Source organism: Paraburkholderia sp. RAU2J (genome assembly GCF_003634845.1).
Classification (GTDB): Bacteria; Pseudomonadota; Gammaproteobacteria; order Burkholderiales; family Burkholderiaceae; genus Paraburkholderia; species Paraburkholderia fynbosensis.
On sequence record NZ_RBXG01000003.1, the window covers coordinates 1209481 to 1324823 of the forward strand.

96 protein-coding genes and 17 pseudogenes (2 of these 113 only partly in view) are annotated in these 115343 nt (G+C 60.1%); 56 read left to right on the forward strand and 57 right to left on the reverse strand.

Going from position 1 to position 115343, the window contains the following annotated elements; genetic code table 11:
* Positions 1–467 carry the 5' portion of an NnrU family protein gene (locus tag B0G69_RS36920; RefSeq protein ID WP_121324979.1) on the reverse strand. Its footprint begins 226 nt before the window's first position, so 467 of the gene's 693 nt are visible here — the first part of the coding sequence; its start codon is at positions 465–467; the stop codon falls past the left edge of the window.
* Between the two features lie 184 nt (positions 468–651).
* Here B0G69_RS36920 and B0G69_RS42465 point away from each other — a divergent pair, with 184 nt between their 5' ends.
* Positions 652–864 (forward strand): hypothetical protein, encoded by a 213-nt coding sequence (locus tag B0G69_RS42465; protein ID WP_241991668.1) that lies wholly within the window; start codon positions 652–654, stop codon positions 862–864.
* On the opposite strand, the pseudogene B0G69_RS36930 reads toward B0G69_RS42465, so the two are convergent.
* Positions 860–1410: pseudogene (locus tag B0G69_RS36930) on the reverse strand (MFS transporter); the annotation flags it as partial. The gene B0G69_RS42465 and the pseudogene B0G69_RS36930 sit on opposite strands and share 5 nt — an antisense overlap.
* An 861-nt stretch (positions 1411–2271) precedes the next feature.
* Here B0G69_RS36930 and B0G69_RS36935 point away from each other — a divergent pair.
* A complete protein-coding gene (locus B0G69_RS36935; protein ID WP_121324981.1) occupies positions 2272–2688 on the forward strand; it encodes a cupredoxin domain-containing protein in 417 nt (138 codons plus the stop codon).
* Between the two features lie 213 nt (positions 2689–2901).
* Here B0G69_RS36935 and B0G69_RS42470 read toward each other — a convergent pair whose 3' ends face one another.
* From B0G69_RS42470 to B0G69_RS36950, 3 genes are all read right to left on the reverse strand, one after another.
* Positions 2902–3060: a hypothetical protein gene (locus tag B0G69_RS42470; protein WP_241991669.1), complete on the reverse strand. Its 159-nt coding sequence runs from the start codon at positions 3058–3060 to the stop codon at positions 2902–2904.
* Positions 3061–3301: 241 nt separating this feature from the next.
* Positions 3302–3904, reverse strand: coding sequence for a hypothetical protein (locus B0G69_RS36945; RefSeq protein ID WP_121324982.1), 603 nt, complete (start codon positions 3902–3904; stop codon positions 3302–3304).
* 44 nt (positions 3905–3948) lie between these two features.
* Complete coding sequence (locus tag B0G69_RS36950; protein ID WP_121324983.1) at positions 3949–5049, reverse strand: NmrA family NAD(P)-binding protein; 1101 nt, start codon at positions 5047–5049, stop codon at positions 3949–3951.
* Positions 5050–5139: 90 nt separating this feature from the next.
* On the opposite strand from B0G69_RS36950, the gene B0G69_RS36955 reads away from it, so the two are divergent.
* The 3 genes from B0G69_RS36955 to B0G69_RS36965 all read left to right on the forward strand — a co-directional run bounded on the left by B0G69_RS36955 (position 5140) and on the right by B0G69_RS36965 (position 8224).
* Complete coding sequence (locus B0G69_RS36955; protein WP_121324984.1) at positions 5140–5778, forward strand: TetR/AcrR family transcriptional regulator; 639 nt, start codon at positions 5140–5142, stop codon at positions 5776–5778.
* A gap of 773 nt (positions 5779–6551) precedes the next feature.
* Positions 6552–6980: a hypothetical protein gene (locus B0G69_RS42475; RefSeq protein WP_241991670.1), complete on the forward strand. Its 429-nt coding sequence runs from the start codon at positions 6552–6554 to the stop codon at positions 6978–6980.
* A gap of 263 nt (positions 6981–7243) precedes the next feature.
* Positions 7244–8224 carry a glycosyltransferase family 2 protein gene (locus B0G69_RS36965; protein ID WP_121324985.1) on the forward strand — a complete coding sequence of 327 codons (981 nt, stop codon included), beginning with the start codon at positions 7244–7246 and terminating at the stop codon, positions 8222–8224.
* Positions 8225–8353: 129 nt separating this feature from the next.
* Here the strand turns inward: B0G69_RS36965 and B0G69_RS36970 are convergent, their stop codons facing one another.
* Positions 8354–9361 (reverse strand): IS30 family transposase, encoded by a 1008-nt coding sequence (locus B0G69_RS36970; RefSeq protein WP_121325141.1) that lies wholly within the window; start codon positions 9359–9361, stop codon positions 8354–8356.
* Positions 9362–9745: 384 nt separating this feature from the next.
* On the opposite strand from B0G69_RS36970, the gene B0G69_RS36975 reads away from it, so the two are divergent.
* The 9 genes from B0G69_RS36975 (at position 9746) to B0G69_RS37015 (ending at position 20629) form a co-directional block, all read left to right on the forward strand.
* A complete protein-coding gene (locus B0G69_RS36975) occupies positions 9746–11002 on the forward strand; it encodes an IS110 family transposase (RefSeq protein WP_121317740.1) in 1257 nt (418 codons plus the stop codon).
* A 726-nt stretch (positions 11003–11728) separates the two neighbouring features.
* Complete coding sequence (locus B0G69_RS36980) at positions 11729–13456, forward strand: HAD-IIB family hydrolase (RefSeq protein ID WP_121324986.1); 1728 nt, start codon at positions 11729–11731, stop codon at positions 13454–13456.
* Between the two features lie 539 nt (positions 13457–13995).
* Positions 13996–14364, forward strand: a complete 369-nt coding sequence (locus tag B0G69_RS36985; protein WP_121325142.1) for a DUF2784 domain-containing protein — start codon at positions 13996–13998, stop codon at positions 14362–14364.
* A gap of 227 nt (positions 14365–14591) precedes the next feature.
* Positions 14592–15125 (forward strand): GNAT family N-acetyltransferase, encoded by a 534-nt coding sequence (locus B0G69_RS36990; protein WP_121324987.1) that lies wholly within the window; start codon positions 14592–14594, stop codon positions 15123–15125.
* A 153-nt stretch (positions 15126–15278) separates the two neighbouring features.
* The gene (locus tag B0G69_RS36995; RefSeq protein WP_158609009.1) at positions 15279–15794 is read left to right on the forward strand and encodes a GNAT family N-acetyltransferase; all 516 of its coding nucleotides are present in this window, start codon (positions 15279–15281) and stop codon (positions 15792–15794) included.
* Between the two features lie 126 nt (positions 15795–15920).
* Complete coding sequence (locus B0G69_RS37000; protein WP_121324989.1) at positions 15921–16310, forward strand: VOC family protein; 390 nt, start codon at positions 15921–15923, stop codon at positions 16308–16310.
* 613 nt (positions 16311–16923) lie between these two features.
* Positions 16924–17547 (forward strand): hypothetical protein, encoded by a 624-nt coding sequence (locus B0G69_RS37005; RefSeq protein WP_147440826.1) that lies wholly within the window; start codon positions 16924–16926, stop codon positions 17545–17547.
* A protein-coding gene (locus B0G69_RS37010) for an IS3 family transposase (protein ID WP_199731125.1) occupies positions 17522–18699 on the forward strand; the annotation gives its coding sequence in 2 pieces (ribosomal slippage) (positions 17522–17789 and positions 17789–18699; 1179 coding nt in all). Before B0G69_RS37005 ends, B0G69_RS37010 begins: the two co-directional genes overlap by 26 nt.
* A 361-nt stretch (positions 18700–19060) precedes the next feature.
* On the forward strand, positions 19061–20629 hold the full coding sequence (locus B0G69_RS37015; RefSeq protein ID WP_158609044.1) for a caspase family protein: 1569 nt from the start codon (positions 19061–19063) through the stop codon (positions 20627–20629).
* Between the two features lie 443 nt (positions 20630–21072).
* Here the strand turns inward: B0G69_RS37015 and B0G69_RS37020 are convergent.
* The 7 genes and pseudogenes from B0G69_RS37020 to B0G69_RS37050 all read right to left on the reverse strand — a co-directional run.
* Positions 21073–21921 (reverse strand): annotated as a pseudogene (locus B0G69_RS37020) (IS3 family transposase); the annotation flags it as partial.
* 272 nt (positions 21922–22193) lie between these two features.
* Entirely contained in the window at positions 22194–23213 is a 1020-nt protein-coding gene (locus tag B0G69_RS37025) for an IS110 family transposase (protein WP_121317783.1), read from the reverse strand.
* A 128-nt stretch (positions 23214–23341) separates the two neighbouring features.
* Positions 23342–23727, reverse strand: a pseudogene (locus B0G69_RS37030) (transposase); the annotation flags it as partial.
* Between the two features lie 226 nt (positions 23728–23953).
* Positions 23954–25036, reverse strand: a complete 1083-nt coding sequence (locus B0G69_RS37035) for a hypothetical protein (RefSeq protein WP_121324992.1) — start codon at positions 25034–25036, stop codon at positions 23954–23956.
* A 48-nt stretch (positions 25037–25084) separates the two neighbouring features.
* The gene (locus tag B0G69_RS37040) at positions 25085–25315 is read right to left on the reverse strand and encodes a hypothetical protein (protein WP_121324993.1); all 231 of its coding nucleotides are present in this window, start codon (positions 25313–25315) and stop codon (positions 25085–25087) included.
* A 35-nt stretch (positions 25316–25350) separates the two neighbouring features.
* Positions 25351–25647, reverse strand: a complete 297-nt coding sequence (locus tag B0G69_RS37045) for a hypothetical protein (protein WP_121324994.1) — start codon at positions 25645–25647, stop codon at positions 25351–25353.
* A gap of 1064 nt (positions 25648–26711) precedes the next feature.
* On the reverse strand, positions 26712–27842 hold the full coding sequence (locus B0G69_RS37050) for a hypothetical protein (RefSeq protein WP_199731475.1): 1131 nt from the start codon (positions 27840–27842) through the stop codon (positions 26712–26714).
* Between the two features lie 860 nt (positions 27843–28702).
* Between B0G69_RS37050 and B0G69_RS37055 the strand changes: the two genes are divergently transcribed.
* A complete protein-coding gene (locus B0G69_RS37055) occupies positions 28703–28867 on the forward strand; it encodes an FmdB family zinc ribbon protein (protein WP_121324995.1) in 165 nt (54 codons plus the stop codon).
* A gap of 1461 nt (positions 28868–30328) precedes the next feature.
* On the opposite strand, the gene B0G69_RS37065 is transcribed toward B0G69_RS37055, so the two are convergent.
* Entirely contained in the window at positions 30329–30514 is a 186-nt protein-coding gene (locus B0G69_RS37065) for a hypothetical protein (RefSeq protein WP_121324996.1), read from the reverse strand.
* A gap of 166 nt (positions 30515–30680) precedes the next feature.
* A complete protein-coding gene (locus tag B0G69_RS37070; protein WP_121324997.1) occupies positions 30681–31325 on the reverse strand; it encodes a hydrolase in 645 nt (214 codons plus the stop codon).
* Positions 31326–31470: 145 nt separating this feature from the next.
* Here B0G69_RS37070 and B0G69_RS37075 point away from each other — a divergent pair, with 145 nt between their 5' ends.
* Positions 31471–32343, forward strand: coding sequence for a LysR family transcriptional regulator (locus B0G69_RS37075; protein WP_121324998.1), 873 nt, complete (start codon positions 31471–31473; stop codon positions 32341–32343).
* An 869-nt stretch (positions 32344–33212) separates the two neighbouring features.
* Here B0G69_RS37075 and B0G69_RS37080 read toward each other — a convergent pair.
* Positions 33213–35615: a filamentous hemagglutinin N-terminal domain-containing protein gene (locus B0G69_RS37080; RefSeq protein WP_121325144.1), complete on the reverse strand. Its 2403-nt coding sequence runs from the start codon at positions 35613–35615 to the stop codon at positions 33213–33215.
* Positions 35616–36235: 620 nt separating this feature from the next.
* Between B0G69_RS37080 and B0G69_RS37085 the strand changes: the two genes are divergently transcribed.
* Positions 36236–37375, forward strand: a complete 1140-nt coding sequence (locus B0G69_RS37085) for a patatin-like phospholipase family protein (RefSeq protein ID WP_121324999.1) — start codon at positions 36236–36238, stop codon at positions 37373–37375.
* A 157-nt stretch (positions 37376–37532) separates the two neighbouring features.
* Here the strand turns inward: B0G69_RS37085 and B0G69_RS42480 are convergent.
* Positions 37533–37760, reverse strand: a pseudogene (locus B0G69_RS42480) (integrase); the annotation flags it as partial.
* A 165-nt stretch (positions 37761–37925) separates the two neighbouring features.
* Between B0G69_RS42480 and B0G69_RS37095 the strand changes: the two are divergent.
* The 6 genes and pseudogenes from B0G69_RS37095 to B0G69_RS37120 all read left to right on the forward strand — a co-directional run bounded on the left by B0G69_RS37095 (position 37926) and on the right by B0G69_RS37120 (position 42222).
* On the forward strand, positions 37926–39023 hold the full coding sequence (locus tag B0G69_RS37095; RefSeq protein ID WP_121325000.1) for a DNA-binding protein: 1098 nt from the start codon (positions 37926–37928) through the stop codon (positions 39021–39023).
* A 5-nt stretch (positions 39024–39028) separates the two neighbouring features.
* Positions 39029–39244, forward strand: a complete 216-nt coding sequence (locus B0G69_RS37100) for a hypothetical protein (RefSeq protein WP_121325001.1) — start codon at positions 39029–39031, stop codon at positions 39242–39244.
* A gap of 5 nt (positions 39245–39249) precedes the next feature.
* A complete protein-coding gene (locus tag B0G69_RS37105) occupies positions 39250–40170 on the forward strand; it encodes a hypothetical protein (protein ID WP_121325002.1) in 921 nt (306 codons plus the stop codon).
* Between the two features lie 76 nt (positions 40171–40246).
* The gene (locus tag B0G69_RS37110; protein WP_121325003.1) at positions 40247–40636 is read left to right on the forward strand and encodes a hypothetical protein; all 390 of its coding nucleotides are present in this window, start codon (positions 40247–40249) and stop codon (positions 40634–40636) included.
* Positions 40637–41316: 680 nt separating this feature from the next.
* Positions 41317–41763: pseudogene (locus B0G69_RS37115) on the forward strand (SET domain-containing protein).
* A gap of 191 nt (positions 41764–41954) precedes the next feature.
* Positions 41955–42222, forward strand: a pseudogene (locus tag B0G69_RS37120) (type II toxin-antitoxin system ParD family antitoxin).
* Between the two features lie 87 nt (positions 42223–42309).
* Here B0G69_RS37120 and B0G69_RS37125 read toward each other — a convergent pair.
* Together B0G69_RS37125 and B0G69_RS37130 are read right to left on the reverse strand one after the other, a co-directional pair.
* Complete coding sequence (locus tag B0G69_RS37125) at positions 42310–42498, reverse strand: hypothetical protein (RefSeq protein WP_158609045.1); 189 nt, start codon at positions 42496–42498, stop codon at positions 42310–42312.
* 41 nt (positions 42499–42539) lie between these two features.
* The gene (locus tag B0G69_RS37130; RefSeq protein WP_121325004.1) at positions 42540–42812 is read right to left on the reverse strand and encodes a hypothetical protein; all 273 of its coding nucleotides are present in this window, start codon (positions 42810–42812) and stop codon (positions 42540–42542) included.
* Between the two features lie 426 nt (positions 42813–43238).
* Between B0G69_RS37130 and B0G69_RS37135 the strand changes: the two genes are divergently transcribed.
* The 5 genes from B0G69_RS37135 (at position 43239) to B0G69_RS41570 (ending at position 46579) form a co-directional block, all read left to right on the forward strand.
* Positions 43239–43670 carry a hypothetical protein gene (locus B0G69_RS37135; RefSeq protein ID WP_241991671.1) on the forward strand — a complete coding sequence of 144 codons (432 nt, stop codon included), beginning with the start codon at positions 43239–43241 and terminating at the stop codon, positions 43668–43670.
* A gap of 21 nt (positions 43671–43691) precedes the next feature.
* Positions 43692–44621: a hypothetical protein gene (locus tag B0G69_RS37140; RefSeq protein WP_199731476.1), complete on the forward strand. Its 930-nt coding sequence runs from the start codon at positions 43692–43694 to the stop codon at positions 44619–44621.
* A gap of 164 nt (positions 44622–44785) precedes the next feature.
* Positions 44786–45064, forward strand: a complete 279-nt coding sequence (locus B0G69_RS37145) for an HU family DNA-binding protein (protein WP_121325005.1) — start codon at positions 44786–44788, stop codon at positions 45062–45064.
* Positions 45061–46236, forward strand: a complete 1176-nt coding sequence (locus B0G69_RS37150; RefSeq protein ID WP_121325006.1) for a PDDEXK nuclease domain-containing protein — start codon at positions 45061–45063, stop codon at positions 46234–46236. Before B0G69_RS37145 ends, B0G69_RS37150 begins: the two co-directional genes overlap by 4 nt.
* A 202-nt stretch (positions 46237–46438) precedes the next feature.
* A complete protein-coding gene (locus B0G69_RS41570; RefSeq protein ID WP_199731477.1) occupies positions 46439–46579 on the forward strand; it encodes a hypothetical protein in 141 nt (46 codons plus the stop codon).
* 281 nt (positions 46580–46860) lie between these two features.
* On the opposite strand, the gene B0G69_RS37155 is transcribed toward B0G69_RS41570, so the two are convergent.
* Positions 46861–47307: a hypothetical protein gene (locus B0G69_RS37155; protein ID WP_121325007.1), complete on the reverse strand. Its 447-nt coding sequence runs from the start codon at positions 47305–47307 to the stop codon at positions 46861–46863.
* Positions 47308–47342: 35 nt separating this feature from the next.
* Here B0G69_RS37155 and B0G69_RS42485 point away from each other — a divergent pair.
* Positions 47343–47509 (forward strand): annotated as a pseudogene (locus tag B0G69_RS42485) (integrase); the annotation flags it as partial.
* Here the strand turns inward: B0G69_RS42485 and B0G69_RS37165 are convergent.
* The 4 genes and pseudogenes from B0G69_RS37165 to B0G69_RS37180 all read right to left on the reverse strand — a co-directional run.
* Positions 47503–47649, reverse strand: a pseudogene (locus B0G69_RS37165) (peroxiredoxin); the annotation flags it as partial. The pseudogenes B0G69_RS42485 and B0G69_RS37165 sit on opposite strands and share 7 nt — an antisense overlap.
* A 40-nt stretch (positions 47650–47689) precedes the next feature.
* Entirely contained in the window at positions 47690–48721 is a 1032-nt protein-coding gene (locus B0G69_RS37170; protein ID WP_121325008.1) for an alpha/beta hydrolase, read from the reverse strand.
* Positions 48722–48751: 30 nt separating this feature from the next.
* Entirely contained in the window at positions 48752–49753 is a 1002-nt protein-coding gene (locus B0G69_RS37175; protein ID WP_121325009.1) for an aldo/keto reductase, read from the reverse strand.
* Positions 49754–49786: 33 nt separating this feature from the next.
* Complete coding sequence (locus B0G69_RS37180) at positions 49787–50764, reverse strand: oxidoreductase (RefSeq protein WP_121325010.1); 978 nt, start codon at positions 50762–50764, stop codon at positions 49787–49789.
* A gap of 153 nt (positions 50765–50917) precedes the next feature.
* Here B0G69_RS37180 and B0G69_RS37185 point away from each other — a divergent pair, with 153 nt between their 5' ends.
* The gene (locus B0G69_RS37185) at positions 50918–51805 is read left to right on the forward strand and encodes an AraC family transcriptional regulator (RefSeq protein ID WP_121325011.1); all 888 of its coding nucleotides are present in this window, start codon (positions 50918–50920) and stop codon (positions 51803–51805) included.
* A gap of 149 nt (positions 51806–51954) precedes the next feature.
* On the opposite strand, the pseudogene B0G69_RS37190 reads toward B0G69_RS37185, so the two are convergent.
* A pseudogene (locus B0G69_RS37190) lies at positions 51955–52353 on the reverse strand (SOS response-associated peptidase family protein); the annotation flags it as partial.
* 3 nt (positions 52354–52356) lie between these two features.
* Here B0G69_RS37190 and B0G69_RS37195 point away from each other — a divergent pair.
* A complete protein-coding gene (locus B0G69_RS37195) occupies positions 52357–52764 on the forward strand; it encodes a universal stress protein (protein ID WP_241991673.1) in 408 nt (135 codons plus the stop codon).
* Between the two features lies 1 nt (position 52765).
* Here the strand turns inward: B0G69_RS37195 and B0G69_RS37200 are convergent.
* Positions 52766–53530, reverse strand: a pseudogene (locus B0G69_RS37200) (amino acid transporter); the annotation flags it as partial.
* A gap of 58 nt (positions 53531–53588) precedes the next feature.
* Positions 53589–53765, reverse strand: a complete 177-nt coding sequence (locus B0G69_RS37205; protein ID WP_199731480.1) for a hypothetical protein — start codon at positions 53763–53765, stop codon at positions 53589–53591.
* A 427-nt stretch (positions 53766–54192) separates the two neighbouring features.
* Here B0G69_RS37205 and B0G69_RS37210 point away from each other — a divergent pair.
* The 4 genes and pseudogenes from B0G69_RS37210 to B0G69_RS37225 form a co-directional block, all read left to right on the forward strand.
* Positions 54193–54695: pseudogene (locus B0G69_RS37210) on the forward strand (transposase); the annotation flags it as partial.
* 117 nt (positions 54696–54812) lie between these two features.
* A complete protein-coding gene (gene istA, locus B0G69_RS37215) occupies positions 54813–55838 on the forward strand; it encodes an IS21 family transposase (RefSeq protein WP_241991246.1) in 1026 nt (341 codons plus the stop codon).
* Positions 55835–56653 (forward strand): IS21-like element helper ATPase IstB, encoded by an 819-nt coding sequence (gene istB, locus B0G69_RS37220; protein ID WP_121317734.1) that lies wholly within the window; start codon positions 55835–55837, stop codon positions 56651–56653. The genes istA and istB overlap by 4 nt, the downstream gene beginning before the upstream one ends.
* Positions 56654–56732: 79 nt before the next feature.
* A pseudogene (locus B0G69_RS37225) lies at positions 56733–57106 on the forward strand (transposase); the annotation flags it as partial.
* A gap of 35 nt (positions 57107–57141) precedes the next feature.
* Here B0G69_RS37225 and B0G69_RS37230 read toward each other — a convergent pair.
* From B0G69_RS37230 to B0G69_RS37245, 3 genes and pseudogenes are all read right to left on the reverse strand, one after another.
* Positions 57142–58033: pseudogene (locus B0G69_RS37230) on the reverse strand (IS30 family transposase); the annotation flags it as partial.
* Positions 58034–58327: 294 nt separating this feature from the next.
* Positions 58328–58534, reverse strand: coding sequence for a DUF6494 family protein (locus tag B0G69_RS37235; protein WP_116120373.1), 207 nt, complete (start codon positions 58532–58534; stop codon positions 58328–58330).
* Positions 58535–59870: 1336 nt separating this feature from the next.
* Positions 59871–60305 (reverse strand): phosphate-starvation-inducible PsiE family protein, encoded by a 435-nt coding sequence (locus B0G69_RS37245; RefSeq protein WP_121325146.1) that lies wholly within the window; start codon positions 60303–60305, stop codon positions 59871–59873.
* Positions 60306–60665: 360 nt separating this feature from the next.
* Here B0G69_RS37245 and B0G69_RS42495 point away from each other — a divergent pair, with 360 nt between their 5' ends.
* Positions 60666–60785 (forward strand): hypothetical protein, encoded by a 120-nt coding sequence (locus tag B0G69_RS42495; RefSeq protein WP_241991674.1) that lies wholly within the window; start codon positions 60666–60668, stop codon positions 60783–60785.
* A 308-nt stretch (positions 60786–61093) separates the two neighbouring features.
* Here the strand turns inward: B0G69_RS42495 and B0G69_RS37255 are convergent, their stop codons facing one another.
* Positions 61094–62122, reverse strand: coding sequence for an alpha/beta hydrolase (locus B0G69_RS37255; RefSeq protein ID WP_121325147.1), 1029 nt, complete (start codon positions 62120–62122; stop codon positions 61094–61096).
* A gap of 50 nt (positions 62123–62172) precedes the next feature.
* A complete protein-coding gene (locus B0G69_RS37260) occupies positions 62173–62598 on the reverse strand; it encodes an organic hydroperoxide resistance protein (protein ID WP_121325013.1) in 426 nt (141 codons plus the stop codon).
* On the opposite strand from B0G69_RS37260, the gene B0G69_RS41235 reads away from it, so the two are divergent.
* Positions 62597–62761, forward strand: a complete 165-nt coding sequence (locus tag B0G69_RS41235; protein ID WP_158609046.1) for a hypothetical protein — start codon at positions 62597–62599, stop codon at positions 62759–62761. The genes B0G69_RS37260 and B0G69_RS41235 overlap by 2 nt on opposite strands.
* 129 nt (positions 62762–62890) lie before the next feature.
* Here the strand turns inward: B0G69_RS41235 and B0G69_RS37265 are convergent, their stop codons facing one another.
* Positions 62891–63466 carry a TetR/AcrR family transcriptional regulator gene (locus B0G69_RS37265; RefSeq protein WP_121325014.1) on the reverse strand — a complete coding sequence of 192 codons (576 nt, stop codon included), beginning with the start codon at positions 63464–63466 and terminating at the stop codon, positions 62891–62893.
* A 157-nt stretch (positions 63467–63623) separates the two neighbouring features.
* On the reverse strand, positions 63624–64844 hold the full coding sequence (locus B0G69_RS37270) for a cyclopropane-fatty-acyl-phospholipid synthase family protein (RefSeq protein ID WP_121325015.1): 1221 nt from the start codon (positions 64842–64844) through the stop codon (positions 63624–63626).
* A gap of 457 nt (positions 64845–65301) precedes the next feature.
* On the opposite strand from B0G69_RS37270, the gene B0G69_RS37275 reads away from it, so the two are divergent.
* Positions 65302–66492, forward strand: coding sequence for a D-alanyl-D-alanine carboxypeptidase family protein (locus B0G69_RS37275; protein WP_121325016.1), 1191 nt, complete (start codon positions 65302–65304; stop codon positions 66490–66492).
* A 102-nt stretch (positions 66493–66594) separates the two neighbouring features.
* Here the strand turns inward: B0G69_RS37275 and moaD are convergent, their stop codons facing one another.
* The 6 genes from moaD to B0G69_RS37305 all read right to left on the reverse strand — a co-directional run bounded on the left by moaD (position 66595) and on the right by B0G69_RS37305 (position 72811).
* On the reverse strand, positions 66595–66852 hold the full coding sequence (gene moaD, locus B0G69_RS37280; RefSeq protein WP_121325017.1) for a molybdopterin converting factor subunit 1: 258 nt from the start codon (positions 66850–66852) through the stop codon (positions 66595–66597).
* Entirely contained in the window at positions 66849–67142 is a 294-nt protein-coding gene (locus B0G69_RS37285; RefSeq protein ID WP_241991675.1) for a molybdenum cofactor biosynthesis protein MoaE, read from the reverse strand. Before B0G69_RS37285 ends, moaD begins: the two co-directional genes overlap by 4 nt.
* A gap of 92 nt (positions 67143–67234) precedes the next feature.
* Positions 67235–67528, reverse strand: a complete 294-nt coding sequence (locus B0G69_RS37290; RefSeq protein WP_241991676.1) for a hypothetical protein — start codon at positions 67526–67528, stop codon at positions 67235–67237.
* A gap of 469 nt (positions 67529–67997) precedes the next feature.
* Complete coding sequence (locus B0G69_RS37295) at positions 67998–68984, reverse strand: cytochrome d ubiquinol oxidase subunit II (RefSeq protein ID WP_121325019.1); 987 nt, start codon at positions 68982–68984, stop codon at positions 67998–68000.
* Positions 68985–69029: 45 nt separating this feature from the next.
* Positions 69030–70424 carry a cytochrome ubiquinol oxidase subunit I gene (locus tag B0G69_RS37300; RefSeq protein WP_121325148.1) on the reverse strand — a complete coding sequence of 465 codons (1395 nt, stop codon included), beginning with the start codon at positions 70422–70424 and terminating at the stop codon, positions 69030–69032.
* Between the two features lie 59 nt (positions 70425–70483).
* Positions 70484–72811 (reverse strand): FdhF/YdeP family oxidoreductase, encoded by a 2328-nt coding sequence (locus tag B0G69_RS37305; protein WP_121325020.1) that lies wholly within the window; start codon positions 72809–72811, stop codon positions 70484–70486.
* A gap of 197 nt (positions 72812–73008) precedes the next feature.
* Between B0G69_RS37305 and B0G69_RS37310 the strand changes: the two genes are divergently transcribed.
* Positions 73009–74433 (forward strand): PLP-dependent aminotransferase family protein, encoded by a 1425-nt coding sequence (locus B0G69_RS37310; protein WP_121325021.1) that lies wholly within the window; start codon positions 73009–73011, stop codon positions 74431–74433.
* Between the two features lie 196 nt (positions 74434–74629).
* On the opposite strand, the gene B0G69_RS37315 is transcribed toward B0G69_RS37310, so the two are convergent.
* The 6 genes from B0G69_RS37315 to B0G69_RS37345 all read right to left on the reverse strand — a co-directional run bounded on the left by B0G69_RS37315 (position 74630) and on the right by B0G69_RS37345 (position 82790).
* Positions 74630–75550: a bestrophin family ion channel gene (locus tag B0G69_RS37315; RefSeq protein WP_121325022.1), complete on the reverse strand. Its 921-nt coding sequence runs from the start codon at positions 75548–75550 to the stop codon at positions 74630–74632.
* Between the two features lie 283 nt (positions 75551–75833).
* Positions 75834–76763 carry a sterol desaturase family protein gene (locus B0G69_RS37320; protein WP_241991677.1) on the reverse strand — a complete coding sequence of 310 codons (930 nt, stop codon included), beginning with the start codon at positions 76761–76763 and terminating at the stop codon, positions 75834–75836.
* Positions 76764–76801: 38 nt separating this feature from the next.
* Complete coding sequence (locus tag B0G69_RS37325; protein ID WP_241991678.1) at positions 76802–77860, reverse strand: YncE family protein; 1059 nt, start codon at positions 77858–77860, stop codon at positions 76802–76804.
* Between the two features lie 147 nt (positions 77861–78007).
* A complete protein-coding gene (locus B0G69_RS37335) occupies positions 78008–78955 on the reverse strand; it encodes an NAD(P)-dependent oxidoreductase (RefSeq protein ID WP_121325024.1) in 948 nt (315 codons plus the stop codon).
* A 533-nt stretch (positions 78956–79488) separates the two neighbouring features.
* Positions 79489–80415: a LysR family transcriptional regulator gene (locus tag B0G69_RS37340; RefSeq protein WP_121325025.1), complete on the reverse strand. Its 927-nt coding sequence runs from the start codon at positions 80413–80415 to the stop codon at positions 79489–79491.
* 266 nt (positions 80416–80681) lie between these two features.
* Positions 80682–82790 carry an FUSC family protein gene (locus B0G69_RS37345; protein WP_121325026.1) on the reverse strand — a complete coding sequence of 703 codons (2109 nt, stop codon included), beginning with the start codon at positions 82788–82790 and terminating at the stop codon, positions 80682–80684.
* Positions 82791–83111: 321 nt separating this feature from the next.
* Between B0G69_RS37345 and B0G69_RS37350 the strand changes: the two genes are divergently transcribed.
* A complete protein-coding gene (locus B0G69_RS37350) occupies positions 83112–84056 on the forward strand; it encodes a cupin (protein WP_121325027.1) in 945 nt (314 codons plus the stop codon).
* Positions 84057–84459: 403 nt separating this feature from the next.
* Here the strand turns inward: B0G69_RS37350 and B0G69_RS42900 are convergent, their stop codons facing one another.
* The 4 genes from B0G69_RS42900 to B0G69_RS37365 form a co-directional block, all read right to left on the reverse strand.
* The gene (locus B0G69_RS42900) at positions 84460–85224 is read right to left on the reverse strand and encodes a penicillin-binding transpeptidase domain-containing protein (RefSeq protein WP_277873610.1); all 765 of its coding nucleotides are present in this window, start codon (positions 85222–85224) and stop codon (positions 84460–84462) included.
* Entirely contained in the window at positions 85155–86105 is a 951-nt protein-coding gene (locus B0G69_RS42905) for a penicillin-binding transpeptidase domain-containing protein (protein ID WP_277873611.1), read from the reverse strand. The genes B0G69_RS42900 and B0G69_RS42905 overlap by 70 nt, the downstream gene beginning before the upstream one ends.
* 297 nt (positions 86106–86402) lie before the next feature.
* Positions 86403–87212 carry a YoaK family protein gene (locus B0G69_RS37360; RefSeq protein WP_158609049.1) on the reverse strand — a complete coding sequence of 270 codons (810 nt, stop codon included), beginning with the start codon at positions 87210–87212 and terminating at the stop codon, positions 86403–86405.
* Between the two features lie 395 nt (positions 87213–87607).
* On the reverse strand, positions 87608–88342 hold the full coding sequence (locus B0G69_RS37365; RefSeq protein WP_116120410.1) for a FadR/GntR family transcriptional regulator: 735 nt from the start codon (positions 88340–88342) through the stop codon (positions 87608–87610).
* Positions 88343–89411: 1069 nt separating this feature from the next.
* On the opposite strand from B0G69_RS37365, the gene glcD reads away from it, so the two are divergent.
* From glcD to B0G69_RS37425, 10 genes and pseudogenes are all read left to right on the forward strand, one after another.
* Positions 89412–90911 (forward strand): glycolate oxidase subunit GlcD, encoded by a 1500-nt coding sequence (gene glcD / locus B0G69_RS37375; protein WP_121325030.1) that lies wholly within the window; start codon positions 89412–89414, stop codon positions 90909–90911.
* Positions 90911–91975, forward strand: coding sequence for a glycolate oxidase subunit GlcE (glcE, locus tag B0G69_RS37380; protein ID WP_121325031.1), 1065 nt, complete (start codon positions 90911–90913; stop codon positions 91973–91975). Before glcD ends, glcE begins: the two co-directional genes overlap by 1 nt.
* Positions 91976–91998: 23 nt before the next feature.
* The gene (gene glcF, locus B0G69_RS37385; RefSeq protein WP_121325032.1) at positions 91999–93225 is read left to right on the forward strand and encodes a glycolate oxidase subunit GlcF; all 1227 of its coding nucleotides are present in this window, start codon (positions 91999–92001) and stop codon (positions 93223–93225) included.
* A 322-nt stretch (positions 93226–93547) separates the two neighbouring features.
* Positions 93548–95188, forward strand: a complete 1641-nt coding sequence (locus B0G69_RS37390) for an L-lactate permease (RefSeq protein ID WP_121325033.1) — start codon at positions 93548–93550, stop codon at positions 95186–95188.
* Between the two features lie 576 nt (positions 95189–95764).
* Positions 95765–95906 (forward strand): annotated as a pseudogene (locus B0G69_RS37395) (2-hydroxy-3-oxopropionate reductase); the annotation flags it as partial.
* 100 nt (positions 95907–96006) lie between these two features.
* Positions 96007–97299: a glycerate kinase gene (locus B0G69_RS37400; RefSeq protein ID WP_121325034.1), complete on the forward strand. Its 1293-nt coding sequence runs from the start codon at positions 96007–96009 to the stop codon at positions 97297–97299.
* A 1-nt stretch (position 97300) separates the two neighbouring features.
* The gene (pyk, locus tag B0G69_RS37405) at positions 97301–98725 is read left to right on the forward strand and encodes a pyruvate kinase (protein WP_121325035.1); all 1425 of its coding nucleotides are present in this window, start codon (positions 97301–97303) and stop codon (positions 98723–98725) included.
* A 133-nt stretch (positions 98726–98858) separates the two neighbouring features.
* Entirely contained in the window at positions 98859–100142 is a 1284-nt protein-coding gene (gene eno / locus B0G69_RS37410; RefSeq protein ID WP_121325036.1) for a phosphopyruvate hydratase, read from the forward strand.
* Positions 100143–100574: 432 nt separating this feature from the next.
* Positions 100575–101252, forward strand: coding sequence for a heavy metal response regulator transcription factor (locus B0G69_RS37420; protein ID WP_121325038.1), 678 nt, complete (start codon positions 100575–100577; stop codon positions 101250–101252).
* The gene (locus tag B0G69_RS37425) at positions 101252–102826 is read left to right on the forward strand and encodes a heavy metal sensor histidine kinase (RefSeq protein ID WP_121325039.1); all 1575 of its coding nucleotides are present in this window, start codon (positions 101252–101254) and stop codon (positions 102824–102826) included. Before B0G69_RS37420 ends, B0G69_RS37425 begins: the two co-directional genes overlap by 1 nt.
* On the opposite strand, the gene B0G69_RS37430 is transcribed toward B0G69_RS37425, so the two are convergent.
* From B0G69_RS37430 to B0G69_RS37440, 3 genes and pseudogenes are all read right to left on the reverse strand, one after another.
* A complete protein-coding gene (locus tag B0G69_RS37430) occupies positions 102807–104315 on the reverse strand; it encodes an efflux transporter outer membrane subunit (protein ID WP_241991679.1) in 1509 nt (502 codons plus the stop codon). The two genes, B0G69_RS37425 and B0G69_RS37430, sit on opposite strands and share 20 nt — an antisense overlap.
* Positions 104316–104342: 27 nt before the next feature.
* The gene (locus B0G69_RS37435) at positions 104343–105500 is read right to left on the reverse strand and encodes an efflux RND transporter periplasmic adaptor subunit (protein ID WP_121325040.1); all 1158 of its coding nucleotides are present in this window, start codon (positions 105498–105500) and stop codon (positions 104343–104345) included.
* A 217-nt stretch (positions 105501–105717) separates the two neighbouring features.
* Positions 105718–108953 (reverse strand): annotated as a pseudogene (locus B0G69_RS37440) (efflux RND transporter permease subunit).
* A gap of 290 nt (positions 108954–109243) precedes the next feature.
* Between B0G69_RS37440 and B0G69_RS37445 the strand changes: the two are divergent.
* Positions 109244–109534, forward strand: a complete 291-nt coding sequence (locus B0G69_RS37445; protein WP_121323990.1) for a DUF4148 domain-containing protein — start codon at positions 109244–109246, stop codon at positions 109532–109534.
* 15 nt (positions 109535–109549) lie between these two features.
* Here the strand turns inward: B0G69_RS37445 and B0G69_RS37450 are convergent.
* Together B0G69_RS37450 and B0G69_RS37455 are read right to left on the reverse strand one after the other, a co-directional pair.
* Positions 109550–110728, reverse strand: a pseudogene (locus B0G69_RS37450) (IS3 family transposase).
* Positions 110729–111006: 278 nt separating this feature from the next.
* Positions 111007–111564 (reverse strand): hypothetical protein, encoded by a 558-nt coding sequence (locus B0G69_RS37455; protein WP_121325041.1) that lies wholly within the window; start codon positions 111562–111564, stop codon positions 111007–111009.
* Positions 111565–111810: 246 nt separating this feature from the next.
* Here B0G69_RS37455 and B0G69_RS42500 point away from each other — a divergent pair, with 246 nt between their 5' ends.
* Together B0G69_RS42500 and B0G69_RS42505 are read left to right on the forward strand one after the other, a co-directional pair.
* Positions 111811–111999 (forward strand): hypothetical protein, encoded by a 189-nt coding sequence (locus B0G69_RS42500; protein WP_241991680.1) that lies wholly within the window; start codon positions 111811–111813, stop codon positions 111997–111999.
* 38 nt (positions 112000–112037) lie between these two features.
* Positions 112038–112154, forward strand: a complete 117-nt coding sequence (locus B0G69_RS42505) for a BON domain-containing protein (RefSeq protein ID WP_241991681.1) — start codon at positions 112038–112040, stop codon at positions 112152–112154.
* Positions 112155–113015: 861 nt separating this feature from the next.
* On the opposite strand, the gene B0G69_RS40870 is transcribed toward B0G69_RS42505, so the two are convergent.
* Positions 113016–113282 (reverse strand): hypothetical protein, encoded by a 267-nt coding sequence (locus tag B0G69_RS40870; RefSeq protein ID WP_147440829.1) that lies wholly within the window; start codon positions 113280–113282, stop codon positions 113016–113018.
* Positions 113283–113471: 189 nt separating this feature from the next.
* Between B0G69_RS40870 and B0G69_RS42910 the strand changes: the two genes are divergently transcribed.
* Entirely contained in the window at positions 113472–113576 is a 105-nt protein-coding gene (locus tag B0G69_RS42910) for a serine hydrolase (protein ID WP_277873619.1), read from the forward strand.
* Positions 113577–113658: 82 nt separating this feature from the next.
* A complete protein-coding gene (locus tag B0G69_RS37465; protein WP_277873612.1) occupies positions 113659–114636 on the forward strand; it encodes a serine hydrolase in 978 nt (325 codons plus the stop codon).
* Between the two features lie 62 nt (positions 114637–114698).
* On the opposite strand, the gene B0G69_RS42510 is transcribed toward B0G69_RS37465, so the two are convergent.
* Positions 114699–115055: a hypothetical protein gene (locus tag B0G69_RS42510; protein WP_241991682.1), complete on the reverse strand. Its 357-nt coding sequence runs from the start codon at positions 115053–115055 to the stop codon at positions 114699–114701.
* 154 nt (positions 115056–115209) lie between these two features.
* Here B0G69_RS42510 and B0G69_RS37470 point away from each other — a divergent pair.
* A pseudogene (locus B0G69_RS37470) lies at positions 115210–115343 on the forward strand (GNAT family N-acetyltransferase) (its annotated part continues 226 nt past the right edge of the window); the annotation flags it as partial.

The window sequence follows — 115343 nt, forward strand, 5'->3', positions numbered from 1 at the left end:
CCGACCAGCGCGAGGATGATGATCGCCCCGGCAAGCACGACGTTCCGGGTGACCGGGAACACGGCGATATGGCACAGTCCCCAAAGCGCGAACGACCACATCATCGGGTGACGGGTCACTGCGTACACGCCGCGCGCCGCGTCAGGAAACGCGGTGGGCCGGCCGCCGGTGGGCAACGCCGGGTTGCGGATCAGGGAGCCCATCAGAAGGATCGATGCAATCAGCATGACTACGGTCACAACCGCCCACAGCACGTTGCCTGCCGGCCATAGCGGCGCGGAGACGGGCGTCCTGTCGTAAGCCATGACCATCCAGCCGAACGTCAGTATCGCAATCAGCGAATAGACGCCCATGGCGCCACGTTCGCCGATTGCCCGGACCATACCCGCCCGCAGCGGATGGGACAGGAGAAAGTGGCTGGCGACAAAAGCGAATGCCGCCACGACAAGTGTGTCGATGCTTTCCATTGGCCCGGCTCCTCAAGTCAGATGATCGGTCGACCGCGTGCATTGCGAGAATACTACTTCGCGCGCCACAACTGTACCGGCTCGGATTGTCTGGACGCGGTTTTGCTACTCAGGCGGCCTCTTTCAGGGTGGCTGCCTGACGGGCTTCATGGGGTGACATATAGCCCAGTTTTTCGAGACGCCGGTGGCGATTGTAACGATCCTTGAACTCGACGACCGCAGCCCGGACTTCATCAAGATTCCTGAAGATGCAACCGTGAATGGCCTGTTCCTTCAGCGTCCTGTTGAAGCGGTCGGTGACGCCATTCGTTTGTGGCTCGGCAACGAAGGCGAAGCTCGGCGTGACGCCCCAGAACCTGACCCGATTCAGGAAGTCATCGGCCGTGTAGGACGCTGATCGAATCGGGCAGGCCAGCCGCGAGGGAGCCGACTGCGGCGGACAGTCCGCCGATGAGGCTATATCGTGCAAACAGGGCGGTTCGTGCGTCACGCGTTGCGAATTGGGCGAGCCTTGCATGCTCGAGCGGGAGGAACAGGCTGACATCGCCGGAACTCGGGTTCAGCGTGCCGATGAACGCGACGACGAGTAGCGGCCACAGCGAAGACAGGCCTGCGAAACAAAGACCTGTAGCTGTCGTCAGCGTCGCCGCGAAGAGCAACAGGCCCCGCTGTGCAAAGCGAGTGCTTGCGAGACCCACCAGGACCGTGGCAACGGCCGATCCGAACAACGCGGTCGTGCTGATGAGCCCGACAGCAAGTTGCCCAAAGCCGAGCGCCAGCAGATATCCGGGTAGCAGCACCGCGATAAAACCATCACAGATGCCGCGCAGTCCACGGGCAACAAGCAGGATCGAGGCGCGCCGGGGTCGACGCCTTCGGGAAGGCGCAATGTGGACAGCCGTGCCCTGACTGCTCGCTTGGCTGTGCATCGGGGTATGCGCATCGTGCTTGCACCATGTAAAGAGTGCGTCATAGAGGAGCATGCCATAACGCAACTGTTCGTGACCGTTGGCAGAGGTACATGACAACCCAATGGATATCGCTAAGGCCAGTTGCTTCCGGGACAAGGTTTCTGGATATCGAACGCATTACCTTCAAAAGGTCGCGGTCGATGCAACGACAATCGCCCGAGACGATTAAAAAAACGGGATGCGCAACTCTTTGATTGTCCTGTAGCTCGCGAAATATGCCTGACGTTCAGGCCGTTGCTTGGCGGGCGTTGAAGTCCGACAGGCTCCTGGTAGCCACCCTTACTGGTTCCAGACGCGAGATCTCGGGCTGACGTCAAGCGTCGGAGAAGTTCTTCGCCGCGAGCTTCGCCACGTCGAATGATGGCCGCGGGGCGCGACTGGAAAGTAGCGCGTTGGCGAACCAGGCCGCACGTCGGTGAACCGGGAAGCCACTCGGATCGCTCGAGTCGTTTGTGTTCTCCGGCACGGCGCGCGCCGGAAAGCGGCTTCCCACGCGACATCGGGCGGAATATTTCGAAGCCCACTCACGTTCTATTACCGAGGTTCGCCTGCACTGGCGAGCACGGTCCTTCATCCGCGACGAATTCACGCGCTCAATGCGTGCAAGTCTGCTTGCAGCGTTGCGTGAAGGGGAAGCGATTTGCGCCGCGAACAGTGGTCTCCAGCGGCCACGACGATGACGCGGGTTCCTAACCATGCATATTGGGAACGTGCCTACTGACGCGCGACCGTCATCGAGAGAACAGTTGCTCCACTAGCCTCCGGAGCCGGCGAACCCGGCACCGTGGTTCAACGCGTCTTGCGGCAACGCGGCCCTTTCGAGGAGAAATATCATGATCGACAGAAACCATACTGCGTTTGTGCTGGCGGCGATTGCGCTCGGCGTTGTGCCGCTGAGAGGTCATGCGGACGAAACGATCCATGTCAAGCTAACGGACAACACGATTCAACTCGATCCCGGCACAGCGAAGGCCGGACGCGTCACGTTCGAGGTGAACAACGCAGCGAACGGCAATACCGAACATGAGTTCGTGGTGCTGAGGACAGACATGGACGACGCGCATCTGCCCGTCCACAAAGGCCTGGTTACGGAAAGCCGGTTCAAGAAAATGGGCGAGGTGGAAGACTTGCCGCAGGGTTCGACCAAGCGCCTGTCATTGAAGCTTGCGCCAGGACGCTACGTGCTGATTTGCAACCGGCCGGGCCACTATGAGATGGGCATGCACACATCGTTCGTCGTTGCGCGCTGAGGCGAAGCACAATTGTTCCGTCGTTGCAGCACATCGATAGCGACGCGCTACTTTGCAACGCCCCTAGGAAAGGCTTTGGTCGAGCGGATCAGCCCCTTGATTCCAACAGCCGGAGTTCGACGATGATCAGTCATTCGGCGAGCGAATACCCACCGGCTGGCAACGGGTCGTGCTGAGCCCGACGGATTGATTTTTCCGTTAGTGTGGGTGGCGTCAGGTGCTTAATGCCTCTTTGAATCCCTGTACGTCAGCTCGCCGGCTAAACACGATCTCCGCTCGACGCTGGAGCAGCGCCTTGCGTTCTTCCTCAGCGGTCACGATGAAGTCAGACAGTTCACGCTCCATGGCTGAATTTTTGGCACCGATTTCCACCTTGCAGCGCCCGTCGTCGACGCGTGGTCCGGGCAAGTGCTAGCGCAGCCATTGCAGCCTTTGCACATTCGTATTGAACCGGACCGCAAAGGTCGATGGGCTCGCCGAATTCCCGGAGCGCTTCAACATACTCTCAAGTGGCGTGTACCGTGGCCGGATACTCGCGTAGATCAGAAACGACTCTGCGGCTCAGGACGTTCCATCGAAGCTTGTCTGGATAGGCGCGATCTGCGCATGTGCCTCACCTCGCCAGACGGGTAGCCGCAGCGACCGATTGGGGCTCTGTGGAGTGGTCGGTCGTCGCATCGATCATGGACCTTCCACTTGATAGCCCTTCACCGTGCTGCCGGCTTTCCCGCATCGCGGGCTGATTATGATGTTGCAGAAGAATCCGGAAGATAAGTCCGTGCGTGATCAGCAGTAGGGGTACAACGAGAGTCGGAATGAAGTAGGTTGCGCCCAACTGCCCCGCCACGAGCCCGGCATCATTGGCCTGATAGAACGCGTTCAAGAGATCTGCCAGGCCCCAGCCGTTGAAGATCCAGACGACCACAATGCCAGCCCCGCGTGGCAGCAACACCAGTGATAGCGACGCGAGTATCGCCGCAACGAGATCCCCGTAGGCGGCGGAATACGCGAAGGCAGACGGCAGCTCTGGCGACACGACGCCTGGGACAAGGAATGCCAACCCAACGAAGCGGAAGCTGTGCAAGATGAGAAGAGGCCGCAGCGCTTCGACCGGTCGCAGGAGGCGGAGTTTTGGCCAGACGTATCGCCTGGTGACGACTCCCCATGTGGTGAAGCTGAATGCGATGCTAACGAAAAACCAGAGCTGGGGCAGCATGAGTCTCTCCTTTGGTTCGAATTCCCGCGATCGCCCGCGAGAACTTAAGCGCGCAGTGTGCGTAGCTCCGCGATCACAGCGCCTCGCTCCGCGTAAGCCGGGGCATGCTCGCGCAGCCAGACCTTGGACTCAGAGGCAAACTGCGGTTCTGACGGGAACGGACGGCGTAGTTCACGGTCGTAGCGCTCGAGATCGAAACCGGGGCTGAGCGGGGCGATCACGAACTGCGCGAACTGGCGAAGCCAATTGCCAGGCGTCCGCCGATTGCCTGGAAGTGCCGCGTAGCGACGCGCGATCGTCTCGAAGTCCTCGGCGGGCTGACCGGTCACATCGAACACGTCCGTGGTCGGAGCGCCCAGCTCAAAAGCCCCGCGTTTGTGATCGTCTATGTAGTAGCGAAGGCCGCTAATCAGGTCGATCGGCAAGCCGCCCATCCGAGCAGCCTTCATGAATAGCCAGCTCGGCGTCGGCACGACCTTGACCGATCGCCCGACCGCCCGGCCGAGCACTTTGGCTATGTCCTCCGCGCCAAGGAGCTCCGGTCCCGTGGGACGGTAGCTCCTCCCGGCGTGCCGTGCAGGATCCATCAGGGCCGCGATGGCGACTCGCGCGATATCCTCGTTGGACGGCGGCGCGTTACGGCTATCGCCATAGATCCAGGGAAATACGCCGAGGTGCGCAGCAAATCCAGTCAGTGCGAGATAGGCGTCAGCGAAGAAGCCCGGCCTCACGATCGTATGCGCGACTCCCGGCGTCATCGAGAACAGCCGATCAACGAGCCAGAGTTGCCGGGTCATGAGGGCGGGATGCGAGGGACTCGACAGCCACTGGGTCAGGCTGACGATGTGTTCGAGCCCGGATTCCCTGGCGGCGACGGCGAACGCGACCGCGCCCTGAATCATGTAGGGATCGAAAGGCGGACAAAAGTAGGCGCGCTGAACGTCTTTCAGCGCGTCGGCGACGCGCTCGACATCACTCAGGTCGGCAATCGCTATCTCGGCCCCCTGCGATTTCAGCCGCACGCTGCGGCCATCTTCCCGGTGCACCATGGCGCGTACGGGATAGCCGGCCTTCAGCAGTTCGGCAACGACGACGCTGCCGGTCTTCCCGGTCGCACCGGTTACGAGGATCCTTGGCTTGAGCATGATCGCCTCCGAACAGTCACGGTACTCATCAGTACCAGATGGTTGTTCCAGTATGGTACTATGCGGTACCGAATGTCAAGAGAGATCACGATGATCACGGTATCGCTGTCAAAGGACCGTCAGGAAGGTCGCGACGAAACTGAGGTGTATGCGCGCATTCTCGATGCAGCCTTCGCGTCGTTCATGGCGAGTGGCTACGCGGCGACCAGCACGCTTGAGATCGCCACGCGCGCGCGGGTTTCGAAGCGAGAACTGTACGCGCTGGTGGGCAACAAGAAGGAAATGCTAGTCGCGTGCATCAGCGCGCGCGCCACAAGACTGCAGGTACCCGCTGACTTGCCCGTGCCGCACGACCGCGAGACACTCGCGAACGTACTGACTTTTCTCGGGACGCAGCTCGTCCGCGAGATCACCGATCCAACGGTCATTGCGGTCTTCCGACTGGCGATCGCCGAGGCGGTCCATGCGCCCGAGGTGGCGCAAGCACTCGACTCGACAGGGCGCGAGACAAGTCGTGCCGCCTTGCGTCAAATCATGGCCCGGGCTCAGGCGTCCGGACTTCTCAATGGCCGTCCTGCCGAACTTGCCGAACAGTTCAGCGGGTTGCTGTGGGGTAATTTGATGGTCAGCCTGCTGCTTGGCGTCGCCGAGCGGCCGAACTCACGCGAAGTCGCGGCACGTGCCCGCAACGCTACAGCTGCTTTTCTTCAGCTTCATCCGCTCCCGTAGCGCTGCGATTCCCCGCCCGTACATCGAATGCGTGGACGATCCGTTCGATGCCATCGTCACCTGGCGATTCCGGGAGTGGCTCCCGGATGGCCGCTATCGAGAAACCTGCGAGGCGTCCTCGAATGGTAGCGCCTTGCCGACGGTTACTGGGAGCTGGCGCCATAAAGCTGCCCTTCACCGAAACGCCCGGCTCACCCGTCGACCGCTTTCGGCGAACATCGGGAACCGCGGTTCTCGGCCACAAAGAGTCGCTCGTAGGCATTGGAGTATGGACGGACAGGCAGCGGTTCTGCCTCGGTTAACGGCCATTCGTCCAATAACTCTATTTCGCGACGATGGAGCGGCGCCTCTTGCGAACGTACCAGGTCGTCCCCCGACACCAGCGAGCCGACCGTTTGCGGCATGAGAAGCAGACCCGTCGGCTGTTGTGATGAACGTCAGGATCGCCTTGGCGACGGCGGCGATTTTCGATTAAATGATTAATTAGCCACACTCGACCATTGGGACTTCAGTCGGGGCGAAAAGAGACATACTCTAGAAGTCGCATTTAGTTCTGTATAAGCTCGCACCGCGTAGTCCGTTGCAAGGCAACCACCTTCTCGCGTTACGGCACGCTGTGATGAGTTTCCAATGGTATGCAGCAACGCGGCGATGCTCTCAACGAAGCAAATCGAGGAGAGTAAATTTCGAGCGATGAAAAATTGCAACGTTCTGGCATGGTCCGGAATTGCCTCCGTAAAATCGCTGTATATAGTTACAGATCCATTAGTAACTTGCCAAAAGGCGTGATCGAAAAGGACGCCCGGTCGATCCTTTCTGCCGACTCGCTGAGCGCTTTTCCCGTTAATGGCGTTCCTTCAATGGTGCATTTCACAGATTATTTCCGGTTCATAATGTTTAGTAAAACGGACGAAATCTGGGCGGACACAGATATTTTTCTTGCGAGACGATTTGACCTGAACAATGCGGGCGACTGGATCGGCCGGGAAAAGCGGGGCGCAGGTTGTCCCGCTAATTTGACGACACGTCGCTCTCACACCGGTTTGAATAGATATCTGTTGGCATATTCGTCTAATCATGGCAAAACGGTTTTCACTAAAAAAGTTTCCTATTTGATATACGTGCCTGATCCACTACCAAAGTGGTGGAATGCGCCAATACCTCACCAATTTGTGCCGGTTCCTATAATAATGATGCAGTGAAGCATAGATCTTTTATACTTCGTTTCCTGGCCGCATGCCGGTCGGCTTTGTCTGTGATTGCGCCGCGACGGCATAGGCCCCGTTCTACAATTGTCTGCTTATTTCACTTCCTGGCGATCCTGGTAGACCCAGACGGCCGGCACTTCGGGTAGGCCCGGTTTGCTCCCACAACATTATTCGTGATTAGTCAATTTCTTCGCGAAACAAGGGTTTTGCAATATAGAACGTTAGTTCACGCCTCGTTACCTCCAGGAGCATTGTCTATGTCCGCACCGAGAATCAGCGTTCTGCTGCCTGTCTACAAGGTGGAGGACTATATCGAGGACTGTCTCGACTCGCTGCTGTCACAATCCTGCACCGATTTCGAAATCGTCGCCGTCGACGACAGCAGCCCCGATCGCTCCGGTGAAATCGCCGCCCGGGTTCTCGCGCAACAGGATCGCATTCCCTGGAAGCTCGTCAGAAACATCGACAACAAAGGGCTCGCTGAAACGCGAAAAATCGCCGCATCGGAAGCGCGCGGTGACTACGTGCTCTGCGTTGACAGCGACGACCATGTCCATCGCGATCTCATTCGCACCGTGCTGCGCGAAGCCGACCAGCACAACGCCGATGTCGTCATTTTCGCCGCAGAGCGCATCAGTCCCGATGGCACCGCATTCGCTCGAATCGATTCCGGCGACGGCATCATCACTGGCGTGGAAGCCGTCCAGAAAATTCTCGAACTCAAGCTGCCAGCCTTTTGCTGGAACAAGCTTGTGCGCCGCTCCATCTTCGTCGCAGCCGAGCATCCGTGCGGTCTCATCTTCGAAGACGTTTGCGTGTCGGTGCAAACGCTCGCCAACTCGAAAGTGGTGCGCCTCATTCCCCACAGGCTCTATTCATACATGGTCCGTGAATCAGGAATTTCGAGACGCTTCAACTCGCAGGTCGTCGACCTTTTTGCCATCATGGACCGCGTGGAAAAAAGTACCGCATCCCTCCCGATTACCGACTACAAGCGCCTCTTCTTCCGGCTCAAATACTGCTGGGCATTCCGCGCGATCGCGTTTCAGACCGCGATCACCGCGCCGACCTACCACCTCGCGAGCCCCATTCTGCAAAGTGTATCGGAGAAGCTGCGCGTGAAGCACCTGCTCGGCATGTTTGCCGATCGGCATTTGAAGCTTTCCATCGTCATGACCATGCTCAAGATCCATCCGTGGATCTTTTATTGCGTCGTAAGACGCTTCAACCGCCGCTGACGCAGCAGAATGCGCCATCCGGCCCATCATTTAACGCCGAGCGCGTTGGAGGTGCACGAGATCGCGTGACCGAAGCGAACGTACTCTTGTTTCCCCCGGCGGTTTCAAGAGTGAAGCGCAACAGCGGGTTTAATGTTTAGAGCCTTGAGGTTGACTTGCTGAAGCAAGGGTCGCGGCGAAGACCTCGAATGGCGAATGGAAAGCGTGAGTTGCACGAGGTCGGCTGTTCAGACTGTCGGCGATAGCGTCAAGTTCGTCCTGACTGTAGACTGAAAGGTCCGTGCCTTTGGGCAGATACTGGCGCAGCAGCCCGTTGGTGTTTTCGCAAGTGCCGCGTTGCCAGGGACTGTGCGGGTCGCAGAAGTACACCTTCACGCCGGTTGCGGCGGTGAGTTCTTTATGCCGCGACATTTCTTTGCCCTGGTCGTAGGTGAAGCTCTGCCGTAATGGCGCAACAATCGAATTGAGTTTCGCGGAGAAGCCGGCCAGCGCTGAAGCAGCGGTGGCATCTGCCATCCTGGCAAGCAGCACCAGACGGCTGGTCCGTTCGACCAGTACGCCTACCGAGGACTGGTTGCCGGCACCCTTGATGAAGTCGCCTTCCCAGTGCCCAGGCAGCAGCCGGTCCTCGATTTCGGGCGGCCGCACATGAATACTGACCATGTCGGGAATCTGTCCGCGCCGGTCTGTGCCCCGTGTACGCGGCATGCGCGTGCTGTGGCCATGGCGCAAGCACGCAATGAGCTGACGGCGCAGTTCGCCGCGCGGCTGGGCATAGATAGCCGTGTAGATGGTTTCGTGCGAAACCTGCGGGGTCGGGTCGGTCGGATACATACGCTTCAGTGTGCCCGATATCTGCTGAGGTGACCATTTCCACTCGAGCAGAGTGAGAACGATGCGCCAGCAGACGCTTTGCAGGCAAAGCTTTGTGGGGCTGCGACCCGCGCTGCGGCGTGCGGCACTGAGCGCTTCGGCCGACACGGACGCGTAGCCAGCAGGCAAGCTGTTTCGCGCCAGTTCACGGCTAACGGTGGCTGGCGAGCGCCCGAGTATGCGGGCCATGGCCCGGATACTCGAACCCTGCAGATGCAGGCTTGCAATGGTCAGACGCTCTTCAGGCTGAAGTTGCTGATAGATCTGCGCGCCGGCTTCGATGAGCGGGATGTGAAAACGGAGCCATGGTGAGGTTATTCGGGCACCGCCAGACGAAAGTAGCGGCAACAGACAAACCTAGCCTAAAGTCACCGCGTCACATCTCGATATAGGTAGCCTGTCCTGCATTCCGTGATACTCGTCACAGCTGACAGGTAGCTGTCGGCGAAGGCGGGACACGCACCCCGTGGACTACGAATAACATCTCGCAACGTTTCGCGACGTTTCTAGAGTCAGTTTTGAGTCCTCGGGTGCGCCTGCGTTCAAACGAATACTCAGGGTTTGCCGTCGCACCGGCTTGCTATATCGCCTTCGGCGGACGCAGGCATGCATGTTCCTTTGCGTTATCTATTACCTGCAGAGGTCCACATGTCACTTCTACTCGAGCAGCCATTCACAGCCTTTGTCGGGATCGACTGGGCCGACACGAAGCACGATATCTGCGTTCAGGCGGCAGGCGACCCCCGTCGTGAGTCGAGCTGCATTGCGCACCGGGTCGCGGCCATCGACGAATGGGCAAACGCGCTGCACCGGCGCTTCGGCGGACCAATTGCAGTGGCCCTCGAACTGGCCAAGGGGCCAATCGTCGCTGCGCTGCAGAAGTATGATTTCCTTGTGTTGTTTCCGATCAATCCGGCAACCCTGGCGAAGTATCGTGAGGCATTCCAGCCCAGTGGCGCCAAGAGTGATCCGAAAGATGCGGAACTCGCGCTTGATCTTCTGCTGCACCATCCAGAACGGTTCGGCCCCTTGAGGCCGCAGAGCGCCGCGATGCGGACACTGGTGAGTCTGGTGGAACGGCGTCGGCAGCTGGTTGGCGACCAGACCCGGCTGACCAACCGGCTGTGCGACACGCTCAAGCAGTATTACCCGCAGGCGCTGGAATGGTTCGATGACCGGGGCACGGTGCTGTTCTGCGACTTTCTCGACCGCTGGCCGACGCTGCGCTCGGTCAAGCAGGCCCGTACGGCGACTCTTGAGGCATTCTTCCGTGCGCACCACTGTCGCAGTGCGAGGCGGATCAGTGTCCGTATAGGATCGATCCGCGAGGCGGCGCCGCTGACTGAAGACCTGGCGATCATCGGTCCGTGCCGGCTGCACGTGCTGGCACTCGCTGCACAGCTACGCGCGGTGCTGGCTGCAATCATGCAGTTCGAGCACGAGATCGCCGCGGTAGCGCCCACGCTGCCAGACTATACGCTGTTCAAGAACCTGCCGGGTGCCGGCGCGCAGCTCGCCCCACGCCTGCTGGCCGCCTTTGGTGAGCAGCGGGCACGGTTCAGGAGTGCTGATGAACTGCAGAAGTACGTGGGTATTGCCCCGGTGACCGAGCGCAGCGGCAAACAGAGCTGGGTCCACTGGCGCCTGCAGTGTCCGAAATTCCTGCGCCAGACCTTCGTGGAATGGGCCGCCCAGACCATCCCCCGCTCATCGTGGGCTGGTGCCTACTACCGGCAGCAGCGTGCGAAGGGCAGCTCGCACCACGTCGCCGTGAGAGCCCTCGCGTTCAAGTGGATTCGCGTCCTGTATCGCTGCTGGCAGAACCGCACGCCGTACAACGAGACCGTTTACCTCAACGTGCTCAGAAAACGCGGTTCGCTCCTTGCCGGCAAGCTGAGCACTTAGGTCAAAACCGGGTCCTGCTCTTTTATCTGATTTGGGCAAGCCGCGCAGCGGCGCGTCAGGCCGAAGGCGAAGCTCGCGGGGAGACGGTGGTCAACGAGGGAACCGCCGTTAGGCGGCTGTCCACAGCCTCGTGCTGTGGGCAGCGTCGTTGTCCACGGGCGGGCGCGGGATAATCGTCATAGCGAGCGTAGATGTCGAACGAAAGCTTGACAGACCTGCTCAGGGCATGACTCTACCGACATGAGCCCGACGCATCCGGCGGCCGCGGCCATATAGGCCAGTCGACGTACCTTTGCCGGATGAGCCGTTCGTGCGAGCCGCGACGGGCATCAACCACTGCCGACGATTCATCCAGCTGAGGGCAGATGACAAACCGAAGCGTAACCCTGGGGTTTGATACTCGACGCGAGGGTCCGCTTTCTGGCGCCCAATTTGACCCGGCCAATGTCGGCTCAGGGTCCGCCTGCGGAAGTTAGGTGCCGGACCGCGTCCGGCAGAGGACGCATGCGATAAATACTATAATGGTCTGGACAAAGTACGCATTATCTGCGTCGTCAGTGTCGGCTGCGTTGTGGGTCAAGTGCCGATCGTATTCGCAAGGCGAGGAGTGCTGCGTTAAGGGAACTGATCGGAGACCCTTCGTGAAGCAGTCGACGCTTGCTCATTCCCTTTCTGTCACGACGCGGGCCTCAGAATTCGACTCTCAATCCAAGACGGTGTGCGGCCATGTTCTTCTACGCGCTTGCAACAGATTATGACGGGACGATCGCAGAAGATGGGGTCGTGAAGGATTCCACCTTCGAGGCGCTGGCACGCCTTCGCGAGTCCGGACGGCGCCTGATCCTGGCCACCGGAAGAGAGCTTGAGGATTTAAAACGGGTTTGCCCGCGCCTGGACATGTTCGAGGAGGTTGTCGCCGAAAATGGCGGCGTTCTCTATCGGCCCGCGACCCAGGTGGTCGATCTGTTGGCTGAGCCGCCGCCGGCTGCATTCGTCAACCAGCTTCGCGACCGTGGCGTCACGCCCCTGTCCGTCGGTCATGTGATCGTCGCGACTTGGGAGCCCAACCAAGACATCGTGCTGGAAACCGTCAAGGATCTCGGGCTTGAATTGCAGATCATTTTCAACAAGGGCGCGGTAATGGTGTTGCCGCCGGGGATCAACAAGGCCACTGGGCTGAAGGCCGCGCTGCGCAATCTATCTTTAGCCTCGATCAACGTCGTGGGCGTGGGCGACGCCGAGAACGATCATGCTTTGCTAAACGCCTGCGGCTGCTCAGTCGCCGTCGCGAACGCCGTTCCAATGCTGAAGGCGGCCGCAGATTGGGTAACAGACTCTCCGCGCGGAGCGGGTGTCGCCGAAGTCGTGGATGGCATCCTGAACAACGATTTGACGGAGGTTGCCTGTAGCGACCGTCATACTGTGGCACTCGGCACAGTGATGGACGCCAACTCCGATGAACTGGAACCGGTTTCGATGCACGTCAGCCGATCGGGTCGAATGCTTATTTGTGGCACCTCTGGAAGTGGAAAATCTACATTTACGCAGGGCTTTCTCGAGCGCCTCGCAGTTGCCGGCATGCAGTATTGCATCATCGATCCGGAGGGGGATTACGAGGGCTTTGCAGGCGTTACCTGCGTCGGCGACGCTGAGCGGTCGCCATCTCTGCAAAACGTGACCGAGCTTCTCGAGTATCCGGATCGCAACGTCGCGATCAGTCTTCTTGGACTGCCACTGGACGACCGTCCGAATTTTTTGTCATCCCTGATTCCAAAGTTGATCGACCTCCGCGTGCGAACCGGTCGGCCGCACTGGCTGGTAATCGACGAGGCGCATCATATGATGCCTTCACAAAACGAATCAATGGCCAAGAGCTTGCCCTCGGATTTCGATCGGGTGGCCTTCATCACAGTTCATCCCGACCATATGGCGAAGTCCGCGCTTATCGGCACGACATGGTTGGTCGCCCTCGGAATCGCCATCGGGGATACTGTGGCGAAATTTGCGGCAGCAACTGGCTTGGCTGCTCCGGAAAGTCTTCCTGCCGCTCTCGATGCCGGCTGCGCGTTGGTATGGCCGATTGGTGAGGGGCAACAACCCGCAGAGGTTCATGTGATACCGCCAAGCGCGGAGCATCGTCGACATGTGCGGAAATATGCTACGGGGACGCTCGGTGAGGATACAAGCTTCTATTTTCGCGGTCCGGACGGCGCGCTTAATCTGCGGGCGCAAAATTTGGAAATGTTCTGTCAGATCGGCGAAGGCGTCGATGACGAGACATGGCGCTTCCATGCTCGGGCGAGAGACTATTCTCGTTGGTTGCGAGATTGCATAAAGGACCCGGAACTAGCAGGTGAGATCGCGGGCATTGAAAACGCGGCTGAAGCGGATATTCAGGAATGCCGGCGAAAGATCCGTGCGGCCATAGAACGCCGATACACAAAAGCTGAATAGTTTAAAGTTTGATGGGTCTTCTCTGCCCAGTGGCTCGGGGCTAGGCTTTGCTAGGCTTTGCTGGCACTTGGAAATGACGCGACTCTCGCGCTTCTTATAGTTCAAATGGCAATACAATTCTCGCCAAAATCAAAGCTTATGTCGGCGTAGCATTTGGCCCTTTGGGTGGTCGCGAGGCAAAAAGCGCATCGGGCAGCACGCATCAAGCGTCATTCATGCGCGTCTTCGTGCGGACGTTCGAGCGTCGGCTCCGCGTCCGTAGGCGGCCATATTGTATTCCGCTAGCCCGAAGGCCTGATGAGGGTCGACCTCTGCCGGACGCGGAGAGTCGGCCCGTGATACATCGCCGGATTGGCATCCGCCCGGGTTGCAGCCAACAACAGACATTCGAGCGTCAAGTAAGAATTGGCGACAATCGCGTGAAGTATGGGTACCGCGTTCCGTTCGAGGGGCTTTTATACTGAACGATCGCTCTGAAGCCGCCGTAGGCGGGTCCGACATTGGTCGGCGTTGGCGATATCGAACCGGACGCCCGCGTCATGAACTGGCTGGCCAATACCGTTCTTGTGTTGCACGCGCTGATCGTACTGTTTATCGTCGGCGGGTTAATCGCTATCTGGACAGGCGCATGGTTGAAACGCGACTGGATACGCAACCGCGTGTTCCGGATCGCGCATCTCACCGCGATAGGCGTCGTCGCGATTCTCGCTATTCTTGACATACCGTGTCCGCTGACGGTCCTGGAGGACTGGCTTCGTACCGGACGCGTCGGCCCACAGGGGTTCGTGCAGCGCTGGGTAAGCGACTGGCTGTACTACAACTTGCCGGGCTGGGTATTCGCGATGGCCTACGTGGTGTTCCTGCTGGTCGTGGCAGTCACGTGGTGTCGCGTCCCGCCGCGTTCATGAGGCGTCCACATGAGATCGTGTCGGCTGATGCACGCTGACCGCCACGTGCTGCTTGCCGATCTTCTCGCCGACCATCACCACGATCCGCAGCGGGACGGCCTATCTATAACGGGTTGACATGAGCCAATCGTCATCGGACCCAGTTCGGCCAGGATGAGACATTCGACACACGTTTCTGATTCGTCGACAATCGGTGAATATAGACAAACCTCGACGGAAGACTTGAGATGATGCTGCGGCCGACAGAAATCCAAATTGAATCAACCCGGCTCTTGATCAAACCGTTCTCGGCCAACGGCGCGGATGCTGCGTTCTCGTTCATCACCCCTTCGCTCACCCGTCACATGGCGTGGGAGCCGCCTGCATCCCGGCAGGATTTTGATGGTGTTTGGCGGTCCTGGGTACCGTCGATTGACGATGGATCAGACTATGTGCTCGCGATACGGCAACGCGCCGACGGGAGTTTCCTTGGGTTAGCCGGGCTTCACCGCGTACGCACCGAGAGCCCGGAACTCGGTATCTGGATTCGTGAAGATCGTCATCGAAATGGGTTTGGTAGTGAAGCTGTGACCCTTGTTGCACACTGGGCAACGCGAACCGTTGGTTGTGAAAGCTTTACCTATCCGGTTGCCGAAGAGAACCGTCCCAGCCGGCGCATCGCCGAATCGCTAGGCGGCGTCATTGTGGAAAGCCGCGCGACGCCAAAGTGCAAGTCTGTGGTTTACAGAATTCCTCGCCAGCCAGTCGCAAGCGAGGTATAGGCGATTCTGCCTGTGGAGTGGCCTCCGGCGGCCATGAACGGACGGTCGTCGGCGAATGCTGAATCGTCGACAATTTCGACGCGGCGAACAGCCAGTAGAATGTGGCGGATTACCCAGATACCCTTTCCCGCGTTCGCCTGGTTGGAAAAAGCAATGACTCATGTGATCCGCATCGTCCGATGGGAGGCGTTAAGCCCGGCCCAGAAAATCGTCGTTGAGAATTTGAAGATTTCCGATCGACAGATTGAGTATGCTGGGCCAACTCACCGCGCAGTCGAGGCTTGCATATCCGATCTGACTGGCGAAATCCAAGGCGCGGCTATCTTCCACATGGAAGTAATTGTAGGTTTTCTCGTTCTGAAGAGGCGAAGCGCCGCCCCCAGCTGGGCTTCAACGGGAGCCGCCGTCATTTCGGCCCTACGTATCGACTTACGCTTCCAAGGTCTAGGAATCGGAACGGCTGCGCTCCAGCGTCTGCCGGAATGGCTTTTGACCCACTGGCCCGACACCAAGTCCATTATGCTTTCCGTCGACGAAGAGAATGAGACCGGGCGCCGTTCGTATGCAAAAGCCGGCTGGGTGGATCTGGGAACCCGGGACAAGGGAAGAATCGGGTGGGTTCGCTATATGAAGCGCGACCTGCAAACGGTGTTTGCTGTCTCTGACTGAGCTTAGCGCAAGAACTCGCTTCGGCCACAACCGGTCACGCGGAAAGGCGGCGACAATTTTCGTTCGACGTATCCTTGAGGATTGATGTTCCGACACTCAGGCCAACGATCCCGATAACAAAACCCGATGCAAGCACATCTCAGAATAGCCAGACCTGTCAGCGACCTTCCGCGGGCGGAAAGCATGTATTGCGCAGCGCTCAGTCTCGTTGTGCTGGCGAAATTTCAAGACCATCAGGGCTTCGACGGGTTGATGCTCGGACGTTCCGGCATGGACTATCACTTCGAGTTCACACAGTGCCGTGAACATCCGGTAGCGCCAACACCAACACGTGAGGATTTGCTGGTGTTTTACGCCCCGGATCGAGTTGAGTGGCAGTCGACTTGCGATCGTCTCGCCGAGAGCGGATTTGTTTGCGTGGCGTCGCTCAATCCTTATTGGGACGTGTCAGGTAAAACATTTGAGGATCACGACGGCTATCGAATCGTTTTGCAAAACTCGGCGTGGCCCTCATGATGCATGCGTAATGCATTTGGATGCCGGCTCGATCGCTTTGCAGCAAGTCGCATGGCCGCGTGAGAGGCGAACTCCGGCCATGAACGGCCGGTCGAGGTCGTCGTCCAGTTAGGCTGACCGAGGTTTCATCCGGCCTCGCTCAATGGCCGGTTTGCAGCGAGCAAATTACAGAGGGCACTGCCTCGATGCGGCCACTTTTTGCCGCTCGCCTGACCTATGCAGTGGTCACTCAAATGGCTGATTCACTTCGAAACCCGCCCGACGCGCGACGCGCGTTTGTCTTGATAGCAGCCAACTTCGCGCGTCGTAGGGCAGATCGCTTGTAATCAGGTGCGGATCAAATTGCACGCCGGTGCCGACGACCGACATGAATCCGCGAACGTCTGACAACCCCGTATGAACGGTCGTTCGAGCGACGCTTCGCAGGCGCGCAGCGGCAGTCGATTCGCTCTTTGGAAGCGAGGGCGACAAGCCTTGCGCCGGCGAAGTCTGTTTTTTGTCCCTTAGCACCCCGGATTCTTACTTCGCAGCTACTAGTATTGATGAGGCGCAATTTGCAACATGCGACTTCAATCTGATTCGTGTTGGTGGTATAGGCTCAGGGAGCGAAGACATGACTAGTCGACGTGAAGTCCACCGTGCGCTCTGCGCAACGAGTCTGGCGTTATTGTTCTCGCCTCGGACGTTTGCCGCAGACGCGTCGGTCACGACGGCGACATTCGACCAAGCATTGAAGGCAACCTTAGCCCAGGAGCCGCTGATCGAATCTGCGGCGGCAGAGCGTGAGCGGCAAGTCTGGGAGGCCGCGTACTACAGCGCGCGACCGTTGGTCGGCCGACCCTCACCATCCGAGACGCCGATTTCCGAGCGCGCGAAGCAACTCATCGTTGGCTTTGAGGTCATCGACAGCGCTCACTACGTTGAAACCCCCATCTGGCCTGGTCGCGAGTCGGGGGTCACGATCGGCATTGGTTACGATGTTGGGTACGCTCGGCCGGAGTGGATTAGGCAAGACTGGCCAACGCTTGGCGAAGCGCAAATCGGTCTGCTATCAAAGTTTTGCGGTGTAACAGGAATGGCGGCCAAAGCACACTTGACCCAGCTGCAGTCGATCAGAATTCCGTGGGATCAGGCGGACGGCTGTAGTGGTCTAATTTCCTCGGACAGGTCGATAGGGGGACAATCCGGAATCGACGAGGAAAAAGAGCAGGATGACAAGAAGGCGCCGACAATTTGACACCAGCTTCAAGCTGGAAGTGGTACGGATGGTACGGGACCAGGGGTTATCGGTCAGCGAAGTCTGCCGGTCGATGGACCTTGTTGAGACAGCCGTGCGGCGCTGGGTGGCCCAGTACGACGCAGAGCGTGCGGGCGGCCCCGGCGAGGGCAAGCCGTTGACGGCGGAACAGCAGCGCATCCGGCAACTTGAAGCGGAGAACCGGCAATTGCGCGAGGACAATGCGCTGCTAAAAAAAGCGTCGGCCTTCTTTGCCCGGGAACTGAAGTGAGTTACCGCGTGGTAACTCACTTGCAACAGGAGGCCGTATCGGTCAGTCACGCCTGCCGGGTGTTGGAGGTGAGTCGCTCTGGCTACTATGCGCACCAGCGCGCTAAGCCGAGTGCAAAGAGTCTGCAGGAGCGGACCCACGTCAAGGCAGCATTCGTCGCCAGTGGCGCGAGCTATGGCAGCCGCCGTGTGATGCATGCGCTGCGGGAGCATGGGCTGCATATTGGTCGCTACCGGGTGCGGACGCTGATGCGCGAAGCGGGCCTGCGCACGAGCTGGAAGCGCAAGTTCGTCTCGACGACCGACAGCAGGCATACGCTACCTGTCGCGGAGAACGTGCTCGACCGGAAATTTGAGGTCGCCGAGCCCAACCGCGCGTGGGTTTCGGACATCACGTATATCCGCACGGCGCAAGGCTGGCTGTATCTGGCGGTCGTACTGGACCTGTACTCACGCAAGGTGGTCGGCTGGTCCATGGCGCCGACCATGCCGGCCGCACTGGTCATTTCGGCACTGACCATGGCGCTGCAGCAGCGTCGGCCAGCGTCAGGCCTGCTCCTGCATTCGGACCGGGGCAGCCAGTACGCGAGCGATGAATACCAGGCCTTGCTCAAGCAGCATCACGTGGTTTGCAGTATGAGCCGCAAAGGAAATTGCTGGGACAATTCGGTAATGGAGCGGTTCTTCCTGAACCTGAAAATGGAGCGCGTGTGGCAGCGTCAGTACGCCAACCACGATGAAGCACGGCGCGACATCAACCAGTACATCGTCGGTTTTTACAACGCAGTACGCTTGCATTCGACTTTGGGCTATCTGTCGCCCGTTGCCTACGAGGCAAAACCGACAGTAAAAGAACCTATCAGCCTGTCCGAAATAACTTGACCACTACAGGCCAGTTCAGCAACCCCATTCTAAAAATGTATGTCGCAGAAACAATCGATGCGCTGCCTCATACTGACCTGCTGTCGCCCGATTGCCTCGGGGCTCTTGTCTCGCTTGTGTATAACCGTGGGCCATCTTTCACAGCTAAGGGACCGCGTTATGCCGAAATGCGAGCGATTAGACTGCATATGGTCACCGGAGAGACCGAGAAGATTCCGGGCGAACTGCGAGCAATGAAGAAGATCTGGCGTGACAAGGGCCTTGACGGCCTTATATACCGACGGGAGTTAGAGGCCCGGCTATTTGAAGAGGGACTAGGATAATCCTGTAACGGAGCCAACTTTTTGCTCTGGGAATGAAGATGAAAATCGCCTCAGCGGCTCTGGTAGCGTTTCTTATCGTCCTTTGCCATTCTCGCGACGCGACGGCGGCCCAACTGGCTTTCGTCGTAGGTATCTCGAAGTACAGCCCGATCGAGAGGCTGGACAATCCCGAGATCGATGCAAAAGTGGTTGCGGAAAAGCTCCGGTCGGCGGGTTACCGTGTAACCCTCTTACGAAATAATGAGGCAGCGGAGCAACCATTTATCAACGCATGGAACGCCTTCCTGACACGAGTCGCAAAGGGTGACGAAGTCGTCGTTTACTACTCCGGCCATGGCATAGACATAGAAGGCAATAACTATCTCGTGCCGCAGGATAGCCCCGACTTGGGGCACATCGGCGGCCAGCTTGGCATGAAGAGGCACCTTATTCCGTTTCACGAACTAATGAAAGCGCTTGAAGATCGACAAGTTAGCATGCAACTCTGGATAATAGACGCATGCCGAACAAATCCATTTGCACGCGGCGGACGGCCCTTCGGTGGGCCGGGAGGGCTTACCGGAGATATCGATGAGCCGAACCGTTTTGTTCTGTATTCGGCCAACTACGGACAAATTGCCCTTGATCGTTTGCCTTCCGATCCTAAAGGCTCAACGCTCGGCTCCCCATTCTCTCGCCTGTTCGTATCGTTGTTTGATGGATGGAAGGGGCGAAGTATCCGCGACTTCGCCGCGGAACTTCGCTCAAAGACGATGGCGTCAGTCAGCCCATTTCCACAAATGCCAGTCTGGGAAGACGGTGTGCTGGCAATCTGGTGCTTCGTTAAATGTGAAAAGTTCGACGTCGCGCGAGCCGTAGCTCAGAACCAAGATGCTGCCCGAAAGCTTGCTCAAATCTCACAGTTAGTCACTAGGGAAAAGTATCCGCTTCAGCCCAACGAATTCTTCTACAACGTCGAATACTCCATGGATCAACAGGAATTAACAGCATATTCCACGCGGATTCAGAAGGAGATTGTCGCGTACCTCAGGATTGCGCGACAGGGTCGCCGTAAGACGTCAGATAACTTAGAGGATGAGGACGTTCTTTTTAATCTGACAGAAAAATGGAAACCTCAAGCGGACGCTAAATCAGAGCGCTACGCAGCGGACCTTCTAACTGAGGACACAATGTTCACGTTTAACGGTTCGGATGGCCGCAAGCTTCAGCTTTCATGCATGTCACCTGAACTGTCGAAGGTGATAGTGACCATGAAGAAAATCGGAGAAGTGAAACAAAATATAGAGTTGGTGGCTGACTTCAAGAAGCGCGTGTTCATAAAACGGGTATGGTGCCAAGACCTGATACGAACGGGAAACGATGCCACCGCGTTCAGTTCGGCTGATCTCATCGGCCGCACGATGACTTGGAGTGCTGGCACGGAGACCCCGCTGAAGTGGAAATTGACTTGGTTCTTCATGCGATTTTCATACGATTACGGTTTTCAGCAGCGAGTGAGCGAACCCGAAACACCACCTCACAATCGAGAAATGCCGGTTAATGGAGTAATGTCCGCAAAGGTGCTGCCACAGCACGTCGGCTTGTCCGACGCCGGTTTGCCGAATTGAGAGGTAAAGAGTTCGAGTCTCGGAGCCTTGGCGACATTGACCTTGGGGAGCGTCCGACCTCGGATCCAGCCCTCAAGTGGCGCCAGCTGCGCTGGCCAGACCCACTTTCACCGAGCGTTCTTTAGCAGATAGCTTATGCGTTGCGCAGAAAATTGGGCAAAGACTCGCAGGTAGATTGCGAACCCCTCGCAAGACAATTTAAATCGAACCCGCCGGCCACCAAGGTCGGGAGTCGCAGAAAAGCAGCCGTTCAGCTTGCGACCGCGATAGTCGCTTGATGGCCGATCGGGTGAACTCGCCAATGACCGCTCATGGGCGCTCTGGTTCGCAAAAACTGAATTCTGCTGACTGACCGGTTTGGAGAAGGTCATCTGGCCGGAGTGGGTCGACATGCGACCTTCGTGATTGGACTTGCCCCTGCATGACCGGACATGCGGTCACGCTTAGGTTGGTGAATTTGCTCGCTGGCGAAACTCGCGTGGTGAGCAGTATTTCAGGGCGCTGTGCGGATGGGATTCGTTGTAGTGGTCAAACGCGATGGCCAGGTTGTGCAACGCCGTTCTCGCGTCCGGCTTGGGCATCCACGAGACGTAGTCTCTCTTCATCGTTTTGACGAAGCTCTCGGCCATCCCGTTGCTCTGCGGACTTCTGACCGGCGTCGTGATGGGTTTCAGGCCCACCTTTTTCGAGAACGTCAGCGTCTCCTCGGCAATGTAGCAGGAACCGTTGTCGCTGAGCCATTCGATTTCGTTGTCGGCCTTCAACGCACCATCGAAACGGTTTTCTACAGCCTGAAGCATGACATCACGCACCATGTCTCCGGTATAGCCTCCAGTGGTCGCAGCCCAGCTCATGGCCTCACGGTCGCAGCAGTCCAGTGCAAAGATGACGCGCAGCGGCGAGCCGTCATCACAACGGAATTCGAAGCCGTCCGAGCACCAGCGCGCATTGCTCCGGTCCACCGCGACCCTGCCATCGTGCCGGCGCCTGGATTCGGGATGTCGAGGGCGGCGCTCGAGCAGCAGGCCGTGAGTATGCATGACCCGATAAACCCGTTTTGCATTAACCCGGGGCTGCCCCTGTGCGTCCCGGTTTCGGCATAGGAGGGCCCAGGCGCGTCGGTAGCCGTAAGTAGGCAAATCAGCAACCAGCCCCTGGAGCTCCGCAACGAGCGGTATGTCGTCACGGGCGGGCGTCTTGCGCTTGTCGACCCATTCAGCGTCGCGCTTTGATTTCACCGCAAGATGAGAGCGCGACACACCCAGGACTTCACAGACCGTCTTCATCGGTCGTTATATGAACGTCTCCCGTTTGTGCAGGAATTCGTGCGCGTTGACTGACAGGATGGGTTGCACCTTTATATCCGGCCTTGTTGCGGTGCAGTTCCACCGCTGGCCCCGATGATATCCGCTGACTCGCACCTCATTTCCCCCAAGAGCTCGAAGCTCTCTGACCGATTCAGGTTTAACGAGTCCCGGTCCGACCTGTTTTGTCATCATGCTCGATTGCCTGCGCAACCTTTCGACGAATCATCCTGTAGAAGATTTAATGTCTCGTGTAATGTTCAAGCCGGCTTCGGGCTTGTATATTCCCTTTGATACGGTCGGTCGTGAGCAAGAATCGCCCAGATCATGCGTGCAGTCTTGTTGGCGAGCGCCACGGTCACTACATTCGGCGGACGGCGTGTTCTGATTTGCTCGACCCAAGGACTAGGCTCCTTCGCATGTGCCAGCACACTGCGCGCGCCGTGAATCAGCAACGTGCGCAGATACGTATCGCCCCTTTTGCTGATGCCCTGTAATGTCACCTTCCCGCCAGATCCGGTTTGCTTCGGAACCAGACCTATCCACGCTGCAAACTCTCGCCCGGAGCGGAAAGCGGTTACATCACCCATCGTTGCGACTGCAGCTGTTGCGGTAAGCACACCAACACCCGGGATCGCGGCAATTGCCTTGACTGCCTTGTCCTCTTTCATCCATTGCCGAAGCCGCCGCTCTATCTCGCGAACTTGGTCGTCGAGCTTCCGCAAACCATTCCATTGTTCGCGTAACGTGTCGATCAGGACCGCTGGAAGCCGATCCGCGACCCTGGCTAGTACCGCCGGTATCGCTTTGTCCAACGCGGTTCGGCCTTTGCCCATGACTTCACCATATTCGGTCAGCAGGCCGCGCAGACTGTTGATCTGCATCGTGCGGAATTTCACCAACTGCTGGCGCATGCGGTGCAACGCCAATACCGCTTGCTGCGCTTCCGTCTTGACTGCCACAGGCTTGCCAGGCTGCTGCACGGCCAGCCAGATTGCCTGCGCGTCAGCGGCGTCGTTCTTATTGCGGACGTTGAACGCCTTCACGAACTTTGCAGGCATCAGCTTCACATGATGTCCCAGCTTCGTGAGTTGTCTTGCCCAATGCTGCGCACCCCCGCAGGCTTCCATGCCGATCATGCAAGGCTCGCGATTTGCGAAATGCTCCAGAAATGCGGCCCGCTTGATCGATCTGTTCACGATCTCTCCGCTTTCAGTATCAATGTAGTGAACCTGAAACACCGCCTTTGCGATGTCAACTCCGACTGGCGTAATCTTCATGACGGACCCTCCGGTTTGCCTGTGAAGACCTTTATGATCTTCCACATTGGGCACTTTGATGCCGTCGGCCCATGAGGGTCCACATTTCTTGAGCACACTGATCACGGGTGGGAGACGTTCATACCATTTCCCCCGGCAGCAATGGTGAGCGCGCAATCAATTTTTTTGCCCGGCCGTACTCCACTGCTTCGCGGAGGATTTCCACTTCCATCGTCTTCTTGCCCAGCAGTCGCTGGAGTTCACGAATCTGCTTCATCGCTTCGGCCAGGTCGGATGCCGGCACCACCTGCTCGCCGGCACTGACTGCCGACAGGCTTCCGTCCTGATAGAGCTTGCGCCAGGCGAACACCTGGTTTGCATTCACCTGATGACGACGGGCAACTCCGGAAACGGTTGCTCCGGGCTCGAAGGTCTCGCGCACTATCGCGAGCTTCTCATCGACAGAGCGCCGGCGGCGCTGTTCGGGCTGGGTCAGAACTTCAATGGGTTCCACGTTAGAGCTGGGCTTAAACATAGGCGTAAAACTACCTCAAAGTTTAAGCGTTACCTCGTGTCCGGTTTTCGCCGGGGCCGGCCCAGTGATCTTCACATGGTAGACGTCTCTCTCGATTGGAGTGGTTCAAGTATCGCTTTCACTCCGGCACATTGGTGCCGCTTCGAGTGAGGGCGTCCATCCCGTTGCTCTACTCCGACCTGCTATCGAAACCGCCAGATCGATGTGCGACACTTGCGCTTGCGGTCTACGGTGTTGGCCTTGTCACGTGGTTGACCGTGGACAGCTTCCGGATTATCGCGCCGGTTGGGAGCTTCGTGAAGGACTGGACGAACGTCTGGCTGGCGCCCGGCGGCATAGGCCCATAGATGCTGTTCGCCGCCTCGACCGTACTGTAGTCCCAGTCCACGCACGACGGCTCGGAGCTCAGTACGGTCATCTGCTCCGAGGCGGTATAGGTAATCGTGCCCGCGCCCGATGAGAGCGTCGTCGTGCCGCCGTTCAGGTAGTCGACGAAATCCAGCTGGAAGGAGACTATCGGTGCGAGATCGGCCGAAGTCACCGGACCGCCCGAAACCAGGGTTAGCGAGGGCAGCGAGATCGTCTGGCTTCCGATGGTATTTCCATTGTTGTCGGTGGCGACGTAGGTTGCGCCGGTGATGTTGCCGCTTGCGTCGTTCTGCAGCGTGATCGACAGCTGGTACCCGGCGGGCAGGGTGTGGCTCGGCAAGGTCGCCAACGACACGATATTGTTGATGAGCTGCGTGCTGCCCGTCTGCCAGTTGTCGACCATGCAATAGAGCTGGGGCGGGGAGCTGTTCGGATCGAGGTAGATCAGATACTGCTGCGCGCCGTCGTAGGCGCCCGAACCGGAGTATGCGTTCACCTGGAAACCGAATCCGTCGCTCCCGGTGATGTCCTGGGTGACGTTGATGTCCACCTGCAGACCGGTGATGCCGTTGCAGTTGCTGAGAAAGTAGTTCGAGTTGCTGCCCAGACCACCAGACGGCGCGGCCACCGCAGCTGGCGGCACCTCCACGTCGGCCTCCAGAAAGGCGTATTCGATCACATTGTTGCTATTGTTTTGAACCACGATGAAATAGACGACGTTCGCCAGATCATCGGTCAGCTGGCTCCAGATGGTGCTGATGCCCAGTTGATTGAAATAGGGGTAGCCGCCACCGGTCAATGCCCACAAGGCATCGGTGGACGACGAGGTGAGGGGCATCACTTGCAGCACGGGCAGGAAGCCTGGGACATTCTGCCGAACGAAAAACCAACCCGCGGACGAACCCGGGGCCAGGCTGTTACTTCCCCATTGCGAGGCCATTTCGCCCCTCCTTTCTCCTGCTCCTTCTTCTGCCGGTCAGCGCGGAAGTCAGAGCGTCTTCACCAACCGAGAAGCCGCAACGTCGACGTGAAATCCCCCGTGGAGATCGCGGATCGGCAAACGTTCCTGTGCCGCATCGAGCTCGACTTCGAGGACGCGCTGCCCGGGCCCTGGAACCATTCCGACGCGCAGAAACTTGCTGCCCGCCTCCTTCAGGTTGCCGACCTTCGAGATTGAGATGATCTTCCCGTGTTCGTCGTGCAATATCATTGCCTTCATTTGAAGTCCCTCCTTCTTTGTCCCGCGGAACAGTTTTACAGGTCCGCCTCCAGGAAGGCGTACTCCACGATGTTAGGGCTGTTGTTCTGCACCACCATAAAGTAGACGAGACTGGACTGGTCGTCGCTGAGTTGGCTCCAGATGGTGCTGATGCCGAGTTCCGTCTCGTACGGGTAGCCGCCGCTCGTCAACGCCCATTCGGCGGTATTGAACGACGGGGTGAGCGGCATGACCTGCAGGATGGGCAGAAAGCCGCCGGCATTCTGCCTGACGAAAAACCAGCCCGCGGACGCGCCAGGTGCGAGACTGTTGTTGCCCCACTGAGCGGCCATTTGAACCTTCCTTCAGAAGTGAGCACCGGCGGGGTGCCGAGTGCGATTTCTGGTCAAAAGAGAAAATTCGAACACGAGTCTGGAGCGCTGTATAGCGGCGCCACCGTGAGTGGCTCCCAAGCTCACCCACGTGATGGTCGGAACCATCAGCGGTCGCCGTTCGCCCCGGCCACCAGGTCATCGATGTCAGCACACTCAGAAAACGATTGAGCGGCGTCGGCTTTTAAAAGTCGCGCTCCAGCACCTTCTCGCAGAGCGGGCAGTACATTTTCATTTCCACTGCCTCCGTGTCTGCGGAGCTTCTTCATCGCTTTCGGTTGCCCCCTTCGAGAATACACATCCTTGCTCTGGATTAGCCTGGATCTGTTCCCGTTCTCGTACGCACTTATCCGCACAGTCCCTGCCAACGCGGCACCTGTGAGAACCGGAGTTTGTCTCCTCAGCCAGACTCCGCTCGCGTGCGAACGGATGTGGGGCAGCGATCGGCCAGTTTCAGCCGGTCGCGCGTGCAATCTGACGGACACTCAAACGTCGGTTTCGCCCTAAGCAGCGGACCTTCACCGCGTCGCTCACCCTCGACGCACTATCGGCCATTCCAGATGTTGCCGAATCACCGGTGGCTTTAGGCAATCAACGTGTGCTTCCAGGCCCCCGGGGCGACGGAATTACTACGCAAACCATAGAAATACCAATAGTCTCTGTCGCCAGAAAGATGACATTCACTCCGCCGGTGCTGGGTCCACCAATTTTGGCGGCGCGCGAGATTGTTCGCATCGCGCCTGCGTCGACCATATGTAACCGACACGCGTACCCATTTGCTCGTTGTGCTCGATCGGTAATGCAGAGGCATCCTATCCGGCATGATGCTCATCTTGACACATAACGCCCGTTGGGCGAGCGAGGCGGGGCACGCGTTTAACATAGCTTTTGCGAGCGAGATCTGGATATATTGGCGAAGAAGGTCATGAAGCGAGCCAAACATCGCGTCTTGCACTGGGCCCGCAGCGCAAGACGATTGTCGAAAAGGCAGTACATTGCGTGCTACCGGGGCAAATCCAAGGCTGTCAGTTCTCGCCGCCAGTATTGGTAGGGTACGCAAGGGTACCAGGGTTGGTCTTGCCGAAGGTTAGATACCACGGCGACCCAAGTGGACCTTTCTGCGCACTTGGGGGCACGAAGAGATCGAATTGCTTTGTGCTCACGTCATAGCGTCGCACTGATCCAGTATCCGGGCCGGCCCCAGAGATAGGGACGAACAGTTTCCCCTCAGGGCCGAACAGGATAGCCTGCGCGTAGCTGCGCGGCTGACCAATTTGGTCGAGGTTAATCTGGTCAAGGAAGGCGCCAGGGCTACTACCCTTGGGGCCTTGGAAGATAAGAATCTTGTCATTGTCAGAAGCACCCGCTTCGAAGCTCGTAATGTAGAGGTTGCCGTCGGGGCCAAAGACCAAGCCCTCGGGTCGATTGAGATCATTGACGCTAGCAACAAACACGTCGATGAACTGACCTGTGTTTGGGTTGAACCGCAGAACCTGCCCTCCCAGTCCTGTTGCGATGCAGGGAAAGTTGGACACATAGAGGAGGCCGTCAGGCCCGATCACAATGGCGCGAGGGTGGAATGCACCCGGTGTCGTGTAGGGGGCAGTCGGGATGTCGCAAGTCCCGAGTGACGCCGTCGCGGGCGGAACAAAAGCACCAACGAAGTCGCCGGCAGTCGCATGAAGTCGGTACGCCCGCAGTTTTCCTGACGTTACTGTGTCACCCATGTCCGCTACATATAGGGTTCGGTTGGCCTTCCCGCCCTGAACCGCGACGATACCTCGCGGCAGGTAGGGCGAATTGGGATCCGTGCGCGGAACGAGCGGAGCAAGGGGGTGTCCATCACTGCCATACCGCAGGATTTCGCCGTTGAACGATTGGTCAACATTTTGATTGACGACAACTAACTCGTTTTGCTGATTGAAAATTAGGCCCCTAGGTCCGTCCAGACCACCGCTACCCGAAGAGACGAAAGGACGGCGCAGGAGTTTTCCAGTTTCTGCATCAAAGAACTTCACGGTGTTATCGTTCGAATCGCCGATTGCGAGCATGTCCTCTCCCGCGCGGGCGTTAGCGCACAGTCCCGCTGCTAGAGTTAGAACGATGACTTGGAGCGCTGTTGTCAAAAACGTTCCAATGGTTTTTTCTTGTTTCATGATCGATTCCTTCGCGTTAAAAACGACAACTAAACGCGCACTGACTATTGGAGTGATCATGGCTTAGTCAACACGCGACACAAAGCTTCCCGCCCTTACAAAAACGGGAACAGGATTGAGCCTGGCGACACGCGAATCTCGTGGGATAAATATCCCGCGCAAATAAATGAATTTACCTTGTCCGCAAAAAGCGCTATTCGCAGAATGCGAATAGCGAACTTGTTAAATCTTGAAAAAAGAACCACAATTTGTGCACAATTTCGGTGATTCCGGTGTTGTGGCAATTGCGAATTAAATCTAGAAGTTGGGTTGTTAAATGTCAAGGACCATTGATTTTAATTTTATTGCAGAAGTATTGCAGACAGAAAATCGCAGTGCTTTTATGAATTAGTCTCTTAATTGAAATTATCTTTTTTCATGCCGATCGATCACTGTCTTTTTTAGGGCGCGGCTAAGTCAAACGGAAACTGACCGAGCGCAGTCTTTCCGAGCAAGCTCAGAACGTGGTACGTGCTGACAAGAGACAATCCGTTCGCGCGGTCATCAATGCAGGAACGAACGACCGAAGCACCTCGAAACCCGACATGCATTTATCGAGCATCCAATGTCACAAGTGGGTCGGGTGCGGCCCGTCGCAACGCGCAGCACTCGACCGATGCGAGGCGGCCGGTACGTGCTACTACCTAACCAGCCGTGGACGGGGTTCCGGCGTTGGCTGCGGCGCATACAACGAGCGCTGTGCGAGACGCGTACGGGGGCGTTTGTGCACTTTCTTGCATAGAATGGGTATTACCACACTGCCAGCGTCGCTGGCAGTATCTGGTCAACATGGCGGGCGGGATTCTCGTTGGAGGAATGTCATGCCGACTTACCAGTACAGGTGCGAGAAGTGCGGTGAAATGTTCGAACATGCCGAGCATCTTGCTGAACATGAAACTGCTCATCCGCCTTGTCCGAAGTGCGGAAACGAGAATGTTCAGCACATACCCACGCCATTTGTCGCAAAAACGTCCAGAAAGAGTTGAAATCTGTCTGACCGGGTAAAGGCAAAAACTGGCCATTTGCTGCCGGTCGCCGAGACCAACGCGCACTCATTCAAGTGGCTGCTGTCATTCAAACAGCGGTCACCCTCTTCATGAGAAAGGGGGCAGCAGCGAGTGTCTCCGTCAACAGGAAAATGACATAGGCGTCCACGTAAGCGCAGGCTTAATTAGGTTGTCGGGCAGCTTTCCGAGCGAACTACGAAGGCCGTCTTGCGACGAAGTCCCGCGTGCCTCATTTTCCCCATCGCTGCTTCACAAAGCGGGCGATCTCAGACTGTAATTCACGGTCTTCTGGCGTCGTGCCTCCAAAGCCGCCGTGGGGCATAGCCTCAAAGACGTGGAGGTCGGCCGGTACGCTCGCCCTGCGCAAAGCACGATGCATTCGCACCGCATTGGAGAGAAACAGGTCGCGTGTCCGTAATCGTCAGGTCCCGGCATAACGAAGCCTGCGTTGAGCACGGTTCCATCATTACCAACGAGCCGCTCGAGGGCGGCACGCGCCTCGATGCTTATCGAAGCAGGAAACGGGACGGTGTGTTCTGGTATAGCAACACCACGCTTTTGATCGTCCATCAGCATTAAAACCTACCTGTGTTTACATTCTTCAAATCGCGTCGCCCTCGTCCGACGCCTTGAATGGAGGGCAGCAAAGTGCCGCGCGGCTCCGCCGGCGGCCGCGGCCCCCGAAACTGCCATTTTCTGCAGAAACCTGCATTCGTCGGTCGCGTCACGACGCGGCACCGACGGCCTCCCGGCCGAACATCCGCCCTAAGCGGCACCGCTCCCCGCGTGGAGTCAAATACATCAAACGATCCTTCCTGCCGCTGCGCGAATTCCGCGATCTCGACGGCGCTAACCGTCAATTAGCGACTGGATGATGCGTTAGGCCGGCACGCGCGAGCACGGCACGACGCACGAGCAGCCGCTTGCACGCTCTGCCATCGACAAGCCGCTACTCGTCAGACTGCCCGATGTGCCGTTGGTGATGGCCGTACGGTGCGAGGTCAAGGTTGTATACCAGCGGGCACGTCGTCTCCAAGAAGGCACGGTACTCGGTCCATTCACTCTCGTCGGCAAGCAACCGCGGCTGAAGGCGACCGACACGCTCGTGCAGGTGTTCCACCGCCATGGACTCGTCGCGTCATGTCCGCGCCTGCGCAACCGTGGCTCGAGTACGTCCCACACTGGTGCCTGGCGCGGGCAACGGATACACCTGTCCACGTTCGTTGAACATGGACAGGTAGCCGCTGTGAATCAGCCGCGCGATGGAAGGGTGTCGTTCCCAGACCGCTTACAATCATCTGAAGCCTTGTTAGCGGGTCGAGTGACCACCATTGAGCCAGTCATGCGCCAGAACTCGCCGCTCGCCAGCGTCACGAACGATTGGAACACACCGCGATCATAGTCCTGGACGTTCACTACCGTCGCACCGTTCGACTCTTTTCAACTTACAACGAAAACACTGTTGCCGATCGGCACGACCTGAATTTCAACCGTCTCGGTCCGAGCGAACTTGCCCTCCCTAATCGCGAAGGTCAGCTCGGTCGCCGACTGGATCGTCAGGTATACCTTGAACGGTGGGTAGGTAACTTCCATCTCCTGTCCGAAGGGAAGACCTTTCATCGTCATATTCATTATTCCTTCAGCGAGATATGGCACAGACAGCCAGAAATGGCTGCGGTTTTTCTGTGTTCGCTGGGCAGCGAACGCGATGAGAAGGGAATGACGCGCCACAGCCCACTGACTGCATAAGTAGTCGAGCGCCCGCGCCGCGTCATTCCCTCGGAAACTAGCCTCAGGCGGGAGCCGGCGTGTTGAGAAGCTGCTGCTCCCAGAAATAGGCAATGCCGCTACCCGCAGCGTGCTGGCCCAATACTTCAGTCATCGCACCCGCAGTTTCGGTACGAGCCCAGTCGCGTTGCCACTCGGCCGCCAGCGCCAGCCAAGTCATCATGTTCGCCCCAGCCGCGATCATGCGCTGTATAGCGACTTGGTGCGCTTCCGCCGACGTACCGCCTGATGCGTCTGTGATCACCGTAGTATCCCAGCCTTCGCCGAGCGCCTGGATGACCGGCATCGCCACACAGATTTCGGTCCACAGACCAGCGATGATCAGTTGCTTGCGGCCCGTCGCTTTAACGGCATCCACGACTTTCTTGTCTTCCCATGTGTTAATGAGGGTTCGGTCGATCACCTCTTGGCCCGGGAAAACGTCGGTGATCTGCGGGAAGAGCAAACCGCCTCGCGCGGCTACCACGCTCGTGAGGATGGTCGGAACGCCAAACAGCTTGGCCGACTTTGCCAAAGCAGTCGAGGCGTTGACCACGGCCTGAGGATCGTGGCTGTTCAGGTTAGCGAGCTGGTACGGCTGGTGGTCGATCAAGACGAGTACTGAATCTTCCGGGCGGAGGAGTGAATTGAGACCATTGCGAAATGTCATAAAAATCCTTTGCGTTCACGGGAAGTATTGAGGTTTCGTCGGAGACGTGCCGACAAGCAGCCGTCAATCGGATGTTGGCATTCCCTCTTTCGCGACGCTAGACTAGGATTCGGCGACGCTCCGTCGCGCCAAGAGGAACGCCGAATTGGACATCGAAGAACTTCAGACGTTTGTTGAGATCGCGGACTCAGGCGGCGTCTCGCCCGCTGCCCGCCGTTTAGGGGTCTCAAAATCGATCGTCAGCCGGAGACTGTTGCGGCTTGAATCAGAGCTCGGCGTCCAACTCCTGGCGAGGACAACCCGTGGTGCTGCTCTGACTGAAGCGGGCACCGCCTTTCGCGACCACGCCGCCCGCGTCGTTGCCGAGATCGACGCTGCCAGGGAGACGATTTCACCAGCCGGCCACCTGCGTGGCCGCTTGCGAATCGCAGCGCCGCTCACGTTCGGCCCGACTCATCTATCACCGGTTTTGGCAGAAATGGCGCGACGTCATCCGCTGCTGCATATCCACACCTGCTACAGCGACCGCATTGTCGACCTGGTTGGCGAGGGATATGACTGTGCGATTCGGGTCGGCTACCTTCAGGATTCAGACCTCATCGCGAAGCGCGTTGGACCTATCTACGGAAAGCTCGTCGCAAGCCCTGGCTATGTCAAAGCGCACGGCGCACCTGAAACACCGGACGAGCTTGTCGGTCACCAGGCTCTAATGCAAGGAACGGAACGCTGGCGGTTTATAGATGGAGACAATGTCATAACCGTTCATCCGCGGGGACGTTTCAAGGCTGACAACGCCATCGCTATCGCTTCCGCCGCAGTGGCTGGGCTCGGCCTCGCATGGCTCCCCGACGGCGTAACGGACCAATACGTTGCTTCTGGAGCGCTCGTGCCGGTCATGTGTCGTTTTCCACCCCCGACTGCGGGTATATATGTTGTGCGCCCGGCCGGTCTGAACCCATCAGCGAAGGTCCGGGTCCTTACTGATATGCTCATCGAATGTTTTGACCAGCCCGCCTAGACGCTTCGCGTCTCTGGGCACCTCGAGTTCAAAATGATCGATTGAGTAGATGCCGTAGCGTGCATGGCTTGTTTTCGATGAAGTCGTGAACGTCCGCAGTCGTGTCAGGGCAGGACGCCAGCCGCACCTATGCGCCAGCCAGCGGGACGCGCTCGATCGGGATTTTCAGGAGCGCTTCCGCCGCCGAGACTACTTGGAACAATGGGTAGCTGACGCCGGTGCGCCGCTTGCCAGAGCACGAGATGTCGGTGCAATCGTTGACCGTCGCGTACCGATCGCGTGGCGCGATCGAGGAGTGGGAATACTTCGACGCATGGCGAAAGCCGCCAGCGGGCCCGCAAATCGGGCCGTGGTAACGCTGGCGATCCTCGGCCTATACCGGGCCGCCCGCCAAGCTGCCAGTCCACGCTATCCCGCAAGGATGCTTACCTCAAGCTAGTGAATACAGGCGGAGCGGCTTGGCAGATCTCAGCGCGAACTGGCAACAATCCCGAAACTTTCCGGCTGCGGCTTGGACGGTGGTTTCTCTGCACCTTCGACAAGTCCGATAGTGCCTATTGTGGCGTTATTCAGCGGAGCGAACCCACTACCACCGGTCGCTGCCGACGCTCGTCGTCCAACGCACTCGCGGTCCCTTCGTACCTTCTTAACGACCGTTCGCGCCGTTGGACCGATGTGGCCGAAGTGGGTCGAACTGAGCCGCCCACTGAGGGAGCGGGTGCGGCAATACTGGTCATCCGGCGTGCCGTCGCCACTCTTCGACAATTCAGGGAGACGCTGCAGGCGCCGAACACGTCGGCTGCCTCCCGAAGACGGCGCGGAGGTCGCGTCGCCGCCAAAGAATCCACGCTGCCACTTCCCTGTCGCGCTTACGGGCCTAGTTGCCAGCGCAGGAGTGGGTGGGTCGCGCCGGCAGGCATGACCCATACTCCATTCGGCCCGAAGTCGTAGCCGGCGAAACTGGACGGCATTGCCATCTGCGCGGTGGTGAGGCCTCGCGCATGGCCGACCGTGCCATTGTTCACGACACTCACGACCGGGATCGTGGTACCGGTAGTTTGGGTATCCCAGAAGACGTCGCTCGCGACGAAGTTGAAGTCGGTGTTCACGGCTGCGATGCCGCCACCACTGTCGGGCGCATGGAGATGGCCGGTAGCGAAGGACTGTTCGATATAGCCCAGATTTTCACCGACGAGCGCGCCGACCGGGCCTTGCTGGGCGGTGACGGATCCTGTTGCATACGATTGGGAAACAAGTCCGTCGGCTTGACCGACCAAGCCGCCCGCTGTGCCGCCGTTCGCCGCTACGTTACCCGTTGCGAACGACTGCCGGATGTTCCCAGTGTCTGCCCCGATGAGGCCGCCGGTATAGGCAGAAAGCGTACTGATATCGGTGCTGCTCGATGAGCGATATGTCAAGCCTCGCGAGTCCCCGATCAAACCGCCCGCGTGTACGCTGATCCCGGCAAGCGGAAGGTCAATCACGCCGCTGCTGTGGACCGACGCAACGATGCCGAGATTGCTCCCTGCCAGGATCCCGAAGGCGCCTAGGGTCGCAGGGCCAGTGATCGTCCCCTGCACATTCAGGTCGCGCACGATACCCGTCGTCCCAATCACAGAGAAAAGCCCGCCAGGCGGCGCGAAGTCGGAAAAGGCTGCGTTGAACGAGAGGTTCGATATCGTGTGTCCGAGCCCATCGAATTGTCCGTTGAAGTAGCTGTACGTTAGAGCGTTGGAAGAAACCCCCCCTATCGGTGCATTGAACGTCCCGGCTGGCGGCGCCGCGTTCAGGTCTTTGCCCAGCGCGTAGTTCCCGGACAGATCGAGGTTTATGTTGTCGAGATCCGCCAGCGAGTTGGCAAGCTTGTAAGGGGTGTACTGACTGACAGGGCCGCCAAACGCCGATGCTACCCAGTCCGGATTCGTCATCACAACCCCGGGACGGTTGCCGCCATTCATGTCGAAATACGTGCTGACCAGACCTTTGCTGCCCGACCAGTCGATGACGCCCTCGTTCGCGACGCTGCCCTGGTTATCGATGCCCGACGCGTCCGCTCTCAGGCTTAGATTGCCGCTGCCGGTGTTGCGAATCGTCGTCTGCGGACCGATGGCCACGTGGCGAAAAGCGACCAGCGAAAGCGACGCGGAACCATTCCAGTCGAGGTTCGATAGCACGCTCATGTCGCCGCTCGCGCCATCCGTGCCGGTCGCGCTTGCGTAGACCGATGTGCCATTGTTCAGACTGCGCATGAAAGCGCGCGCCGTGGTGCGATCGACGATGAAGCCTGGTGTGGAGACGTTCCACAGCCCCGCCTGAACCGCTGCGTCGTGCCCGAACGTCAGGGCGGCGGCGAGCGTATCGACGGTGCCGCCGCTGCCATCCACGTTCGTTGCAGCAACGGTTCCCTGCTGCGTGACGTGACCCTTGTCGGCAACCAGCCAGATATGACCATAGCGCGTGGCCGTGCCCGTTGCGCGGATGCGCGAGCCGCCGCCTGCAAGGGCATAGATATTGCCGTCGGCCGCTTCGAGATTGAGCTGCGCGGCCAGCGTCGTGCCCCGATCGATCACGGTGCCCGTGTTGCCTGTCTGCACGAATAACTGCCTGGCGCTCGGCGAATCGGACAGCAGCACCTCTTTCCCGACCACGTATTCGGCGGTGCCGTTCGGTGCGCTTACCACGCCGTCATTCAGCACGACGTCGCGTGCGATCAGGAAAACGTCGCCCCCGCTGGAACTGATCTTGCCGAGATTCACCACCTTGCCATTCGACGTGCCGGAAAGCGTGAGCGTTCCACCGTTCATGAAAGCGGTATCCGGCAGATCGAGCGTCGAAGCCACGAAACGTCCGCCCGTGCTGATGACGCCGCTGCGGCCCACCACGATGCCCTGCGGGTTGATCAGATACACACTGCCCGTTGCATTCAGACTGCCGAGAAGCGCCGAAGGCCCACTGGCCGTCACGCGATTGAGCGTTGCGCCCGAACCGTTGTTGAACGTGACGGTGTTGCCTCTGCCGATTGAGAAGCTGGTCCAGTCGATCACGCCGCGAGTCGAGCCAGGTTGCGTGACGGTGAGCGCATCGCACTGACTGGCGATAGTTCCCGTGCCGGCGACATAGTGGCCACCCTTCGGCAGAACGCCACTGGCAGACGCCGCATGCGGCAAAGACAATCCGGCGAGCAACACAGCGATGAGCGGCGCGACATGCTGAGACGGTTGCCGGCGACGGAGCACGCGAAGTACCGGACGACCTGATGACAAAAGTGCCATGTGCCCCCCTTTCGCGGACCAATCAGCCCAGCCCGAAAAACCGGTCGACATCAGCACCGACGACTGGCGCGTCGCCGCTCGGCGCAGGTTCAGCGTCAAGCCCGAGCCGTTATCGAACCCCACGACCTGAAACGCGTTAGTCGTCGCGTCTAAAGGATAGCCTCTGGAATCGCGGACGCATGCCGACATCTCCGCGTTTCGCGACATTATTTCTGTGCGCTTGTGGCCACATTTCGCGATGGCGAGTAACCGCGATGCGCATGTCTCCTGTTCCGCGCTGGCCGGGGCAGGCCTGGCGAAGCATCGCCCCGCGCGGGACAGGTTTTGATTGTAAGACCTCGTTTCGCGACAGTATCAAGCGGGTCGGCTATGTCGCCGGTACCGGAAGTTGAGCGCGCTTGGTCGCCAGATGAAATGGAGGTCAGCGTGCGTCGATCGCCTACACTTGCTAATGGCATTTGGGTCCCATCGTCGCACGCCGTCACGCAACGCCAAGGAAACAGGATCCCATCCTGGCAATCGATTCGCGCTCGCCCCGCGCACCGCTACCCCCAACGGTGAAAGTGCGCGTGGGGCGCCTTACTCAGGTCGCGCTACCGAAAAGATCAGCGAGGCAATCGATGAGAGTGAACCCCCCAGCGCGCACAGAGTTGCCTGGGCAAGTCGTACTCGTCTTTCAGGGTGGCGGCGCGTTGGGCGCGTATCAGCTTGGTGTCTATCAGGCGATGGACAAAGCGGGCATACAGCCGGATTGGGTGATCGGCACCTCCATTGGCGCGATCAACGCAGCCTTGATCGCCGGGAATCCACCGGAGCACCGTTATCGACGGCTGGAGGAATTCTGGAACCAGGTGACCGACCGCACCCGCCTGGACGTGCCTGCTGCCTGGCCTGGCTGGGACAAAATCTTTGCAAAATGGATGATCATCGGCGGCGGCATCGAGGGATTCTTCCAGCCCAATCCGGCATCCTGGCTCGGACCGCTCGCCCGGCTCGGCGTGGATCGAGCGTCGTATTACCTGATTGCGCCGTTGCGCGATACGCTTTGTTCGCTGGTCGACTTCGATCTGCTGAACGCCGGGCATCCGCGACTGACCGTGGGCGCAGTTCACGCCTGCACGGGCGCGATGCGCTACTTCGACTCGCGCGACCAACGGCTGAATGCCTCGCACATCATGAGCTCGGGCGCGCTGCCACCCGCGTTCCCGGCCGTGCGGATTGACGGAGAGCCGTATTGGGACGGCGGCGTTTATTCCAACACCCCGGTCGAGGTGGTGCTGGATGACAAGCCCCGCAAGAGTTCGGTCATCTTCTCGGTACAGGTGTGGAACCCGATCGGCCCTGAGCCGGAAAGCATATGGCAGATCTCGGAACGGCAAAAGGACATCCAGTACGCCAGTCGCACCGACAGTCACATCGCGCGTCAGCAGCAGATACACCGTCTCCGCCATGTGATCCGCGAACTGGTTAAGCGCTTGCCGGAAGCCGAGCGCGCCTCGTCCGAAGTCCAGGAGCTTGCCGCCTGGGGGTGCCAGACCACCATGCGTATGATCAAACTTGCTGCGCCCCGCCTGGACGGGGACGACCAGTTGAAGGATATCGATTTCACCCCAGCCGGCATTGCTTCCCGACAGCGCGCGGGCTATGAAGCAGCAATGCGGGCCATTGCCGCGCGCCCGTGGGACGCACCGATGGACCCAGTAGAAGGATTGACCGTCTACAGCGCGGATGAAGACGTAACCGGTGAGAGACGCGTTTGACGCCTGCCCGAATAAGGACCCGTCGCCGTTGACCGAATGATGCGATTGATGAAATTCCCGGTGGCCGGTGATGGCGTAATGCCAAGTTTCTTCGGCGCTCCGGGTGCAGGTAAGGCCGCGCTGATTGCCCGTCCGCAGGATCAGAGTTCGCGACGTATAGGGGCCGCTCGGCTTCCTTGCGGTAGCTGTCAAAGGTCGCCGGCTTGTCGGCAAAGCGGGCGAGCCATGCCTGTATTGCCTCCAGGTCATTTGCCGCGGCAATCTGCGCGTGGCCGCCGATCGCGCGGTTCGATCCCGTGCGACCGTCAAGCGCCGCAGGGATAGCGAGCGTTTCGAGCGGAGCGGGTTGCAGCGCGACGCCGCTACGGGCGGCCGAAGTCGACATGAAGGTGAGCTTTTCCGGGAAGCGCGTCGAGGCGCGCAATGGCAGACGGTCCTGCGTGGAAATTTTCAACATTATAGTAATAATGTCAAAATGTGGCGTCTGATGCGTTAGATATGGGGTGGTTTACGTAGTATTATTTATACGATTCCGCGCCAACACGCTCCCATGGCCCGCGCCCTCCCTGACGAAACCCGTCTCGCCGCCGAAATCGACCGCCTGAAGGCCGAGTTCCCGAGGACGCGCGAACTGTACCGCGAGGTCTGCGCGCTACTGTTCTTCCGCTTCGGGATCACGCCAACCGCGAACCGGCTGTATCAACTGGTGAAGCGCGGCAGCATGAGTACGCCGACCCAGGTACTCGGCGAGTTCTGGACCGGGTTGCGCGAGAAAAGCCGCGTGCGCATCGAACACCCGGACCTGCCAGCCGATTTACGGGACGCGGCGGGCGAACTGGTCGCGACACTATGGACCCGGGCGAGCGTGTCCGCGCAGGCGGAGCTCGAAGCGCTGCACGCAGAAGTGGAGGGCCAGCGCGCGGACGCGGAGCAGCGCGTCGCGGCCGCGCGCGGCGAACTGGAACGCACCGAAACGGCGCTCGAGCAGCGCACGGCCGCGCTGCTCGCCGCCCAGGTCGAGGTCCGCGAGCTGGAAAAGGCCCAGACCGAGGGTCACGCGGCACGGCAGGCGTTCGAGGCCGAGATCGGACGGCTCAAGGAGGAGGTGGTCGCGCGCGACCGCGAACTCACAAAGGTGCGGGAAGGCTTCTCGCGGGATCTCGAGAAGCTGCGCGAGAGCGCGGAGCGCGCCGACGAGCGGCTGTGCGCCGCGGAAAAGCGCGCGCTGCTGGAGATCGACCGCGAGCGGAGCGCTGCCGCGAAGCTGCAGAAGGAGCTCGATGAGGCGACGAAGCGCGCCGACCGACGCGAGGCGGATCACCGCAGCGTGATCGAGGGCCTGCAGGCGCAGCTGGGTGACGCGCGGCATCAGGCGGGCATCCTGCAGGGGCGACTCGATGCCGTCGAGGCCGCGAACGGGACGCTGCAGCATCAGCTCGCAGCGGCGCGTCAGACCGATGCCCGCCAGGCCCGGCCGGCCCGAGCGAAGGCCGCGCCTGCCCGTCCGACCGCGGCACGCCCTGCACTGACGCGCCCCATGCGGCCGCCGGCCACGCCGGCCACGCCGGGCGCGTCGCGCAAGACATCTGCAACACCCGCGTCACCGGCGACGGCAAACAAACCTGTGGCGCGTCGCAAGCGGGGGTAGGCGCGATGGAAGACAGGAACAGCCGCCCGCGGAAACGGCAAGAAGCACCGGCCTGTCCCCCCATCGGCGCGCTGCTGCGTTACGGCGAGCGGACCGTGCGCGTCATCGCCGAAGCGAGCGGCCAGCGTGTGATCATCGCGTCGGTCAACGAGGACGGCCGCGCCTTCCGCAGCACCGTGAAATGGGCTAGTCTGACCGCTCTTCACGATCAACTCTTCTGAGCGCGATGACCCTACCGCTGACCATGCAGCAGCTCGACATCTTCGCCGACAGCCGTGACGTCGTGCTGCGCAACGACGTGCTGGAGCCGTTGCAGCGGCGCGATGTCGCGGCCGCGCGAACGGCACTGGCGCAGCTCGCCGGCGAATACCCGAACGACGGTGCGCTGCCCGCGATGACCGTGCTGGTCCGCGAACTCGGGAATGGATCGACCGCGCCCTTTGCTGACCATGCGGCGCTGGACATCGCCCACCGTCACCTGGAGGACGAGGTGGTGCCCGCCGCCCGGCGCGTGCTGCCCGCGCAGAGCGTCCAGCCGTGGCTCGCACCATGCTGGCGAGCGCTCGCCCAGCGGGCCACGCCACTGGCCTTTCGCGGCGCCGGTGCCGGGAACCATGCCGACAGCCACGCCGCACCGCTCTGGCTGCTGGCCGGCGACTGGGCGGCTGCACGTGCGGCGGTCGAGGGCATTGAATCCTGGTGGCGCATCCCGGCACCCTTCGCGTGGATGACGGAGGCGCGCTACCGGGCTGATGGTCTGGATGCCGCGTGGCCACTGCTCGCTGGACTGGCGTGGCTCGCGCCCGCACGGTTCGCGGCGTTGCTGCCCGGACTGGGCGACGCGTCGCTCGACGCGCTACGCCAGCGCTTTGATGCGGAGTTCCCCGGCACGGGCGAGATCGACGATTACGCGTGGTTCCCGGCCTGGCTGCTGGTGGTCAAGCCGGCGCTCGCAGGCCGGCTGGGTGACGCCCGGACGCAACGTGAGGTTGCGGCATCGCGGGCCACGGTCCTGCTGGGCGAGATCCTGCGTCGGGAGCATGACGGTGACCAGCACGAACTCGTCAGTCTGCGTCAGGCGCTCAGTCGCCTGCATGCGGGCCTGTTCGACGTGTACATGGCCACACGGAAAGTGCAGCACCGGTGAGTATGACGATCGGCGGCCACGATTACCGCTGATGCCGTAGTCGCATCGGCCAGTCGCGCGGAGGTACGGAGGCGACATGACATTGAAAGCGCAGTGGTACCGGAACAGGCTCGCGAAAAAAAGCCGCAAGGGCTTCTGCGGCTACCCGGTCGCAACGGTGGCCTTCTATGGGCCCGATGACAGGCGGGCGACAAAGGTTGCGGTCGGCGTCGTCGCGTACGAAGGCGCGGATGCTGATCCCGTTGAGCGGTGGTTCTCTGAAACGTCCGATGCGAGAACCGATCCGGAAATCACCGAAGCAGTCGTCCGGTTCATTGAACAGCATGGTGCGCGTTCGGTGGTCGCCGTCGATCGCATCATCGGGTGCCCGCATGAGGAAGGCATCGACTATCCGCACGGCGAAACCTGTCCGCGGTGTCCGTTCTGGAGCGGTCGTGACCGGTGGAGCGGCGGGTTGATCAGGTGAGGCCAGTTGGGTGCTCTCGCGACTGTGGACGGGGCAGCCGGCGTTGAAACCGGGTGACGCTATTTCACGTGCGGAAGACTTTCAATATGTCCAATATGCGGGACGGCCCGGATTGCTCCGCTCCCGAGCCTGCTTCTATCATCAACTCCCCGCTCTTGCTGGTAAAGCGGCTTCGGTGTGGAGCACGCCGACAGTGCGCTCGCAAGCGCAAGCACGCAAACCGCGGAGGAAAAGCGGAACTGGGTATGCATGGCCAATAGGTTGGATCGGCTCGAGCGGAGAAGGGGTAAGAAGCCAGATGGTCAGGACACCCAATGCTCTCGTGCAGCATGAGAGGGACGCATCAAGCTGCCGATCCGAAAGTGAACGGGCCGCGCGGGGCGGCTCTGCCGACAAGCATCGATTGATACCGGGCGAAGCGCCGCAGTGAACGCGTACGTCGCCCGGATGTCAGCGGTGATCTCATGGCCGACCGTCAGTCCGTAATCAATAGAAAGGTCTTCGCCTGGCCGTTTGCGGTGATTGCAGGAACAGATACGCGATCGCCCGTCTCGATGGCCTCGAAGTCAGGTATGCACACCAGGTTCAGGAACCGCGGCTGTTCTGACGCGACGGTGCCGGTTGCCGCGCAACGCGGTCGTCGATATGCTCTCATCCTTCAACGGACCAGGAGTCAGGAAGTGCGGCGCGTGACGGTCAGGAAATCATCGGTGCATGGGCGCGGCGTCTTCGCGCTACAGGCGATTCCCGTCGGCCAGCGGATCTTCGAATATCGCGGTGAGGTGACATCGTGGCGGCGGGCCTCTGCCCGGCACCAGTGATCCGGAATGCCCGGCCATACGTTCATTTTCGGACTGGCTGACGGTCGCGTGATTGACGGCAGCGTCGGGGGCAATGGCTCCCGCTGGCTGAACCACTCCTGCCGGCCGAACTGCGAGGCGATTGAGGACGAGCGGGGGCGCGTTTTCATCGAGGCGATCGCAAACGTGATGCCGGGCGACGAGCTGTTCATCGCCTATGGGCTCACTGTCGATGAGACGGTGACTCCTGAACTGGTCGCCGAGTACTCTTGCCGCTGCGGGACAAAGCGGTGTACCGGTTCGATGCTGGCCCTGGCGAGCGGATAGCAGGCGCCCATGACGGACACATCCGGTTTTCCTTCGAAACGGATCGGCGCCGGAAGAGTCGCGAAGCTGTGCGCCGACCCGTCGCGCGCAGCCACCACACGTCATCTGCGTAAGCCCGGCTCGCCTTGCCAGCACCCCCGTCGACGGAGCAGGATTGAATCCTGTCAGCCCGGAGAGCACCATGCGTACCAATGCGTACCACACAGCAGTTCAGCATTACCCTGCCCAATGAGCCGGCCGAACTCATCCGCACCAAGGTCGCCAGCGGCGAATACGCTTCTGAAAGCGAAGTGATCCGCGATGGGCTACGCACCCTCGCGGCCCGCGACAGGGCCATTGAGGCGTGGCTGCGTGATGAGGCGGTGCCTGCGACCGAAGCGCTGCGCGCGGCTCCCGCGCGCGCTCACGCCCGACCAGGTGCGCGCTCACCTGACGAAGAAGCGCTCTGGCGCCGCATGAACTACCGGGTGCAGTTTGCCCTGCGCGATACCAGCTTGAGGACATCGAACGGTTCATCAGTGAAGTGGGTTCGCCCGTCACGCGCCGTCACGATGCCGCAGCCTCCTGATGCAGCTGGCAGCCTTGCATCAAGCGCCGGGCGATATCGGCCGTTTGCAGCGTCGCGCGTTTCGTCGGTGAATGGGCGGCGAGATAGCGGACGACCGCAATGACAACGTACCGGCCCTCGCCAGTATTGCCCCACGGAGTAAACTGCCGGACGCCGGCTTCCAACATCTGATAACCGGTGGATGCATTGAACTTTGACTGCGCACCTGCTATTGCGCTGCTGTGAGCCTGAGTCCCGGGCGCAGTTCATGAACAACGTCTTCCTGGCGCTTGCGCTGATCGGATACCTGTTCGATGCCTTGTTTAAAAACCGCTTCGCAGAATGCGATGCGTGAGCGGTAATAGTCCGCATGCATCTGCGCATCGAGGACACGCTGCTCAGCCTGGAACAGCTCCATACGCAATTCGTTTAGCGCCCGTTCCGACCGTTTCTCGGGGGTAGGCGCGTGATGTGAAGCCCAGTTTGTGATCCACCTCAGCATGGTGAAACCCTCCTGTTTCTTTGGATGCTCTTCCACGGGTATCAGGTCAGCGTCATACGGGCGCCTTCACCACGATGCCTCCGGCGTCCGGTGCAGGAAAGACTACCAACATCGGGGCAGCATCTATGTGGCCTTCCGCACCTGTTGTGAAAACGACTCACCATTTGTCAGGGTAGTCGTACTTTCCCTGCAAAACTGGCGGTTCGGTCCTAAAAATCCGTATTGGTCAAGCGTTTGAACAATCGCCCGTTGAGATAATCTGTATTCCTTATGAATTGGGTGGCGATCTGCGGCGACATCCTGATTGGTGAACATTGTGGCGATAATGTCCAGTAGAGGAAAACACAGTAATAAATACGACGGTAAAAATGACGCCGGCTATTGCAGAATTGACGGCATCGAAGGCACACACGGAGCGGCAGATAGATGAACGTGCAACGGAAGGCGATCACGGACCCGGCGTGGTGGGGTGCGGGCCGCGACGACAGCAGGGCAGGGCGCGCATGGCTGACCCGTTCGAACTGGTCGCGCTGGCCTTGGGCTGGCTGCGCGCCCGAGTCGCTGCCGCCGGCAGTGAAGCGGATGGGCGCCGACTGCTGGCCCGGGATGAGCCGCGCGCAGTTGGTCGCGCGTGCCCGCCGTCGTGCGCTTCAGCCGTCGCTGCGCGCCGCAGGGGACAACCCGGGCACAAGTGCACCCAGTGAAACCGGCCACTTCGGCCTGACCGTGACCGTTGACGGCAATGAGGTGCGTCTGGTTGCCCATCTGCGCCGGATCCCGAAACGCCGGCGCCCGGCGCGGCCGCTGAGGGCGTCGAAGCTGCCGGCGCGCGATCCGCGGCAGGGCGATCTTTTCTGACGGACCCCGAGGAGCTGAAAAATGGGCCGACCCCGGATTGAGTGGAACGATGCACAGCTGCTCGCGATCATGAATGGCATCGCGGCGATCGACCGGGATTTCCCACGCGACAACGCGCGCTTTCTGGATGGACTGATCGCGGAAGTGCGGGCGATTACCGGCCGCGCGTTTGGTGCGACCACCTACAGCCGGCTGCTGCGCGATGTCGCGCCGCAGGTCGGCGTCCAGCGCCATCCGAGTGCCCCGACGGTCCAGCAGGCAATCCTTCGTGCGCAGGCGCTCGCGCCGATCTCACAGCCGGGCAGTGCGGATAACCGGCCGGTCGATCTCGACCTGATGCGACAGGCCTTGGCCCCCGTGGTGCGCGAGGCGCTCGCGCCGCTCTACGCGTCACAGCGCGAGCGGGCCGCCGATCACGGGACGGTCACGGCGCACGATGCCAGCGATCTGGGCGAGACTCGCCAGCAGACACTCCTACAGGCGGCGCTGGAAGATGCCCATGCGCGGATCCGGCGTCTTGAACAGGCGAATGCACAGCTGCACCGCGAGCTTGGCGAAGCGCATGCGGCGCGGGATCTGGCCGGTGAACACGTGAACCGGCTGCTCGGTGAGCTGTACGCGTCGATCGAACGTGCCGGCCTTGGCACGACGACCCTCGCTCAGACGGCCGCGCAGCTGGCCGGCACCGAACGCTTCCTCAAGATGCAGAACGATGCCGTGCGGCTGCAGGCGAGCGGTGAGGCGGACGCGCTGCGCGCGCAGAACGGTCAGCTGCGTGAGCGGATCGACCATCTGCTGCTTGAAGTCGATCAGTACCGGCGAACCCCTGTCGAGCCGGCCGCCCGGGAATCGCTGAGCGCGCAGCACGCTTGCGCGGTGCGCTGCCCATCGGGCGTGTGCGCGGATTCCTGCCGGCAGCCCGCCGCTCGCGTCATTGCCAGGTCGCGATGACGCCGGTTATCAGGTGTGATGATTTTGCTTCGGCCCACCTTTCGGCGGCCGACACCGGGACCACGCAGCAGGGGAGGGGCGCTACCTTCGGCAGGCACGCGCGTTTGCGTTCGGGCGGCCCAATGCGGTACGTTGCGGGTTTCGCTAATCAGATAGAGGCAGACATGAACAAACAGGACCTGGTTGACGCCGTCGCGTCGCGCACCGGCGACAGCAAGTCCGCCTCCGGCGTAGCCATCGATGCCGTGCTCGTAGCGGTCACGCGCGCGGTGACTGCGGGCGACACGGTGCAGCTGGTCGGCTTCAGTTCATTCTCGACGGGGCAGTGCGCCGCACGCACGGGCCGCAATCCCGCCACCGGTGCCGAAATGCAGTTTGCGGCCGCGAAGACGGTGAAGTTCACGGCGGGCAAGGCATTCAGGGAGGCCGTGAACGCGTCATGACGAAGCATCTCGTCGAGGCCGACATTTACGCGGGCCTCCACCGCGAAATTGTCAGCGTGCTCGAGTCCGCCCGACTCTCGGCTGCGCGTAGCGTGAATGCGGTTATGACCGCGGCCTACTGGGAAATCGGTCGACGGATCGTGACGATAGAGCAGGGCGGCCGGGAGCGGGCGGAATACGGGCAGGCGCTCCTCGCGCGGCTCGCCGGTGACCTGACCCGGCGCTTCGGGCGCGGGTTCAGTCGGGCGAACCTCGTCAGCATGCGTGCGTTCTATCTGGCGTGGCCCGCCAGCGAGATTTGCCAGACAGTGTCTGGCAAATCGGCGCCGACGCAGAATGTCCAGACAGTGTCTGGCAAATCACCGGCGGACAAACCGGTCACCGATGCCGCGGACGATGCGCCGGATTACCTGGCGCTCGCCGCGCGCTTCACGCTGCCGTGGTCCGCCTACGTGCGCCTCCTTTCCGTGAAGACGGCCGCGGCCCGCGCCTTTTACGAGACGGAAGCATTGCGCGAAGGGTGGTCGGTGCGCCAGCTCGACCGCCAGATCGGCAGCCAGCTCTACGAGCGGCTGGCACTGTCACGCAACAAGGCGGCACTGCTCAGGAAAGCCGCGGACTCCCAGCCGGGTGATCTCCTCACACCTGAGGAGGCCATTCGTGACCCGTTCGTACTCGAGTTTCTCGACATCAAGGACGAGTACTCCGAGTCGGATCTCGAGGCCGCGCTGATCCAGCATCTGGCAGATTTTCTGCTGGAGCTCGGCGACGATTTTGCCTTTGTGGGCAGGCAACGGCGGTTGCGGATCGACGACACCTGGTTCCGGGTCGATCTTGTGTTTTTCCACCGGCGCCTGAAATGCCTGGTCATCATCGACCTCAAGGTCGGCCGCTTCAGCTATGCCGATGCCGGGCAGATGCATCTCTATCTGAACTACGCCCGCGAGCACTGGATGAAGCCAGGCGAAAACCCGCCGGTCGGCCTGATCCTGTGTGCGGAGAAAGGGGCGGCCGAGGCCCACTATGCGCTCGACAATCTGCCCAACAGGATTCTGGCCGCCGAGTACCAGACCGTGCTCCCCGACGAAACGCTGATCGCACAGGAGCTCGAACGTTCCCGGGCAGAACTGGAACGGCGGGGAATGTCCGGCGAAACTGGCGAGGCCGATTAAACCGGGCCTTGGCGGGAGTCGCAAGCGGCCGCTCGCCCCGAGGCGAGCCTGAACAGGATTGTGAGCAGAGGACAACCCGGCGGTGGCGAGGGCCATCAGCGCACGGGGTGATGGGTGGTATCGTCGCCTTGAAATTCTTCCTCGTTGTTCATACGATTAATGGGCCCTGAATCGAAGGGTTCGACCACAACCAGAGGTGACCATGGCAACAGGAAAGAAGCCCGCATCTGATGCGGGCAAGATCTTGCGCGATCCGAAGTCAACCAGGAAGGAGAAGGAGGTAGCGGCATCGGATCTCGCCCAGCGCAAGGGGGCGACGCCCAGCAAACCGAAAGGCAAGTAAGGCGCACCAGGCGCGGTCTGCCCATCCCGCAGGCCGTGCTTTTTCCTTGGCGCCTGACTATTGATAACCGGTTTATCAATATTAATGCCAATTTATTTCCACGAACGCGGATGCAGGTGCGGAGAAAAAATGTTTGAACGTATCCGGCAATGGTACGAGGGAGATAGCAAGACCGAGGTGTACGAGAACGTAATTGGATCTCTGTTGGAAAACCATTTGTTCGGAAATTGCACCGTGAGTCCCCTTGCGGTAAAGACTCCACCTTAGCCCCGCTTGCCTGGCTATGCAGCCTCAGCGTCTTTATCAGGTGCGTTGATTTGCCATTCGACGTCGTCCGTGAGATCCAAGGGCATGTTGATCGGATCTTCCACGTCGTTGATCCGATTCCAATGCATTACATCGAACGTCAGTTGTACAGCGTCCCCAACCATTTGTTCGCGACGTTGGACGAGCGACTTGTGGGCTATGTGGCGTGGAGCGGCGTCGATGTCCGTCCACAAGGTCATTTGTTCCTTCCCCTGCCATGTGGTCACTGCTAAGTTCACCCGATATGGGCTGCCGGTAACTTCGTCGCGTCTGGTTTCTTCTCTGGCGCCCTCAGAAAATTGCTCAGTCAATCGGACAGATTCAGGCCACAGCCGGCGCAAAAGGTCGATATGGATGTCGATGTAGTTCCAGTGCACGGACATCGCCCCTCGATACTCAAGTCCAGGCCCGATCGTCTTCATCCGTGCCTTCGGGATCACAGGCTCAGGGCGCGTGAGGTGAACTGACCGTTGAGCAGGCATGTGTGCGCAGGAGCAAGAATGGCCGGCCGGGATGCGCCGGGGCGGCGACCCCAGCGCCGCCAAGGCAGCCGCCCGCGCTGCCCCCACGGTCAAGGAGTTGTGCGTCATATTCATGGAGGATTACTCCAGGCAGCGAAGCAAGTCCGGGTTGGTGCTGGCACCCGGGCTACCCGGAGGAGACAGCCTGATGTCGAGCTGGCCGTCGGCACTGCGGGCTGCGCCGTCGTGACCGCCCGTCGTGTGGGTCTTGCCGGTGTAGAGAACCTTGTCGGTCCTGGTAATCATGGAATGCTCCTTCGTGTTGGGGTTGCTGGGATTGTTCTCAAAGCCTGTCGGCGTCGATGACGGCCTTGGCGAATTGCTCGGGTGCTTCCTGCGGCGGGTTGTGGCCGACGCCGCCCTTGAACAGCCGGTGCTCGTACTTGCCGGTGAAGCGCTTGGCATAGGCTGCCGGGGCGGGATGCGGGGCGCCGTTGGCGTCGCCCTCGATGGTGATCGTCGGCACGCCGATGCCCGGCAGGGCCGCGAGCTTCTGCTCCAGCGCGTCGAAGCGCGACTCGCCCTGCACCAGGCCGAGCCGCCAGCGGTAGTTGTGGATCGAGACCGCGACGTGGTCGGGGTTGTCGAAGGCCGCCGCCGAGCGCGCGAAGGTGGCGTCGTCGAACTTCCACTGCGGCGAGGCCAGTTCCCAGATCAGGCGTGCGAAATCATGGGTGTACCTGGCATAGCCGGCCGCGCCCCGCTCGGTGGCGAAGTAGTACTGGTACCACCACTGCAATTCGGCCTTCGGCGGCAGCGGCGCCCGGTTCAGTTCCTGGCTGCCGATGAGATAGCCGCTGACCGATACCAGCGCCTTGCAGCGCTCCGGCCGCAGCGCCGCGATGATATCGGCGGTGCGCGCGCCCCAGTCATAGGCGGCGAAGACGGCCGTGTCGATCTTCAGCGCGTCCATGAAAGCGATGATGTCGACGGCCGCTGCCGCCTGTTGGCCGTTGCGTGGCGTCTCGGCGGAGAGGAAGCGGGTGCTGCCGTAGCCGCGCAGATAGGGCACGATCACCCGGTACCCGGCCTTGGCCAGGATCGGCGCGACATCGACATAGCTGTGGATGTCATAGGGCCAGCCGTGCAGCAGCAGCACGGGCGGGCCGTCGGCCGGGCCATCCTCGGCATAGCCCACATCGAGCACGCCCGCCTTGATCTGCTTGAGGGCAGCGAACGAAGTGTGGCCGCCATTGGGGTTGGTCGCCCGGGTCTGGGCGTTGGCAAGGCCCAGCGCGCCGAACTGCGCCAGGGCGGCGCCGAGCGCCAGGGAACTGAGGACACTGCGACGCGAGGAATCGATCTGTTTCGACATGGCTTGCTCCTGGTTGAATAAAGGAATGTCCTAGTGGCCCAGCGTGGCCATCATTCCGGACGAATAGCGTTCGCCGGCTGCGGCGCCGAACGGGGCGGCCTCGTCGAGCGCGCGCATTTCGTCCAGGGTCAGCGTGAGAGCGGCTGCGGCGACGTTCTCTTCGAGATACCTGATGCGCCGCGTCCCGGGAATCGGCACCGTGTCGGCATGCATTGCCCAGGCGATGGCGAGCTGGGAAGGCTCAATGCCCTTGGCTGCGGCAATACCCGAAATGCAGTCGATCAGCTGCAGATTGGCTTGCAGGTTTTCCCCTTGGAAGCGCGGGTCGAAGCGGCGGAAGTCGGTCGGATGCAGTGTGTCCAGGTCCTTCAGCGTGCCGGTCAGGAAGCCCCGGCCGAGCGGTGAGCAGGAGATGAAGCCGATGCCCAGTTCCCTGACGGCTGCCAACACGCCGTTGCGCTCGGCGCCGCGCTCGAACAATGAGTACTCCATCTGGACCGCAGTGAGCGGGCGCACGGCGTGGGCTCTGCGGATCGTCGTTGCCGATGCCGCGGAGAGGCCGATGTAGCGGATCTTGCCGTCGTGGACGAGGCCGGCGAGCGCGCCGATGGTGACCTCGATCGGCGTCGCGGGGTCGATGCGATGCAGGTAGACGAGGTCGATGACATCGGTCTTCAGGCGCCGCAGCGAGCCTTCGACTGCCTTGCGGATATGGGTCGGGTCGCCAGTGACTATAGGCACGTCGCCGTGCATGGCAAGCCTGCCGTCGTCCGTGTACCGAAAGCCCACCTTGGTGGACAGCACGATCTGATTGCGCCGGCCCGCGAAGGCCTTGCCAAGCAACGCTTCGTTCATGAACGGGCCATAGGCCTCGGCCGTGTCGAAGAAGGTCACGCCGAGGTCGAGCGCCCGCCCGAGCGTGGCGAGGCTTTCCTGCTCGTCGCTCGGCCCGTAGGTGGTGCTCATGCCCATGCATCCCAGGCCTTGTGCGCTGACCGTCAGGCCCTCGTTTCCAAGTGACACCGTTCTCATCTTGATGCTCCTAATTCTGTTTTCGTGGTGATCTCAGCCCAGCGTCGCGCCCGTCAGCTGTTCGCTGAGCTGCCACAGGCGGCCGGCGGCGACGGGGTCGATGGCGCGCGGCCGGACGCCATGCATCTCGGGGCTATCGTCGCTGGGCAGTGCGACCGCGATGTCGCAGTCGGCGCAGTACACGCCGCCCATGCCGGCCAGTTGCGGGCTCGTCGCGCACCACACTGAGGTGGCGGCGCCCTGTTCGGGCGACTTCTTGTTGTTCTCCGGATCAATGACCGGCTGGCCCTCTGCATCGAAGATGTGGCTGGCTTCGATCTCGGACGGCAGCATGTGGCGCGCGAGCGGCGTGGCAATGCCGCCGGGGTGGACGGCGAAGGCGCGCACGTTCTGGCCGCGGCCGATCGAATCCAGTGCGACGGCAAACAGCGCGTTGGCGGTCTTGGACTGGCCGTAGGCCACCCAGCGGTCGTACTCGCGCCGCTCGAAATGCGGGTCGTGGAAATCGACACCGGCGCGGCGATGCCCATAGGAACTGAGCGCCACGACGCGCGCGCCGTCGGCCCGGAGAAGGACCGGCCAGAGCCTGCAGGTGAGCTGGAAATGGCCGAGGTGGTTGGCCGCAAACTGCATCTCGTAGCCGCGGGCATCGCGCGTCAGCGGCGCGGCCATGACGCCGGCATTGTTGACGAGGATGTCGACCTTGTCCGTCAGCGCCAGCGCGCGGCTGGCGAAGCGGTCGATCGATGCCGGGTCGAGCAGATCCATCGCTTCGACGACGATGTCCGGCACGGCGGCCAAGGCCTCCTTCGCCTTGGCCGTGTCGCGGGCTGGTACGATGATCCGGGCGCCCGCGGAGCGGAACGCGCGGACGGTCTCGATGCCGATTCCTGAGGCGCCGCCAGTCACGATGACGGTCTTGCCGGTCAGATCGATGCCCTGGATGACCCCGGCAGCGGTCGATGCGGCGCCGAAGCCGGAAGCGATGGGTTTTTGCGGTGTGTGCGTCATGACGGATTCCTTGTTCAACTTCGCGTTTGGGGATGCGTTATTGAATCGCGGCGGGGGTCTGCCGCGGTAGCGCGATGGCGCCAACCTCTTGCACAATCCTCTCAATCAGTGTTTCCGGAGGGGCGCAATGCCCTGAGGCGTTTGGAGGCAGGCGTGGACCACTTGAATGAACTTCGCGCGTTGGTGGAGAGCCATGGCCAGGAAGGCCCGACCGAGACGGATGTCGATGGACTGACGCTCTATGTCGAAACGGATCTTTCGGTGACGACCTACGTGGTCCATAGGCCAGTCCTCGCGTTGATCCTGGGTGGGGCGAAGCGGACGGTGCTTGGCGGCCGGGTTTTCGACATCGAGCCGGGCGACTATGTGGCCGTGTCCGTGGACCTGCCGGCGACAGGACAGGTCACCCAGCCGCCATACTCCGCCGTCACGCTGGACCTGGACCTGGGGCTCGTCGCGAGCCTGATCGAGGAGGAGTCCGCGATATCTCGGTGGGGTGCCGCTGCCGGCGTGGAGGTCAACCGCGCGGAGCCGGATCTTCTGGATGCGATGTGGAGGTTGGTCAGATTGCTCGACCGGCCGCAGGACATTGCCGTCCTTGCCCCCATGATCCGGCGCGAGGTGTTCTGGCGAATCCTGCAAAGCCCATGCGGCCCCATGGTCCGTCAGATTGCCCTGGGAGATAGCCGCCTCTCGCAGGTGAGCCGCGCCATCACATGGCTGCGCACCAATTTTGCCGAGACGATGCGGGTGGAGCGTCTGGCTGCGTTGGCGGGGATGAGCCCAGCGTCATTCCACCGCCATTTCAAGGCAGCGACCGCCATGAGTCCGCTTCAATACCAGAAGCAGATCCGTCTCCAGACGGCTCGTGCTCGCCTTCTGGCCCAGCAAGGAGATGTCGCAGGCGTCGGCTTCAGCGTGGGGTATGAGAGTCCGAGTCAATTCAGCCGCGAATATGCACGTCAGTTTGGTGTGCCGCCCGCGCGTGATGCGGCGCGCTTTCGCGAGGCTCAAGAGGTCGCCCACAGTGCTGCGGAATAGAGATGCGATAGCCGTGCGCATCGAGCTTGCTCGTGCGGTGCGGACTGCTGACACTTTTAATTTGGGCTACGACGCTCGGTCGCGAAATTTACAAAATGGCCGATGGAATGGACACCGCGGCCAGCACGACGTCGTTCACGACGCGTCGATCAGGCCGCGATTCGATGTTCATAGTAAGGGCGATAGCGGTCGTCGAGAATCGCGTACTGTGCGGCGAGATTGCCGGGCTCGGGGCAGAGCCAAGCGTCGATGTTTTCCAGCTTGATCGGGATGATACCGCGATCATGGCCCGCGGCGGCAATCTCCGGCGGAGGCTCATCGGTGATGGCCGCGAACGATAGAAGGTCCGGCTCATCAGGGGCCTGCCAGTGTGACCACAGGCAGGCAACGAGCATGTCCTGAGATGGTTGCGGCTTGAACTCGAGAACGACGTTTTCCACCAGTTCGCCTTCACCGAGTTCGCGCCCTTCAAGGCGATATCGTTTCACGTTTTCATGGAAGGCGTTCGCGACGATAAGTCCGTGCGAATACCAGAGTTCCCGATGATACGAATGCTGATCCCCGTCCTCGGCAAGAGCGGTGTTGTCGAGGCCACACGTTTCGCGACATTTATGTTTCTGGAGCGCTGCGTCACCGAGGTCGAATTGCTGGAAGTCCTCGAACCCGTCGACCAGGGGCGCGCGGCAGCCGTCCATACCCGAAGCTCACTGGTGCGCCGGGAAGAGCAGGCAACGCTGAAGGCGATGGTCGACGCGCGCACGATTCTCGAGGAAGCCGGCGTGCCGTACCACTGGACACGGGTATTCGGCCACCACACGAAGGCGATCGCCGACTATGCAACCACGACCCGGCCCGACGTCATGGTGATCGACGCCAGCCACATGGGCTTCTTCCGACGCCTGGCCATGCTCGCGGCGTTGTCGGGGCGGACGGTCACACCGGTGACGATGGTTCATTGAATCATCCGACGTTCATCGGCAGCAGCAACCTCTGTTTGCCCTGCTGGTGCAGGCGCGTCTGGATCGCGACCGGTGTGTGATTGTGCAGCCACGCCGTCAGGACATTCATCCGTTTGAAAATCAGCTTGCTCGCGAAGCAGACGCTGTTCGGGAATTGCTTTATCGAGGCTTCTGCCAGCTTGAGGAACTCTTCGACAGTGTCGGTGCCGAACGCGATCCGGTATTCGGCGGCGATGCCATGCCGGCGACAGTGCGCAACGTAATACTGGAGAGACGCCGTAATCGTTTGCCGCAAACGCTCCAGGTGCTCGGAGCCTTCATAGCTTTGCGCGTCCACTTCGCCGACCGCGAGAAAGATCACATTCCTGAAGTGTCCCGGAAATAGCCGGTTCACCCATAACAGCGCGTGCATGCTGACACCGCGATGCTTGCCGACGAGCAGGATGGCGGTTGGCTGGGAAGGTTCTGGCCTGAGTGACGCGGCCGCGTCGCCCGGATCGGGTGCAGCGCCGGTGAAGAGGGCGTCCTCCCTGGCAATCAGTGCGCGGGTTTCGCCGTAGTGCCGCTTGATGACAATGCATAGCGCGACCACCGCGCCGGTCACCAGTACCGTCAGCCAGCCGCCCGCCGTAAACTTCTCGATCAGCGTAATGACCAGCACGGTGCTGGTGACCGATAGCCCTAGCGCGGATAGCGCGAAGTGCTTCAGCCAGTTTTCCCCGTCACGCCGATGGCGCCACCAGTAAATGCACAAGCCCAGCAGGGAAGTCCCATCGCCATGAGGACAAGTCCGCCGGACGGCTGCGTATGGCGAAGCGGGGCAGTTACCCAGAAATAGTATCCCCACCAGAGGAAATTGATGCCGATTGCCGCGAGCCAGAAGCCACGCGCCGAAAAGAAACTGTAACCGAACCGACGCGGCAATGGCGACTGAAAAGCTGGATTCCCTTTGCAACTCCGCACAGGATAGCCACGACGATGGCGAGCTTCAGGATGTCCATGCGACGTTCTCCTTTCGGCGCTGGATTCGCGGGAAAGACATGTCTCGCTATCTTCTTCCCCAATATAGACGGTCATTGGGCGAATGCAACGCGGCTGTTATAGAGCGGTCAAGAATGGTGTGGTTGGAGACACGACGTGGCGCATCACTATGCCGGTCACTGATTGTCAGAGAACGCGACAGGTCGATCGTTGTCGCCGTGCGTCCACGCAAAACTGCGATCGGATCCTTGCCACTGACTTTGTGAGTGCTTCACCAGTTTAACGGAGATGGATACATTGAGTGCGGGAGCGCTGTCGTGTCTGCAGAATCACTGCAAAGAAGAAGTTGGAATCCTTAGCAAACCGAAAGAGGTCGTGCCAGAGAGAATGTAAAAACTTTTGTGTAAGCGGTCATTTGGCAGGAAACTGTCAGCAACAGGAGCACAGATGACAGTAGCGAAAGGCAACAAAAGAGAAAAACCCGATCCTGAACTCGTCAAGCTGGCAGACAGCCTGCTGGCGAACTACCAGAAGCCGGAAGATCTGATAGGCGAGAACGGGTTGCTCAAGCAGCTCACGAAGATGCTGGCGGAGCGACCGCTTGAGACGGAGATGTCCAGAGCACCTGGGCCATGGCAAGAGCGAAGCGGTGACTGATGCCACTGGCAACACCCGCAATGGGCATAGCGCCAAGACATTGCAGGGGGGAGTTTGGCGAGTTGCCGCTCAATATTCCGCGCGACCGTCAGGGCGCATTCGAGCCGAAGCTTGTGGAGCGTCATCAGACGCGCCGGTCGGGCTTCGACGATAAGATCATTTCGTTGTACGCGCGAGGTCTGAGCGTGCGCGAGATCCAGGGCCATCTGGAAGAGATGTACGGCACGGAGGTGTCGCCCACGCTCATCTCGGCGGTCACCGACGCCGTCAGCGAAGAGGTGAAGGTCTGGCAAGGCCGTGCGTGTCATCGGCACCTGTAAATTGATACACCGTCGGCACTGAGGAATTGATACACCTCGACGAAGGGATAATGGCCGCTTTGAGCGGCGATGATCTCGTACGAGGGATACATGCAGATCAGGATATTGCACAAGCAGGGCAAGAGCCTGCGTGCCATTGCTTGTGAGGTTGGCTGCTCCGTCAACACGGTGAGGAAATATCTGGCGACGCAGGACGCGCCGATGTTTCGGCCCGCAGCGACTGCGCGCGATTCGATACTGAAACCGTTCGAAGCCTATCTTCGGGAACGGATCGCGTCAGCGGCACCGGACTGGATTCCAGCGACAGTTCTGTGGCGCGAGATCCAATCGCAGGGATTCAATGGCGGCGAGAGAATCGTGCGCAAGTTCGTTGCGACATTGCGGCCTCTACCGGCGCCCGATCCTTTGGTGCGATTCGAGACTGCCGCGGGCGATCAGATGCAGGTCGACTGGGTCGAGTTCCGCCGGCGCAAAGGAGCGAATCTGTTCGCATTCGTGGCCACTCTCGGCTATAGCCGCGCGACTTACGTCGAATTCGTTTCCGACATGCGACTCGATACTTTGCTCAGGTGTCACGTCAACTGTTTTAACTGGTTCGGCGGTGTGCCGCGCCGTGCGCTGTACGACAATATGAAGACCGTTGTCATCGAGCGGGATGCTTATGGTCCGAAGCAGCACCGTTTCCAGCCGGGGTTTCTCGACTTCGCCCGGCACTACGGGTTTCAGCCCCAGCTTTGTCGGCCTTATCGCGCGAAGACCAAAGGCAAGGTCGAACGGATGAACGGATATTTGCGCCGCAGTTTCTACGTTCCGCTGGCCGCCCAGTTCAAGGCGGCCAACGTCGAACTGGACGTGACGACCGCCAACACTGAAGTCTGGCGTTGGCTACGCGAAGTTGCGCATGTCCGGATACATGGAACGACCCGCTTGAAGCCAGGCGAGCAGTTGCTTGTTGAGCAGAAGGCCTTGCAGAGCGTACCGCCACCGTATCCGTCGCTGTTGCCAGCAACGACACCGGCGAGCGGACAGGAGTTGCGCGAGCGATTCCACGACTGGCTATCTCCGCTACAGCACCCGCTGTCCGTGTACGACCAGCTGATTCGGGTTGCCGCATGAACATCGCACACGAACGAGTGGCGCAGCTATGCGCCCAGCTGAAGCTCACGACCATCGCGGACGCGTTGCCGCACCTGGCGCAAAAGGCGATCGCCGATGAGGTAAACCTGACAGAGTTTCTCGAATCGGTACTTAAGGCCGAGCACACGGCGCGGCTCGTCAGGCAGCGCGCGACGTTTGCACGCCTGGCAGGCTTCCCGACGATCAAGACCCTCGACGGTTTCGACTTCGCAGCAGCCAGCGGTGTGCCCAGATCGCAGGTTCAGGAGCTGGCGAGTCTGACGTTTCTGGAGCGAAACGAGAACGTCGTATTACTCGGACCGAGTGGCACAGGCAAAACGCACATTGCAATGGCGCTTGGTTATGCAGCAACGCAAGCTGGAATCAAGGTGCGCTTCATTACGGCAGCAGACCTGCTGATGATACTGACCACGGCACATCGGCAGAATCAGCTGGGCGACGCCCTCAAACGGTTCATCAACCCGTACCGGCTGTTGATCATCGATGAGATCGGGTACCTGCCGATGAGCCGTGAACAGGCCAACCTGTTCTTCCAGGTGATCGCCAAACGATACGAGCGCGGCAGTCTGATCGTGACCAGCAACCTTCCATTCGGGCAGTGGGACCAGACGTTCGCCGATGACGCAACGCTCACTGCTGCCATGCTCGACCGGCTATTGCATCACGCTCACCTCGTGGCGATCCAGGGCGAGAGCTATCGACTACGCGACAAGCGGCGCGCCGGACTGGTTATGAAGAGATCGACTACGACAAAGGAGAACGCCGCCAACGGAATGCGGTCGGCACCGCAATAACACTACAACCCGGTGTATCAAATCTGAAGTGCCGATGCCGACAGAAACTGTATCAATTCCTGAGTGCCGTTGACATGCGCTCGATGCGCTTTACCCGATCGTCTATCTCGACTGCATCCACGTCAAGGTGCGCGACAGCGGCGCGGTGCGCACCAAGGCAGTGTACCTGGCCATCGGCGTGAACATGACCGGTCACAAGGAGGTTCTGGGACTGTGGATTGCCAGACCGAGGGTGCAAAGTTCTGGTTGCAAATGGTCACTGAGCTGAAGACGCGCGGCGTGCAGAAAGCAATCAAGACCCGCAGCTCGTTTCCGACCGATGAGGCCGTGACCAAGCTGTTCTACCTGGCGCTGAACAACATCAGCAAGAAGTGGACGATGCCTATCCGCGACTGGAAAGCGGCCCTGAACCGCTTCACAATCCAGTTCGAAGAGCGGCTGGTGCCGGGTTAAACCTCAACCCGTTTACACAAAATTCCGGACACCGCCTCGGTGGCGATGGTGAACCGTTTGTGGTTCGCCATCTCTGTTCCCCGATCCCACGTACGCGATTTATAGAGTTCCTGAGGCAGCTTTCCAGCGTGTTTGATGAGCGCATTGGCAACCGATTCACTGTCCTTGCTCGCGATCTTCACCAGCATTACATAGCGTGTCTGACGCTCTACAAGCGTTGCAATCTGGCTGCCGCCGCTGCCACACAGGAGGGTCTCCCTCCCAGTGCCCCGGCACCGCACGGTCTTCCACAGTGGCGGGGCGCTCACGGATTGATACCGCGTCACGGATTCTGCCGTGATCGTCCGTTTTCTGCGTGTGATGGCGCGAGCGGCGCATGGCCCGGGTGCGCCGTAAATGCTCCAGCAACTCCTTCTTCATTGCACCCCGTGGCTGAATGAAAAGACTGCGATAGATGGTCTCGTGTGGCACGTGGTAGTCCTCGCTGCCTGGCCAGGCGCGTTTGAGCCATCCAGCAGTCTGCTGGGGCGACCACTGCAACTGGAGCTTGTTGGCCACGATACGAGCCAGCATCCGGTGCTCGACCAGTTTGCAGACTTTCGGGCGCAGCGACCGATCCCATGCAAGCTAGTCGGCGTGGCTGGCCCGATAGCTGGCCTGCCCACTGTTGCGCTTGATCTCGCGACAGATCGTGGACGGTGACCGCGACAGCCGCCGGGCAATTGACTGAATCGAATCGCCCGCGACGAGACCTCGCGAAATCTCCTCACGCTCGGCAAGCGCGAGCGCCAGCCTGGGTCGCTGGCGAGGTGCAGGCTGGATTCCTCCAGTTTGCGCCAGAATTCCCTGTACTGACGAGTGATTGCGGTCAAATAGCCGGGCGATGTGCTGCAACGACTCGCCTTTACGCCGGCGTTCCCACGTCAATGCTTTCTGGCTTTCGCGGTAATAAGATCCGGCGCCTCTGTTTCATTTGCAACACCCCCGCCGCTCATGCGACGTTCATTGTGTTGCATCGACCGGTTGAATCCGCCGGGTAAAGCCGACGTTCGAATGCCCGAACGAAAGCATGGTCGACGGGGCAGTAGATGGCCCGGTGCCTGCCTTTGGCGACAGCGATCCTTCGCGGCTGACGTCGCCGAAGGCACATTGGTCGAAAAACCGTCGCGAACCGTTGCCGATAGTCGTCGCGGCTGCCGTGCAGAAAACGTCATCTCGCACTTACTGGAGCGTGATTTCGCCATCAAACTCCACTTTCAGCTTGAGCCCTGCAACTTCCAGCGTTACTTTTGCGGGAAACGATTCCGTACCTGCGATGGTGCCGTCAGCAAGGGCCTTGGCTACCGCGTGCTCGATCTCGCGCTGCGAATTGACGCCAACCATTTTTAAGAACTTGCGTATGCTGAGGTTGAAGACTTCTTCATTCATTGACAGCTCCCATTTTCCGATGAAGGAGAGATTCCCGACAGTGAAGTTAAGCCCAGCCGGCGGGCATCGACATGCTATCGAGAGCAACTGCCCCCGATGACGATGGCGACGATCTTGTCGCCGCCGAGGGTGGTGAGTTCGACTTCCGCATTCTCTGCTCCATCGGCGAGGGACGTGATCTTGCCGCCACGTTACGCGACTGCTACGCGGCCTGAGCTAGTTCAAAAGGTGAGCGCGACAGGGATTCGCCATCCACGAATGCAGTGGCACTGCGCGCGGCAAACGCGAAAGCGCATTTTTGACTCGCGAACTCTCCGAGATTCCCGAGTGAAGTAGCTTCACCGCCTTCCGCTAAGATTGATGCACACGCTACAAAGGCTTTGCCATGCTTCGTGACGCAGGGCTGAATTACTGCGCCGTGGTGATATAGAACCATGGCAACTCCTCTCATTGATGTTCGCGGAATCGGCGATGGCAGTTTAATGCCCATCTTGGTCAAGGGAAAAATGTTACCTTTCCTCGCAGGACGCATAAATAATACATAAAGGCCAATTGGTTTGGCGGGGAGTAATTTTTAGCCCGTTTGCCAAAGGGGTTCTGATGGCCAGCCGATTACCACGTGCCCCGCTAACCCTTCCCTACGTGTGGATGGTTCCGCGTCGCGGCATGCCGGAGCCCTTGGCCCGAAGTGAACGTCATACGCCACATCAGCTCTCATTTGGCACCGTCAAGAAGTCACGGGTTACGCATGCAACGCCTTGGCACGCAACACGTCATCATGATCCAGGGTCGACGCGCCCGGAACGTACCCTCGGGACTTGTTCGATCAAATCGTTCAACGCGATGATAGACAGTTACACCTGCAAGGAACTCAGCCGGTCGACACCACAGATGGGAGGTAACGAAGGGGGGCAATGAGTGAATCGTCGATGGGAACTTTGATCGGCTCATTGGTGCTAGTAATTGCGGCGATTTCCATGGTAAGCCACTATCGTCGCGAACATCGTCGCGCTCAGTCCCGACTTCAGCCGATCGCGTATCCATCCCAAAGTCGAAATTCATAAGCGTTCTTTGAAAACTGCGCGTCCAAAATAAAATGCCAGTCGCACCAACGACGGACTGGCTTTCTTCGCGCTCAAGTATCGGGCGTACTTCGCCCGCTCGATCCATATAACTGGGACTCCACTCCCGCGTCAGTCCCTCGCGCAGAGTAAGCGCAAAGTGGCCGTCTCTCCGGCACCCTTCACACCGCGACGCACCCGCGGGCGCGGACATGCATACCTCGGTGAAAACGACGCGGAGTTGTCCCGCGACTACCGACATCTCCAGTGCCCGCTTAACGCGCCTCCTCGTCAGGCCGTTCGTTGGTATCGCTTGGATACTTGCACTCTCCATAACGAATCAACAGCACACCTAGAGCTATCAGCAAGATGGCGCCGGCCGAGGCGACAAGATGCAGCTCCGTATTCGCGCCAGCGCGCAGGATCACGTCGCGCGCGATCGAGACCATCGCTATGTAGAGCGGAAAACGCACCGGCAATTGCCCCGCCTTCAGGTATTGCCCGACCATGGCGAACACTTCGAGGTATAGAAACATGAGCAGCAGATCGGTCAGTGTAACGTCGCCGGAGTCCGCCATGTTCCAGATTAGGTGCCCCATCGCCAGGGCGGTCCCGATGCCGATGACCAGCAAGCCGACCAGTTCGGCCATCTCTATCACTTGCTCGAGCCGCCTCTTGATGCTGTGGTGCAGAGCGCCTTCATACTTCATGCACATTGCTCCTCGTGGGGTTGGAATGGTATTGCAACGTAGCGGCTCGTCGGCACCAGTGCACCGAGTGCTTGCCACGCCTGCAGCGGACGCAGTGTGACCGCGCAGGGCGTGCCATTGAGAAAGAGGGATAGTGACCAGTGCCGATGGACGCAGCACAGATTGCGGGCTTCACGCGGATCAAACGGGCAGCGCCCATTTGCAGCTGTCTCCCGCTCTTTGGGAAACGACACCCGAGGCGCCGCTATGTAACGTAGCATATTGGCGTGGCGCACAGCTGCGTCACAGAGTCGCCACAGGTTTGGCATAGTATCGGGATTCGACCGTCACGCGATCAGCGCGGCTGGTGCGAAAGGCCTCATGCAGGTTCTGCCGACCGCCCATCCGCAGGTGGTCGCGCTGAACAAGGACTTGTCCGACCCCGCCGAGAACGTGCGCATCGGCTCTTCGATCCTTCGTGGTTATCTCGACGCGACGTAAGGCGATCTGAATCTGGCATTAATGCGCTACAGCGCGGCAGCAAGGGCTACGCGCGTCGCGTCGCGCTCAGTATGCGGCAGTTTGCGATCGGTCTGCGCAGGGGGTGAGTCCCTTTCCCGTGCTGCTCGACCTGCATTTACACGATTTCCAGGCGCGGCGCCGGATTGTCTCCCAAGGCGTCGAATGATCTGACGCATGCGAAACGCGGCTTCGTTGTTCGCAGACCGTGGGCCGTAGCCGGTGGGTTGTCGTGCCAACCGCTGCGCAGTGGCCCTTCGCTACCGCACCGCGATCGGGGTTATGTGCAATTACTGCAATCGCGTCTTCAACTCGTTCGCGAGCTGGCGAATCGCGGCTTTTGTCTCCGCATCTTCGGCGAGCGCGTTCAGCAAACCGAAGTCGTGGATGGTGCCGTCATAACGGATCGTCGCGGCTTCGTTACCCGCTGCGTCGAGCTTGCGGCCGTAGGCTTCACCCTCGTCGCTCAGCACGTCGAACTGCGCAACCTGAATCAGCGCAGGCGGCAGGCCCTTCAACTGATCCACCGAGGCACGCAACGGCGACGCGTAGATCTCGTTACGCTGGGCCTGATTCGTCGTGTAGGCATTCCAGAACCATTTCATCATGGGGCGCGTCAGGAAGTGGCCCTCCGCATAGGCGTTGTAGGATCCATCGTCGAAATTGTTATCCGTCACCGGCCACATCAAGCCCTGGAAGCGGATCGCCGGGCCTTGCTTGTTCTTCGCCATCAGGCTGACGACCGCGGCCATGTTTCCGCCGACGCTGTTGCCAACCACCGCAAGGCGGCTACCATCCACGCCGATTTCGCTGCCATGGGCAGCAACCCACTTCGTGGCGGCATAGGCCTGATTGATCGCGACCGGGTAATGCGCCTCCGGCGACGGCGTGTAATTCACAAACACCGCCACTGCGCCCGATTGCACGACGAGGTCGCGCACCAGACGCTCGTGCGTCTGGAAGTCACCGAGAATCCAGCCGCCGCCGTGGAAGAACATGAACACCGGCAGCGTGCCCCTCGCCCCTTGAGGGCGGACGATGGTCAACGGCACGGTGATACCGTCCTGTTCGATGGTCTTGGTGGATACGTCGATTCCGGACAGATCGACCTTCACGCCGTTTTGTGCGTTGACCAGCACCTCACGCGCCTTCGCCGGCGACAGTGTGTTGAGGGCTGGCCCCGTGCCGCTGTTCAGCGCCTGGAGGAACTGGCTCGTCACGTGGTCGGGCGTAGCGGGCGCCGCGGAGTTCGCCGCGACTGCAAAAGTAGTGCTGGCAGCAAGGGTGACCGCAGCCAGCAGGGGCTTGAATGATTTCATGGCGGGTGCTTTCTTCAGATCGGGTTGGAGGATGGTCGTGACGAATTGGATCAAACGAGGGTGAGCGTGACGTCGATGTTGCCGCGCGTAGCGTTGGAGTACGGGCAGACGATATGAGCCTTGTCGACCAGGGCCCGCGCCGCTTCGCTCTCCATGCCGGGCAGAGCGATCTTCAGTTCGACCTCGATGCCGAAGCCGTTCGGGAGGGCGCCGATGCCGACGCTGCCGTCAATCGAGACATCTGCCGGGATGGCGATCTTGTCGCGGGCAGCGACGAACTTCATCGCGCCGAGAAAGCACGCGCTGTAGCCGGCGGCGAACAACTGTTCGGGATTGGCGCCTTCGCCGCCTGCCCCGCCCAGTTCCCTGGGGGTGGTGAGCCTGAAGTCGAGCTTGCCTTCGGGGACGACGGCACGGCCGTCGCGACCGCCTGTGGCGTGGGCGTGAGCGCGATAGAGGACTTTTTCGAGTGACATGCTGATGTTCCAATACAAAAATATGGTTGAGGAAATAGTTGACTGTGGGCGTTACGCGCAGCCGCCATCGGTCAATGCGCGGGTGGCGATCACGCCGGGCAGCACAAAAGCGCCAATCAGTTTCGTGTTCACGGTTACTGATCTTTTCAAATGCATCTACTGATAGATAGATAAATAAGCGAGGGGAAATATGATGTCCCCGCTTTCTGTCTAACTTCGTCTATCTACGTAAAGATAGATAGACGGCCAATTAAAGAAGTGAATCACTACCTCACCTTACAGCTTTACTGCACTACCGCTTTACTGCACTTACTTTCAAGGTAGCCTCGATATCTTCGAGCCGGGCCTTCGTCTTAAACAACCGGCTTGCCAGTACACTGCCCTGATAAGCCGCGAAGAGGGCGCGCGCGGCATTTTCCGGTTTGCCGTTGACCGTCAGCGTACGCTCGTGCGCACCTTGCGCGAGCACTTTCGCCAGCCAGCTTTCGTTGGCCTTGAAAAAAGCCTGTATCGCATTCCGGATGTTGTCCGGCAGCGATTCGATGTCGGCCGCGAGCATGCCGCACAGACAAATCTGATTGCCGTCCCCCAGGGTCCTGCCAAACAACTTCGTGTACTTGCTGAGCTTCGCATCGGCCGGTAACGCAGCGTCGATTGCCTTGACGGTATTGAGTACTTCGCTGCTGTACTCATTGACCGCTTCAAGTACCAAATCGTCCTTCGACGGGAAGTAGTAGTGGATACTCGACGTCTTCACGCCGACCAGTTCCGACAGATCGCGGTAGCTAAAGCCGTTGTAACCGCGGAGCATAATCAGTGTGATTGCGTGGTCGAGGATCTGCTCGCGTACTGTCGATGTCGTGTCCATAGGCTTAACTTTATCTACTGATAGGTAGTTAGTCAAGGGGGATTTCCAAGTGTGTCGTTTTCAGAGCTCGATGGGTCGGAGAGGCCGCGTGCCCGCGCCGTGCGTTCTCGTGCACGGTGACATCGCGCGGCCGCGCGTATCGACCCGGGCCAATGCGCTAGCGCGGCAGCGTCTGCTCGTACATGTATCGGCGTGACCACGGCAGCGTCGTCGCGCTGCGCCCCGCCTTGCGGCAGACGATCTGGTAGATCGAGACGTCGTCGTGCTCAAACGCGTAGGCGCAACCCGCCAGATAGACACGCCAGATGCGAAACTTCACTTCATCGACGAGCTTTCTGGCCTGCTCGGCTTGCGCCTCGAAGTTCACGCTCCAGGTGTGGAGCGTGCGGGCATAGTGTCGCCTCAGGTTCTCGATGTCGACCGCCTCCAGTCCGCCGCTCTGCAGCGCGTGGAGCGCGACACTGATGTTCGGTAGTTCGCCGTCCGGGAACACGTAGCGGTCGATGAACTGGCTGCCGCCGAGGCCGGTCTCGCGACTGTCCGCGCCGGTGGACGTGATCCCATGGTTCATCGCGATGCCGTCGTCGGTGAGCAACGCGCGGATCCGAGAGAAATAGTCAGGCAGATGCCTGCAGCCGACGTGCTCGAACATGCCGACACTCGTGATGCGGTCGAACTGGCCTTCGACATCGCGATAGTCCTGCAGGCGGATCTCAATGCGGTCCTCGAGTCCCGCTGCTTTCACGCGCGCAGCGGCGAGATCGAACTGGCTCTGCGAAAGCGTGATACCTACACAGCGCGCGCCGAACTTCTGGGCCGCGCGCAGCACGAGCGCGCCCCAGCCGCAGCCGATGTCGAGCAGGCGCTGTCCGGGTTGCAACTGGATCTTGGTGAGGATGTGGTCGATCTTCTTGAGTTGGGCGGCGGCGAGGTCTTCGTCGCCGTTCTCGAAGTACGCGCACGAGTAGACCATGTTTTCGTCGAGCCACAGTTGGTAGAACTCGTTCGAGACATCGTAGTGGTACTGGATTGCCCGCTTGTCGGACCGTTTCGTGTGAGTCATGGCGCGCACAGCACGCACAGCAGAGAGGGCGTTAGTCACGGTACTACGGGCGAGCCCGTAGCCGATGTCGATGATGTCCGTGAGTTTGCCTTCGATATCGATCTTGCCGTTCACGTACGCCTCGCCGAGGTTGTCGAGACTCGGATCCAGGAGCAACGGCAATGCGGATGCGCTCCTGACGTTCAGCGTGACATGAGGTTCGGCGAACGTCCCAAAATCGAAGTGTTCACCATTCCACAACACAAGGCGCGCTGGAAGGTTTGACGTCGACCGTATTTCCTCCGCCCAGTGGGCCAGTTTTTTTTCAAAAAGCATCGAGATTCTCCTTTTTCCGTTGTAGCGATTTCAGCCTGACTGTCAATCGGGCACCGGGCGCGAAGAGGCGAGCCGCGGGTGCCGCATGCGATCCGGGCGCCTCCTGCTCACGCGGCGCGAGAAGTCTGGACACTCGGCGCCCCGATCCACTGCCCAACCGATCGGCGCAGAGCGCGGAAGCAGAAGCCGGCCCGTGTAGTTTAGGACGCGTGTTTTGGGGGCCGCTATACCGGTTGCGCAAAGCAGAGTTACGAGAACGGTGAGTTGCCGCGAGGTGGCGTCCGTGCGTCAGGGCGGCGCCAAGCGCGCAAAACAGTATTCTGGAAAAGGGACTTCCAGCGCGCAGGGGGCGCCCTTTACCGTACTTGTCTCGCAATCTGCCGGATGAAGGCGGTTGCGTGCGCGCGTTGCTACTGCGGTATCACATTTCAGCAACCCTGAACGTCACAAGGAGCGTATGAGTCTGTGCAAGTCCCTTCGTAAGAGATATGTCCTCCTCGCGTCGCTTTGCTCGATCGCGCTGCTTTCGAATCGCGTATCGGCCCAGACCGCACCGCCCGCGGTCAACGCGCGCGCCTGGGTCTTAATGGACTCGTCGAGCAATCAGATCCTCGCCTCGCAGAACGCCGAGGCGCGCATGGAGCCAGCGTCGCTCACGAAAATCATGACGGCGTATCTGGTCTTTCAGGCGCTGCAGGACAATAAAATCCGCATGGACGAAACGGTGTTGCCCAGCGATGCCGTTCGCTCGGTCGGCAAGGACGAATCGAGGATGTTCATCGAGGCGAACAAGCCGGTGTCCGTGCACGACCTGCTCTACGGGTTGATTGTAGAGTCCGGCAACGATGCCGCGATTGCACTGGGGGAAGTCGTGGGCGGCACGCAATCGCATTTCGTCGACATGATGAATGCCGAGGCCCAGGCGATAGGGATGAGCCACACGCACTTTGCGGACGTCAACGGCATGCCTGAACCGAATCACTACACGACGGCAGGCGATCTGGCGATTCTCGCGATGCGTCTGATTCACGATTTCCCACAGGACTATCCAATCTTTTCGGTCAGGACGTTCAGCTACGACAACATCCGGCAGCTAAACCGTAATCGCCTGCTCTGGCTCGATCCGACTGTTGACGGCCTCAAGACCGGACATACCGACGCCGCCGGGTATTGCCTGATCGCCAGCGCTCTGCGGCCCGTACGCGGCGCCCCCGGCATAACGCGGCGTGTTATCAGTGTCGTGATGGGCGACCCGACGGGATCCGACCGTGTGCGCGACAGCCTGAGAATGCTCGACTTCGCCTACGATGCGTTCGAGGAAGTCGCGTTCTACAAGGCCGGTCAGGCGGTCGAGACGTCCCGCCTCTACGAGGGCACGGCATTGAGCGTCAGGGTGGGCGTGGCGAATGACCTGATGCTGACCGTGCCCGCCGGACAGGATCGCGGCGTCAAGCCGAAGGTCTCAATCATGTCACCGCTCGTCGCGCCGCTCGCCGTAGACCAGAAGGTGGGGAAGGTCGAGCTCGTCTCAACAGACGGCCGGGTTCTCGCACAGGCGCCTCTTGTCGCGCTCGACGCAGTACCGCAGGCCGGACTCCTTGCGCGAGCGTGGGACTTTATGCTGCTGCACCTCGATCGGCCCGGCTGACGGGATCGGGGGCCCGGCTCGAGGCGTCCTCCGCCAGCATGCCGGGCGACGGCGTCCGTGCGCGGATGCGCGCCGGGGTGCGCCCTGCGTTGGCCGTCCTGGTCAGCCGCCGGTGACAGGTGGGAAAAACGCGACTTCGCTGTCCTGGCGCATGACGAACGTGCCAGCCACCAACTCGTGGTTGACCGCTGTGCGCACCGGGAGGCCCTCGCTCAGGGCGTCGGCCATCCGCGCGTTGCGCGAGGCGAGTCTCGCCCGTAGGGCGTCCACCGTCAGATGCGGCGCGTCGATATCGACGGTTTCGTGCTCGATGCCAATTTGTTCGCGAATGCTCGCGAAATACTTGATGATGAGTTTCATCGTTGCATTCCTGTTGCGTAGGCGGTGGGGCAAGGCGAAGTCAGCCCCTTCGCATCATGGCCTGCTCGTCGCGCGTTCTGGTTTCGACCCACTCGGCAGAGCCGTCGCGGCGGACCTCTTTCCTCCAGAGCGGCGTATGCCTTCCGAAAGTCCATCGCGAACTGGCACACCTTGAACGCGGCCGCACGATGCGGCACGGCCACGATCGCGACGGCATGGCGGAGCGCGACGCGGCTGATCCGGTGGACGACCTTCACCGCACCGCACCTCGACGTGGCTGAGACCTGCATCGCGAAGGGCGCGGGAGCGTGTCGAGAACGGGCGTCATGGCCAATCTACGCTGGTGTACGGCCGCGTCGGCGATGTGGGGCGGCGATTGCGTTCACGATCTCTTCGAGAGTCCGTAGCTGGTGACAAGGGTAGGGCATCGTGCTTCACTGCACTGGCCTCCAAAGCCGGACGATGCCTGCGAATGAGCGCGCGAGGCGGCCGGCTTGCCGGGCTTCATGCGCACGCCGCGCAGAACGAAGGGAGCTCCGAGCGACGTCAACGCGCCGCCCGTCGTCACGATCAGGTCGGACTGCGCAAGCAATGCGCGCAGGGTCGCGTGGATCGCACGTCCGTCGTCGCCCGCAATCAGGATGCCCCCGCGCAACGTCGCGAAGACATCGAGCATGTCGATGCCCCTGTTCGGCCGCGACGCCGATATGCGCCGGCTCGATGCGTAATCCGGCCGATAGCAGCGGTTGTCCCGCGCGCACTTCTTCGCCGCGCCGGCGAATGGGCGCGCCAGCTAGCACCGGCGCGTCTCATGTTGCGGTTTCATCGGCCTCGCGGGCATGCTCCTGCATCGCAACTTGTCGGCCGCGAGCGGCACCAGGTGACCCGTGAAGACGCGTGTGGCAGCGCTGGACGTCGTCGAAGCTGTGAGTGTCAGGCATCGCTTGAGTGGTCGATGGAGGGAGCGCGAGTCTCCTCGCGGCCGTGGTCCGAGGTGCGCTGGTGGCTTCGTCGAGCGCTTCTGCGGGCACTGGCGCGCCGAAGGGTCGCTTGCCGGTGACGCTTCGCACGCGGCGACACTAAGAAAAATGCCGTGCGCACGGTGTCCCGCGCGCAAGGCGTTGTTGACGTAGCGCGGTGGCCGCCTAGTGCTTGACCGGCACCAACTTGCCGCGGAACAGATGGTATTGGTAAAGATTGTAGCCGACCATGATCGGGAAGACGGTGCCGATGCCGAAGAGCATGAAAGTGAGCGTCGCGCTATCCGAGGCGGCGGCGGCAACGGTCAGCTGGCCCGGCACGATGTACGGGAACAGGCTGATGGCGAGCCCCGCGAACGAGATCACGAAGAGCAGCGTCGCCCCCACGAACGGGCCGTGTTCGCCACGCATGTGGATCGCGTAAAGCACATACAGGAACGCCAGCGCAGCGAGCACCGCAAGCGCGATCAGTAGATGGAAGACGCCCTGTTCCTGCCAGCGCGTCACGCCGACCGGGCTCAGCTTCAGCGTCGCGAACGAAACCACGAGGGCGGCGGCCACGGTCGTGAAGACGGAAACGATGGCGTAGCGGCGCGCCGAGCTCTCGAGTCCGCCCGTGGTCTTCTTCACGAGCCAGGTCGCGCCGAGCAGGCAATAGCCGGATACGACGCCGATCGCCGTGACCGCCACGAAGCCGAGGCTCGAGGCGCCCGGCACGAAGCCGGTAAGAATCCTGGCGAGCACGATGCCCTGCGAGACCGCGGCGAGCAGGCTGCCGATGCCGAAAACGCGGTCCCACACGATCTTGCTCGAGTGGGCCGAGTGACGGAACTCGATGGCCGCGCCACGCATGATGAAGCTCGCGATCAGCACCATCACGGGGACGTAGAGATCAGAGAGGATCATCGCATAGGCTGCTGGAAAGGCGCCAAAGAGGGCGCCGCCGAGCACGACGAGCCAGGTTTCGTTGGCGTCCCAGACGTGGCCGATGGACTGGACCATGAGGTCGCGGTCGCTCTCGCGGCGCTGCAGCAGCGTGAGCACGCCCACGCCGAGGTCAAAGCCGTCCGTGACGACGTAGAGCACGAGCATCAGGCCGATGAGCCCGAACCATGCGTGATTCAACAGGTCCTGGGTTGATGCGGGGGTCATGATGATTTCCTGTAAGGTCAAAGCGAACTGGGGAGACGGCGCAGATCAATACTCAACGGCGTGCGCGACGGCCTGGCGTGCGGGCTCGGCCGGCGGCATCAGGTCGAGATTGGGACCTTGACGCAGCCAGCGCCGGGCGAACACGAAGAACGACACGATCAGGATAACGAACAACGCGCAGAACATGATCATGCTGCCCAAAACGGTGCCGGCCGGAATGGCAGAGGCGGCGTGCTCGGTGCGCAGCAGACCGTAGACGAGCCACGGCTGGCGGCCCACCTCGCGCACGATCCACCCGCTTTCGACGGCAATGTACGGCAGTGGGATCGCCAGCACCCAGGCGAGCAGCAGCTTGCGCTGTGCAAGCAGCTTGTCGAGGTGGCGGCCCGACTTGCGCAATGCGTAGAGGGTCCAGAATGCGAGCACCATCAACAGGAAACCGATCCCGGCCATGACGCGAAACGCGTAGTAAAGCAGCGGGATCATCGGCGGCTGATTCTGGACGGGAATGTCTTTCAGGCCCGTGACCTGACCGTGCAGGCTGTGCGTGCCGAGAACGCTCAGCAGGCCGGGCACTTCAAGCGACCAGTCGTTGCGTTGTTTGGCGGCATCCGGCCATGCAAGGAGCGACCAGCTCGCACCGGTACCGGGTGCGTTCGTTTCCCAGTGGCCCTCGATCGCGGCGCCCTTGGCTGGCTGCGTTTTGAAGACGTCGACGCCGCTCGAATCGCCGAGCCAGATCTGCACGGGCGCGACGAATACCAGCAGCAGGAGCGCGAGCTTGAACGAGCGGACAAAGAACGCCGGATCGCGACGCTTGAACAGGTAGTACGCCGAGATGCCGGCGATCACGACAAGGCCCGTTTCGAGTGCGGCGAACCACATGTGCGACGTGCCCCAAGGCATGTCCGGGCTGAAGATCGCCTTGAGGTAGTCGGTGACGACGAGCTTGCCGTCCACCACCGTCACGCCGCTCGGCGTTTGCAGCCACGAGTTCGCGACCATGATCCAGAAAGCGGAGAGGGACGAGCCGAACGCGACCATCGCGGTGGCGAACAGGTGCACGCCTTTGGGCACGCGACCCCATCCGAGCATCATGATGCCGACGAAGCTCGCCTCCAGCATGAACGCCATGGCCCCCTCGAAGCCGAGGATATTGCCGAAGAACTGGCCGGTGTATTGGGAAAACGGTCCCCAGTTCGTGCCGAACTCCAATTCCAGGGGAATGCCGCTCACGACGCCGACGGCGAAGTTCAGCAGCAGCAGCTTGCTCCAGAACCGCGCGTGGCGGAACCAGACGACGTCGCTCGTCTTGACCCAAAGGATTTCGACGACGAGCAGAAAGGCGGACAGGCTGATCGTGAGGATCGGCCAGAGTATGTGGAAGATCGCGGTCAAGGCGAACTGACCGCGGGCCAGATTCAGGGCTTCGATAGACATGGTGATCACCAGGTGATTAGAGAACAGGAAAGCGCGCGACTCGACCCGACAGTGGGGAATCAGAACGCAGGCAGCACGGGCGGCTCGGACGAACGGTGCAGCAACACCGGAACCGACTTCGAGGTCGGGGTGTTGCAGACGTCGCCCACGCTCGACAGCGGGACGAGCGGATTCGTCTCCGGGTAGTACGCCCCGATGCAGCCGCGCGGAATGTCGTATTCGACGAGGCGGAAGTGGTCCGCACGGCGTTCGATGCCGTCGTCCCAGACCGTGGTCATGTCGACCCAGTCGCCGTTCTCGAAACCGAGCGTGGCTATGTCGGTCGGGTTGATGAAAACAACGCGTCGCTGGCCGAAGACGCCGCGATAGCGATCGTCGAGCGCGTAGACCGTCGTGTTGTACTGGTCGTGAGAGCGCGTGGTCATCAGCGTCATCAGGCGTTCGCCGTGAATCGCCTTCGCACGGGCGATCGGCGTGTCCTGCTGCACGGCGTGCACGACGAAGTTCGCCTTGCCGGTCGAGGTCTTCCAGTCGCGCTCGCGCGCGGCGACGCGCAGATGGAAGCCGCCCGGGTGCTGGATGCGTTCGTTGTACCGGTCGAAGCCCTCGATGGCCTGCTCGATGGCGTCGCGGATCTTCGCGTAGTCGCGGGCATACGCGAGCCAGTCCACCTTCTCGTCGCCGAGCGTGGCGTGCGCGATGTTCGCGACGATTGCCGTCTCGGACATCAGGTTCGGCGAGGCGGGCTTGTTCATGCCATACGATATGTGCACCATGCTCATCGAGTCTTCGACCGTGACCCCCTGAGCGATGCCGTTTTGCACGTCAATCTCGGTGCGGCCGAGCGTCGGCAGGATCAGCGCATTGGCACCGTGCACAAGATGGCTGCGGTTGAGCTTGGTCGTGATGTGGACCGTGAGGTCGCAGGAACGCAGGCCGTCGAAGGTGCGACGGGTGTCCGGGGTCGCCATGGCGAAGTTGCCGCCCAGCCCCATGAACACCTTCACTTTGCCTTCGATCATGTGCTCGACCGTCTCGACGACGTCGAGACCATGCTCGCGCGGTGGATCGAAGTCGAACACCTTGCCCAGCCGGTCAAGGAAGGCCTGCGTGGGCTTGTCCTCGATGCCCACGGTCCGGTTGCCCTGCACGTTCGAGTGGCCGCGCACGGGACACAGGCCGGCGCCCTCGCGGCCGATATTGCCGCGCATCATCAGCAGGTTTGACAGCATGTGCACGGTCTGCACCGAATGCTTGTGCTGCGTAATGCCCATGCCCCAGGTGGCGATCACGCGCTTGCCGTTGGCATAGATGCGCGCGAGACCTTCGACGTCTTCGCGGGCGACGCCGGACTGCGCTTCGAGAAGCGGCCAGCTCTCGCTGCGCAGGTCGTCGGCGAACGCGCTGAAGCCGAGAGTGTGCTGGTTGATGAAGTCGAGATCGAGCACGCGTTCCGTGCGGTTTTCAATCGCCTTGTCGTCGAGCTCGATGAGATGCTTGGCCACGCCCTTGATGAGCGCGAAGTCTCCGCCCAGTTTTGGCTGGATGAATGTCGAGGCGATCTTCGTACTGCTGAAGGTCAGCATTTCGACCGGGTGCTGCGGGCTCGCGAAGCGTTCGAGACCGCGTTCGCGCAACGGATTCACCGATACGATTGTGGCGCCGCGGCGCGACGCTTCACGCAGTTCGCCCAGCATGCGCGGATGGTTCGTGGCCGGGTTTTGCCCGAAGACGATAATGGTGTCCGCCAGTTCGAAGTCGTCGAGCGTGACCGTGCCCTTGCCTACGCCCACCGTCGTCGGCAGGCCGCGGCTGGTTGCTTCGTGGCACATATTCGAGCAGTCGGGGAAGTTGTTCGTGCCGTACATGCGCACGAACAGCTGGTAGAGGAACGCGGCCTCGTTGCTCGCGCGTCCCGACGTGTAGAACGCGGCATCGTCCGGCGAATCCAGCTGGTTGAGATGCCTTGCAATGAGCGCGAAGGCGTCGTCCCAGGCTATGGGCCGGTAGCGGTCCGTGCGGGCGTCGTACACCATCGGGTCGGTGAGCCGGCCATGCTGCTCGAGTTCGTAATCGGTCTGCTTCATGAGCGATTCGACCGTGTTCGCCTCGAAAGTCGCCGGTGTGACGCGCTTGGTCGTGGCTTCGGCCGCGACGGCCTTCACGCCGTTCTCGCAGAATTCGAATGTCGACGCGTGCTGGCGATCGGGCCATGCGCAGCCGGGGCAATCGAAGCCGTCCGGCTGGTTCTGCTTGAACAGGGTACGATAGTTGCTGCCGGCAACGCGCTCCTTGATCAGATTGATGGCGACGTACTTCAGTGCGCCCCAGCCGGCGGCGGGGTGGTGATACGCCTCGATTTTGCCTTTTTGCTTTGCCTTGTCCATGCCCTTGGCTCCGTTGACTTCGCGCGGGCCCCGGTCTTTTTTCGACAGAGCCGCATACTGCGATTGATTGGCGTAAGCGTAAAAGCAAAGGCCGCGTTCACGAGTGCACAGAATCCCCCGACTTGCTCGAGTACAGTTCGTCGAGTGGCAGCACAGTCGAAGCGCTGTGCTGCGTGCGGCGTTCAGGGGGAAGGACTGTGAACCTTTATGAAAGGCTCGCCGACGACATCGAAAATCTGATTCGTAAAGGCGTGTATCGGCCCGGCGACCGGGTGCCATCCGTTCGACAGGCGAGCCAGCAGCACCGCATCAGCATCACGACGGTGATTCGCGCGTATCTGCTGCTGGAAAGCCGGGGAATGCTGGAAAGCCGCCCCCAGTCAGGCTACTTTGTGAGCCTGCGCGCGCAAGAAGGCGACCGCTCCGCGCACGGGTTGTGTCCGACACGACCGATTGCCGTGTCTGCTTCCGTCGACGTGAGCCGGCTCGTGCTCTCGACGCTGCGCTCGATCAGTGTCGACCGCGCCGTGCCGCTCGGCTCGCCCTATCCCGATCCCGAGCTCTTTCCGTTCGAGAAGCTCAATCGCTATGCGTGGGCGGTCGGCCGCAACAAGGCGCTGTGGGGAGTGACGAACGGCTTGCCGCCCGGCAGCCCTGACCTCCTGCGGCAAATTGCCCGGCGCTACCTCGAGAACGGCATGACCGTCGATCCGAACGAGATCATCGTGACGGTAGGCGCAACGGAGGCCATCAATCTGTGCCTGCAGGCCGTCGCCAAGGCGGGCGACGTCATTGCGGTCGAATCGCCGACCTTCTACGCGATGCTCCACGCCATCGAGCGTTCGGGCATGAAGGCGATCGAGGTGGCGACGCACCCGGAGTACGGCATCGACATCGACGAGCTCGCGCGGATCATCGACTCGCAGCCGATTGCCGCCTGCATGGTGATGCCGAACTTCCAGAATCCCCTCGGTTTTCAGATGCCGGACGAGCGCAAGCGCGCGCTCGTGGAACTGCTTGCCGGTGCGGACATTCCGATCATCGAAAACGGCGTCTGCAACGAGCTGTACTTCGGCAAATCGCATCCGAGCACGCTGAAGTCGTTTGACGAAAAAGGAACGGTGCTGCACTGCGCGTCATTTTCGAAGAGTCTCACGGCGGCTTACCGCATCGGCTGGGCGCTGCCCGGCCGCTATCGCGACCAGGTAGAGAAGCTGAAATTTCTGAACACGCTGACTACCCCGGTCATTCCACAACTGGCGATTGCGGAATATCTCGAGCGCGACGGCTATGAGCATCACTTGCGGCGCGTGCGCAGGAACTACGCGCAGCAGGCCAGTCTGATGAGAGCGATGGTCACGCGCTTCTTTCCTGCCGGCACGCGCATATCGAGCCCGGCGGGAGGCTACGTGCTGTGGGTCGAGCTACCTTCGAAGGTCGACTCGATGATGCTCTACAAGCTTTTGCTCGAAAAGCGCATCACGATTGGCCCCGGCTACATGTTCTCGGTATCGGACAGCTACCGGAATTTCATCCGCCTCAACTACAGCAGCTCGTGGTCGACCGAAATCGAGCAGGCTGTCATCACGGTCGGCAAGCTGGCGACGGCGTGCGCGCGCTGAAGCAGGCTGCCAGGCACGCTAAGGCCTCCGAAAGCGGCCGGTCTCGTCGGCTTTATCATCGCACCGGAGAAAAGGGGAGCGGGTTCGCCACACCGACCGAGCGGACATGGCCCATCGTTCGAAGCACACCACGGCGCGTGGCACGCTGGTTTCGCCATCAAAGGGCTAGACATGAGATGTTCTCCGGATCTGGACGTTAGCTAAGCTCGTAGCGCGGGCCGGGCTGGATCGCGGGCGGCACTTCCTCGTCGCTCAGTTCGAGCACGGCGCGTTCGATGTTGCGCGTCATGGCATCGAGTGCCAGGCTGTTCGGCGCGAGGCCGAAGGGGTCCGCGATTTCGCTCGCGATGGCTTCCAGCGCGAGCAAGGTGTAGGACACGAATACGCAGATGAGCGGCGTGGCAAAGCCAATTGAGTCGATGAGGCCGAAGGGGAGCAAGGCACAGTAGGCGTAGACGGTTCGATGGAGCAGAACGCCGTAGGCGAAGGGAATCGGCGTCGCGTGGATCCGCTCGCATCCGCCGACGGCCGCGCCGAGTTCGTCGAGCGGCCTGTCGAGCATCCAGAGGTGCATGTCGGCCAGCACGCCCGCGCGATTGAGCGCCGCGAGACGCTTACGCGCTTCGTCGAGCAGCAGCATCGGCGTGAAGAGGCGGCCGCGAAGCTCCGAGGCCTGTGCGGTGCCGAGCAGCTTCGCAAGGTCGGCTGACGGGTCCGAGTGACGGAGTTGATGCTTGAGCGCATAGGCGAATGCGATCAAGAGGCGAACGAAAGCGGCGTTGTCGAACATGGCGCTGTCGCCGGGCACGTAGCGGCGGACCTGCGAGGTGAGCGTACGCGCGGCGATGAGCACGTTGCCCCAAAGGCGGCGTGCTTCCCAATAGCGCTCATAGCTGGCGCTGTTGCGAAACGCGAGGAAGATCGTCAACGCGACACCGCACAGCGTGAAGGGCGTCGTATTCAACGGAACCTTTTCGCCGAAGATGCGGCCGTGCGTGCACATGGCCAGCACGCTCACGAGTGTCATCAGCGCCAGTTGCGGAAGGATTGCCTTAAGGACAGATCCGTGCCACACAAAGAGCATGCGAAACCAGTTGGGCGCCGGGCGGACGATCATGACGGAGATAACGTGTGGGCAGTCAAATGGGGCGTTTCACTCTTTGTGAGAGGGTGAATCACGGTGCAGGACGTGTTTGCCTGCTGCTCGCGGGGCATAGCAGGAGATTAAATGCGATCGGCTGCAGGCTTCAGATACATTTTGGCCGCTTCGTCAGGGGTACAGTTCCGATAGTTGTATGTGCCTGCAGAGGCATCCTGGCAATCGTCAGCGGTTCTTCAGCCTGGCGCTATTGGTATCGTTTTTCCATGACAACACCTTATACGAGTGAAGGTGTTGCACTTCAACTTTGAGAACGCGCAGCCTTCGCCGCTTGTCGCCATTCTTCAAGGAAAAACTGGAAGCCGCCCAGTTGCTGCGCGAGGTAGCCGCCCGTGGCCATCGATTCCGGTGCGCGACGATCTCCGGTAGGCGGGTACTCGTCAGAAAAATTGGCTGTACGAAACACGATGTCCCAGATCGGAAACACAGCGCCGTAATTGCAGGAGTTTCGCCCCGCCGCCCGCAGGCCGTGATGCAGCCTGTGAAAGCGCGGCGAGACAATCAACCGGTCGCCGAGCCAGCCGAACGAAAGCTTGATATTCGCATGGCTCAGGCTTTCGATGAAGCGCATGATCAGGAACAGCAGCGGAAATTGCAGCGGGGGAATGCCGATCGCGAGACCAACGGCGCCGAACCAGACGCCGGCGACCAGTTCATCGAGCACATGGTTGCGGTCATCCGACCAGAAACTCATCTGCCGCTGCGCATGGTGCAATGCATGAAGTGCGTACGCGCTGCGAGATGAATGCGACAGGCGGTGACGCCAATAGTCGGTACAGTCGAGTATCAACGCATACGCAATGAAGGTGATGACCGGATGCCCGAGAAGCGGTGGTATCAACGTCTCGAGCGTCGGAGGTATGTAGCCGTGCGCGATCACAAAACCGTACACCCGTACCTGGTAAAACAGCAGGAAACTAAAGACAGGCAATACGCCGACCCTGTTGAAAATCGTATAGAACGCGTCGATCACCACGGCTTTCCGGTTTTCCCAGCGCTCGATCGGAAAGAACACTTCGAGCGGCCAGCATACTGCGTACGTGACGATCACCGCGAACAGGCCGTAGACGCCGACAAGCGCCCAGTCGAACGACAACTCCTCCCAGTCCATCCAGCCTAAGTGATACAGCACTGGCAGAATGAGATGCGTGTCGATTTCACCGGCCAGCATACTGAACCACCTGTCGAGAAATACAAGCATGATGCGCCCTACAGGTTTTCAGCTGTAACGAAACCAGGCCGGCTCATTTGAGTGCTGAGGAAGATGCCGTGCGGCGAGCGCCCCACGTCGATGGTTTCGTAGTTGCCACTGGCCGGATCCAGCACGGCGACCTGTTCACGGAAACGCAGCGTCACCCATAGCTTGCCGTCGGGTGCAACGCTGATATCGTCTGGCCCCCCAGCGTGAAGCGGATACGTGCGAAGCAGCTCAAGCGTGGCGGAGTCGAGCGCGGCCAGAGAGCCTCCGACACGGTTCGTGACGTAAAGCGTCCTGCGGTCCGGCGTGAGGAAGACGTTGTGTGGACCGACGCCGGTTTTGACCCGCCGCAGCACGTCACCCGTTACTGGGTCGACTTCCGCCACATGGTCACTGCCCATCACGCAGACCAGCACCTTGCCGTTGTGCCAAAGCACGCCAGCGGGCGTTGAGCCGAGTTCCGACTTCCAGCGGATCGTCATGTTGGTCAGGTCGAACGACACGAGCGTGCCAGACTGCTGCATCGAATTGAAGCTCAAGCGCGAGTCCGGCGAGAAGCCTAGATGGCTTGGCATCTCACCGGGCGAGAATCGCTTGACCAGCGTCAGGTCATCGGACCGGTACACGTCGACGTAGTTGATCCGCAGTGCGTTGATGACGAGGTAACGTTGATCGGGTGTAAAGCCGAGCTGATAGGGATCGGCAATGACTTTGTGGCCAAGCGACGTGCCGTTGCGCGGGTCGACTATGAACAGCGCATTGCCGCTGGCGTCGGCGATATAGAGCTTGCTTTTATCCGGCGAAAGGGCCCAGTGGCTGGGCTCACGCATTGTCGGCAAGGTTCGGACAACTTTGCGCGACGTCATGTCGATGACCGAGACGCTGGCTTCGCCGGAGTTCATCACAATCGCGAGAGAGGGGGAGGCCGCATTGGCGAGGCTCGAACGAAGGGCGAGAAATGGCGACAGGCCGAGTCCCAGCGGAACGGCGAGCCCACCGCCAAGCAGCGCGCGACGTGAAAGCTTCATGGAATAGGGCATTTCGGAATTAGATTGCGCAATGATGCTCAAAGCTCAACGAGTGCAAGGCCTTCCTTGCCGACTCCACAGAGGGGGAAAAGGCCAATCTCCAGGAATATCTGCCAGCCGCGTGCCGGGCGCTATTTCGAGTTCGGGCGAACCCGCCGCTTCGTCGAGCCCGACACTTAGCGATGCCGGTCAAATGCCTGCGCTAAATTCGGCGAGCTTGCCGAGCGCTGACCAGTCGAGATCTTCCCAACCGCGAGCGACAGCAGCTACCAGACGGTCACGAACGACGCTTGCAACTGGCATCGGCACTGAAAGCTGTTCCGCTTCCGCCAAAGCGAGACGCAGATCTTTGACCGCCAGCGGCAAAGTCATACCGGGCGGCGAATATCGTTGTTCGACGATCTTTCTTCCGTATGCCTTATGCACTTTTCCATCAAAGAGGGACTCCGTGAAGACGGAGAACGCGACCTTGGGGTCAACGCCTGCCTTATGCAGAAAGGCTAGCACTTCACCCATACTCTGCAACGTAGCCGCCGTCAGCGCATTGCCGGCGAGCTTGAACGTGTTGGCTAACTCAGGGTTTTGCCCAACATTGAAAATGCGTTGCCCTAGCCGATCAAGTAAAGGAAGCGATCGCTCCACATACTCATCGGGGCCCGCAGCGAGAATGTACAGCTTCCGGGCGGCAGCGAGGTCTGGGTTCCCAAGGACGGGGGCTGCAACGTAGCCTTGCCCCAGACGGGAGTGGCGCTCCGACGCCCGGCGTGACGCGTCAGGGCTTATCGTGCTCATTGAAATGTGGATTGCGTGCGTATCGAGCACATTGGCCAATGATATCGAGACCGAGTCGGTCGCTTCATCGTCAGGCACCATGCTAATGACGATTTCGCAGTGGGCGAGATCAATCCACTTCATTGCAGCCTTGGCCCCCGCTGCCTCTAGAGCGGCTACGTTATTCCCACACTTGCTGAAGATGACCGTTTCATAGCCGTCGTCCAGCAGATTTCGGGCGAATGCAGTTCCCATGCGCCCGAGACCTACAATGCCGACACGGGTTGGCTGTGGCGCTGTACCTGGCTGGCTGGTACTCCGGTCTAAAGCGCTTGCGTCTGAATTTCGTGTGGAGGTCGTCATCATTATTCAATGAAGGTGTATCACCGGACACCATTGCGCGCGCGTAACTCGCCCGGTCTCGGGGAGCGTGCGAAACAGCGGTGCTGCGTAGTCACGTGCAGAATAGCTGTCGCATGCATGGTGCGGAAGGACCTAATGGGGAACTCTGCTTTGCGCACAGGGGTATGCCGCAATGGCGTCTGCGCATCTGGCGATGCGTGCGCCGGGCATCGGGTGTCGCGTTTGTCCGGGCCCCACTGTGCTTGCAGTGGATCGTTGGGGCGCCGCGGCGAAGAACTGCGCCCGTTTGCGGGGCAGTAACGGCTGTTTTGCCGGTGTTTTAGCGTTACCGTCCTTGCCATCGATGTCTCGCGCGCCGGTGCGGCCCGCCGTGTCGGCATCTACAGCAGACGCGACTGTGACCGCTCGAAGTGGTCTGCACAGCGCGCCATTCGCTTTTGAGGATAGGGCCGCCAGAATTCGCGGCGGTCATGCTGCTCGCGGAGATTGACCCGGGGCGGAGCCTGTCAACCCGCATGGGTCACCGCCGGGGCCGTTCAGCTTTCCCAGTAGCCTTCCTGACCGAATATCGCTGCGTAGAAGTCGAGAAACGCCCGTACCTTTGATGACACAGTCTTTTTGGGGGGATAAACGCCCCATACCGCAGGCGCCGCGCGCGTAGGTTGTGCTTCCCACTCAGGAAGGATCTGCACCAGCTTGCCTTTCCGGAAAGCGGGGCCGATGGCCCAGGTGGGTAGCAGGGCTATGCCGCGGCCGGCAATGGCGAGATCCAGTACCGCTTCGGTATCGTTGACACGCAAGCGGCTCTGGAGTCGCACAGATACTTCTTGAGGAACCGTGCGATGCGTGCGGTTGACGAAAAACCATGTGTCGTCTGTCGACAGGGGCATGCGTAGCGTCGTGTGGCTTGCAAGTTCCTCCGGAGACGCTGGGGTGCCGTGCTGTGCCAGATAGGCCGGGCTCGAACATACAATCCTTCGATGTACTGCCAGTTGCCGCGCCATCAGTTGCGAATCCGGGAGAACACCAATTCTGATGGCGAGATCGATGCCCGAATCAATGATGTTCAGGACGTCGTCGGTGACGACCGCATCGATATCGATTTTGGGGTAGCGATCCATGAAATCCGGCAGATGGCGTATCACATGTCTGCGCCCAAATGATGTCGGCATCGTAACGCGCAGGAGCCCGCGCGGGGACGTATTGAGTGATGCTGTGATTTCGCGTGCTTCGTCCAGGCTCTTGATGACGATGAGCGCGTGTTCCCTGAAGACCCGTCCCCCTTCGGTGGTCACCAGGCCTCGCGTCGATCGATTGAAAAGCGCGATTCCCAGATCCCGTTCCAGTTCGTTGATATAGCGCGAAACGGTAGACGTCTTAATCCCAACTTTATCTGCCGCCTTGCTGAAACTTCCGAGCTCCGCCGCATGAAGAAAAGCGCGTATTGCAGAGATGTAGTCCATGGTCAGCTTCCGGGATAGCTAGTCGAGGTGGTTGCCCAATTCCTGCCGCACTCTCGAGCCACGCATACAGCTCGGGCAATCGCCTGGGGGGCTGAATATTCTACTGTACCTGGCGTGAGCTGATGGTACGAATGGCAACGCGCTCTGAACACATGGACGCGGGTTGACTGTTTTGGGCTCCACGCAAGGTTTAGTCGCGAGCTGCAATGGGAATGACAGGGCTTGGCACCCTTGTCGGAGAAGCAACCGAAGGACTGGTGTATCCGCTAGGTTACCGGCTCGCCTTCGCGCTCTTTCACGACGATGGTGCGGCGCAGTGTCCACAGTTCCATTAACTGGCGCAGCAATTCATACTCGATCGGACGCAGCCGAATGTCGCGTGGAATACTTGGTGGCGTGTCGGTGCTCGTGTAAGTCTGTGCGTGGATCTTGTCGATAGCGGTGCAGAGAACATCGCGCAACGGTGCACTTCCTTCCGTCGGAATTGGGGAGTTCCGGACAACGGCTGCCGTTCCCAGAATGCGCCGTAGCAGCGAGAGCGTCGCAACGGTCTTGCGTCGCTGAGGCGTGCGGCTTGGCCAACTGCGTCGATAAATCTCCTCGGCGTGCGTGCTTGCGAGGCCCGCGGCGCGCCGTAGCGACTCGATCTCACCGTCGCATCGATGCGAAATTCCTGCCGCAGCGGCCAGATACGCGAGGTTGGTTTCGACCGCGCGCTCAACGGCGTCGCCGAGACTTTCGCCACCTTTCGCTGACCAGACGATCCAGGTAGCTAGCACTGCGGCCAGACAGCCGAGCAGGTTGTTTCCGAGTCGGTCGAGTGCGTACATGAACTCGTTCGCCGGCTTGGCGAAATCGGCGACCAGCACGAACGACGGGGTAAGGAACACGACATACAAGCTATAGCTGACGCGCCGTAGTCCCATCGTAAGGCACACCAGCGGGAAGACGACCAACGAGATCGCGAGCGGGCTGTGAATAATTAGCCCGATTACCGCGGCGAGCGCGGCGCCAGCCGCACTTCCGGCCGCGCGTTCCAAGCTTCTGGACAGCGTCGTGCCGCTAGCGGGTTGCAGCACGAACAGTGTCGCCATGGTTGCCCAATAACCAAACGGAATGTGAAAGCTTCGCACGACGACGAACGCGGACGTCGTCGCCAGGCAAAGCCGCGCTGCGTGGCGCAGGCCGGGCGAACCAGGCCGCAAGTTCGCCCGCAGGGTTTTGAGCGCGTTGCGCGTGGTGCCGAGCGTCGCGCGCCACCAGTCCTGTTCCGTTGCTGCGGGCGGATAGCGTTGCGCGTTGACTGACAAAAGGCGGATGGAGAGCGAATGATCCATGGCCTGTTCGAGTCGCCGGGCGATTGTTGGCAGGCGCGCGCGCAGTTCATACGGGAACGGCGAAAGCGGCTTTTCAAGGATCAACGCGATGCGGGCAAGCACTTCTGCGAGCATGCCGAGACAGCGTGCGAGCCGTACCGCGCGGTCTCGCCCAAGGCGGCACGGAGCGTTTCCGGGAATCAACGCATTGTCGGCCGCCGTTGAGACGACGATCAGGGTGACGAGGATCTGGTCGGCGTCGTCGAGGGCGAGTTGCAGATCGCCGAACAGCTGGCGTCCTTCTACGCGCGACTGGGGCAAACTGATCAGCGCTTTGCGTGCGGCTTCCAGCGACTGCCGGACCATTGCACGAAATTCGGTCGCGTGCCGCGTCCAATCGGCGCGCGTGGCGGCGGGATCAGTGGCCAGCGAGGCAATATCGCGTGCCGAATCGGACAGACGCTGATACACGAGCCGGACGGCATAACGGCTTGGTCCGAACGGGTGAATGCGCCAGATGCTAAAGCTGAGGACGGTCGCCACGAGGCAACCGCTCAGGTAGATGCCGAGTAGCGGTGCACCGCCGCCGATGCTATGCATCGGACTATCCACCATGACGATGCAGGTGGTCGCCGTCACGAGCGCGAGCTGGTAGGCGGCGGGCGACCAGATGGAGGCAAGCCCGGCGCAGAACGAGACGGCTAGCACCGCGGCGCAGGCCGCGAATGCGCCCGCGCCTGAGGCAAGCGCTGTCAGGCCGCCACACACGGTGGAGAGCACGGCGAATCCCATCATCGACGCGAAGCGGCGGCGCGACGAACCAGCCGCATCGGCGAGGCACGTCCAGAACGCGCCGATCGCGGCCCAGGAGAACAGAGGGTTATGCAAAATCTGTCCGACGAGCAGCATCGCGGTCGACGCGCTAGCTGCCCGGAGGCCCTCGGACAGGCTTGCTTCCTCGATGGCGAAAGAAACCATCCACGCGGGGCGCTGACGCGCGAGGTTGCGAAAGAAGGCCTGCTTTCGATGCGGCAGGCGACGAAAGATAGAAAGGATCACGCGACGCTCCTCTTCAACTGATGGCGACGCGCATACGTCGTGGCGAAGACAAGGCGAGCGTACCAGATGCCGCAGGTGTCAGGCCTAACGGACGACAACGGCTATGTGTTCTCGGCCAGCCGATGCGCGTTTATCGCGAGGTTTCAATTTTGCGGGAAGAACAGGGCCGAAGTTATCCCTTCTTTGCAAAGGTGATTTTTGGTGTGCGCGATTCTAGCCACGAGAATTTGCTCCTATAGTGACATCAACCTTTTGCGCAACGCCCTATCTCACGCGCATAAGTGTGCTGTTCTTCACTAGTCCACTTTCTGGAGGTGTTCCATGCTGGACAAAACCCTCGCTTCAACGCTTGAGCTCGATGATGAAGTGACTCAAGGCGCTCAATACTTCGAATACACTTCGTCGGCCAATCCGATCGGCGCGAAGCTGATTTCGCGAGTTCCGTATCGTTCTTTCCTGACCTCGCTTTACGACAGCGGTCCGACGCGTGTAGTGCCGCTTGACCTGTCTGCTGAACTGCGTTGCGAGGGCCCCGCTACCGGTCCTGGGCTGATCGCCAACTTCGTGCGTATTCTCGCAGGCGAGAAGGTTTCATTGAACCCGAACGCGACTTCGCAGGTTTTTTACGTTCTGGAAGGCTCGGGCGCCGTAGTACAGCCAAAGACTTCATTCCAGTTCGCCAAGGGGGATTTTTTTGCGCTTCCCGGTGGCGCAGAAGCAGTGCTGACGGCTGACTCGACCGCGCGGCTCTACTACGTCAACGATGCGCCGTTGCTCGCCTATCTGGGTGCGGACGTCGGGCAAGCGCGCTTTTCGCCGACGCTTTACCCCGCAGTCCGCGCGGAAGAGGAACTGCTGAAGGTCGCTGGAGCACCGGGCGCTGGTCAGCGCAGTCGCGTCAGCATTCTGCTTGGCAACGCGAAATTTCCGCAGACTCGCACGGTGACCCACACCATGTGGGCAATGTTTGGCGTTATTGCGCCGAACACGGTGCAAAAGCCACACCGCCACCAGTCGATCGCGCTCGACTTCATTTCGGAGTGCAAGCCCGGTTGCTATACGCTTGTCGGAACGGAACTGGATGAGCAGGGCAACATCGTCAACCCGGAGCGCGTCGACTGGGAACCAGGCATGGCTTTCGTCACGCCGCCGGGCTACTGGCACGCACACTTCAATGAGTCCGGGGAAAACGGCTACGTGATCCCAATCCAGGACGCGGGTCTTCAGACGTATCTGCGTTCGCTGGATATCCAGTTCGCACATTGATTGCGCACCGGGTGCTTTGCTTCGGGGTTGCGTGTGTGCGTCTTGACGGAACAAGGCGGTCAGCGTTTCATCGCAACAGACGCAGCGCACGCGGTCTCTGGATTCGAGGTGTCGCGGCACGCGATGTGCCGTTGGCAGAACTTGCTCACCGCAAAGCATCCGGAACAAACGACGACACGAGGGGGCTAACCAGCCCAAAGTCTGGCGGAGACCAAAAGTCTCCGCCTTTTTGCTGCACCCGGGTTTCGTCGAGCAATCGCAAGGGTGTTCTTATGCCGTGAAACCGGCCTTTCGTAATTCAAGATTCCCAACGGTGAACTGGTCCATATCGTATGACCGTGGGATCCTCCGGCAACCGGCAGCTAAGCACCATCTTCGTACCCGAGCTTTTTCTCACGCCACGCTAGTTCAACAACGGCTCTGGATGGGCCGCTTCGGTCACGGGCTCGTCCGGCTGGACGTTGAGCACGCGCATCGCTGCCTGCGCAATCTCGGCGAACACAGGTCCTGAAACGTCACCGCCATAGTGCTTCGCGCCTTTGGGCTTGTCGATCGAAACAGCAATCACGAGCCTCGGGTTTCTGATCGGAATAACCCCCACGAACGATGCGCGGTAGGCGTTCCTCTCATATCCGTGGCGGGTGGCGGTATAGGCCGTTCCTGTCTTTCCCCCGACGCTGTATCCGGGGATTTCGGCCTGAGGAGCAGTACCGCCTTTCGCCACCACACTCTCCAGCATTACCCTGACTTCATCCGTTGTGTGCTCTGTGAAAATCTGCGTACCTTTGACGGACGCTTCGTCCGTCTTGTACAGCGAAAGCGGCACGAGCCTGCCGTTGTTCGCGAAGACCGTGTAGGCGTGCGCGAGCTGGATTAGCGATACGGACACGCCGTATCCGTAGGACATCGTCGCCTGCTCGATGCGATGCCACTTTCGCCACGGTCTCACGATGCCGACACCAGCGCCGGGGAAACCGAGGTCTGGGGCGTGCCCGAATCCGAGGGCAGTGTACATGTTCCACATTTCCTCGGGCTTCATCGTTAGGGCTATCTTTGTTGCGCCGATATTGCTTGACTTCTGTATAACCCCAGCAACAGTCAAAGTGCCGAAATTTGCGTCGTCCGTGATGGTGGCTCCGTCCAAAGAAAACGTTCGGTTCGTCTCCACGAGCGAATCAGGCGAAACCCGGCGCAGGTGAGAGCGAGTGAGACCGTAAACGGTTTCATTATCGAACCCGGTTCGAATACGTCCGTCACCACGCGGTTACGCAACGCAGGCCCTTGTAGCAAGGAACGATCGTTCGGGTCGTAGCTCGGATAATTTGCGAGAGCCAGAATCTCGCCGGTATGGCCATCGACGACAACTGCGGAGCCGGCCTGCGCGTTGCTATTGATGACGGCTGAGCGCAGCGCGTTGAAGGCGCTGTACTGGATACTGCCGTTCAGGGCAAGCTGGACGTCGACGTCGGGACGTGCAGCATTCACGTTCCCCAGATCTTCGACGACGTGTCCCACTCTATCGCGAATGACCAACTTGGTGCCGTCTACGGCCCCAAGCTTCGCGTCCTGGGCAAGCTCGACGCCGTCTTCGCCTGCACCGGTGATGCCGGTAAAGCCGACCAGTTGTGCGGTGACTTCCTCTTCAGGATACAGACGCTTGTACTCCGTCGTCTGGTAGATTCCCGGGATTCCCAGCGACTTGATTTTGTCAGCCTCGCCAAGCGGCACCTGATGCTTCAGGTAGACGAATGTTTTGTCCCTGTCGAATTGTGCGGTGATCTGCTGCGCCGGCATGTCGAGTAGCCGCGACAGCATCGCAAGTTTGCCGGGTTCAAGGTATTCGGGAATTTCCTTAGGGTCGACCCAGATGGACTTCACGAGAACATTTGTAGCCAGCACCATCCCGTTCGTGTCTATTATCTTTCCGCGCTCAGCAGGAACGTCGATGATGTGTTCAACTCGCGAGGCGCCTTCCTTTTCATAGAACCTGCGGTCGATGACCTGAATCCAGAAGGCACGGGCCGCGCAGGACGCAAACGCAATCGACATGAATATCATCACTAGCGTCGACCGTCCGCGGGAAACGTTTGCCTTTACGAGTGGTGTTTGATTGAAAGTGACGTTTCGCGGCATCTAATAACTAGTGAGTGTGATTTCCGAAACGATCGACGATCCGCCGACACATCGGGAGTTTCTTTGCTTGTGCTGTCGAAAGACGGGTTCGGCAAAGAAGCGAGCGGGTGTGAGGAGTCAGAAGAATAGAAAGTCCGGAACCTACGGGGTTGGACGCGACAATACGTTGCTCGAATTGGGCATGTGGTTAGCGCTGCCACAGGCATTGCGAAACTACGCTGATACCTGCGGGCTGCGCGAAACGATGAGCGGCGGGATCGAGAGAAAAACGATCCCGAGCGCGGATATAAGTAGGTTCATTTTCCCGGCCACGCTATAGGAGGTCACACCTGCGACGCCACCCACGCAAAACGCTGCCATCGTCAGCACTTTGGCTTTCAGTTCGTGGAAGTGCTCAGCCCGATCAGGCAGCTTATTCCTCTGAAGTGCATGAGCGAAGATAAGGCCGAGTTTCACTCCGATATCGGTCGATGTGCCCGAAAAATGAGTGGTGCGCACCCGGAAATTGGAAACCACGGCGGCGGTCGCGTTCTGGCAACCCATGAGAAAACTCAATCCGAAAACGAGCACCAGGCCGCTTGCGGTGTGAACCTTCACGTCTATAACTGCGAGAACCACAAGCGAGACGGCTTCCGCCATGAAGATGATCACACACGCGTGCGCCCGGTTACCTGCACCGCGAAACTCGAGAAGAAGCGCAGAAAGCATCGCTCCCACAATGAAGAGCACGATGATCACGAGGAGTGAGAGCCCCGAACGCGGGTCGCCTGTGGCGATCCTGTCTGCCAATGACGTCACATTGCCAGTCATGTTGCCCGAGAAAATACCCGCGACACAAAAGCCCGTCGCATTGAGAAAGCCGGCGACTGCCGCGAGCGACCAGGCCAAACGCAGTTCGTGACGTGACGACAGGACGGTTTGGTCTAGAGGCATTTGCTGGAGATCCCTGTTTCTGGCGTGGTGACGCATCGATCCGCGATGCTCGAAAGAGACCAGGTGTTTTCCGCCTTGGCTTGTGTTCATGTGCATCAAGCATGACAGCGGACACGCAAAGGATACCGATGTGACTCACGTCACAAGAAGCTCTCTGCCGGGAAATCAGATTTGCGGGAAAGGGTCCACCTCGACGGCCCGCCTGTAGAAGTGCATGCAGGTCATTGGGCCATCAAACATGGCGGCGTGGGTTTTGTGACATGGCGCTTGGGGAGGCAGAACACGTTGCGGCTTCCATGCCCGTCGCCAGCGTTGTGTGTGATAGGGGAGCCGCTGCAGTCGTATGTGGTTGGGAGGATCTCGACTGGACAGCGTTGGTACACTCGCCGAATTTGGCGCCGGTACTTAAGCTTTAGCATCCTTGCGCATACTTCAGCGGATGCTTTTCGGCGGTCCTCGGGCCAGTGAGTCGGCAAACGCTCTTCCTAGCGGGAAGCGTTTTCCCGGATAAAGCCAAGATGGGTGACTAGCGCGTTGCGTGCGGCAATTGGGTCGTGACGCTCAATAGCGTCGTAGATATGCCGATGCTGTTCCATCAGATGCGACAAGTCTGCGTCTCTTTTCTCGAATGTTGAGTAGGTTTCTTCAATCGATTTCTGTACGAGGTTGTACAGACCGTGCATCACATGAACGAGGACGATGTTGTGAGTAGCCTCGGCAATTCGCAAATGGAAAGCGGCATCAAGCAGCGGCAGCGATGTTTGCCCAGCGTGCACGGCGTATGGGTCCGGCTTGGTAAACGCCGATTCGAGGGCGTTCAAGGCATCTTTGACCTGCCGGATATCGGATTTCGTCGCGCGTGTGGCTGCCAACTCGACTGTCACGGCTTCCAGTCCTTCACGCATTTCCAGAATATCTCCTGCCGCCTTGCGGTGGCGCGCTATCAAGTGCGCCAGCGGGTCCGCGATGAGGGGCGAACTGGAGTTTGCGACGACATATCCGCCTCCCGTCCTGGATTGAATCAGTTTGCTACCTTCCAGTCGGAGCAATGCTTCTCGTAACGACGGGCGAGATACGTTCAAACGTTGCGCCAGGTCGCGCTCCGATGGCAGCGATTCTCCAGCTCGCAGTGTCCCGTCAACAATCAGTTGTTCGAGCTGATCGCAGACGGCGTCGGACAAGCGGAATCGGGGTGGTGGGGTGATTGGGGAAAAAGACATCTGCGCCGGCTCCTTCGCGTCTCTAGATTTTTTGGTTCAACTTCCCGCCTGATTCATGCGGGAAGTTCTGGTCGTGAATGCGATTAACGCGTCAACTTTCGCTTGGTTTCGTCGGACAACTGAACGTTGCTCTCGCTGCTACAAACGCCGACTCCCGGGCCGCAATCCAGCGACAAACCGGGACGATTTCACCGAGCAAATCGCGGCCGAGCTTGGTTGCTTCATATTCGACGCGTGGAGGAATCTGCGCGAATACAGTGCGCGTGACCAGTCCTTCCTTCTCTAACATTCGTAAGGTTTGGGACAACATCTTTTGGCTTATACCGTCGACTTGCTCGTGAACCCTCGAGAATCGTAGTGGTTGGTCTGTTTCGGCGACTACCTGGAGTACTTTCAGTGGCCATTTCGAGGTAACACGTTCAAGGACATCGCGCGCAAACGTGTCCCGCTCCGAAGTAGTGCCGGTATACGAGGTCTTCGGATGCCGGTTCGGTTCAGTAACCATAAGGGTAGTATGGTCCAATAAGGAGATTCGATCATTCCGGGAACTGTAAAGGCAGTGTGGTCGTTCGTCAATGCTCCGGCTGCCGGACCCAATCGATCCGTCGGGGGCCGCTACGGGCGATCGACGGGCGGGGGACTTGGGTGGGGCGGTGGGACATCAAGCATTGGGTCCTAACGTCGGCCTTCGAGTCATCTCGAATTTTGGTGGTCAAGTTCCTGGTTGTTTCCACGTAGTCATCCGTTGTGGGGGGCACCTGACTCGCAAATTCGCCGTCTAGGGCACTGGTTCCATTTCTGGCCGGACGTCCCGTTTTTAGGGTTTCCACCCGTTTCCACGGCCGTTGCACGCGACTACGATCGGTCTGGTCAGGTGGTCGACCAGTCGGCCAAAAGACCGAAACAGAACCATAAGGTCGGAGCTCTGCGCGTTATGAGGGCTGCGATGTGAAGGAGACGAAATGTCACAGGAATCCCATCATCCGTTCGTCAGACCGATTGAGCCTGCCGTCCATGTTCCGAGTACTTGCGCCGCTTGGTGTCAAGCAATGACGGCGGGGTATGACCAATGAGCTACCTCTACGACGAAGTGATCGACGGTGTTCTTCCGTCGCACGACAAGGACACGCTTGTAAGGGAGATCAGGACCCTCCTGCCGGACATGGAATTGCTGAATTCCAAGGAAGGCATGCGGCCCTTTGAATGCGACGGGCTTTCAGCGTATCGATGCGCTCCAATGCTTGTTGCTCTGCCCGACAAGATTGAGCAGGTTGAGCACTTGTTGAAGTACGCTGCGCGGCGCCGGATACCGATAGTTGCCCGGGGAGCAGGCACGGGACTTTCGGGGGGTGCGATGCCTCTTGAGAAGGGGATATTGCTCGTGATGGCCCGCTTCAACAAGATCATCGAATTGGACGTAGATGCTTGTACGGCGCGGGTGCAGCCGGGCGTCCGCAATCTTGCAATTTCGCAGGCGGCGGCGCCGCACGGCCTTTACTACGCCCCTGACCCGTCATCCCAGATCGCATGTTCGATTGGCGGCAATGTGGCCGAGAACGCTGGCGGCGTGCACTGTCTCAAATACGGTCTGACCGTTCACAACATATTGAAAGTGGAGATTTTGACTATCGAGGGTGAGCGGCTGACGTTGGGTTCTCAGGCCCTGGATAGCGCTGGATTTGATCTGCTGGCGCTCTTTACTGGCTCGGAAGGGATGCTGGGAATCGTGACCGAAGTTACGGTCAAGCTGCTTCCGAAGCCGCGAAGCGCGAAGGTGTTGCTCGCCAGTTTTGACGATGTCGAACGCGCCGGTGCCGCAGTGGCAAAGATTATCGGCGATGGAATCATTCCCGGGGGGCTTGAAATGATGGACAACCTCGCCATCCGGGCTGCCGAGGACTTTATCCGTGCTGGCTACCCGGTCGAGGCTGAGGCAATCCTTCTATGCGAACTTGACGGATCTGACTCGGACGTGCAGGAAGACGTGGAGCGCGTCGACGCGATATTGCGTATGGCGGGTGCGACGGATGTACGTGTCGCGAAGGACGAAGCGGAGCGCCAAAAATTCTGGGCGGGACGAAAGAATGCGTTCCCCGCTGTCGGTCGAATTTCTCCGGATTATTACTGCATGGATGGCACGATTCCGCGCCGGCAGTTGCCTCGGGTTCTAAAAGGAATCGCTGACTTGTCCATCGAATATGGGTTGCGCGTTGCCAACGTATTTCACGCGGGCGACGGCAATATGCATCCGCTCATTCTTTTTGACGCAAACGTCCCGGGCGAGATGGATAGAGCTGAAGCGATCGGTGCGCGAATCCTTGAACTGTGCGTAGAAGTGGGCGGCAGCATTACCGGTGAGCACGGCGTAGGTCGCGAGAAGATCAATCAGATGTGCGCGCAATTCAACAGCGACGAATTGCTCGTATTCCACGCGGTGAAGGCGGCGTTTGACCCGAACGGTTTGCTGAACCCTGGCAAAAACATACCCACGCTGCACCGCTGTGCCGAGTTTGGATCAATGCACGTGCATCACGGGCAACTTCCTTTCCCTGAACTGGAGCGCTTCTGATGCGCCGCGATATGGACCCCGATAACAGCGCGCAACTCATTGAGCAAGTGATGCAGGCCATCCGCACGCGGACGCCACTTCGGATCCGCGGCGGTGATAGCAAATTGGCGTTGGGACGTGTAGTCGATGCAGCACCTCTGGACACACGCAAGCACAGAGGCATCGTCAGCTACGATCCGACCGAACTGGTGATTACCGCCCGGGCTGGCACTCCTCTCGCTGAACTAAATGCCGTGCTGGATGCTGCCGGTCAAATGCTTCCGTGCGAGCCGCCAGCGTTCGGGGGGGCTGCGACGGTTGGTGGGATGGTGGCGACTGGTTTGTCTGGTCCGCGCCGTCCATGGGCCGGGTCGGTGCGTGATTTCGTCTTGGGCTGCCGCGCGATCACTGGCAACGGTAAGCATATGCGTTTTGGTGGTGAAGTGATGAAGAACGTCGCGGGCTATGACGTTTCGCGCTTGCTCACAGGAAGCTACGGCTGCCTCGGGTTGATCACGGAAGTATCTCTGAAAGTCCTGCCGAAGCCGCGCGCGACAGCTCACCTTGAACTTGAGACTGACGTCGCGGATGCACTTTTGAGGCTTGCCGAGTGGCGACGTTCGGGGCTACCCATCGCCGGCGCGTGCTACGCCTCCAACATGCTTCACCTTCGTCTCGAAGGGGGCAATGGCTCCGTTCGTGCAGCACGCGAGCTCATCGGTGGTGAGGAGGCTGACGGCACCTTCTGGACGGCGTTGCGCGAATTTCGTCTTCCGTTCTTTGACGGGCGGGATTCGTTGTGGAGGATCTCGCTGCCTCCGACCGCTCCCGTTATCGATTTGCCGGGCGACGCCTTGCTGGATTGGGGGGGCGCTCAACGCTGGCTCAACACTTCAGCGCCAGCAGATGAACTGCGTCGCATCGCCCAACGCCATGGTGGATATGCGACTGCATTCCGTTCGCATGAGACAAACGAGCCGTTTCACCCGCTAACTGCGCCCTTGCTGCGGTACCACCGTCAGTTGAAGCAGCAGCTAGATCCCCACGGCATCATTAATCCGGGCCGCATGTACGCGGAAATCTGAACGACTTCCAGGCGAGTAATCCGATGCAAACGAATCTCAGCGAAGAAGCAAAGAAGCTCGAGCGCGCAGATGAAGCGGCGGGCATTCTCCGCTCTTGCGTACATTGCGGGTTCTGCAACGCAACATGTCCGACCTATCAGTTGCTTGGTAATGAACTCGACGGTCCGCGCGGGCGCATATATTTGATCAAACAGGTACTGGAGGGGGAACCTGTCACTGCGGAAACGCAGCTTCATCTCGACCGATGCCTTAGTTGCCGCAACTGCGAAACCACGTGTCCGTCGGGAGTGCAGTACCACAAGCTTCTTGATATCGGCCGTGCGGAGGTCGAGCGTCGCGTTGCGCGGCCAACAACCGATAGGTTGCTTCGCGCTGCTTTGCGCCATGTAGTACCTCGCTCAAGAGTGTTTGCTACTGCGCTCAAGGCGGGTCGGGCACTGCATCCGCTGTTGCCAGTTTCAGTGAAGCAGAAAATTCCGGCTCGCCATGTCGCAGCGAAACGTCGGCCACCAATTCAGCATCAGCGTCGTATGTTGATGCTCGAAGGCTGCGTCCAACCCTCGCTGTCGCCGAACACGAACTCAGCGGCTGCACGCGTGCTGGACAGACTTGGTATTAGCGTTTCCCCTGCTAAGGAGGCTGGTTGCTGTGGCGCAACCGATTATCACTTCGGGGCTCACGCAACTGGGCTTGAGCGTGCAAAACGGAATATCGATGCATGGTGGCCCGGAATCGAAGCGGGCGCCGAAGCAATTGTAATATCGGCGAGTGGATGCGGTGCCTTCGTCAAAGAGTATGGCGAATTGCTGCAGCGCGATCCAGCGTACGCTCACAAGGCGGAACGCGTCAGCGCGCTCGCCCGTGATCTTGCTGAAATTCTTGCGGCAGAGCCATTGAACGAGTTAAGAGGTGGGGCTACCCAGCGCGTCGCGTTTCACTGCCCGTGTACCTTGCAGCACGCGCAGAAGCTGGGGGGAGCCGTTGAACGTATTCTTCAGCAACTGGGCTTCGATCTCACAGCAGTCCCAGACGCCCACCTGTGCTGTGGCTCGGCTGGTACATATTCGATTACCCAGCCCGTATTGGCAGCCAAGCTTCGCGAGAACAAGCTTAACGCACTCGAGAGCGGTAAGCCGGATACGATCGTCACCGCCAACATCGGTTGCCAGACGCATCTGAACGGTGCAAGCCGGACTCCGGTTCGTCACTGGATCGAACTCGTGGAGGAGTCGCTTTCGGAACGCGCGTGAGGACGCATCGGATGCTACGTTTGAGCCGCAATCGCAATTTGCGTCGCAGTCTCAAAGGTGGGCGGTGACGCTCTTCAAGAAATTAAATCTCGTTTAGGCGCACACCGGTGAGCCTGTGGCCAAGTGTGTTCCGGCGCAAATTGTCCAGCGGATTTGAATTCCGACCTTCGAGCTACCTCGATGCGCGGCTTGGAAGATGGTGTCGATCGGGGCGGAGCCTTTGTGCGGCGTCCCATGTACTTTAGGCGACGGCATTTTTCTGCCGTCGAACCGGTTCACATAAATCAAAAGCTATCCGAAATAAACGGGCACAGGAGGCAGAATGAATCCAGCAATTCCGTTATCAGCAGGGGCGGTTTATACGCAGCCGCTTACCCCTGTGAGCAACTCACTGCTACTTTCGTTCGTGGTAGCTGCGATACCGATTGTCGTTGCACTTGTAATGCTTGGCATTCTGCGTCGCCCTGCGTGGCAGGCTTCCCTCGCAGGCCTGATCACTGGACTAGTTATCGCCATAGCAATTTGGGGCATGCCTGCCGGTCTTGCTTTCAACTCGGTTGCTGCCGGCATGGCTCTCGCGCTGCTCCCGGTTATGTGGATCGTGTTCACCGCTCTACTGCTTTACAACATTGCGGTTAAGTCCGGGCGTTTTGACCAGTTTCGTCAGTGGATGCTAGATCACTTACCTGACGACAGACGCCTTGTCCTGCTTGTTGTCGCCTTTTCGTTCGGCTGTTTGCTTGAGGGAATTTCAGGATTCGGTACTCCAGTTGCAATTACCAGCGCGCTGCTCGTCGGACTCGGCTTCCCAACGCTTGAGGCACTTACTTACGCCCTGATTTTCAATACGGCTCCGGTGGCTTTTGGTGCGCTTGGGGTACCAATCACAGTGCTTGGCGCGGTGACGTCGCTCCCGTCGGACACGCTCGCTGCCATGGTCGGTCGGCAACTGCCGTTCTTCGCATTCCTCCTGCCGTTCTATGTCGTTGCAATGTATGGGGGAATCCGTTCAATCGGAAAGTTGTGGCCAGCCCTTGTCGTATCGGGTGGAAGTTTTGCTTTCACGCAGTTCATAACCTCCAATTATTTGGGCTATCAACTCACCGACGTGCTCGCCTCGCTAACCTCGTTAATCGTGACGATCGCGTTTCTCAAAGTTTGGAAGCCAGAGCCAGACCCAGCGTTTGCAGTGGTCCGGTCTGCGGACATCGCGACCGGTAGCAAGCGCATCGGCTACGGTGGCTGGATGCCTTGGATCGTGGTCTCTGTAGTGGTCATCGTTTGGGTTCATGCGCAGATCGCTACAATTGGCGACCTCAAAGTTCAGTGGCCGGGCTTGCACAACGCCGTCTTTGTCACGCTTTATAACAAGCCTTACGCGGCGGTCTGGGATTTCCAGCCGATGGGGACTGGGACAGCAATTCTTCTGGCGGCAATCATCACGACCCTTTGGACTCGAACTGGTGTGGGTGACTTCTTCGGTTGCGTAGTCAAAACGTGGCGACAGACGCGGATTGCCATAGCAACCGTAATGATGATTGTAGGGCTGGCGTATCTGCTCAACTATTCGGGGATGAGCTACACGTTAGGCTTGGGCGTGGCGTCGACGGGAGCATTTTTTCCGTTGGTATCAGCGTCGCTCGGCTGGATAGCGGTGTTTCTCTCCGGAAGCGATACGTCGGGCAACGCGCTGTTTGGCAACTTGCAGGTCGTGGCGGCCCGACAATTGGGGCTTGACCCAGTCTTGATGGCGGCAACCAATTCGTCCGGCGGGGTGATGGGGAAGATGATTTCGCCGCAAAACATCGCGACTGGCGTTTCAACGACGGAATTGAAGGGGAAGGAAGGCATCGTTTTCGCACGGACCTTCTGGCATAGCGTATTTCTGACGTTCCTTCTTGGACTGCTCGTGATTCTGCAACAGCACGTGCTGTCGTGGATGATCCCGACTTTGCATCATTAACCTGGTATCGCCCCGGATAGTTGGCTTTCCGCCCGCCGGAGGAGTGGCTGGTGTGCGATGTGACTGGCCTGCGATTGGTACTGAACGGCATTGCCGTACTTCGGGTATGCCGTTCTCTTCCTTTGCATCCGCATATCAAAGCCGAAGGTTGGGCGATTGCCAGGCCGGACGTCCGACGCTCGTCGCCACCTATTAGATCTAGCCCGGCCCAGGCCACAGAGTCGTCAGCAATCGTTGACAGCCGCTCCGAAACGTTTAAGCACTATCGGTTCGTTGGGGCGGCGTCCTCCTCGAATGCGATTTTGAGGTCGCAATCGCCATGTTTTGAGCGTAGCTGAGCGATGTTGACGAGGACATCAGCTACTTGAAACCGGACTGAATCTTTCACTAACCGTCGATCGATTCAATACATTTGATATCGACTTATGTGATTCTTTCTGGCCTTATGCAAACTAAGACGTACTAATAAAGTATCAATGACGTGTAGTTCGTCCACGAGATAATTGAAGGATATGACATGCAAGGATGAGAGCGGTTGACGCAGCTGTTGTGGTGTTAGGGAAAGAAGGGATCGATGCACGCAAGCTGGGCATCGCGCTGCCGAACACGGCAAGCGCGCAGCAACTGTTTAGCGTGTTCGCAGCGCACTGCGGCAAAGCATGGGATCGCTCGGCGATGGTGCGCGCTTGAAATCATGGCGAATTTCCACATCTCGTAAACGCTGCCAATGCCCATGACGTTCTGTATTTTTGCGACGATTCGATGTTCACGCGTGAGCATCGACCGATCGTCCTATGCCAAATGAGCCACATACTGTAATGAAGAACGAGCCACGCGAGTTGCTTAACAACATGTTTTCGGCTGCTGTGGATGCTGCTCAGCCGTCGCGATGCATAGCGCCGTTTCTGCCCCCTCCGCCAAGGGGCAGGACGATTGTGATCGGCGCGGGAAAGGCATCGGCTTCGATGGCCAGTGCGCTCGAGAAGATCTGGCCTGGTGAACTGACGGGCATGGTGGTGACGCGATATGGGTATGCTGTCCAATGCGACCGGATCGAGATAGTCGAAGCAGCGCATCCAGTTCCCGCTATTAATGGCTTGCGCGGAACCCAGACCATGTTCAAGTTGGTAGACGGGCTGAACGAAGACGATCTCGTAATTTGCCTTATGTCTGGAGGGGCGTCATCGCTGCTGTCTTTGCCGCTTGATCCATTAAGCTTGGAAGAAAAGAAGGATATCAACCGTGCGTTGCTTAGTTCGGGCGCAGCGATTAGCGAAATCAACTGCGTTCGTCGCCACCTCTCGGCTGTGAAGGGAGGGCGTCTTGCTGCCGCATGTCATCCGGCGCAACTATTGACGCTGTTGATCTCGGATGTGCCCGGTGACTCGGCGGTCGATATCGGATCTGGCCCAACTGTTGCTGACCCGTCGACCTGCGCGGACGCGTTGAACATTATCCGACGGTACGGCATTGCGATGCCACTGGCCGCCATGCAAATTCTGGAGAGCGGGGCGGGAGAATCGATAAAGCCAGGTAACCCCTCTTTGGCGAGTTCTGACTATCGGATAATCACCGCTCCACAGATTGCGCTTGAGGCTGCGGCGGAGGTTGCGAAGGCAGCAGGAATTCCTTGCTACATATTGAGCGACCGGATAGAAGGTGAGGCACGAGATGTCGGGAAGGTCATGGCGGGAATTGCTCTCCAGGTCGCCCGACGTAATCAGCCCTTTAAGGCGCCCTGTATTTTGCTCTCCGGCGGCGAGACCACCGTCTCGGTGAAGGGCGACGGGCGTGGAGGACGAAATGTCGAATTCCTCTTGTCGCTAGCCATTGCCCTGCAGGGCGAAGATGGGGTGCATGCAATCGCCTGTGATACCGATGGTGTTGACGGTCGGGACGAGATAGCAGGGGCCTTTATCTCACCCGATACGTTAGACCGTGCCTGGAAGAGTGGGATGAACCCACAGGCGAGTCTTGATAACAACGACGGCCACACCTTTTTCGGAGGGCTTGGGGACTCGGTCATTTGTGGGCCGACGCTGACGAATGTGAATGACTTTCGCGCTGTTCTAGTACTTCCGAAAAGCGCTGACCATCAGCAGGAGAATTGAAATGAAGCGGTCTCGCAATGCAAAAATCGTCGCGACTCTTGGTCCGGCTAGCTCAGAAAGTGGAATGATCCAACGGCTATTCGATGCTGGCGTTGACGTATTCAGGCTGAATTTCAGCCACGGGAGCCACGAAGACCACTTGCAACGGCTTTCCGCCATCAGAAACCTCGAAAAGGAATCCGGTCGGCCGATCGGCGTCCTCCTGGATCTGCAGGGACCGAAGCTCCGGCTCGGAACGTTTCAGGCCGGAGCGGTCGAGCTTTCGGTTGGTCAAAAATTTCGGCTCGACCTGGATCCGACAGCGGGCGATAGTGAACGCGCGCCTTTGCCGCACCCTGAAATTTTTGCAGCAATCGAAGCAGGCTCAGAGTTGTTGCTCGATGACGGCAAGGTGAAGCTGCGTGTAGAAGCGAAAGGTAGTGACTTTGCCGAAACCTCCGTCATCGTCGCAGGTCGGATAACGGAAAGGAAGGGTGTCAACGTTCCAGGCGTGATGCTGCCTATATCGCCGCTTACCCGCAAGGATCGTGAGGACCTTTCGTTCGGGCTCGAGAACGGGGTCGACTGGGTTGCACTCTCATTCGTGCAGCGCCCGGAAGACATTGATGAAGCCCGTGCCATCATCGGCGATCGGGCGTGGATCATGGCGAAGCTTGAGAAGCCGCTTGCGATTGAGCATCTCGACGAAATCATTGAGCGTTGCGATGGGATTATGGTGGCACGGGGAGATCTTGGGGTCGAACTGCCTGCGGAACAGATCCCAGAATTGCAACGGCGAATCGTCCGGCGCTGTCGGGAAGCCGGAAAACCCGTCATCGTCGCAACGCAGATGCTCGAATCGATGACAAATTCGCCGATTCCAACGCGAGCGGAAACCTCGGACGTGGCGGGCGCTATTTACATAGGTGCGGACGCTGTCATGCTTTCCGCGGAATCGGCTAGTGGAAGGTTTCCGTTGGACGCGGTATCTGTCATGAATCGGATCATTGAACGGGTCGAACGCGATCCCGAGTATCGAACCGGAATCGATGCGTCACATACCAAGGCGCAGTCAACAACGGCAGACGCAATTTGTTGCGCCTTGCGGCAAGTCGTTCGGATAATCGAGCCCGCAGTCACCGTGACGTACACATCGTCGGGATCCACGAGCCTTCGCGCGGCTAGAGAGCGGGTATCCACAGCGATTATAGCGATGACACCTTCGGTGCTTATCGCTCGCAGACTCGCCCTTGTCTGGGGTGTCCACGCGGTGCCGTTTAGAAACGCACACGACGTCGGCGAGATGATCGAACTCGCTTGCGAAGCGGCCGCGAGCGAAGGCTTTGCGCTTCAAGGTGATTCGGTGGTGATTGCCGCGGGATTGCCATTTGGGAAATCAGGGACTACCAATCTCCTGCAAATAGCCAAACCCGGTGCAATGGTGTGAGCGTCAAGTTGGGTAACGGCACTCTTGGGTAACGGGACTATTTTGGTAGCGCACTGTTAAAAGTAATGTAACCAGCCGTTACCCTCGGCAGTTTCAGCTAAGCATCCGCAGCGGTCACTTTTTTGAAGGAACCATGGGCACCATCGTAGATATCATCGGTCGAGAGATTCTCGATTCGCGAGGCAACCCCACCGTCGAATGCGACGTGCTGCTCGAGTCGGGCACGATGGGCCGCGCCGCGGTGCCGTCGGGCGCGTCCACGGGTTCGCGCGAAGCGATCGAACTGCGCGACGGCGAGGCCGGCCGTTACGGCGGCAAGGGCGTGCTGAAGGCCGTCGAGCACATCAACACTGAAATCTCCGAAGCGATCATGGGCCTCGACGCTTCCGAGCAGGCTTTCCTCGACAAGACCCTGCTGCAACTCGACGGCACCGACAACAAGTCGCGCCTCGGCGCGAACGCGATGCTGGCCGTGTCAATGGCCGTTGCGAAGGCTGCCGCTGAAGAAGCCGGCCTGCCGCTGTACCGCTACTTCGGCGGCTCGGGCGCCATGCAACTGCCGGTGCCGATGATGAACATCGTCAACGGCGGCGCGCACGCGAACAACGGCCTGGACATCCAGGAATTCATGATCGTGCCGGTCAGCCAGCCGACCTTCCGCGAAGCACTGCGCTGCGGCGCCGAAGTGTTCCACGCGCTGAAGAAGATCCTGTCGGACCGCGGCATGAGCACGGCGGTGGGCGACGAAGGCGGCTTCGCGCCGAACTTCGGCAGCAACGACGAATGCCTGTCGACCATCCTGCAAGCTATCGAGAAAGCCGGCTATCGCGCTGGTGAAGACGTGCTGCTCGCGCTCGACTGCGCAGCCAGCGAGTTCTACCACGACGGCAAATACCAACTGGCCGGCGAAGGCCTGCAACTGTCGTCGACGGAATTCGCGGACTATCTGGCGAACCTCGCCGACAAGTTCCCGATCGTGTCGATAGAAGACGGCATGCACGAAAGCGACTGGGCAGGCTGGAAGACGCTGACCGAGAAGCTCGGCAAGAAGGTGCAGCTGGTGGGCGACGACCTGTTCGTCACCAACACGCGCATCCTGAAGGAAGGCATCGAGAAGGGCATCGCCAACTCGATCCTGATCAAGATCAACCAGATCGGTACGCTGACGGAAACCTTCGCGGCCATCGAAATGGCCAAGCGCGCCGGCTACACGGCCGTGATCTCGCACCGTTCGGGCGAAACCGAAGATTCGACGATCGCGGACATCGCGGTCGGCCTGAACGCCGGTCAGATCAAGACGGGTTCGCTGTCGCGTTCGGACCGCATCTCGAAGTACAACCAGTTGCTGCGCATCGAGGAAGACCTCGGTGATATCGCCAGCTACCCAGGCAAGTCGGCGTTCTACAACTTGAGATAGTTGTGGCGTCTCCTCAACAATTTGGCGTTTCTCATCCGATGGGCGCTGTCCAGCGGTCGCTCGGTGGCGGAGATCACGCGAGCCCATGAAGTGAACGCCAATCAAGTCTTCGACTGCCGCAGACAATACCAAGGCCGCCTGAATTCGACCGGCGCAGGACTGATGCCCCAATCACAGCGACGCCGGCACCAAAAAAGCCGGCATTTTGCCGACGTCCGCTGACGATCGGGCAAATAGTCACCAAGCCGTTTGTTAAGTTGATATCCGGCCGCCGGTAAGGTGACCCTGCGCACATCTGCCCGTCAGCACACTGCGGATGTCCATGTTCAACGGGACAGCAGGTGGCCGTGCAGACGCACATTACCGGGACGTAATCACCGGCCGGAGCGCTTGCCGGTATGATTTCATTGTCAACGCAAAGCGGAGCAACCGATGCGAATCCTGGTAATCGAGGACGAACTGAAAACAGCGGCGTATCTGAAGAAAGGTCTGGAGGAATCCGGCTATGCGGTCGATGTAGCCAACGACGGCCCGCAAGGGCTGATCCTCGCGCAGGAAGAAGAGTACGACGTGATCGTGCTCGACGTGATGCTGCCCGGCATGGACGGCTGGACCATCGTCAAGACCTTGCGCAGCACGCGAACCACACCGGTGCTGTTCCTCACCGCGCGCGACGACGTCGACGACCGGGTGCGCGGCCTCGAGCTCGGCGCAGACGATTACCTCGTCAAGCCCTTCGCCTTCGTCGAGCTGCTGGCCCGTGTGCGCACGCTGGCGCGCCGGGGGCCACCGCGCGAAAGCGAACTGATCAAGGTGGGCGATCTGGAAATGGACGTGAACCGCCGTCGCGTGAAACGCGGTGGCACGCGTATCGATCTCACGCCGCGCGAGTTCTCGCTGCTGCAACTGCTCGCGCGCCGCCAGGGCGAAGTGCTGAGCCGCACGCAGATTGCGTCGTATGTGTGGGACATGAACTTCGACAGCGACACCAATGTCGTCGAAGTCGCGATCCGCCGCTTGCGCACCAAGATCGACGATAACTTTCCCGTCAAGCTGATTCATACGGTGCGCGGCGTTGGCTACGTGCTCGAACTGAAGGACGCCGCCTGATGCGCGGCCGATCGCTCGCCGCGACGCTCGCGCTTGCCTTCGGTGTCACTACGCTCGCGGTGTTCGTGCTCGTCGGGAGTTTTCTGTACCTCGCGCTGGAGAAGCAGATCAAGGCGCAGGACGATCTGGACATTGTGCTTGCCGCGCGCCATGCACGGCGGCTCGTTGAAGAACTCGATACGTCGGAAGGAATTCGCGAGCACGGCGACCGGTTGAGCAGCATCGTGCTGGGCAATGAAGCGATGTCGATGGAGGTATTCGGTCCCGATGGGCGCATGGCGATCGAGCACAACGCCGGAGAGACGTTTGCGGCGCAGGGCGGCGCGGCGAGCAGCGCTGCCTCGGCGGCCCCAAACGCGCCTGATGCTTCCGCTGCACCCAATGGAACGAGCGAAGCAGGCACGGCAAGCGATCTCCATGATCCAGGCGAGACCGCCGAAGCCGGCGGCGTCAAGACGATCGCCGCGCTGCCGCCGCTCACGCGCATTCCCGCTACGGCGCGCATCACCGACGTGGATATCGGCAACTGGACTGGCCGCAACGGCGCACCGATTCGCGGCATCCTCACGGACGCGCGGCTGCACAACGGCGATACGGCGACCGTGCTGATCGCGCGCAACATGAGCGACCGCTGGCGGCTGCTCGACCGCTATCGCGACAAGCTCAACCTGGCAGGCGCCGCCGGCGTGATTCTGGCGATGCTGCTGAGCTATCTGCTGATTCGTGCCGCGTTGCGGCCGCTACGCGATATCGCGGCGAGTGCGGGCCTCGTCACGGTCAATCGCCTGAATACGCGGATCACGGTGGCGCGCGTGCCGAGCGAACTTGAAGCACTGGTGAACGCGCTCAATGCCATGCTCGGACGGGTCGAACACGGCTTTCAACGTCTGTCGCGTTTCACCGCCGACCTTGCGCACGATATGCGTACACCGATTAGCAACATGCGCGGCGCTGCGGAAGTTGCGCTCGCTCGCCCTCGCTCTTCTGATGAATATGAATCCTTGCTCGCCTCGAATCTGGAAGAGTGCGACCGGCTCTCGCGAATGATCGAAAACGTGCTCTTCCTTGCACGCGCTGAGCATCCGCAGTTCGTCAAACACATGCGCAAATTCGATGCCGGTCAGGAACTGACGCGGATTGCCGAATACTTCGAGGGCATCGCCGACGATGCGAATGTCAGGGTGCAGGTCACCGGCGCGGCAACGTTGACGGCGGATCTTGAACTGTTTCGCCGCGCCGCCAGCAATCTGTTGGCCAATGCGATCCGCTATACGCCGACCGGCGGCGAGATCGCGCTCGACGTTCGCGCATCGGCCGATGCGGTGCGCGTAACCGTGTCGAACGAGGGGCAGCCGATCGCCGCCGAGCATCTCGAGCGGATTTTCGACCGTTTCTATCGCGTCGATCCGTCACGCAGTTCCTTGCCTTCGTCCGGTATGTCGCAAGGGTCCACAGGGTCGACAGGGCTCGGGCTTGCCATTGTCCGCACGATCATGGAGTTGCACGGCGGCACGGTGCATGCGGAGAGCGATGCGCAGAGCACGCGATTCGTTCTTACGTTCCGGCGGGTTTAGGGGTTGGCGCAGTCGGAGCTGTCGCGGCTGCTACATCCGGCATCGCTGCGGTGTCACTCTGCCCGTGCCACGTCCCACCCAGCGCCTTCAACAGCAGCACACTTGACTCCAACTGCCGTGCCGCAATCTGATCCGCGGTGCGCTCGTTCGTTAGTGCGATCGTCTGTGCCGTCACCACGTCGAGATAACTGACGGCTCCCGCCTTGAAGCGGTTTGTCGTGAGCCGCAATGAAAGATCGGCGGCCGTAGTCGCGCGCTGCTGGCTGGTGGCTTCGTCGGCGAGCGAATGCAAGGCGGACAGATTGTCTTCGACCTGCTGGAAGGCCACCAACACCGACTGCCGGTAATCCGCGACCGCGCCGTCGTACTGTGCCGTCGCGCCATGCAGGCTGGCCGTGCGCTTGCCGCCGTCGAACAGCGTGCCGACCAGTTGCGGGCCGAGCGACCAGAACAAACTCGGCGCACTGAGCCACGGCGCGAAGAAGGTGCTCTCCAGCCCCGCGCTTGCCGACAACACCAGATCGGGGAAGAAAGCTGCGTGCGCCACGCCGATCTGTGCATTCGCCGACGCCACGCGCCGTTCGGCGGCGGCAATGTCGGGGCGCCGCTCGAGCAGTTGCGACGGCACGCCTACGGGAATCGCCGGCGGCGTCGCAGCCGAGCCGTTCGGCGGCAGCGTGAATGTCGAAGCCGGTTCGCCGATCAACGTGGCAATCGCATGCTGCATCTGCGCGCGCGTCACGTCGATATCGGTGTCCTGGGTGCGCGTCGCTTCGAGTTGGGTGGTGGCCTGAGCGACCGCGGAGGCATCGATCGCGCCGTCCTTCAGTTGCTGCTGCAGGAGCTTCAAGGCGGCGGCGTAGGCGGTCACGCTGTCGTCGAGCAGCTTCTTTTGCGTGTCGAGCGAGCGCAAGGCGAAATAGTCAACAGCAAGATCGGCGCTCATCGACAGGCGCACGGCTTCGAGGTCCGCTTCGCTAGCCTGGGCATCGGCCTTCGCGCCAGTCACGCTATCGCGCACCCGGCCGAACAGATCCGGCTCCCAGCTCGCCGAGACGCCGGCCGAATAGTCAGGCACGGTCTTGCCCGCGAGCGATTTGCCTTCGACGTTCTGCGAGGTCCGGAAGCGATCCTGTGCGGCACCGGCGGTGATGGTCGGGAAAAAACCCGCACGTTGATAGTTCACCATCGAACGCGCTTGCTGCACCTGCGCAACCGCCTTGCGCACGGTCTCATTCGAGACGTCGACGCGCGCTTCGAGTCGATTCAGCACCGGATCGTTGAAGATCGTCCACCACGGGCCACGGGGCGCTGTGTCAGCAGGCGCGGCCTGTGCCCAGCCGGGCGCCGCGCCCGCATATTGCGTTGGGATCTCGGCGGTCGGGCGCTGGTAAGGCGGCAGTGTCGAGCAGGCGCTCAGCAGCGCGCCGATCAGCGTGGCCACAATCGAACGGCGCAGCAACGGGCGTGAAAGAGAGATTGAATACATTCGACTCATCCTTTCGATCATTCGCGCTCAGCCCTGCGCGGCCGGCGCGACCTGCACGGCCTGCCCGGTACTCAGCGAATCGCCGGGGTTATCGATCACGCGGTCGGTCGCCGCGAGGCCCGTGGTGATTTCCACATGCGTGCCAAAATCGCGGCCGATGTGCACCGTCTTGAGCGCCGCACGACCATTGCCGTCGACCACGGCGACGGTCACGCCGTCGGGGCGGAAGAGCAGGGCACTGACTGGCAGGTCGAGCGCCGGTGTGGTCGACTGCAACTGCAGATGCACCTGCACGTAAGCGCCTGGCATCAAAGCACCATCCTTGTTATCGACGTCGACCTCCACGCGCAACGTGCGGCTCGACGGATCGATCGAACCGGTTGTGCGCGCGACTTTTGCGGCAATGCGCCGCCCGGGATATTGCTGTGCGGTCAGATACACGCCGGTGTCGGGCGTCACGTAGGGCGCGTCGTTCTGCGGCACGTCGACGAATACGCGGAGCGCGCCGGTCTGCTGGATATGAAACAGCTCGCCCGACATACCCGCCGTGCCGGGCGTGCCGCCCGCCGTCACCAGTGCGCCGACATCGACATGGCGCGCGGTGATCGTGCCGTCGAACGGTGCGGTGATCTTCTCGTACGACACCAGCTCGGCGAGATGCGCGACATTGGCCTGCGCCGACGCCAGCATCGCGCGACGCGCTTCCATGTCGCTGACTTTCGTATCCGCATCCTGTTGCGCGACCGATTGGGTTTTCAGCATCTCCTGCCAGCGTTGCGCTGTCGTTTTCGCGAAGTCGAAGTTGGCCTGGGCGGTGGCTTCGTCGGCGCGGGCCTGGCGCAGTTGGGCGTCCAGATCGGGCGCGTCGATCGTGGCGAGCGTCTGACCGCTTTTCACCTGGGCGCCGATGTCGGTGTTCCAGTGCGCCAGATACCCGCTCGTGCGCGCATAGATCGATGCTTCGGCGAACGGTGTCACCGCGCCTGGCAGCAGCAATTCGTTGACGGCCGGTGCGGGGCGCGGCGTGACCACGGACACGCTGAGCACGCTTTGCGCTTGCGTCTGTTGTGTCAGCGCGGCGCTTGCGTGTAGACGCGGCAGGATGCCCACGATCAGTAACGCTGCGGCGAGGCCAGCCAATGCGAACGGCCACACGCGGCGACGCGGCTTCGGGCTTGTGGTCATGTCGGCTGAGCGTTCGGTTCCGGCGGCGGTGGGGTGCGAGTATTCGTTGCCGCTCGCGCGCTGAGCGGACGGAGCCGCTTGAACGGTCTCAGTGGCATGCGCGGTATCGGTGGCTCGAGCAGCTTCTGCGGCTCGATCAACCTCAACAGCCGGTTCAGACCTGTCGCCGAGGTCCGGCGGAAGTGATGGATTGTTCATGAGCTAGTTCTCGTCGGAGTCAAAGTGTGCGGGCGGGAACGCGGGATTCTTCCGCGGCGGTGCGAGCCGCGCGTCGTTTATCGAGCCACGCATGCACCATCCCGTAGACGACCGGAACAAACAGCAAGGTGGACACCGTGCCAAGCGCAAGGCCGCCGATCACCGCGCGGCCAAGCGGCGCGTTCTGTTCGCCACCGTCGCCGAGGCCGAGCGCCATCGGCAGCATGCCGATCAGCATGGCGAGCGCGGTCATCAGCACCGGACGGAAACGGCTGAAGCCTGCCTCGAGCGCGGCCTGCAGCGGCGGCTTGCCACCGTGATGGAATTCGCGCGCGGTGTTGATCACGAGGATGCTGTTAGCCGTGGCAATGCCGATACACAGAATGGTGCCGGTCAGTGCCGGCACGCTCACGGTCGTGCCTGTGCTGAACAGCATCCACGCGATGCCCGCGAGCGAACCCGGCAAGCCGCTGATGATGATGAACGGATCGAGCCACGACTGAAAATTGACGACCATCAGCAGATAGACGAGGGCGATCGCGAACACGAGACCGCTTGCGAGGCCACTGAACGAGTCGTGCATCGCCTGCACCTGGCCGCGCACCACAATCGAGGCGCCCGGCGGTAATTGCGGCCGGATCTGATCGACGAGGCGGTTCACATCGGTCGCCACACCGCCGAGATCACGACCTTGCGCCGATGCAAAAATATCGAGCACCGGCTGCACGTTGTAGTGCGAGACGACAGCTTGCTGGGTGGCGCGTGTCAGCGTGCTCATCGCGCCGAGCAGGTTCTGCGGAGCGGGCCCGTTGCCGCTTACCGCAGCGGATGCCGCCACCGTGCCACGGTTCTGCGCGACTGGAATATTGGCCAGCGCCTGCAGTGAATTGATGTCGTACTGCGGCATCATCGCCATCAGCGGATAGCTGACACCGTTGTGCGGATCGAGCCAGAAATTCGGCGTGGTCTGCGAGCTGCCTGAGAGCGCGATCAGCAGGTTCTGCGACACGTCACGTTGCAACAGGCCGGCCTGAATTGCTCGCGTACGGTCGACATTGACGTTGATCGCGGGTTCGTCGCCCGGTTGCTGGATGCGTGCATCGACGAGGCCGCGTACACCGCGCAGTTGAGCAAGCAAACGGTTCGCCACGACGCGATTGGCATCGAGCTTGTTGCCGACGATCTGGATATCGATTGGCGCAGGCAAGCCAAAGTTGAGAATCTGACTGACGATATCGGCGGGCAGGAAGGCGAACGTAACGCCGGGGAAATCCTTGAAGAGCGTGGTGCGCAGCGTCGCCACATAGGCAGCGGTGGGCTTGTGTCCGGCTGCGAGTGTGATCATCACGTCGGCGTCTTCGGGGCCGATCGGGTCGGAGGAATCGTAGGTCAGGTTGATACCGCTCACCGGCACGCCGATATTGTCGAGCATGGCCGCGAGTTCCGGCTTCGGGATCACGCTGCGCATACGGGCCTCGACTTCATCGGTGATGCGCGCGGTGTCTTCGATACGCGTGCCAGTTGGCGCACGCAGGTGCAGGCGGATTTCCCCTGTATCGACAGCGGGGAAGAAATCGCGGCCGGAGAATGGCACCAGGACGAGCGAGCCGATACACAGCAGCAGAAAGATCGCAATGAAACGGCGCGGGCTAGCGATAGCCGACGCAAGCACGCCGCGATAGCGTTCGCGCAACTTCTCGAAGCGATGTTCGAAGGCTGCCTGGAAGCGGATCAGGCGCGCAATCGGTCCGTTGCCCGTGACAGGCGCGTTACTGCGCGCACGCATCAGATACATCGCGAGGGTCGGCACCAGCGTACGCGAGAAGAAATACGATGCGATCATCGCGAACACCACCGCCTCGGCGAGCGGCACGAACAGATAGCGCGCCACGCCGGAGAGTAGAAACATCGGCACGAACACGATGCAGATGGACAGTGTCGAGACGAACGTCGGTACCGCGATTTCGCCCGAGCCGTTCAGAATCGCGTCGTGCAGTGGCTCGCCGTTCTCCAGATGGTGCGTAATGTTCTCGATCGCGACGGTGGCGTCGTCGACGAGAATACCCACCGCTAGAGCGAGCCCGCCAAGCGTCATGATGTTGATGGTCTGGCCGAGCGCGGAAAGTGCGATCAGTGAGGTCAGCACCGCGAGCGGAATCGACACTACGATGATCAACGTTGCGCGCCAGCTGCCGAGAAACAGCAGGATCATCACCGCGGTCAGGGCCGCGGCGATCACGGCCTCGCGCGCCACACCCACTACGGCAGACTTCACGAACACCGATTGATCGGACAGCGCGGTGATATGCAGCGCGCTCGGCAAACCCGCCGCGATATGCGGCAGCATCGTCTTGACCTGCTGGATGATGGTCAAGGTGGACGTGCTGCCGGATTTTTCGATGGTGAGGAGCGCCGCGCGTTTGCCGTCGCTGCGCACGATGTTGGTTTGCGGCGCATAGCCGTCGCGCACATGGGCAACGTCGCGCACATACACCACGCCGCCGGCTACCGTCTTGATCGGCAGGTCGTTCAGCGCGGCCACCGTGTCAGTGCTGCCATTCATCTGCACGTTGTATTCCTTCGTGCCGATTTTGGCGGTGCCGCCCGGAAGAATCAGGTTCTGCGCGTTGACGGCGTTGACCACGTCGAGTGGTGACAGGCCCTTTTGCCTGCAGCGCGCGCGGATCGATATCGACCATGATCTGCCGCACCTTGCCGCCGAACGGCAGCGGCACCGACGCACCTTGCACCGTCGCCAGTTGCGTGCGGATCTGGCTGTTGCCGAGATCATAGAGCTGCTGTTCGGACAGCGTGTCGCTGGAGAAGCCCAAGTTGCAGGATTGGCACCGTCGACGCGTTGTACGTGATGATGTTCGGCGGCAACGTGCCGGGCGGCAGCACGCGCAGGATCGAAGCCGAATTGGAGCCGCCTCGGCAATCGCGCGATTGATGTCAGCGCCCGGGTGAAAAAAGATCTTCACTACCGAGACGCCGTTTCAGCGATTGCGACTCGATATGCTCGATATCGTCGACGTCGGAGGTCAGCGCGCGCTCGTAGTTCGACGTGATGCGGTTAGCCATGTCCTGTGCGGAAAAGCCGTTATACGTCCAGACGATGCTGACCACCGGATGTCGATGTTCGGAAAGATATCGGTGGGTGTACGCAGTATCGCGAGCGGGCCGACGATAAAAATCAACACCGCAAGAAACCACGAATGTATATGGGCGGCGCAGCGCGAGCTTGACGATCCACATGACGGTTTCCTGAAAAGAGGCAGAGGGAAGCGCACGGTTTGTTTCAACGCCTGGCGGCGCGGGACGCGGGCTTCTTCGTGAGTCAGGAGTGTGTGGGGGTGGCGCTTACCGGCGGTGGTCGGATAGATTACCGTTCTGTTATCTGGAGTTTGGGTTTTCTGTTCTGATTCAGGCGCGGTGCGTAGATAACAAAACGGTAATCCGAAGGTCAGTGCTCCGACAGCTGAAATGACAAGAATGGGAAGCGTGGTTCAGGCCACTCATTTCTTGCACATATTCGGAGAGACATCATGAAACGTTTTACCGCTTTGGCTGTTGCTGTTGCCGCGCTTGGTTTGTCGATTGGGTCGACTGCTTTTGCTCAGTCTAATTCGCCAGGGTTGACGCGGGCTGAAGTGCTGGCCCAGTTGCAGCAGGCCCAGGCTGAAGGGCTCGTGCCGGCGCCTAAGGATGACTATCCGCCTAGTGAGGCGACGATTGCCCGGAATCGGGAGATTTATGCTATTCAGCATCCGGGGGAAGCAGCGGCTGTGAAGACGGCCGGAGCGGGTGGTGTGGGTGCTGCGGCGGCTTCCAATTGAGGCTGGGTGTAGTGATCAAGTTATTTCGGACAGGCTGATAGGTTCTTTTACTGTCGGTTTTGCCTCGTAGGCAACGGGCGACAGATAGCCCAAAGTCGAATGCAAGCGTACTGCGTTGTAAAAACCGACGATGTACTGGTTGATGTCGCGCCGTGCTTCATCGTGGTTGGCGTACTGACGCTGCCACACGCGCTCCATTTTCAGGTTCAGGAAGAACCGCTCCATTACCGAATTGTCCCAGCAATTTCCTTTGCGGCTCATACTGCAAACCACGTGATGCTGCTTGAGCAAGGCCTGGTATTCATCGCTCGCGTACTGGCTGCCCCGGTCCGAATGCAGGAGCAGGCCTGACGCTGGCCGACGCTGCTGCAGCGCCATGGTCAGTGCCGAAATGACCAGTGCGGGCCGGCATGGTCGGCGCCATGGACCAGCCGACCACCTTGCGTGAGTACAGGTCCCAGTACGACCGCCAGATACAGCCAGCCTTGCGCCGTGCGGATATACGTGATGTCCGAAACCCACGCGCGGTTGGGCTCGGCGACCTCAAATTTCCGGTCGAGCACGTTCTCCGCGACAGGTAGCGTATGCCTGCTGTCGGTCGTCGAGACGAACTTGCGCTTCCAGCTCGTGCGCAGGCCCGCTTCGCGCATCAGCGTCCGCACCCGGTAGCGACCAATATGCAGCCCATGCTCCCGCAGCGCATGCATCACACGGCGGCTGCCATAGCTCGCGCCACTGGCGACGAATGCTGCCTTGACGTGGGTCCGCTCCTGCAGACTCTTTGCACTCGGCTTAGCGCGCTGGTGCGCATAGTAGCCAGAGCGACTCACCTCCAACACCCGGCAGGCGTGACTGACCGATACGGCCTCCTGTTGCAAGTGAGTTACCACGCGGTAACTCACTTCAGTTCCCGGGCAAAGAAGGCCGACGCTTTTTTTAGCAGCGCATTGTCCTCGCGCAATTGCCGGTTCTCCGCTTCAAGTTGCCGGATGCGCTGCTGTTCCGCCGTCAACGGCTTGCCCTCGCCGGGGCCGCCCGCACGCTCTGCGTCGTACTGGGCCACCCAGCGCCGCACGGCTGTCTCAACAGGTCCATCGACCGGCAGACTTCGCTGACCGATAACCCCTGGTCCCGTACCATCCGTACCACTTCCAGCTTGAAGCTGGTGTCAAATTGTCGGCGCCTTCTTGTCATCCTGCTCTTTTTCCTCGTCGATTCCGGATTGTCCCCCTATCGACCTGTCGAGGAAATTAGACCACTACAAACCGTCCGCGCCGGCCGCTATCGCGGTAACTAGCTGCTTTCGCCGGTATCGTCTCGGAAAGGACTTCCACTAGCTGCTTCCGAGCCGCCTTTAGCAGCATTCGACCTAGCTGACGGATGTTGAATCCTATAGCACAGAAACTTTCCATGGAGTTCGAATTCCCAAAGCTGATTCTTCGATATACCTCTTTCTTCCCAATTTCGAAGGCTCACACAAACCTTTCCGTCTCCGTCGATCGGAAGAATTCGCGCCTGATACCGACTGTGTCCATCCCGTTCGCGAATATAACTACGTCTGGCTTGAAGTGATCGAGCTGCACATCCAGTAGCTGCTTGGAAAGGCGCTTGATGAGTGGAAAGTGTTCCGAGGTGCGGGGAGATTTCCCACCAGAATCCAAGCAGAGCAGGTTGGAGTAGATAAGTCCTCCCTCAGTACCGATGCTCCTCGCCAAAGCGCGCATGAAGTTGAAGAAGGTGTCCCCCCTGTCCCGACCTTCCTTCGCCATGGCTTTGTCGAAGAAATCTCGATGCCGAGTAAGCGCCTTCGTTACGTACGCGTTCGGCCCGTCACCCTGGTGCGCGACGTTCCAGCCGTTCCCACCATACTCCCTTCCAATAACCATGATGCGCCGCGCTTCAGGATCTTTCGGTCCGTTCACGAGAAACGGCGTGGAAAGCCTTCGACCTTTTGCCACATCGTGATCAAGGAAGGTCGGGGCTATCGCCGCCAGAATCTCTGAGTAGCGTTTTTCAGGTATTGCGTCCATCGCTTCGTCGCGTGCCCACCGAGTGATTTGGTTGATTGTCGGTGATCCTTGGTCTCGCGTCGAGCGCCGGGAAATGGCCGAACTGAGCCAAAGACTCGCCTCGCAGGATACAGAGTCGGCGCAGTCGGCTCGGTCGCAAGTTCGCCACCCTGCGCTATCATGGTGGACTCCACGAGGGCGGAATTTGTACCTCGAAGCCAACCCGAATGACGCCCACTGTTCTCGAATCAGGATGTCATAGCCGACATGCGAGACGTGCCACACATCAAAAGCCAATTGCTGATGGTCGCGGCATTCGCGCTCCCCGCGTTCGTGTTCATCAACGGCTGCAAGTCGACAGCGATGCAGGCCATGACCGTGCCGGGGAATCCTGCCACTGACGACGCTGCGCTCGCCGGCAGTGTGAAGCAGGCGCTCGTCGAGACCCTGGGCTGAGATTCTTGCCGATAAGCGTGGCCACATATCGAGGCGTCGTGCAGTTGTCAGGATACGTGGATGCAGAGGTACAGATTCAGCAAGCGCTTGCCGTGACGCGTGGCGTGGCGGGGGTGCAATCCGTGAGCAACGATCTACACCTCAGGCCGCGATAACGCCGCTGGCCGGAAAACAGATGACGGACGAGACGCGATGCTGGGCTGCGCGCGACCAGCGGTTTCGTCAAGGAACAGTGCATTTGCGCCTTGGCGGGCATCGATTGTCAGCAATCTAGGCCTTAGGTTCGAGTGTCTCAAACTGGCCGCGCCCTGCCTGATCATGTGGCATAGGACGACCCGAACGGTCAGCGCCGTTTCATCAGCGCCATTCGGCACATCAGCAGGAGTGTCCAAATGCTCCAACCGACTATTTTGGCGGTTGACGAGACGCTAGCTCGGCTCGCTTTTCAATGCGTATTCATCGCATGCATGCTAGTAATCGTGTCCTAGACGCTTCGAGTCAGGTGCCAGCAAGAATGCCGGTGAGTTCTTCAGCCTGGGATAAAACGCGTTTTACTGCCTACGATTTCGAGAATGAAGCGGTGCTCGCCGTCAAAAATGCCGGGACACCAAACGTACCTTTCCAACTCAATTCTCGAATAGCCTGCACCGCAATATCTGGATGAAACGCCATTGGGTATGGCCCGTCCCCTCAACAACTCGATGACGCTACTGTCACGAAGCTGTCCGCGTAGTCGAAATCTCGGATCCACGATGGGTAGTCGTCGGTCGCCGTGAGCATCGTCCACACCGTCTGAGGCGAACTGTCATTCAAGGTCTCTGTTTCGATCGAGCCATTGTGGTGCAGTGCCAGTATTGCCAAGAAGCCAGAGAAACCGTCCTCAAAAACCGAAGCATAACGCGCTTTACTATATTCAAGTTGAATTCCTTGCGGTCGAAGAAGTCGCATATTAACCGCTTTGGCCTGTTCAGCCACCGATTCAATAACGCTTCAAGATTCTTGCCAATTCGAGCGTCTCAAATTGGCCGAACCCCACTGATCCATGTGCGGTCGTTTGCCGATAGCGGCGTATGCAAGGTGCATGAATCGACTCTGAACGGCCTTTCGAGTTTCATATCGTGCCTTTCAGTATTCACCGTGGCCAATTTCACGTCGGCCCCGACCGCGAAGCGCTCAATCACCTGATCCTTATTCAGGCGACTTTGTTCGCGATTCCGCCGCTGCTTTATTTTTCTCGCTAAATCACCAGCCACCACGCCTCCGTCACGCTGCTCTCGATACATTCGGCTTTTCTTACGATCCACATTTAATTAGAAGGAAGACTCTATGTCGAGCGATTCGAGCAAACTAGATTAGCGATTTCGATAGGTATATGGAAACTCTCGTGCGCGACTGGCACGTGCCGGAGTCGGTGTGAGCATAGTCAGGAACGAGGGGTCGTGCTGACGCAGGGGTACGGCCATCGAGACGTTGTGAACGCGCGGCCATTTACTTCCTCGACGCTGTTTCCAATCGCGTCGAATACGAAACTATTTACCGCTGTCGCCGCAGGTTTGCTGGTTGAACGTGCCTGCTGAGCTTCGATGAACCGATCGTAATGCAGTACCCAGTCTGCGGTTTTACGACCAGTCACTTGATGCGGCAGTCACGTTACGCGACATGCTGGGGCACAAAACCGGTGTGCCGCGTTATGACATGATCTGGTACGAATCAGACTACTCGACGAAAGACCTTTTCGAACGCATCCGCTTCATGAAGCCGATTGCTCCGCTCCGTTCGCGGCTCATCTATAACAACATGATGTACGAAGCGGTTGGTCATATCATCAAGCTGATAAGCGGTAAGCCATGGCAACAATTCATCAGCGACGAGATTCTGGTGCCACTTGGTATGCAACGCACCTTGTTCACGTATGGCGACGCAAAAGCCGATGCTCAGGGAGACTACGCGTTACCTTGCTCCGAACGACGCAGCAGCGATGAATTTTGGCAACCACCGTCGCCCAAAGATGACGAGTGCAGTCCGGCGGGCAGCATCGTCGCTAGCCTCGACGACATCGCGCGCTGGTCGATCATGCTGATGAACGACGGCCTGATCGACGGCAAGCAGGTGATACCAGCGAGCGTGCTAAAGGCGACGCTCGCTCCGGGCTTGCCGTGGCCAAACGAAATGAGCGACGTGTTCGGCTTCAAAACTGACCTTAACGGCATCTATGGCATGGGACGCATGACGGCCGCGTTTCGAGGCCATCTGTTGACGAGTCATGGCGGTACCCTGCGCGCGTTTCATTCACAGGTGTCATATCTCTCGACAGAAAAGGTTGGTGTCTCTGTGTTCGTGATTGGCGACCATTGCGCCCCGCTAAGCAATGCGATTGGCTTCGACATCTATAGTCGCGTGCTTGGTCTCAAAGAGACCGACTGGACGGCGCGCTTGCACGACTTTCGCAGGAAGGCAAAGGCCACAATGCGCGAAGCGCGAGAACGCGCCGTGCCGCGTGCCGTTCCGAACACGCACCCGTCACACGATCTCACGGATTACGTCGGCTCGTATGAGCATCCGGCATACGGGCCGCTGATATTACAACCGACGGCACCCAACTTCAGTTCCGCTTCCGTCAGATCAATCTGCCTCTGAACCATTTTCATTATGACCGCTTCGATACGGCTGATGACGAGACAAATGGCGCGTGGTCGGTTTCATTCCTTACGAGCATGCTCGGCGATATCGATCGAGCGGCGATATGGCTTGATCAGGCGGAAGCCGTGTTCGTTCGTCTTCCAACGCGACCCGACGCGGACGTGCTCGCGAGACTGGTCGGCACGTACGAAACGCCTCTCGGCAGGAAGGTCGGCGTCAAGCTGAGCCGAGACGGCGATATCTCGTTGTTTCATCCGGGCGAACCCGCCGATGTCCTCAAACCACTCAAAGGCCTGCAATTTCGCAGCAGCGATTTTCCGGACATCACGTTCGAATTCGTTGTCGACGAAGAAGGTCGTGTCAAAGCGCTTCGCCACTGGAATGCACATGTCGAGCTGGAGTGGCCGCGCATCCACGACTCCATCCCCGCTGACGCGCTCGAAGGCGATGGGCTGCCCAAGCGTTAGCGCGGCGTTGCCGGCAGACGGCTGTGGGGACAGCTAACTGCCCCGACACGTCGCATGCTCACATACTTCGCTCGAGTCATCTATCCCGATGCCCCACTTCGACATGCCAAGCTTTGAACCGGTCACCTTAATTACCGCGCGCCTCATTCTGCGGCCGCTTCGTCATGAAGACGCGCAAGCGCTGCTAGCAATCTGGTCGGACGCCGAGGCAATGCGTTATCTTCCATTTCCAGCGAT

What these genes read in the sequence shown, in the direction of transcription:
- B0G69_RS37235 (WP_116120373.1), bottom strand. Translation starts at nt 58,534, where the DNA reads ATGAATGAAGAAGTCTTCAACCTCAGCATACGCAAGTTCTTAAAAATG.
- B0G69_RS37255 (WP_121325147.1), bottom strand. Translation starts at nt 62,122, where the DNA reads ATGAAATCATTCAAGCCCCTGCTGGCTGCGGTCACCCTTGCTGCCAGC.
- B0G69_RS42500 (WP_241991680.1), top strand. Translation starts at nt 111,811, where the DNA reads ATGCGAGACGTGCCACACATCAAAAGCCAATTGCTGATGGTCGCGGCA.
- B0G69_RS42495 (WP_241991674.1), top strand. Translation starts at nt 60,666, where the DNA reads ATGCAGGTTCTGCCGACCGCCCATCCGCAGGTGGTCGCGCTGAACAAG.
- B0G69_RS37245 (WP_121325146.1), bottom strand. Translation starts at nt 60,305, where the DNA reads ATGAAGTATGAAGGCGCTCTGCACCACAGCATCAAGAGGCGGCTCGAG.
- B0G69_RS37105 (WP_121325002.1), top strand. Translation starts at nt 39,250, where the DNA reads ATGACCCTACCGCTGACCATGCAGCAGCTCGACATCTTCGCCGACAGC.
- B0G69_RS37135 (WP_241991671.1), top strand. Translation starts at nt 43,239, where the DNA reads ATGAACGTGCAACGGAAGGCGATCACGGACCCGGCGTGGTGGGGTGCG.
- eno (WP_121325036.1), top strand. Translation starts at nt 98,859, where the DNA reads ATGGGCACCATCGTAGATATCATCGGTCGAGAGATTCTCGATTCGCGA.
- B0G69_RS37055 (WP_121324995.1), top strand. Translation starts at nt 28,703, where the DNA reads ATGCCGACTTACCAGTACAGGTGCGAGAAGTGCGGTGAAATGTTCGAA.
- B0G69_RS37040 (WP_121324993.1), bottom strand. Translation starts at nt 25,315, where the DNA reads ATGAAGGCAATGATATTGCACGACGAACACGGGAAGATCATCTCAATC.
- B0G69_RS37390 (WP_121325033.1), top strand. Translation starts at nt 93,548, where the DNA reads ATGAATCCAGCAATTCCGTTATCAGCAGGGGCGGTTTATACGCAGCCG.
- B0G69_RS36935 (WP_121324981.1), top strand. Translation starts at nt 2,272, where the DNA reads ATGATCGACAGAAACCATACTGCGTTTGTGCTGGCGGCGATTGCGCTC.
- B0G69_RS37205 (WP_199731480.1), bottom strand. Translation starts at nt 53,765, where the DNA reads ATGGACATCCTGAAGCTCGCCATCGTCGTGGCTATCCTGTGCGGAGTT.
- B0G69_RS36990 (WP_121324987.1), top strand. Translation starts at nt 14,592, where the DNA reads ATGATGCTGCGGCCGACAGAAATCCAAATTGAATCAACCCGGCTCTTG.
- B0G69_RS37100 (WP_121325001.1), top strand. Translation starts at nt 39,029, where the DNA reads ATGGAAGACAGGAACAGCCGCCCGCGGAAACGGCAAGAAGCACCGGCC.
- B0G69_RS37275 (WP_121325016.1), top strand. Translation starts at nt 65,302, where the DNA reads ATGAGTCTGTGCAAGTCCCTTCGTAAGAGATATGTCCTCCTCGCGTCG.
- B0G69_RS37000 (WP_121324989.1), top strand. Translation starts at nt 15,921, where the DNA reads ATGCAAGCACATCTCAGAATAGCCAGACCTGTCAGCGACCTTCCGCGG.
- B0G69_RS40870 (WP_147440829.1), bottom strand. Translation starts at nt 113,282, where the DNA reads ATGTATCGAGAGCAGCGTGACGGAGGCGTGGTGGCTGGTGATTTAGCG.
- B0G69_RS41570 (WP_199731477.1), top strand. Translation starts at nt 46,439, where the DNA reads ATGGCAACAGGAAAGAAGCCCGCATCTGATGCGGGCAAGATCTTGCGC.
- B0G69_RS36995 (WP_158609009.1), top strand. Translation starts at nt 15,279, where the DNA reads ATGACTCATGTGATCCGCATCGTCCGATGGGAGGCGTTAAGCCCGGCC.
- B0G69_RS37005 (WP_147440826.1), top strand. Translation starts at nt 16,924, where the DNA reads ATGACTAGTCGACGTGAAGTCCACCGTGCGCTCTGCGCAACGAGTCTG.
- B0G69_RS37180 (WP_121325010.1), bottom strand. Translation starts at nt 50,764, where the DNA reads ATGACGCACACACCGCAAAAACCCATCGCTTCCGGCTTCGGCGCCGCA.
- B0G69_RS37110 (WP_121325003.1), top strand. Translation starts at nt 40,247, where the DNA reads ATGACATTGAAAGCGCAGTGGTACCGGAACAGGCTCGCGAAAAAAAGC.
- B0G69_RS37285 (WP_241991675.1), bottom strand. Translation starts at nt 67,142, where the DNA reads ATGCAGGTCTCAGCCACGTCGAGGTGCGGTGCGGTGAAGGTCGTCCAC.
- B0G69_RS37465 (WP_277873612.1), top strand. Translation starts at nt 113,659, where the DNA reads ATGCTGGGGCACAAAACCGGTGTGCCGCGTTATGACATGATCTGGTAC.
- glcD (WP_121325030.1), top strand. Translation starts at nt 89,412, where the DNA reads ATGAGCTACCTCTACGACGAAGTGATCGACGGTGTTCTTCCGTCGCAC.
- B0G69_RS37045 (WP_121324994.1), bottom strand. Translation starts at nt 25,647, where the DNA reads ATGGCCGCTCAGTGGGGCAACAACAGTCTCGCACCTGGCGCGTCCGCG.
- B0G69_RS37445 (WP_121323990.1), top strand. Translation starts at nt 109,244, where the DNA reads ATGAAACGTTTTACCGCTTTGGCTGTTGCTGTTGCCGCGCTTGGTTTG.
- B0G69_RS37350 (WP_121325027.1), top strand. Translation starts at nt 83,112, where the DNA reads ATGCTGGACAAAACCCTCGCTTCAACGCTTGAGCTCGATGATGAAGTG.
- B0G69_RS37155 (WP_121325007.1), bottom strand. Translation starts at nt 47,307, where the DNA reads ATGAAGACGATCGGGCCTGGACTTGAGTATCGAGGGGCGATGTCCGTG.
- B0G69_RS37315 (WP_121325022.1), bottom strand. Translation starts at nt 75,550, where the DNA reads ATGATCGTCCGCCCGGCGCCCAACTGGTTTCGCATGCTCTTTGTGTGG.
- B0G69_RS37320 (WP_241991677.1), bottom strand. Translation starts at nt 76,763, where the DNA reads ATGCTGGCCGGTGAAATCGACACGCATCTCATTCTGCCAGTGCTGTAT.
- B0G69_RS37035 (WP_121324992.1), bottom strand. Translation starts at nt 25,036, where the DNA reads ATGGCCTCGCAATGGGGAAGTAACAGCCTGGCCCCGGGTTCGTCCGCG.
- B0G69_RS37025 (WP_121317783.1), bottom strand. Translation starts at nt 23,213, where the DNA reads ATGAAGATTACGCCAGTCGGAGTTGACATCGCAAAGGCGGTGTTTCAG.
- B0G69_RS36985 (WP_121325142.1), top strand. Translation starts at nt 13,996, where the DNA reads ATGAACTGGCTGGCCAATACCGTTCTTGTGTTGCACGCGCTGATCGTA.
- B0G69_RS37300 (WP_121325148.1), bottom strand. Translation starts at nt 70,424, where the DNA reads ATGTCTATCGAAGCCCTGAATCTGGCCCGCGGTCAGTTCGCCTTGACC.
- B0G69_RS37080 (WP_121325144.1), bottom strand. Translation starts at nt 35,615, where the DNA reads ATGGCACTTTTGTCATCAGGTCGTCCGGTACTTCGCGTGCTCCGTCGC.
- B0G69_RS37435 (WP_121325040.1), bottom strand. Translation starts at nt 105,500, where the DNA reads ATGACCACAAGCCCGAAGCCGCGTCGCCGCGTGTGGCCGTTCGCATTG.
- glcE (WP_121325031.1), top strand. Translation starts at nt 90,911, where the DNA reads ATGCGCCGCGATATGGACCCCGATAACAGCGCGCAACTCATTGAGCAA.
- B0G69_RS37170 (WP_121325008.1), bottom strand. Translation starts at nt 48,721, where the DNA reads ATGTCGAAACAGATCGATTCCTCGCGTCGCAGTGTCCTCAGTTCCCTG.
- B0G69_RS36975 (WP_121317740.1), top strand. Translation starts at nt 9,746, where the DNA reads ATGTCACTTCTACTCGAGCAGCCATTCACAGCCTTTGTCGGGATCGAC.
- B0G69_RS37195 (WP_241991673.1), top strand. Translation starts at nt 52,357, where the DNA reads ATGCTGATCCCCGTCCTCGGCAAGAGCGGTGTTGTCGAGGCCACACGT.
- B0G69_RS37260 (WP_121325013.1), bottom strand. Translation starts at nt 62,598, where the DNA reads ATGTCACTCGAAAAAGTCCTCTATCGCGCTCACGCCCACGCCACAGGC.
- B0G69_RS37425 (WP_121325039.1), top strand. Translation starts at nt 101,252, where the DNA reads ATGCGCGGCCGATCGCTCGCCGCGACGCTCGCGCTTGCCTTCGGTGTC.
- B0G69_RS37125 (WP_158609045.1), bottom strand. Translation starts at nt 42,498, where the DNA reads ATGTTGGAAGCCGGCGTCCGGCAGTTTACTCCGTGGGGCAATACTGGC.
- B0G69_RS36980 (WP_121324986.1), top strand. Translation starts at nt 11,729, where the DNA reads ATGTTCTTCTACGCGCTTGCAACAGATTATGACGGGACGATCGCAGAA.
- B0G69_RS37335 (WP_121325024.1), bottom strand. Translation starts at nt 78,955, where the DNA reads ATGATGACGACCTCCACACGAAATTCAGACGCAAGCGCTTTAGACCGG.
- B0G69_RS36950 (WP_121324983.1), bottom strand. Translation starts at nt 5,049, where the DNA reads ATGCTCAAGCCAAGGATCCTCGTAACCGGTGCGACCGGGAAGACCGGC.
- B0G69_RS37065 (WP_121324996.1), bottom strand. Translation starts at nt 30,514, where the DNA reads ATGACGATGAAAGGTCTTCCCTTCGGACAGGAGATGGAAGTTACCTAC.
- B0G69_RS37270 (WP_121325015.1), bottom strand. Translation starts at nt 64,844, where the DNA reads ATGCTTTTTGAAAAAAAACTGGCCCACTGGGCGGAGGAAATACGGTCG.
- pyk (WP_121325035.1), top strand. Translation starts at nt 97,301, where the DNA reads ATGAAGCGGTCTCGCAATGCAAAAATCGTCGCGACTCTTGGTCCGGCT.
- B0G69_RS37295 (WP_121325019.1), bottom strand. Translation starts at nt 68,984, where the DNA reads ATGACCCCCGCATCAACCCAGGACCTGTTGAATCACGCATGGTTCGGG.
- B0G69_RS36955 (WP_121324984.1), top strand. Translation starts at nt 5,140, where the DNA reads ATGATCACGGTATCGCTGTCAAAGGACCGTCAGGAAGGTCGCGACGAA.
- B0G69_RS37455 (WP_121325041.1), bottom strand. Translation starts at nt 111,564, where the DNA reads ATGGACGCAATACCTGAAAAACGCTACTCAGAGATTCTGGCGGCGATA.
- B0G69_RS37130 (WP_121325004.1), bottom strand. Translation starts at nt 42,812, where the DNA reads ATGCTGAGGTGGATCACAAACTGGGCTTCACATCACGCGCCTACCCCC.
- B0G69_RS37175 (WP_121325009.1), bottom strand. Translation starts at nt 49,753, where the DNA reads ATGAGAACGGTGTCACTTGGAAACGAGGGCCTGACGGTCAGCGCACAA.
- B0G69_RS37050 (WP_199731475.1), bottom strand. Translation starts at nt 27,842, where the DNA reads ATGAAACAAGAAAAAACCATTGGAACGTTTTTGACAACAGCGCTCCAA.
- B0G69_RS37085 (WP_121324999.1), top strand. Translation starts at nt 36,236, where the DNA reads ATGAGAGTGAACCCCCCAGCGCGCACAGAGTTGCCTGGGCAAGTCGTA.
- B0G69_RS37365 (WP_116120410.1), bottom strand. Translation starts at nt 88,342, where the DNA reads ATGTCTTTTTCCCCAATCACCCCACCACCCCGATTCCGCTTGTCCGAC.
- B0G69_RS37430 (WP_241991679.1), bottom strand. Translation starts at nt 104,315, where the DNA reads ATGTATTCAATCTCTCTTTCACGCCCGTTGCTGCGCCGTTCGATTGTG.
- B0G69_RS37400 (WP_121325034.1), top strand. Translation starts at nt 96,007, where the DNA reads ATGAAGAACGAGCCACGCGAGTTGCTTAACAACATGTTTTCGGCTGCT.
- B0G69_RS37305 (WP_121325020.1), bottom strand. Translation starts at nt 72,811, where the DNA reads ATGGACAAGGCAAAGCAAAAAGGCAAAATCGAGGCGTATCACCACCCC.
- B0G69_RS37140 (WP_199731476.1), top strand. Translation starts at nt 43,692, where the DNA reads ATGGGCCGACCCCGGATTGAGTGGAACGATGCACAGCTGCTCGCGATC.
- B0G69_RS42905 (WP_277873611.1), bottom strand. Translation starts at nt 86,105, where the DNA reads ATGTCGATTGCGTTTGCGTCCTGCGCGGCCCGTGCCTTCTGGATTCAG.
- B0G69_RS41235 (WP_158609046.1), top strand. Translation starts at nt 62,597, where the DNA reads ATGCTGATGTTCCAATACAAAAATATGGTTGAGGAAATAGTTGACTGT.
- B0G69_RS37070 (WP_121324997.1), bottom strand. Translation starts at nt 31,325, where the DNA reads ATGACATTTCGCAATGGTCTCAATTCACTCCTCCGCCCGGAAGATTCA.
- glcF (WP_121325032.1), top strand. Translation starts at nt 91,999, where the DNA reads ATGCAAACGAATCTCAGCGAAGAAGCAAAGAAGCTCGAGCGCGCAGAT.
- B0G69_RS36965 (WP_121324985.1), top strand. Translation starts at nt 7,244, where the DNA reads ATGTCCGCACCGAGAATCAGCGTTCTGCTGCCTGTCTACAAGGTGGAG.
- B0G69_RS37420 (WP_121325038.1), top strand. Translation starts at nt 100,575, where the DNA reads ATGCGAATCCTGGTAATCGAGGACGAACTGAAAACAGCGGCGTATCTG.
- B0G69_RS37145 (WP_121325005.1), top strand. Translation starts at nt 44,786, where the DNA reads ATGAACAAACAGGACCTGGTTGACGCCGTCGCGTCGCGCACCGGCGAC.
- B0G69_RS37290 (WP_241991676.1), bottom strand. Translation starts at nt 67,528, where the DNA reads ATGCTCGATGTCTTCGCGACGTTGCGCGGGGGCATCCTGATTGCGGGC.
- B0G69_RS37015 (WP_158609044.1), top strand. Translation starts at nt 19,061, where the DNA reads ATGAAAATCGCCTCAGCGGCTCTGGTAGCGTTTCTTATCGTCCTTTGC.
- B0G69_RS37150 (WP_121325006.1), top strand. Translation starts at nt 45,061, where the DNA reads ATGACGAAGCATCTCGTCGAGGCCGACATTTACGCGGGCCTCCACCGC.
- istA (WP_241991246.1), top strand. Translation starts at nt 54,813, where the DNA reads ATGCAGATCAGGATATTGCACAAGCAGGGCAAGAGCCTGCGTGCCATT.
- B0G69_RS37095 (WP_121325000.1), top strand. Translation starts at nt 37,926, where the DNA reads ATGGCCCGCGCCCTCCCTGACGAAACCCGTCTCGCCGCCGAAATCGAC.
- B0G69_RS37360 (WP_158609049.1), bottom strand. Translation starts at nt 87,212, where the DNA reads ATGAACACAAGCCAAGGCGGAAAACACCTGGTCTCTTTCGAGCATCGC.
- B0G69_RS37265 (WP_121325014.1), bottom strand. Translation starts at nt 63,466, where the DNA reads ATGGACACGACATCGACAGTACGCGAGCAGATCCTCGACCACGCAATC.
- moaD (WP_121325017.1), bottom strand. Translation starts at nt 66,852, where the DNA reads ATGAAACTCATCATCAAGTATTTCGCGAGCATTCGCGAACAAATTGGC.
- B0G69_RS37340 (WP_121325025.1), bottom strand. Translation starts at nt 80,415, where the DNA reads ATGGACTACATCTCTGCAATACGCGCTTTTCTTCATGCGGCGGAGCTC.
- B0G69_RS36945 (WP_121324982.1), bottom strand. Translation starts at nt 3,904, where the DNA reads ATGCTGCCCCAGCTCTGGTTTTTCGTTAGCATCGCATTCAGCTTCACC.
- istB (WP_121317734.1), top strand. Translation starts at nt 55,835, where the DNA reads ATGAACATCGCACACGAACGAGTGGCGCAGCTATGCGCCCAGCTGAAG.